Source organism: Roseateles sp. GW821-FHT09G09, assembly GCF_059415965.1.
This window is the reverse complement of the sequence record NZ_JBWKOG010000002.1, coordinates 621,440-736,307: the sequence shown is the minus strand read 5'-3', so window position 1 is coordinate 736,307 and position 114,868 is coordinate 621,440. Positions and strand designations below refer to the sequence as shown.

The 114,868-nt window shown below is 68.5% G+C and carries 95 protein-coding genes and 4 tRNA genes (1 of these 99 only partly in view); 30 read left to right on the top strand and 69 right to left on the bottom strand.

The genetic code is table 11. The features are described 5' to 3' along the window. The 4 genes from dnaG to hemH all read left to right on the top strand — a co-directional run. A protein-coding gene (gene dnaG / locus AC07O8_RS08100; protein WP_495047510.1) for a DNA primase crosses the window boundary here: on the top strand, positions 1-1,323 show its 3' portion. It extends 771 nt beyond the left edge of the window; 1,323 of the gene's 2,094 nt are visible here — the last part of the coding sequence; its start codon lies beyond the left edge, outside the window; it ends in the stop codon at positions 1,321-1,323. Positions 1,324-1,709: 386 nt separating this feature from the next. Beyond that, entirely contained in the window at positions 1,710-3,944 is a 2,235-nt protein-coding gene (gene rpoD, locus AC07O8_RS08095) for an RNA polymerase sigma factor RpoD (protein WP_495047509.1), read from the top strand. 311 nt (positions 3,945-4,255) lie between these two features. Continuing rightward, positions 4,256-5,194 carry an adenylate/guanylate cyclase domain-containing protein gene (locus AC07O8_RS08090; RefSeq protein WP_495047508.1) on the top strand — a complete coding sequence of 313 codons (939 nt, stop codon included), beginning with the start codon at positions 4,256-4,258 and terminating at the stop codon, positions 5,192-5,194. A 5-nt stretch (positions 5,195-5,199) separates the two neighbouring features. Continuing rightward, complete coding sequence (gene hemH / locus AC07O8_RS08085; protein ID WP_495047507.1) at positions 5,200-6,300, top strand: ferrochelatase; 1,101 nt, start codon at positions 5,200-5,202, stop codon at positions 6,298-6,300. On the opposite strand, the gene AC07O8_RS08080 is transcribed toward hemH, so the two are convergent. The 3 genes from AC07O8_RS08080 to AC07O8_RS08070 all read right to left on the bottom strand — a co-directional run bounded on the left by AC07O8_RS08080 (position 6,301) and on the right by AC07O8_RS08070 (position 9,458). After that, on the bottom strand, positions 6,301-7,815 hold the full coding sequence (locus AC07O8_RS08080) for a tripartite tricarboxylate transporter permease (protein WP_495047506.1): 1,515 nt from the start codon (positions 7,813-7,815) through the stop codon (positions 6,301-6,303). Between the two features lie 18 nt (positions 7,816-7,833). Next, on the bottom strand, positions 7,834-8,358 hold the full coding sequence (locus tag AC07O8_RS08075) for a tripartite tricarboxylate transporter TctB family protein (protein WP_495047505.1): 525 nt from the start codon (positions 8,356-8,358) through the stop codon (positions 7,834-7,836). Between the two features lie 131 nt (positions 8,359-8,489). Next, positions 8,490-9,458: a Bug family tripartite tricarboxylate transporter substrate binding protein gene (locus tag AC07O8_RS08070; RefSeq protein WP_495047504.1), complete on the bottom strand. Its 969-nt coding sequence runs from the start codon at positions 9,456-9,458 to the stop codon at positions 8,490-8,492. A 161-nt stretch (positions 9,459-9,619) separates the two neighbouring features. Between AC07O8_RS08070 and AC07O8_RS08065 the strand changes: the two genes are divergently transcribed. The 9 genes from AC07O8_RS08065 to AC07O8_RS08025 all read left to right on the top strand — a co-directional run bounded on the left by AC07O8_RS08065 (position 9,620) and on the right by AC07O8_RS08025 (position 21,705). Continuing rightward, positions 9,620-10,312, top strand: a complete 693-nt coding sequence (locus tag AC07O8_RS08065; protein ID WP_495047503.1) for a response regulator transcription factor — start codon at positions 9,620-9,622, stop codon at positions 10,310-10,312. Between the two features lie 93 nt (positions 10,313-10,405). Further along, a complete protein-coding gene (locus AC07O8_RS08060) occupies positions 10,406-11,815 on the top strand; it encodes a sensor histidine kinase (RefSeq protein ID WP_495047502.1) in 1,410 nt (469 codons plus the stop codon). A 15-nt stretch (positions 11,816-11,830) separates the two neighbouring features. After that, the gene (locus AC07O8_RS08055) at positions 11,831-12,277 is read left to right on the top strand and encodes an RNA-binding S4 domain-containing protein (protein ID WP_495047501.1); all 447 of its coding nucleotides are present in this window, start codon (positions 11,831-11,833) and stop codon (positions 12,275-12,277) included. Between the two features lie 124 nt (positions 12,278-12,401). Continuing rightward, positions 12,402-13,778 (top strand): hypothetical protein, encoded by a 1,377-nt coding sequence (locus AC07O8_RS08050; protein ID WP_495047500.1) that lies wholly within the window; start codon positions 12,402-12,404, stop codon positions 13,776-13,778. Between the two features lie 298 nt (positions 13,779-14,076). After that, the gene (gene grpE / locus AC07O8_RS08045) at positions 14,077-14,619 is read left to right on the top strand and encodes a nucleotide exchange factor GrpE (protein WP_495047499.1); all 543 of its coding nucleotides are present in this window, start codon (positions 14,077-14,079) and stop codon (positions 14,617-14,619) included. 150 nt (positions 14,620-14,769) lie between these two features. Beyond that, on the top strand, positions 14,770-16,749 hold the full coding sequence (gene dnaK, locus AC07O8_RS08040) for a molecular chaperone DnaK (protein WP_495047498.1): 1,980 nt from the start codon (positions 14,770-14,772) through the stop codon (positions 16,747-16,749). A gap of 116 nt (positions 16,750-16,865) precedes the next feature. Continuing rightward, positions 16,866-18,014 (top strand): molecular chaperone DnaJ, encoded by a 1,149-nt coding sequence (dnaJ, locus tag AC07O8_RS08035; protein ID WP_495047497.1) that lies wholly within the window; start codon positions 16,866-16,868, stop codon positions 18,012-18,014. 245 nt (positions 18,015-18,259) lie between these two features. Next, complete coding sequence (locus AC07O8_RS08030) at positions 18,260-19,873, top strand: response regulator (protein WP_495047496.1); 1,614 nt, start codon at positions 18,260-18,262, stop codon at positions 19,871-19,873. Positions 19,874-20,061: 188 nt separating this feature from the next. Continuing rightward, positions 20,062-21,705 carry a phosphoethanolamine transferase gene (locus tag AC07O8_RS08025; RefSeq protein WP_495047495.1) on the top strand — a complete coding sequence of 548 codons (1,644 nt, stop codon included), beginning with the start codon at positions 20,062-20,064 and terminating at the stop codon, positions 21,703-21,705. Positions 21,706-22,143: 438 nt separating this feature from the next. On the opposite strand, the gene AC07O8_RS08020 is transcribed toward AC07O8_RS08025, so the two are convergent. The 5 genes from AC07O8_RS08020 to AC07O8_RS08000 form a co-directional block, all read right to left on the bottom strand. Beyond that, entirely contained in the window at positions 22,144-22,320 is a 177-nt protein-coding gene (locus AC07O8_RS08020) for a hypothetical protein (protein WP_495047494.1), read from the bottom strand. After that, positions 22,301-22,759, bottom strand: coding sequence for a hypothetical protein (locus tag AC07O8_RS08015; protein ID WP_495047493.1), 459 nt, complete (start codon positions 22,757-22,759; stop codon positions 22,301-22,303). Before AC07O8_RS08015 ends, AC07O8_RS08020 begins: the two co-directional genes overlap by 20 nt. A 138-nt stretch (positions 22,760-22,897) precedes the next feature. Next, entirely contained in the window at positions 22,898-24,016 is a 1,119-nt protein-coding gene (locus AC07O8_RS08010) for a PA0069 family radical SAM protein (RefSeq protein WP_495047492.1), read from the bottom strand. A 102-nt stretch (positions 24,017-24,118) separates the two neighbouring features. Next, positions 24,119-25,327: an arabinose transporter gene (locus AC07O8_RS08005; protein WP_495047491.1), complete on the bottom strand. Its 1,209-nt coding sequence runs from the start codon at positions 25,325-25,327 to the stop codon at positions 24,119-24,121. Continuing rightward, complete coding sequence (locus AC07O8_RS08000) at positions 25,324-26,649, bottom strand: amidohydrolase family protein (RefSeq protein ID WP_495047490.1); 1,326 nt, start codon at positions 26,647-26,649, stop codon at positions 25,324-25,326. The genes AC07O8_RS08005 and AC07O8_RS08000 overlap by 4 nt, the downstream gene beginning before the upstream one ends. A 156-nt stretch (positions 26,650-26,805) precedes the next feature. Here AC07O8_RS08000 and AC07O8_RS07995 point away from each other — a divergent pair, with 156 nt between their 5' ends. The 4 genes from AC07O8_RS07995 (at position 26,806) to AC07O8_RS07980 (ending at position 34,272) form a co-directional block, all read left to right on the top strand. Then, positions 26,806-27,735 carry a LysR family transcriptional regulator gene (locus tag AC07O8_RS07995; RefSeq protein ID WP_495047489.1) on the top strand — a complete coding sequence of 310 codons (930 nt, stop codon included), beginning with the start codon at positions 26,806-26,808 and terminating at the stop codon, positions 27,733-27,735. 18 nt (positions 27,736-27,753) lie between these two features. Beyond that, positions 27,754-29,424, top strand: coding sequence for an O-linked N-acetylglucosamine transferase, SPINDLY family protein (locus AC07O8_RS07990; RefSeq protein WP_495047488.1), 1,671 nt, complete (start codon positions 27,754-27,756; stop codon positions 29,422-29,424). Between the two features lie 135 nt (positions 29,425-29,559). Next, positions 29,560-30,468 carry a class II glutamine amidotransferase gene (locus AC07O8_RS07985; protein WP_495047487.1) on the top strand — a complete coding sequence of 303 codons (909 nt, stop codon included), beginning with the start codon at positions 29,560-29,562 and terminating at the stop codon, positions 30,466-30,468. Between the two features lie 123 nt (positions 30,469-30,591). After that, entirely contained in the window at positions 30,592-34,272 is a 3,681-nt protein-coding gene (locus AC07O8_RS07980; protein ID WP_495047486.1) for a hypothetical protein, read from the top strand. A 7-nt stretch (positions 34,273-34,279) separates the two neighbouring features. Here the strand turns inward: AC07O8_RS07980 and dnaB are convergent, their stop codons facing one another. From dnaB to ppsA, 7 genes are all read right to left on the bottom strand, one after another. After that, complete coding sequence (gene dnaB / locus AC07O8_RS07975) at positions 34,280-35,701, bottom strand: replicative DNA helicase (RefSeq protein WP_495047485.1); 1,422 nt, start codon at positions 35,699-35,701, stop codon at positions 34,280-34,282. A gap of 198 nt (positions 35,702-35,899) precedes the next feature. Beyond that, the gene (rplI, locus tag AC07O8_RS07970; RefSeq protein WP_495047484.1) at positions 35,900-36,352 is read right to left on the bottom strand and encodes a 50S ribosomal protein L9; all 453 of its coding nucleotides are present in this window, start codon (positions 36,350-36,352) and stop codon (positions 35,900-35,902) included. Positions 36,353-36,363: 11 nt separating this feature from the next. Further along, positions 36,364-36,654 (bottom strand): 30S ribosomal protein S18, encoded by a 291-nt coding sequence (gene rpsR, locus AC07O8_RS07965; protein WP_088403615.1) that lies wholly within the window; start codon positions 36,652-36,654, stop codon positions 36,364-36,366. A gap of 58 nt (positions 36,655-36,712) precedes the next feature. Continuing rightward, entirely contained in the window at positions 36,713-36,997 is a 285-nt protein-coding gene (gene priB, locus AC07O8_RS07960) for a primosomal replication protein N (RefSeq protein WP_297525940.1), read from the bottom strand. Between the two features lie 64 nt (positions 36,998-37,061). After that, entirely contained in the window at positions 37,062-37,424 is a 363-nt protein-coding gene (gene rpsF, locus AC07O8_RS07955) for a 30S ribosomal protein S6 (RefSeq protein ID WP_067062529.1), read from the bottom strand. Between the two features lie 190 nt (positions 37,425-37,614). Next, positions 37,615-39,693: a sodium:solute symporter family protein gene (locus AC07O8_RS07950; protein ID WP_495047483.1), complete on the bottom strand. Its 2,079-nt coding sequence runs from the start codon at positions 39,691-39,693 to the stop codon at positions 37,615-37,617. A gap of 101 nt (positions 39,694-39,794) precedes the next feature. Then, positions 39,795-42,206, bottom strand: a complete 2,412-nt coding sequence (gene ppsA, locus AC07O8_RS07945) for a phosphoenolpyruvate synthase (RefSeq protein WP_297525938.1) — start codon at positions 42,204-42,206, stop codon at positions 39,795-39,797. Between the two features lie 355 nt (positions 42,207-42,561). Between ppsA and ppsR the strand changes: the two genes are divergently transcribed. Both ppsR and AC07O8_RS07935 read left to right on the top strand, forming a co-directional pair. Then, the gene (gene ppsR, locus AC07O8_RS07940; protein WP_431256172.1) at positions 42,562-43,383 is read left to right on the top strand and encodes a posphoenolpyruvate synthetase regulatory kinase/phosphorylase PpsR; all 822 of its coding nucleotides are present in this window, start codon (positions 42,562-42,564) and stop codon (positions 43,381-43,383) included. Positions 43,384-43,398: 15 nt separating this feature from the next. After that, the gene (locus tag AC07O8_RS07935) at positions 43,399-44,289 is read left to right on the top strand and encodes an EamA family transporter (RefSeq protein ID WP_495047482.1); all 891 of its coding nucleotides are present in this window, start codon (positions 43,399-43,401) and stop codon (positions 44,287-44,289) included. Between the two features lie 93 nt (positions 44,290-44,382). On the opposite strand, the gene AC07O8_RS07930 is transcribed toward AC07O8_RS07935, so the two are convergent. The 16 genes from AC07O8_RS07930 to rpsB form a co-directional block, all read right to left on the bottom strand. Continuing rightward, the gene (locus tag AC07O8_RS07930) at positions 44,383-45,156 is read right to left on the bottom strand and encodes a TrmH family RNA methyltransferase (protein ID WP_495047481.1); all 774 of its coding nucleotides are present in this window, start codon (positions 45,154-45,156) and stop codon (positions 44,383-44,385) included. Continuing rightward, positions 45,153-45,854, bottom strand: a complete 702-nt coding sequence (gene rnhB, locus AC07O8_RS07925) for a ribonuclease HII (protein WP_495047480.1) — start codon at positions 45,852-45,854, stop codon at positions 45,153-45,155. Before rnhB ends, AC07O8_RS07930 begins: the two co-directional genes overlap by 4 nt. After that, on the bottom strand, positions 45,826-46,971 hold the full coding sequence (gene lpxB, locus AC07O8_RS07920; RefSeq protein WP_495047479.1) for a lipid-A-disaccharide synthase: 1,146 nt from the start codon (positions 46,969-46,971) through the stop codon (positions 45,826-45,828). Before lpxB ends, rnhB begins: the two co-directional genes overlap by 29 nt. An 18-nt stretch (positions 46,972-46,989) precedes the next feature. Beyond that, positions 46,990-47,781, bottom strand: a complete 792-nt coding sequence (gene lpxA / locus AC07O8_RS07915; RefSeq protein WP_495047478.1) for an acyl-ACP--UDP-N-acetylglucosamine O-acyltransferase — start codon at positions 47,779-47,781, stop codon at positions 46,990-46,992. A 46-nt stretch (positions 47,782-47,827) separates the two neighbouring features. Then, the gene (gene fabZ, locus AC07O8_RS07910; RefSeq protein WP_297525929.1) at positions 47,828-48,283 is read right to left on the bottom strand and encodes a 3-hydroxyacyl-ACP dehydratase FabZ; all 456 of its coding nucleotides are present in this window, start codon (positions 48,281-48,283) and stop codon (positions 47,828-47,830) included. Then, positions 48,280-49,356, bottom strand: a complete 1,077-nt coding sequence (gene lpxD, locus AC07O8_RS07905) for a UDP-3-O-(3-hydroxymyristoyl)glucosamine N-acyltransferase (protein WP_495047477.1) — start codon at positions 49,354-49,356, stop codon at positions 48,280-48,282. Before lpxD ends, fabZ begins: the two co-directional genes overlap by 4 nt. 20 nt (positions 49,357-49,376) lie before the next feature. Further along, positions 49,377-49,886, bottom strand: a complete 510-nt coding sequence (locus tag AC07O8_RS07900) for an OmpH/Skp family outer membrane protein (protein ID WP_495047476.1) — start codon at positions 49,884-49,886, stop codon at positions 49,377-49,379. Next, positions 49,886-52,189: an outer membrane protein assembly factor BamA gene (gene bamA / locus AC07O8_RS07895; protein WP_495047475.1), complete on the bottom strand. Its 2,304-nt coding sequence runs from the start codon at positions 52,187-52,189 to the stop codon at positions 49,886-49,888. Before bamA ends, AC07O8_RS07900 begins: the two co-directional genes overlap by 1 nt. Positions 52,190-52,198: 9 nt before the next feature. After that, positions 52,199-53,569: an RIP metalloprotease RseP gene (gene rseP, locus AC07O8_RS07890; RefSeq protein ID WP_495047474.1), complete on the bottom strand. Its 1,371-nt coding sequence runs from the start codon at positions 53,567-53,569 to the stop codon at positions 52,199-52,201. A 54-nt stretch (positions 53,570-53,623) separates the two neighbouring features. Continuing rightward, entirely contained in the window at positions 53,624-54,832 is a 1,209-nt protein-coding gene (gene ispC, locus AC07O8_RS07885) for a 1-deoxy-D-xylulose-5-phosphate reductoisomerase (protein ID WP_495047473.1), read from the bottom strand. 19 nt (positions 54,833-54,851) lie between these two features. Then, positions 54,852-55,685 carry a phosphatidate cytidylyltransferase gene (locus AC07O8_RS07880; protein WP_495047472.1) on the bottom strand — a complete coding sequence of 278 codons (834 nt, stop codon included), beginning with the start codon at positions 55,683-55,685 and terminating at the stop codon, positions 54,852-54,854. A gap of 1 nt (position 55,686) precedes the next feature. Then, the gene (gene uppS, locus AC07O8_RS07875) at positions 55,687-56,418 is read right to left on the bottom strand and encodes a polyprenyl diphosphate synthase (RefSeq protein WP_495047471.1); all 732 of its coding nucleotides are present in this window, start codon (positions 56,416-56,418) and stop codon (positions 55,687-55,689) included. 13 nt (positions 56,419-56,431) lie between these two features. Continuing rightward, a complete protein-coding gene (gene frr / locus AC07O8_RS07870) occupies positions 56,432-56,992 on the bottom strand; it encodes a ribosome recycling factor (RefSeq protein WP_495047470.1) in 561 nt (186 codons plus the stop codon). Positions 56,993-57,043: 51 nt separating this feature from the next. Further along, complete coding sequence (gene pyrH / locus AC07O8_RS07865; RefSeq protein ID WP_297525920.1) at positions 57,044-57,754, bottom strand: UMP kinase; 711 nt, start codon at positions 57,752-57,754, stop codon at positions 57,044-57,046. Positions 57,755-57,861: 107 nt separating this feature from the next. Continuing rightward, complete coding sequence (gene tsf / locus AC07O8_RS07860) at positions 57,862-58,758, bottom strand: translation elongation factor Ts (protein WP_331614127.1); 897 nt, start codon at positions 58,756-58,758, stop codon at positions 57,862-57,864. 119 nt (positions 58,759-58,877) lie between these two features. Next, positions 58,878-59,624, bottom strand: a complete 747-nt coding sequence (gene rpsB / locus AC07O8_RS07855) for a 30S ribosomal protein S2 (RefSeq protein WP_297525918.1) — start codon at positions 59,622-59,624, stop codon at positions 58,878-58,880. A 211-nt stretch (positions 59,625-59,835) separates the two neighbouring features. On the opposite strand from rpsB, the gene AC07O8_RS07850 reads away from it, so the two are divergent. Genes AC07O8_RS07850 through AC07O8_RS07840 form a run of 3 tightly spaced genes read left to right on the top strand, consistent with a single transcriptional unit; the run spans position 59,836 to position 64,026 of the window. Then, positions 59,836-61,227 carry an amidase gene (locus AC07O8_RS07850; RefSeq protein ID WP_495047469.1) on the top strand — a complete coding sequence of 464 codons (1,392 nt, stop codon included), beginning with the start codon at positions 59,836-59,838 and terminating at the stop codon, positions 61,225-61,227. A 1-nt stretch (position 61,228) separates the two neighbouring features. Further along, entirely contained in the window at positions 61,229-62,434 is a 1,206-nt protein-coding gene (locus AC07O8_RS07845) for an FAD-dependent oxidoreductase (RefSeq protein WP_495047468.1), read from the top strand. Between the two features lie 47 nt (positions 62,435-62,481). Beyond that, a complete protein-coding gene (locus AC07O8_RS07840) occupies positions 62,482-64,026 on the top strand; it encodes an NAD(P)H-hydrate dehydratase (RefSeq protein WP_495047467.1) in 1,545 nt (514 codons plus the stop codon). A 102-nt stretch (positions 64,027-64,128) separates the two neighbouring features. Here the strand turns inward: AC07O8_RS07840 and rnr are convergent, their stop codons facing one another. Next, positions 64,129-66,537, bottom strand: a complete 2,409-nt coding sequence (rnr, locus tag AC07O8_RS07835) for a ribonuclease R (protein WP_495047466.1) — start codon at positions 66,535-66,537, stop codon at positions 64,129-64,131. Between the two features lie 171 nt (positions 66,538-66,708). Between rnr and AC07O8_RS07830 the strand changes: the two genes are divergently transcribed. Beyond that, positions 66,709-66,793 (top strand) — tRNA-Leu (locus tag AC07O8_RS07830). Positions 66,794-67,031: 238 nt separating this feature from the next. Here the strand turns inward: AC07O8_RS07830 and AC07O8_RS07825 are convergent. The 21 genes from AC07O8_RS07825 to AC07O8_RS07725 form a co-directional block, all read right to left on the bottom strand. Beyond that, positions 67,032-67,553, bottom strand: coding sequence for a phosphoribosyltransferase (locus AC07O8_RS07825; RefSeq protein WP_088403590.1), 522 nt, complete (start codon positions 67,551-67,553; stop codon positions 67,032-67,034). Between the two features lie 71 nt (positions 67,554-67,624). Further along, a complete protein-coding gene (locus tag AC07O8_RS07820; protein ID WP_495047622.1) occupies positions 67,625-68,962 on the bottom strand; it encodes an adenylosuccinate synthase in 1,338 nt (445 codons plus the stop codon). A 52-nt stretch (positions 68,963-69,014) separates the two neighbouring features. Continuing rightward, positions 69,015-70,178, bottom strand: coding sequence for an ATP phosphoribosyltransferase regulatory subunit (locus AC07O8_RS07815; RefSeq protein WP_495047465.1), 1,164 nt, complete (start codon positions 70,176-70,178; stop codon positions 69,015-69,017). 128 nt (positions 70,179-70,306) lie between these two features. Next, positions 70,307-70,492 (bottom strand): DUF2065 domain-containing protein, encoded by a 186-nt coding sequence (locus tag AC07O8_RS07810; RefSeq protein WP_297525911.1) that lies wholly within the window; start codon positions 70,490-70,492, stop codon positions 70,307-70,309. An 89-nt stretch (positions 70,493-70,581) separates the two neighbouring features. Further along, positions 70,582-71,481 (bottom strand): protease modulator HflC, encoded by a 900-nt coding sequence (gene hflC, locus AC07O8_RS07805; protein WP_495047464.1) that lies wholly within the window; start codon positions 71,479-71,481, stop codon positions 70,582-70,584. Between the two features lie 18 nt (positions 71,482-71,499). Beyond that, positions 71,500-72,780: an FtsH protease activity modulator HflK gene (hflK, locus tag AC07O8_RS07800; RefSeq protein ID WP_297525909.1), complete on the bottom strand. Its 1,281-nt coding sequence runs from the start codon at positions 72,778-72,780 to the stop codon at positions 71,500-71,502. A 53-nt stretch (positions 72,781-72,833) separates the two neighbouring features. After that, a complete protein-coding gene (gene hflX / locus AC07O8_RS07795; protein ID WP_495047463.1) occupies positions 72,834-74,192 on the bottom strand; it encodes a GTPase HflX in 1,359 nt (452 codons plus the stop codon). A gap of 6 nt (positions 74,193-74,198) precedes the next feature. Beyond that, on the bottom strand, positions 74,199-74,441 hold the full coding sequence (hfq, locus tag AC07O8_RS07790; protein WP_067275532.1) for an RNA chaperone Hfq: 243 nt from the start codon (positions 74,439-74,441) through the stop codon (positions 74,199-74,201). Positions 74,442-74,520: 79 nt separating this feature from the next. Further along, complete coding sequence (der, locus tag AC07O8_RS07785; RefSeq protein WP_297525907.1) at positions 74,521-75,867, bottom strand: ribosome biogenesis GTPase Der; 1,347 nt, start codon at positions 75,865-75,867, stop codon at positions 74,521-74,523. Between the two features lies 1 nt (position 75,868). Continuing rightward, positions 75,869-77,014, bottom strand: coding sequence for an outer membrane protein assembly factor BamB (gene bamB, locus AC07O8_RS07780; protein WP_495047462.1), 1,146 nt, complete (start codon positions 77,012-77,014; stop codon positions 75,869-75,871). Beyond that, positions 77,011-77,685: a YfgM family protein gene (locus AC07O8_RS07775; RefSeq protein WP_495047461.1), complete on the bottom strand. Its 675-nt coding sequence runs from the start codon at positions 77,683-77,685 to the stop codon at positions 77,011-77,013. The genes bamB and AC07O8_RS07775 overlap by 4 nt, the downstream gene beginning before the upstream one ends. Positions 77,686-77,723: 38 nt before the next feature. Further along, on the bottom strand, positions 77,724-79,031 hold the full coding sequence (gene hisS, locus AC07O8_RS07770; protein ID WP_495047460.1) for a histidine--tRNA ligase: 1,308 nt from the start codon (positions 79,029-79,031) through the stop codon (positions 77,724-77,726). Beyond that, positions 79,028-80,356, bottom strand: a complete 1,329-nt coding sequence (gene ispG, locus AC07O8_RS07765; protein ID WP_495047459.1) for a flavodoxin-dependent (E)-4-hydroxy-3-methylbut-2-enyl-diphosphate synthase — start codon at positions 80,354-80,356, stop codon at positions 79,028-79,030. The genes hisS and ispG overlap by 4 nt, the downstream gene beginning before the upstream one ends. 75 nt (positions 80,357-80,431) lie before the next feature. Continuing rightward, positions 80,432-81,466 carry a helix-turn-helix domain-containing protein gene (locus tag AC07O8_RS07760; protein WP_495047458.1) on the bottom strand — a complete coding sequence of 345 codons (1,035 nt, stop codon included), beginning with the start codon at positions 81,464-81,466 and terminating at the stop codon, positions 80,432-80,434. A 64-nt stretch (positions 81,467-81,530) separates the two neighbouring features. Further along, positions 81,531-82,352 (bottom strand): type IV pilus biogenesis/stability protein PilW, encoded by an 822-nt coding sequence (gene pilW / locus AC07O8_RS07755; protein ID WP_495047457.1) that lies wholly within the window; start codon positions 82,350-82,352, stop codon positions 81,531-81,533. Next, complete coding sequence (gene rlmN, locus AC07O8_RS07750) at positions 82,349-83,572, bottom strand: dual-specificity RNA methyltransferase RlmN (protein WP_495047621.1); 1,224 nt, start codon at positions 83,570-83,572, stop codon at positions 82,349-82,351. Before rlmN ends, pilW begins: the two co-directional genes overlap by 4 nt. 56 nt (positions 83,573-83,628) lie before the next feature. Next, positions 83,629-84,054: a nucleoside-diphosphate kinase gene (gene ndk / locus AC07O8_RS07745; RefSeq protein ID WP_297525899.1), complete on the bottom strand. Its 426-nt coding sequence runs from the start codon at positions 84,052-84,054 to the stop codon at positions 83,629-83,631. 178 nt (positions 84,055-84,232) lie between these two features. After that, positions 84,233-86,434 carry a pseudouridine synthase gene (locus tag AC07O8_RS07740; RefSeq protein WP_495047456.1) on the bottom strand — a complete coding sequence of 734 codons (2,202 nt, stop codon included), beginning with the start codon at positions 86,432-86,434 and terminating at the stop codon, positions 84,233-84,235. A 50-nt stretch (positions 86,435-86,484) separates the two neighbouring features. Further along, the gene (scpB, locus tag AC07O8_RS07735) at positions 86,485-87,267 is read right to left on the bottom strand and encodes an SMC-Scp complex subunit ScpB (RefSeq protein WP_495047455.1); all 783 of its coding nucleotides are present in this window, start codon (positions 87,265-87,267) and stop codon (positions 86,485-86,487) included. 37 nt (positions 87,268-87,304) lie between these two features. Next, positions 87,305-87,544, bottom strand: coding sequence for a hypothetical protein (locus AC07O8_RS07730; RefSeq protein ID WP_495047454.1), 240 nt, complete (start codon positions 87,542-87,544; stop codon positions 87,305-87,307). Between the two features lie 55 nt (positions 87,545-87,599). Continuing rightward, positions 87,600-88,670, bottom strand: coding sequence for an RluA family pseudouridine synthase (locus tag AC07O8_RS07725; RefSeq protein ID WP_495047453.1), 1,071 nt, complete (start codon positions 88,668-88,670; stop codon positions 87,600-87,602). Positions 88,671-88,812: 142 nt separating this feature from the next. Here AC07O8_RS07725 and AC07O8_RS07720 point away from each other — a divergent pair, with 142 nt between their 5' ends. Continuing rightward, complete coding sequence (locus AC07O8_RS07720) at positions 88,813-89,595, top strand: outer membrane protein assembly factor BamD (RefSeq protein ID WP_495047620.1); 783 nt, start codon at positions 88,813-88,815, stop codon at positions 89,593-89,595. 145 nt (positions 89,596-89,740) lie between these two features. On the opposite strand, the gene yoaA is transcribed toward AC07O8_RS07720, so the two are convergent. Next, the gene (gene yoaA, locus AC07O8_RS07715; RefSeq protein WP_495047619.1) at positions 89,741-91,795 is read right to left on the bottom strand and encodes a DNA repair helicase YoaA; all 2,055 of its coding nucleotides are present in this window, start codon (positions 91,793-91,795) and stop codon (positions 89,741-89,743) included. 64 nt (positions 91,796-91,859) lie between these two features. Further along, positions 91,860-92,090: a DUF465 domain-containing protein gene (locus tag AC07O8_RS07710; RefSeq protein WP_495047452.1), complete on the bottom strand. Its 231-nt coding sequence runs from the start codon at positions 92,088-92,090 to the stop codon at positions 91,860-91,862. Positions 92,091-92,205: 115 nt separating this feature from the next. On the opposite strand from AC07O8_RS07710, the gene AC07O8_RS07705 reads away from it, so the two are divergent. Further along, positions 92,206-92,973: a PP2C family protein-serine/threonine phosphatase gene (locus AC07O8_RS07705; RefSeq protein ID WP_297530395.1), complete on the top strand. Its 768-nt coding sequence runs from the start codon at positions 92,206-92,208 to the stop codon at positions 92,971-92,973. Here AC07O8_RS07705 and AC07O8_RS07700 read toward each other — a convergent pair whose 3' ends face one another. The 5 genes from AC07O8_RS07700 to AC07O8_RS07680 all read right to left on the bottom strand — a co-directional run bounded on the left by AC07O8_RS07700 (position 92,974) and on the right by AC07O8_RS07680 (position 100,686). Beyond that, positions 92,974-93,642 (bottom strand): hypothetical protein, encoded by a 669-nt coding sequence (locus AC07O8_RS07700; protein WP_495047451.1) that lies wholly within the window; start codon positions 93,640-93,642, stop codon positions 92,974-92,976. 138 nt (positions 93,643-93,780) lie between these two features. Then, positions 93,781-94,881: a cell division protein ZapE gene (gene zapE / locus AC07O8_RS07695; RefSeq protein WP_495047450.1), complete on the bottom strand. Its 1,101-nt coding sequence runs from the start codon at positions 94,879-94,881 to the stop codon at positions 93,781-93,783. A gap of 113 nt (positions 94,882-94,994) precedes the next feature. After that, on the bottom strand, positions 94,995-96,422 hold the full coding sequence (gene lpdA, locus AC07O8_RS07690; protein ID WP_495047449.1) for a dihydrolipoyl dehydrogenase: 1,428 nt from the start codon (positions 96,420-96,422) through the stop codon (positions 94,995-94,997). Positions 96,423-96,440: 18 nt separating this feature from the next. Beyond that, positions 96,441-97,718 carry a 2-oxoglutarate dehydrogenase complex dihydrolipoyllysine-residue succinyltransferase gene (gene odhB, locus AC07O8_RS07685; RefSeq protein WP_495047448.1) on the bottom strand — a complete coding sequence of 426 codons (1,278 nt, stop codon included), beginning with the start codon at positions 97,716-97,718 and terminating at the stop codon, positions 96,441-96,443. Between the two features lie 115 nt (positions 97,719-97,833). Then, positions 97,834-100,686 carry a 2-oxoglutarate dehydrogenase E1 component gene (locus tag AC07O8_RS07680; RefSeq protein WP_495047447.1) on the bottom strand — a complete coding sequence of 951 codons (2,853 nt, stop codon included), beginning with the start codon at positions 100,684-100,686 and terminating at the stop codon, positions 97,834-97,836. A 364-nt stretch (positions 100,687-101,050) separates the two neighbouring features. Between AC07O8_RS07680 and AC07O8_RS07675 the strand changes: the two genes are divergently transcribed. Beyond that, positions 101,051-101,893 carry an isopenicillin N synthase family dioxygenase gene (locus AC07O8_RS07675; protein WP_495047446.1) on the top strand — a complete coding sequence of 281 codons (843 nt, stop codon included), beginning with the start codon at positions 101,051-101,053 and terminating at the stop codon, positions 101,891-101,893. Positions 101,894-101,966: 73 nt separating this feature from the next. Here the strand turns inward: AC07O8_RS07675 and AC07O8_RS07670 are convergent, their stop codons facing one another. After that, positions 101,967-103,094, bottom strand: coding sequence for a branched-chain amino acid ABC transporter substrate-binding protein (locus AC07O8_RS07670; RefSeq protein WP_495047445.1), 1,128 nt, complete (start codon positions 103,092-103,094; stop codon positions 101,967-101,969). 123 nt (positions 103,095-103,217) lie between these two features. Between AC07O8_RS07670 and AC07O8_RS07665 the strand changes: the two genes are divergently transcribed. The 3 genes from AC07O8_RS07665 (at position 103,218) to AC07O8_RS07655 (ending at position 107,065) form a co-directional block, all read left to right on the top strand. After that, on the top strand, positions 103,218-103,607 hold the full coding sequence (locus tag AC07O8_RS07665; protein WP_495047444.1) for a hypothetical protein: 390 nt from the start codon (positions 103,218-103,220) through the stop codon (positions 103,605-103,607). Between the two features lie 70 nt (positions 103,608-103,677). Then, on the top strand, positions 103,678-105,300 hold the full coding sequence (locus AC07O8_RS07660; protein ID WP_495047443.1) for an ABC transporter substrate-binding protein: 1,623 nt from the start codon (positions 103,678-103,680) through the stop codon (positions 105,298-105,300). A 235-nt stretch (positions 105,301-105,535) separates the two neighbouring features. Further along, positions 105,536-107,065: an ABC transporter substrate-binding protein gene (locus tag AC07O8_RS07655; RefSeq protein WP_495047442.1), complete on the top strand. Its 1,530-nt coding sequence runs from the start codon at positions 105,536-105,538 to the stop codon at positions 107,063-107,065. Positions 107,066-107,180: 115 nt separating this feature from the next. Here AC07O8_RS07655 and AC07O8_RS07650 read toward each other — a convergent pair whose 3' ends face one another. The 4 genes from AC07O8_RS07650 to AC07O8_RS07635 form a co-directional block, all read right to left on the bottom strand. Next, positions 107,181-108,134, bottom strand: coding sequence for an NAD(P)H-dependent flavin oxidoreductase (locus AC07O8_RS07650; RefSeq protein ID WP_495047441.1), 954 nt, complete (start codon positions 108,132-108,134; stop codon positions 107,181-107,183). Positions 108,135-108,173: 39 nt separating this feature from the next. Beyond that, on the bottom strand, positions 108,174-109,967 hold the full coding sequence (locus AC07O8_RS07645; protein ID WP_495047440.1) for an acyl-CoA dehydrogenase: 1,794 nt from the start codon (positions 109,965-109,967) through the stop codon (positions 108,174-108,176). 181 nt (positions 109,968-110,148) lie between these two features. Then, a complete protein-coding gene (locus AC07O8_RS07640) occupies positions 110,149-111,078 on the bottom strand; it encodes an electron transfer flavoprotein subunit alpha/FixB family protein (protein WP_495047439.1) in 930 nt (309 codons plus the stop codon). A 132-nt stretch (positions 111,079-111,210) separates the two neighbouring features. Continuing rightward, positions 111,211-111,966 carry an electron transfer flavoprotein subunit beta/FixA family protein gene (locus AC07O8_RS07635; protein ID WP_495047438.1) on the bottom strand — a complete coding sequence of 252 codons (756 nt, stop codon included), beginning with the start codon at positions 111,964-111,966 and terminating at the stop codon, positions 111,211-111,213. A 283-nt stretch (positions 111,967-112,249) separates the two neighbouring features. Between AC07O8_RS07635 and murI the strand changes: the two genes are divergently transcribed. Then, entirely contained in the window at positions 112,250-113,119 is an 870-nt protein-coding gene (gene murI, locus AC07O8_RS07630; RefSeq protein ID WP_495047437.1) for a glutamate racemase, read from the top strand. A gap of 33 nt (positions 113,120-113,152) precedes the next feature. On the opposite strand, the gene AC07O8_RS07625 is transcribed toward murI, so the two are convergent. The 4 genes from AC07O8_RS07625 to AC07O8_RS07610 all read right to left on the bottom strand — a co-directional run bounded on the left by AC07O8_RS07625 (position 113,153) and on the right by AC07O8_RS07610 (position 114,867). Then, a complete protein-coding gene (locus AC07O8_RS07625; RefSeq protein ID WP_495047436.1) occupies positions 113,153-114,439 on the bottom strand; it encodes an MFS transporter in 1,287 nt (428 codons plus the stop codon). A gap of 37 nt (positions 114,440-114,476) precedes the next feature. After that, positions 114,477-114,564: transfer RNA gene (locus tag AC07O8_RS07620), tRNA-Leu, on the bottom strand. Positions 114,565-114,665: 101 nt separating this feature from the next. Next, a tRNA-Gly gene (locus AC07O8_RS07615) sits at positions 114,666-114,741 on the bottom strand. Between the two features lie 50 nt (positions 114,742-114,791). Then, positions 114,792-114,867: transfer RNA gene (locus tag AC07O8_RS07610), tRNA-Gly, on the bottom strand. Position 114,868: the final 1 nt, after the last annotated feature.

Below are 114,868 nucleotides of genomic sequence, written 5' to 3'. Positions count from 1 at the left end.
GCGATGCGCCGGCGCGGGTATGCGCTGGTCGTCGAGGGCTACATGGACGTCGTCGCGCTGGCGCAGCACGGCTTCGGCAACGCGGTCGCGACGCTGGGGACGGCCTGCACGGCGGAACACGTGCAGAAGCTGTTCCGCTTCACCGAGTCGGTCGTGTTCAGCTTCGACGGCGACGCCGCGGGGCGCCGCGCCGCCGGACGCGCGCTGGAAGCTGCCCTGCCCCACGCCAACGAGACGCGCACGATCAAGTTCCTGTTCCTGCCGACCGAGCACGACCCGGATTCGTATGTGCGCGAGCTCGGCGCGGACGCGTTCGAACGTTGCGTCGAAGGCGCCGTGCCGCTGTCGCGCCAGTTGATGGAGACCGCCGCCGACGGCTGCGATCTGGGCACGCCGGAAGGCCGGGCGAAGATGCTGAGCGTCGCCAAGCCGCTGTGGGCCGCGCTGCCGGACGGGCTGCTGAAGCGGCAGCTGCTGGGTGAACTCGCCCGCCGCGCGCAGTTGCCGGACGCCGAGCTGCAAGCCCTGTGGGCGAACGCGCAGCCGCCGGCCGCGCCCGGCTCGCGCCCGCGCGCGGAACGGCCCGCTGCCCCGCCCAAGGCGGCGCCAAGAACGCCCTCCCCGTCGTCCGACGGCCCGCACGACGAGCCGTACTTCGACATCCCCGCCTCCGCCTATGGCGACGAGGCGGCGCATGCGGGCGACGACCTTCACCTCCCCCCTGACGCGTACGGCGCTGGGGCTGGCGGAGGCGCCGCACCGGCGCCGCAGGCCCAAGGCCAGGCGGAACGCAAGTGGGTGCCCAAGGGCGAATACAAGGGCAAGGGCGGCGGCAACTGGAACGGCAAGGGCGGCAAGGGGGAGTGGCGCAAGCGCGACCAGGACCCGACCATCGGCATGCCGTTGGAGCTGCCCCCGGCGCCGATGAACCTGGCGGTCCGGATGCTGGTGCTGCACAGCGAGCTCTGGCAGCAGATCGGCGAGCAGGACCTGCAGCTGCTGCACGAACTGCCCGGCGAACACGGCCAGTTGATCGCCTGGCTGGAGCGTTCGTTGGTCGACAACGGCCCCGCCCCCTGGGCGGTGCTGCAGATCGCCTTGCAGGAGGCCGACCTGATGGACCTCGCCCAGCGCGTGAGTGGCGGTCCGCTGACCGCACCGCCGCCCGACGAGCACGTGGAGGTCGAATTCCGCGTCGTGATGCGCAAGCTGTGGGTCGGCAAGCTGCGTGCGGAGGCCGACCGCATCGCGCGCAGCCCGCAACCCGACATGGCGCGGTTCCAGGCCTTGCTGCGCCAGATCCGCGATCTGGAAGCGGCCTGAGCAGGTCCCGGGACGTCTTTTTGACCGAATGGGAAAATTCGCAGATAATCTATGGTTTTCGCGCGTCAAGAGTGACCGCAGCGCCAACCGGTCCCCGGCCCCCCACTGACCCTGGGTTCATACACAAAGTGGCCAACTTACACCGCCTGGGCTGCAACAACAAAGGTTCACGCTAACCTTCACGCGCAAAGCCTTGAATGGCAGTCGGTTTGCCCCGATCTGCCGCACAAGGCCTGAGTTCGAGCCGCCTGGCTCGCTCGCGCCGCATAGCCCGCAAGTGTCGGGAGTTTGCGGGCGCCAGCGGGACAGGTGGCTGTTTGCATTGCCTGCATCAACTGCGATTTCCCCGCATTCACCTACTGGCCGCTGAGCCACCGAGGAACTGCATGACCGCCAAAAAGACCGCGTCCAAGGCCGCCGCCGCAGATACCGAAGAAGTCAAGAAGCCGGCCGCCAAGGCCGCCGCGAAGACCACCAAAGCTGCCGCCGCGTCCGCCGACGACGCGAAGCCCAAGCGCGGCCGCAAGCCCAAGGCCGAGACCGAGTCGAAGAAGCCGGCCGCCAAGGCCAAGGTCGAAGAGGAAGAAGAGGACTTCACCGACGTCGACGCCGACGGCGAGACCGAAGGCGAGGCCGACGCGGAAGTCGAGACCGTCGAGGCCGTCGAGGTCGAGGAAGTCGGCGAGGACAAGCCCAAGGCCAAGCCGCTGCGCATGAAGGTCAGCCGCGCCAAGGAGCGCGCGCTGATGCGCGAGTTCGGCCTGGACGAGACCGCGCTGACCGAAGAGGAAGTCGCCAAGCGCCGCCACGAGCTCAAGACCCTGATCAAGATGGGCAAGACGCGGGGTTTCCTGACGCATCAGGAAATCAACGACCACTTGCCCGAGAAGCTGATCAACGAGGAGATCCTCGAGGCGATCGTGTCGATGCTCAACGACATGGGCATCGCCGTGTACGAGCAGGCGCCTGACGCCGCCACGCTGCTGATCCAGGGCTCGACCTCGCCGACCGCCACGGAAGAGGAAGCGGAAGAGGCGGCCGAGGCCGCGCTGTCCACCGTCGACTCCGAGTTCGGCCGCACGACCGACCCGGTGCGCATGTACATGCGCGAGATGGGCACCGTCGAGCTGCTGACCCGCGAGGGCGAGATCGAGATCGCCAAGCGCATCGAAGGCGGCCTGCAGGCCATGATGCTGGCCATCTCGGCCTCCCCGACGACCATCGCCGAGATCCTGGCCATCGCCGCCAAGATCCGCGCCGGCGAGATGCAGATCTCCGAATCGGTGGACGGCTTCGTCTCCGATGACGAGGCGGACGACTACGTCGCGGAAGAAGACTTCGACGAGTTCGACGAAGAGGACGACGACGACGGCGCCGGCGGCTCCAAGGCCCTGACCAAGAAGCTGGAAGAGCTGAAGAACGCCGCGCTGGTGAAGCTGGATTCGCTCGCGACCAACTTCGACAAGATGCGCAAGGCCTTCGAGAAGGACGGCTACAAGTCGGCCAACTACAACAAGGCCCAGTCCGCGATCAGCCAGGAGCTGATGACGATCCGCTTCACGGTCAAGACGATCGAGAAGCTGTGCGACATCCTGCGCTCGCAGGTGGACGACGTGCGCCGCTTCGAACGCGAGATCCGCAAGATCGTCGTGGACAAGTGCGGCATGCCGCAGGAACACTTCATCAAGACCTTCCCGCCCAACGTGCTGAACCTGCAGTGGGCGGAGAAGGAAGTGGCCTCGGGCAAGCCGTACGCGAACATCATGTCGCGCAACCTGCCCGCGATCCAGGAGCTGCAGCAGAAGCTGATCGACATCCAGGGCAAGGCCGTGGTGCCGCTGGACGACCTCAAGGGCATCAACAAGCGGATGAACGAGGGCGAGAAGGCCTCGCGCGACGCGAAGAAGGAAATGATCGAGGCCAACCTGCGGCTGGTCATCTCCATCGCCAAGAAGTACACCAACCGCGGTCTGCAGTTCCTGGACCTGATCCAGGAAGGCAACATCGGTCTGATGAAGGCGGTCGACAAGTTCGAGTACCGCCGCGGCTACAAGTTCTCGACCTACGCGACGTGGTGGATCCGCCAGGCCATCACCCGCTCGATCGCGGACCAGGCCCGCACCATCCGCATTCCGGTTCACATGATCGAGACGATCAACAAGATGAACCGGATCTCGCGTCAGCATCTGCAGGAGTTCGGCTTCGAGCCGGACGCGCCGACGCTGGCCGAGAAGATGGAGATGCCGGAGGACAAGATCCGCAAGATCATGAAGATCGCCAAAGAGCCGATCTCCATGGAAACGCCGATCGGGGACGACGACGACAGCCATCTGGGCGACTTCATCGAGGACACCAACAACACCGCGCCGATCGAGGCCGCGATGCAGGCCGGCCTGCGCGAGGTGGTGAAGGACATCCTGGACAGCCTGACCCCGCGCGAAGCCAAGGTGCTGCGCATGCGTTTCGGCATCGAGATGAGCACGGACCACACGCTGGAGGAAGTCGGCAAGCAGTTCGACGTCACCCGCGAGCGCATCCGCCAGATCGAAGCCAAGGCGATCCGCAAGCTGAAGCATCCGTCGCGCAGCGACAAGCTGCGCACCTACCTGGACAACCTCTGATCCAGCGCCGGCCCGGCACCCAGCGCATGGGTGCCGGGTTGGTGTCAGGTTGGCACCGGGTTTGCCAGACATACCGGCCACGTCTTCGGACGATGGCCGGTTTTTCTTTGTGGCCGCCGCTGCGCTGACCGCGTTCGTACCGCCCGGCGGGACCTGCCGTCCGGGGGCTCGTACGGCATTCGCCCGCCCGTTGGGGGGAGGTGTCGTGCAGGGCCCGACAGGCCCCCGAGGCGAGGGCTTATCACCACGCGACGCCCAGGGTGGCGCGGCTACACTGAGACTTCCATCACACCTTGCCCCTGCCCAGGCCGATGACCCAGATTCGCGAGCGCACCGTCCTGTTTGCCGACTTGCGCGGCAGCACGGCGCTGTTCGAGACGCTGGGGAACGCGGAGGCCTCGGGGCTGGTGACGCAGACGGTCGCGCTGACCGGCCAGGCGGTCGAAGAGAACCGCGGCAACATCATCAAGACGCTGGGCGACGGCCTGATGGCGGCCTTCGACAATCCGCGCGACGGCATCAAGGCCGCGATGCGGATGCAGGAGCTGCTGCTGAAGTCGTCGGCGCGCAGCGAGCGGCTGCGTCACACCCACCTGCAGATCGCGCTGGCGCGCGGCGAGGTCGTCGAGATCCACGGCGACTGCTTCGGCGACGCGGTCAACGTCGCGGCCCGGCTGCTCGACCACGCCGGCGACGGCGAGACCGTCGTGACCGCCGAGGTCGTGAACGGCCTGACCACCGCGCAGAAGTCGCGCTTCCGCAGCCTCGACCACATCAGCGTGCGCGGCCGCGCCGAGCCGGTCCACATCTACGTGCTGGACCAGGGCACCGGCGACGCGGGCGCGACGCAGTTCGGCGAGATCGCCCGCAGCATCGCGCCGGAAGGCATCCGGCTGGTCTGGCAAGACCTGGACCGCGTCTTCGACATCGAGCAGATGCCCATCGTGCTGGGTCGCAGCACGCAGGCCACCTACTGCATCACCGACGTCCGCGTCAGCCGCTCGCATGCGCGCATCGACTGGCAAGGCAGCAGCTTCAGCCTGACCGACCTCAGCTACAACGGCACCTTCGTGCGCTTCGGCGCCGGCGGCCAGACGCTGAGCCTGCGCCGCGGCTCCTGCACGCTGCACGGCGCGGGCGCCATCGGCCTCGGCGGCGCGGCCTCGGAATCGCAGGCCCCGACCGTGCGCTTCGAGGTCATCCACCTGGCCGAAGCCGCCTCGTCGGCGATGATGCGCCGAGGGATCTGAGGCGGATGAGCTTTCTTCCCGAACCCGATCATGTGCACGGACGCGCGCCGACCATCGGCGTGCTGCTGGTCAACCTCGGCACGCCCGACGCGCCCACGCCCGAGGCCACGCGCCGCTACCTGGCGCAGTTCCTGTCCGACCCGCGCGTCATCGAGATTCCCAAGGCCGCGTGGTGGCCGATCCTGCACGGCGTGATCCTGCGCACGCGTCCGGCGAAGTCGGCGAAGAAGTACGCCAGCATCTGGATGAAGGACGGCTCGCCGCTGATGGTCTGGACGACGAAGCAGGCCAGGCTGCTGCAAGGCCAGCTCGGCGAGCAGGGCCACCGCGTCAAGGTGCTGCACGCGATGCGCTACGGCAACCCGTCGATCGCGTCGCAGCTCGACGTGCTGCGCGCCGACGGCGCCACCCGCGTGCTGGTGCTGCCGGCATATCCGCAATACTCGGGCGCGACGACGGCCAGCGTGATCGACGACGTGGCGCGCTGGGCGCTGACGCACCGGCATGTGCCCGAGTTCCGCTTCGTGAATCGCTACCACGACGACAAGCGCTACATCGCCGCGCTGGCCGACAGCGTGCGCGCCCACTGGAAGACCGAAGGCCGCGGCGAACTGCTGGTCATGAGCTTCCACGGCATGCCCGCGCGCACGCTGGCGCTGGGCGACCCCTACCACTGCGAGTGCCTGAAGACCGGTCGGCTGCTGGCCGAGGCGCTGGGACTGTCCGACGCGCAGTACAAGGTGACCTTCCAGAGCCGCTTCGGCAAGGCGCGCTGGCTGGAGCCCTACACCGAGCCGACGCTGCGCGAGCTCGCCGGACGCGGGCTGACGTCGGTCGACCTGATCTGCCCGGGTTTCTCGTCCGACTGCATCGAGACGCTGGAAGAGATCGACATGGAAGTGCGCGAGGCCTTCCTGCACAGCGGCGGACAGCGCTTCAGCTACATCCCCTGCCTGAACGACCGCCCCGCCCACATCCGCGCGCTGGCGGCGATCGCCGAGCAGCACCTGCAGGGCTGGCCGACGACCGCCGTGCCCGACGAGGCGCAGGCGGCCGCCCTCGCCCGTCAGCGCGAGGCGGCGCTGACGGCCGGCGCGACACGCTGATCAGCCGATAGCGGCCTGCTGACGCGCCTTGCGCGCGCTCATCCACTTCATCACCCGCGGCAGCAGCAGCACGATCACCACGATCGCCAGCAGCGAAGCCGAGAGCGGGCGCTGGAGGAACACGCTCCAGTTCCCGCCGCCGATCGCCACGCCGTTGCGCAGGTGCGCCTCGGCGAGCGGTCCCAGGATCATGCCGACGACCACCGGCGCGGTCGGGAAGTCGAAGCGCCGCATCACCACGCCCAGCAGGCCGATGGCCAGCATCACGTAGAGGTCGAAGGCGCTCTGGCGCATGCCGTAGACGCCGACCGTGGCGAAGATCAGGATGCCGGCGTACAGCGGCGCGCGCGGGATGCGCAGCAGCTTCACCCACAGCCCCACCATCGGCAGGTTCAGCACCAGCAGCATCACGTTGCCGATGTACAGCGACGCGATCAGCGCCCATACCAGCGTCGACGAGGTCTCGAACAGCTGCGGCCCGGCCTGGATGCCATAGTTCTGCAGCGCCGAGAGCAGGATCGCCGCGGTGACCGAGGTCGGGATGCCCAGCGTCAGCAGCGGCACCAGCGTGCCGGTCACGGCCGCGTTGTTGGCAGCCTCCGGTCCGGCCACGCCCTCGATGGCGCCGACGGTGCCGAACTCCTCCTTGTGCTTGGACAGCTTGCGCTCGGTCGCGTAGCTCAGGAAGGTCGGGATCTCGGTGCCGCCGGCGGGGATCACGCCGAACGGGAAGCCCAGCCCGGTGCCGCGGATCCACGCGGGGATCGATCGTTTCCATTCCTGGCGCGTCATGTGCACGCGGCCCATGGTGTTCATCGTCAGGTTGCTGCGGCCCTCGTAGAGCGCCACGTAGAGCGTCTCGCCGACCGCGAACAGGCCGACCGCGACCAGCACCGTCTCGATGCCGTCCATGAACTCGGGCACGCCGCCGGTGTAGCGGATCTGGCCGGTGATCTGGTCCATGCCGACCAGCCCCATGGCCAGGCCGATGAACAGCGCCGTCATGCCGCGCAGCGTGCTCTGGCCCAGCACCGCGGAGACCGTGGTGAAGGCGATCAGCATCAGGCAGAAGTACTCGGGCGGGCCGAGCGTGACGGCGAAGTCCGCCAGCACCGGCGCGAACAGCGTGACCAGCACGGTGGCCACGGTGCCGGCGAAGAACGAGCCGATCGCCGCCGTCGCCAGCGCCGCGCCGGCGCGGCCGTGGCGGGCCATCTTGAAGCCCTCCAGCGCGGTCACCATGGTGCCGGTCTCGCCGGGGGTGTTGAGCAGGATGGAGGTGGTCGAGCCGCCGTACATCGCGCCGTAGTAGATGCCGGCGAAGAAGATCATCGACGCGGTCGGGTCGACCTGCGCGGTGATGGGCAGCAGCATCGCGACGGTGACGGCCGGGCCGAGGCCGGGCAGCACGCCGATCGCCGTCCCGAGCGCGCAGCCGATGAAGGCCCACATCAGGTTGGCGCCGGAGGCGGCCGTGGCGAAACCGCCCATCAGGTGGGTCCAGAGGTCTTGCATGTCGGGACTCCGGTGGGGTTACAGCCATCCGCCGGCCGTGATGGCGGGCAGGTTCAGCGCGAGCAGCTTGTTGAACAGCCAGAACACCGGGGCCGCGATCAGCAGGCCGGTGACGGCGTCGATGACGATCTGGCGCACGCCGCCGTGGGCCTTGCCCTCGGCGCGGCGCAGGCCGCGCACGGCCAGCACGAAACACAGCGTGCAGGCGAGGACGAAACCGATCGTCGTGATCAGCGACGCGTTGGCGATCACGGCGGCGGCGACCCAGGCCGCCGACAGCCAGTCGGCCTTCGGCGCGCCGGACGGCGGCTCCATCGAGCGGAAGCCGCCGCTGCGCGATTCCCAGATCAGCCACGCGCCGCAGATCAGCAGCACCGCGGCGACGAACCAGGGCAGCGCATTCGGGCCGATGCCCGAGTAGCCGGCATCGGAAGGAATGGCGGCGGCCCCGACGGCCATCACGCCGCCGACGACCATCGCCGCGGCACCCACCAGGGTTTGATAGAGCGGGCCGGGCGTGGCCTGCAGGGTGGAATCAGTCATGGAGACCTCCCGGTCTGAACTCAAAGCGATGCGGCCGCGCCGTTTCTACCAAGCGGAGCCCGTGGAACTGGCTCCGCCAGGCCACTGGGCTCGCCCCCTTGAGGGGGCCGCCGAAGGCGGTAGGGGGTGGGTCAGACCATTCCGGACTTGTGCATGATGGCGCGCAGCGAGGCGAACTCGTTGTCGACGAAGGACTCGAAGTCCTTGCCCGTCAGCACGGCCGGCGTCCAGCCGTTCTTCTCGAGCGCCTCGGCCCAGGCCTTGGACTTCGTGGCCTTCACGACCAGGTCGATCAGCGCCTGGCGCTGCGCCGGCGTGATGCCGGGCGCGCCGTACACGCCGCGCCAGTTGCCGATCTCGACGTTGTAGCCGAGCTCCTTCATCGTCGGGATGTCCAGGCCCTTGATGCGCTGCGGCGAGGTGATGGCGATCGGGCGCATCTTGCCGCTCTCGATGTAGGCCTGGAACTCGCTGTAGCCGCTGCCGCCGATGCTGACGTTGCCGCCCAGGATCGCGGCCACCGCCTCGCCGCCGCCGCGGAAGGCGACGTAGTTGATCTTGGTCGCGTCGACACCGACCTCACGCGCGAGCATCGCCGCGGCGATGTGCTCCGTGGCGCCGCGCGAACCGCCGCCCCACTTCACCGAGCCCGGGTCCTTCTTCAGCGCCTCGACGACATCCTTCATCGTCTTGAACGGCGAGTTGGCCGGCAGCACGAAGACGTTGTACTCGCTGGTCAGGCGCGCGATCGGCGTGGCCTGCGTCAGCGTGACGGGCTGCTTGCTGGTGATCAGGCCGCCCAGCATCACGGCGCCCATGACCATCAGCGCGTTCGGGTCGCCCTTGGCGGCGTTGACGAACTGCGCCAGGCCGATGGCGCCGGCGGCGCCGCCCTTGTTCTCGAAGGTCACCGCGCCCGCGGCGCCGGCGTCCTGCAGGGCCTTGCCCAGCGCGCGGCCGGTGATGTCCCAGCCGCCGCCCGGGTTGGCGGGCACCAGGATCTTCAGGGCCGCCGCGGCTTGCGCCCCCAGCGGCAGCGCGCCGGTGGCGCCCAGCGCGGCGAAGGCGGCCGCGGACTTCAGGAATTGGTCTCGACGCATGCTCATGTCTCCTGTTGTAGATCTCGTCGTCGGGGCAGAGCGCGCACCCGAGGGTCGTTGTAGGCGTGAATCCTGCACACGGCGGCTTTCATTCGGCTGTCGGGAAGCTCAGGGTTGACCCTGAGCGGCTGCCGATCAGTGCGTGGCGGACACTGCCGGGCATGAGGCTGTTTTTCGTCGAGGACAACGCCGCGCTGCAGACGACGGTGGCGCGTTCGTTCGAGCGCCGGGGCATCCAGGTGCACGGGTTCGCCGAGGGCCGCGTGGCGCTCGAGCGCTGGCGCGCCCTGCCGCCGGACGTCGTGCTGCTGGACCTGTCGCTGCCCGACATCGACGGGCTGGAGCTGCTGTCGGCCGCGCGCGCCGAGCAGCTCACCACGCCCGTGATCATCCTGACCGCGCGCGGCACCGTCGGGGACCGCATCCTGGGCCTGAACATCGGCGCGGACGACTACCTGCCCAAGCCCTTCGATCTCGACGAACTCGAGGCCCGCGTGCGCGCCCTCGCCCGGCGCAGCCGCGGCGCGGCGGGCGCGGCGGGCGGCGCCGGCGCGCAGGAGGACGAGTCCTTCCACGGCCTGCGCGTGGACGCCGACAGCGGCGCAATCTACCACCTCGGACTGCCCCTGGACCTGCCGCCGCGCGAGGCCGCGCTGCTGCGCGCGCTGCTGGCGCGGCCGGGCCAGGCCATGGCGAAGGAGCGGCTCACCGAGATCGTCTTCGCCGACGACCTCGACGTGCAGCCCGACGCGGTCGAGGTCGTCGCCTACCGGCTGCGCAAGCGGCTGCCGGCGGACGGCGCGCGGCTGGTGACGCTGCGCGGCCTGGGCTACCTGCTCAAGGCGCCCGACTGAGTGGCCGACCCGTCCTCCACACCGTCGCCGCCGTCGCCGTCGCCGCCATCTTCACCGTTGTCGACGCGACCACGCCGACGCTGGCTGTCCTCGATGCGCAGCCGGCTGCTGGCCGGCATCCTGGTGCCGGTGGGCCTGCTGATCGCGGCGAACGCGCACCGGCTCTACGAGGACGCGCTCAAGGCCATCGACACGGCCTACGACCGCACGCTGCTCGCGTCCGCGAAGACCATCGGCGAACAGCTCGACGTGCACGGCACGCGCGACGCGCCGCAGCTGGTCTCGGAGGTGCCCTACGCGGCGCTGGAAGCCTTCGAGGCCGACAACCGCAGTCGCATGTTCTATCGCGTCACCGGCTTCCAGGGTGAATGGGTGTCGGGCTTCGACGACCTGCCCGCGTGGCACGGCAAGCTGCCCGATCGCGGCGCGTACGCGGCGCTGGTCGATTTCTACGACGACGTCTACCAGGGCGAGGCGGTGCGCGTCGCGGTGCTCAAGCAACCGGTCTCGGGCGAGGCGGGCCTGGGCGTGGCGACCATCCAGGTGGCGGAGACGCTGGAGATCCGGCGCACGCTGGCGCGGCAGGTGCTGATCTCGACGCTCTGGCGACAGGCCGCGTTGCTGGCGGTGATCGCCATCGTGGTCTGGGGCGTGGTGCTGTTCGCGACCTGGCCGGTGCGCGAGCTGAGCCGCTCCATCGGCGAACGCGCGGACGACGACCTCAGTCCCATTCCCATGCCGGGCGTGCCGGTGGAACTCGCGCCGCTGGTGGTCGCGATCAACGAGGCCTGGCACCGTCAGGCCGGCCTGTTCGCGCATCAGAAGCGGTTCGTGCGCGACACCTCCCACCAGCTGCGCACGCCACTGGCGGTGCTCAAGGCGCAGGTGCAGTCGGCGCGGCGCGGCGACCTGCCGCTGACGCAGGCCATCGACGAGATCGGCGCGACCGTCGACGGCGCCACCGCGCTCGCCAACCAGATGCTGGCGCTGGCCAAGGTCGAACAGCTGCGGCAACAGGGCGATCCGCCGCGGCTGGATCTGGCGGCATCGGTGCGCGAGGTCGCGCTCGACCTCGCCCCGCTGATCGCCGACGCGGAACTCGACTTCGAACTCTCGACCGAACCCGCGCCGGTGCGCGGTCACGAATGGGCGCTGCGGGAACTCGTGCGCAACCTGCTGCACAACGCGCTGCGGCACAGCCCCCGCGGCGGACGTCTGGAAGTTCGCGTGACCAGGGGGACGGGGCCCGACGGCGGCATCGAACTGCGCATCGCCGACAGCGGCCCCGGCATCGCGGCGGCGTTGCGGCCCAGGCTCGGACAGCCGTTCGCGGCCGGCGGCGGCGGCGGCTCGGGCCTCGGACTTGCCATCTGCCGGGAGATCGTCGGCTCGCTCGGCGGCACGCTGACCTTGGACAACCGCGAGCGGGATGGGGTCATCGCCGGCCTGGACGCCGTGGTCCGGTTGCCGGCGGCACCATCGTCCGATCCCCTGGCCTCATAGGACAATCCGAACGCAATGCCTTCCTCCGCTCATTCCCCCTCCGCCGGGTCCGGTGGGTCCACCGGCTCCACCGGCGTGCGCCTCGACAAATGGCTCTGGGCCGCGCGCTTCTTCAAGACCCGCTCGATCGCGGTCGACGAGATCGGCAAGGGCCGCGTGACCCTCAACGGACAGGCCGCGAAGGCCTCGCGCGAGGTGCGTGTCGGCGATGTGGTGAAGCTGCGCCAGGGTCAGGTCGATCGCGAGGTGAAGGTCGCGGGCATCAGCAGCGTGCGCGGCCCGGCGCCAGTGGCGCAGGCGCTGTACGAGGAAACGCCCGACAGCATCGCCGCGCGCGAGCGCGCCGCGGAAGCCCGCCGCCTCGCGCCGGAACCGGCCGACGCCATCGAGCAGGGTCGCCCGACCAAGCAGGACCGCCGCCGCCTCGCGGACTGGAACCGCTGGTCCGCCAGCCTGGACTGACGCCGCCTCCGTCGAGGCCGCAGCGCGCCGTCGCGTCCCCATCGCGACCCCATCGCGTCCGGTTGGCGCCGGTGGAGACACCGGCGCGACATCCCGTCCCGCCGGGCTGACCCGCGAGGACGTCATGATCCCTGTCCAGATGAACCTGGTGTCTCACGACGCGTCGTCGTCGATGCGCGAGGAGGCCGGCGTCGGCGAACGCGTTGACGAGCGCATTGAAGAGCGCCTCGAAGATCAGGTCGAACATCAGGTCCAGGCGCGCGTCGACAGGAGCCCCGATGGGGATGCGGACGCGGACGCGGAGGTCGCGGGCGACGTTCCGCCGACCCGTTCGCGCGACGCTGCCCTCCTTGCCCTGGCGAATCCGCGATCCCGGCTGCAGGACCGGGACGCGGTCCGGCGCCAGGCCGTCGCCCGCTTCGACGCGATCCGGATCGCCGGCATGTCGATGACGCCCGCCGACACCGAGGTGCTGAAGGCCATCGTCGCTCTCGCGGCCTCGATCGGTGGTGCGGCCGCCCTGGGCTTCGGTCTGGGCCGGAGCATCGGCGGCGCGATCGCCGAGCTGGGCGTGCGCAGCGCCTTCGACGCGCCGCAGACGCTGGGCATCGGCAGCGATCGCAACTACGTCGACCAGGACACCGACCACAACCTGCTGCAGATCGCGGTGATCGCCACCAGCCGGTGGGTCGGCGCGTCGATCTGCGGCGCGATCGGCGCCACCCTCGGCAGCGTCGTGTCGCCGCGCGTCGCGGCACTCACCGGCCGTCAGCTGGTGCCCATCCCCCCGGCCCAGTTGGTGCCGGACCACGTGGCCGATCTGCTGGACGGGAGCGGCACGCCCTACGGGCTGGAGGGCGTGCGGCGGCTCCGCCAGGAGATCCAGGCGCTCCAGGATCGCCACGGCCTGATCGACGGCCCGACGCAGGTGCGTGCCGGCGAAAAGGCCTTCGGCGGATTGAACGCGATCCGGGGCGCCTCGCTCGGCATGACCCCGCTCGGCGCGCTGCCGGACATCGGGCTGTCGGCCGGCGTGTCGCTGACGGCCGGCGCGCTGACCGGCCTGGCTGGCGGCGTGGCCATGACCCGGCAGCGTCACCGGGTGCCGGACGCCGGGCACGGCGACGGCCAGCCAGCCCCACTGGTGCCGGTGCCCCTCTTCGAGGTGAGGAAGTCGCCTGCCGTCCTCCCCCGCTTCACCGGGACGGGTGCCCGCCACGCCGCGGGCAACATCGGCCACGGCGTTGCCAACCGCCTGTGGCTCTTCATCGGCTCGACCTGGTTGCTGGGCGTGCTGGGCCTGCTGGTCAACGTCGCTGGCGCGGCCACCCGCCCTGCCCCGCTGAACTGGATCCACCGCACCGGCAAGGCCATCGAACTGGGCGTCGGCGTCGGCTGCGCCGTCCGTCCCTACTTCCAAGGCCTGCCCCCCATCGCCGCCCGCGAGATCGCCCGCCTGGAGCGCCAGCGGAACGACGACGAGCCCTCTCCCCGCAGCTGACGCGGCCCCGATTTGGGATGCACCGCTAGGCGCAAACCGGAGCCATCGCGGCGCTATGGCGAGGATTTGCAACGACGCGGGGCGCCCAAAGCGGGGCTGCGGCAGCTGCGGGGAGTAGCAGGATCGGGGGTTGCCCGGCGCGGATGCGAAAATCACCCTCTTGAAGTTCCGGCCATGGGCCCCAGATGCGGCGGGTCGCCCGACGCGAGCTGGCTCGTCCAGAGGCCGGCCGCGCTGGTGCCCCCTTCCGCGAGGAAGGTCAGGCCAGCCCGGGCATCCGCATTGGGGCCATCCAACCATGACGACTGACAACCAACAACCTGATCCGACGCTGGACGAACTGACCCAGCAGGCCGCCGCCGCGGCCGCCGCTTCCGTCCCCGAGACCCTCGAAGCGAAACTGGCCGACACCGAGCGCCGCCTGGCCGAGATGTCCGACGCCTACCTGCGCGCCAAGGCCGAGGTCGAGAACACCCGCCGCCGCGGCGAGGAAGACACGACCAAGGCGCGCAAGTTCGCCGTCGAGGGCTTCGCCGAGGCGATGCTGCCGGTGATGGACAGTCTCTCCGCGGCCATCGCGCTGCCCGACGCCAGCGTCGAGCAGGTGCTGCAGGGCGTGCACGCGACGCTGCGCCAGCTGCAGTCGGCGCTCGAGCGCAACAAGGTGGTGGAGATCAATCCCGCCGCCGGCACGAAGTTCGACCCGCACCAGCACCAGGCCATCTCGGTGGTGCCGGCCGAGCAGGACCCCAACACCGTCGTGACGGTGCTGCAGAAGGGGTTCCTGATCGCCGAACGCGTGCTGCGTCCGGCGCTGGTCACCGTGACCGCCCCGAAATAAGCTTCAAAAAGAACAACCGGGCCCTTGAACCCGGAAAAGTTATCCACAGATCAGAAGCATCCCGGAACGTTGTTTCAGCCGCTCATCCGATGAGCCCCAGGGGCCTCCCCCGCTGACCGTTCCGCCAGTTTTCAAATTCAGGAGCACCACATGGCTAAGAAGAAGATCATCGGCATCGACCTGGGCACGACCAACTCGTGCGTCGCGGTCATGGAAGGCAACACCACCCGCGTCATCGAGAACGCGGAAGGCGCCCGCACCACCCCGTCGATCATTGCGTACCAGGAAGACGGCGAAGTGCTGGTCGGCGCCTCGGCCAAGCGCCAGGCGGTGACCAACCCGCGCAACACGCTGTACGCGGTGAAGCGCCTGATCGGCCGCAAGTTCCAGGAAAAGGAAGTCCAGAAGGACATCGACCTGATGCCCTACACCATCGCCGCCGCCGACAACGGCGACGCGTGGGTGGAAGTGCGCGGCAAGAAGCTGGCGCCCCCGCAGGTGTCGGCTGAAGTCCTGCGCAAGATGAAGAAGACGGCCGAGGACTACCTCGGTGAGGAAGTGACCGAGGCCGTCATCACGGTGCCGGCCTACTTCAACGACGCGCAGCGCCAGGCGACCAAGGACGCCGGCCGCATCGCCGGCCTGGACGTCAAGCGCATCATCAACGAGCCCACCGCCGCGGCCCTGGCCTTCGGCCTGGACAAGCACGGTGCCGGTGACCGCAAGATCGCGGTCTTCGACCTGGGCGGCGGCACCTTCGACATCTCGATCATCGAGATCGCGGACGTGGACGGCGAGAAGCAGTTCGAAGTGCTGTCGACCAACGGCGACACCTTCCTGGGCGGCGAGGACTTCGACCAGCGCATCATCGACTACATCATCGGCGAGTTCAAGAAGGAACAGGGCGTCGACCTGACCAAGGACGTGCTGGCCCTGCAGCGCCTGAAGGAAGCCGCCGAGAAGGCCAAGATCGAGCTGTCGAACTCGTCGCAGACCGACGTGAACCTGCCGTACATCACGGCCGACGCCACCGGTCCGAAGCACCTGAACATCAAGCTGACCCGCGCCAAGCTGGAGTCGCTGGTGGACGAGCTGATCGAGCGCACGATCGCCCCCTGCCGCACCGCGATCAAGGACGCGGGCGTGTCGGTCGGCGAGATCGACGACGTCATCCTGGTCGGCGGCATGTCGCGCATGCCCAAGGTGCAGGAGAAGGTCAAGGAGTTCTTCGGCAAGGAACCGCGCAAGGACGTGAACCCCGACGAGGCCGTGGCCGTCGGCGCCGCGATCCAGGGCCAGGTCCTGGGCGGCGAACGCACCGACGTGCTGCTGCTGGACGTCACCCCGCTGAGCCTGGGCATCGAGACCCTGGGCGGCGTGATGACGAAGATGATCAAGAAGAACACGACCATCCCGACCAAGTTCAGCCAGACCTTCTCGACCGCCGAGGACAGCCAGCCCGCCGTGACCATCAAGGTCTACCAGGGCGAGCGCGAACTGGCGCAGGCCAACAAGAGCCTGGGCGAGTTCAACCTCGAAGGCATCCCGCCGGCGCCGCGCGGCACGCCGCAGATCGAGGTGAGCTTCGACATCGACGCCAACGGCATCCTGCACGTCGGCGCCAAGGACAAGGGCACCGGCAAGGAAAACAAGATCACCATCAAGGCGAACTCGGGCCTGTCCGAGGCCGAGATCGAGAAGATGGTGAAGGACGCCGAGGCCAACGCCGCCGAGGACAAGAAGAAGGTCGATCTGGTGCAGGCCAAGAACCAGGCCGACGGCCTGGTCCATTCGGTGCAGAAGTCGCTGGGCGAGCACGGCGACAAGCTGGACGCCGGCGAGAAGGAAAAGATCGAGACCGCGATCAAGGACCTGGAAGAAGCCATCAAGGGCGAGGACAAGGCCGACATCGAGGCCAAGACCGAAGCGCTGATGACCGCCAGCCAGAAGCTGGGCGAGAAGGTCTACGCCGAGGCGCAGGCGGCCCAGGCCGCGGCCGGTGCGGCCGGTGGCGGTGCGGGCGCGGCCGGTGCCGAGCATGCGGACGCCGCGGGCGCGCAAGCCTCCGCCAAGCCCGCCGACGACAACGTCGTGGACGCGGAGTTCAAGGAAGTCAAGGACTCCAAGTGAGCCGACCCTGCCGACCGAGGTCGGCAGGGATCACGGCAATCGCTGTCGATTGACAGCCGCCGCGCGGGGCCGCCAGCCTCGCGCGGCGTTCCGGTTTGAGGCCTGCAGGAAGATCCATGGCAAAGCGTGACTATTACGAAGTCCTGGGCGTCGCCAAGAACGCCAGCGAAGAGGACATCAAGAAGGCGTATCGCAAGCTCGCGATGAAGTACCACCCTGACCGCAATCAGGGCGAAGGCGCCAAGGAGGCCGAGGACAAGTTCAAGGAGACCAAGGAAGCCTACGAGATGCTGTCGGACGGCCAGAAGCGGGCCGCCTACGACCAGTACGGCCACGCGGGCGTGGACCCGAACCAGGGCTTCCGCGGCGGTCCGGGCGCGGAGGGCTTCGGCGGTTTCGCGGAGGCCTTCGGCGACATCTTCGGCGACCTGTTCGGTCAGCAGGGCGGCGGCGGACGTCGCCAGGGCGGCGGCCAGCAGGTCTACCGCGGCAGCGACCTGAGCTACGCGATGGAGATCACGCTGGAGGAAGCCGCGCGCGGCAAGGAGACGCAGATCCGCATCCCGTCCTGGGAAGGCTGCGAGACCTGCAAGGGCAGCGGGGCAAAACCCGGCACCAGCGCCAAGACCTGCGGCTCCTGCGGCGGCAGCGGCACGGTGCACATGCGCCAAGGCTTCTTCAGCATCCAGCAGACCTGCCCGCACTGCCACGGCGCCGGCAAGATCATTCCCGAGCCCTGCACCACCTGCAACGGCGCCGGCAAGATCAAGAAGACCAAGACGCTGGAAGTCAAGATCCCGGCCGGCATCAACGAAGGCATGCGCATCCGCTCGGCCGGCAACGGCGAACCGGGCGTGAACGGCGGTCCGTCGGGCGATCTCTACATCGAGATCCGCATCAAGCAGCACGACATCTTCGAGCGCGACGGCGACGACCTGCACTGCACGATGCCGGTGTCGATCACGACCGCGGCGCTGGGCGGCTCGATCGAGGTGCCGACGCTGGGCGGCAAGGCCGAGATCGAACTGCCCGAGGGCACGCAGCACGGCAAGACCTTCCGCCTGCGCGGCAAGGGCATCAAGGGCGTGCGCTCGAGTTATCCGGGCGACCTGTACTGCCACATCAGCATCGAGACGCCGGTCAAGCTCACCGAGCACCAGCGCAAGCTGCTGAAGGACCTCGACAAGAGCCTGCGCGACGGCGGTGAGCGCCACTCGCCGAACGCGAAGAGCTGGACCGATCGGGTCAAGGACCTCTTCAAGTAAATCGCCAACAGCGACACGCAAACCCTCGCCACGATTCGCGAATCGCGCCGGCCACCCACGCAAACCCGGGGGACCGGCGGTAGTCGCCGGGCCGACAATCGGTCGGTGGTCGACGACATTCGCACAATTCGCTGGGGTGCTGCCGGCCCGCTCTCTTCGGAGGCGGGCTTTTTCACATGCGCGCGTCCCTCGCATCGCGAGCGGCGCGATGCGTACGGACAGGTCGACGCCCCGAGGCCTCGGCCATGACGGTCGCCGGCACGCTCGACAAGACCCAGGCGCTGGTCATCGACAGCAACGCGAACTCGCGCAGCCTGATGACGGCGCAGTTGCGCGAACTCGGCGTCGGCCATGTGCGGCAGACCACGCGCGTGCGCGACGCCCGCGTGATCCTGGAGACGCAGCCCTACGACATCGTCATCTGCGACTACTACTTCGACGGCTCCGAGATGTCGGGGCAGGACCTGCTGGACGAGTTGCGTCGCGAGCAATTGCTCCCCTACTCCACCGTCTTCGTCATGGTGACCGGCGAGGCCTCGTACGCGAAGGTCGCCGAGGCCGCCGAGGCGGCGCTGGACGCCTACCTCGTCAAACCCTACACGACCACGGCGCTCGCCGACCGGCTGGCCAACGCGCGGCATCGCAAGGTGGAGCTCAAGGGCATCTTCGACGCCATCGACGCGAAGGACTTCGACCGCGCCGCAGACCTGTGCCTGGAGCGTTTCCAACGCAAGGCCACCTACTGGCTGTACGCCGCCCGGATCGGCGCGGAGCTGCTGCTGCGCCTGGAGCGTCACACCGAAGCGCGTGAGCTGTACGAGGCCATCATCGCCGCGCGCACCGTGCCTTGGGCCCGGCTGGGCGTGGCGCGGACCGAGGTCGCCACCGGCAACCTGAGCGCCGCACGCCGCACGCTGGAGACGCTGATCGGCGACATGCCCGACCAGGCCGACAGCTACGACCTGATGGGGCGCGTGCAGATGGAGCAAGGCGAGATCGACGCCGCGCTCGCGACCTACCGCACCGCCGCGACGCTGACGCCGGGCTGCCTGCTGCGGCAGCAGCATTGCGGCACGCTGGCCTTCTACGCGGGGCAGCGCGACGAGGCGCTCAAGATGCTCGAGCGCAGTGTGGCGCAGGGCTTGCGTTCGAAGCTGTTCGATGCGCACAGCCTGGCGCTGATCGCGCTGATGCGCTTCGACGCGAAGGACAGCAAGGGCCTCAAGTACGCGACGGATGCGCTGATGCAGGCCATGGAGCGCGCGCCGCGCGACCAGCGCCTGCAGGGCTTCGACGTGCTGATGCAAGGCCTGCGTCTGTTGATGGAACGCAAGCTGGCGGATGCGCTGCTGCTGGCGCGCAAGTTCGCGCGTCGCGCCGCCGACGAGGACTTCGACCTCGAGGCCGCCAGCCTGCTGGTGGCGCTGTGGGTGCGCATGGCGCGACAGGACATCGAACTCAGCGAGATGGAGACGCTCATGAGCCAGCTCGGCCTGCGCTTCTGCAGCTCCAAATCGGCGACCGAAGTCCTGATCAGCATGGCCGAAGGCCACGAACCCAGCACGCAACTGTTGCGCGACGCGAATGCCCGGGTGTTCGCGATCTCGGAGACGGCGATGCGCCATGCCATGCGCGGCGACGCGCAGACCGGCGTGCAGTTGCTGGTCGAGCAAGGCACGCAGACGCTGAACGCCAAGCTGATCGACATGGCGGCGCTGGTGCTCAAGCGTTACCGGGACCGGATGAGCGATCCCGGTGCGCTGGAGCCTCGGATCGAGGAACTGCAGCGCCGTTACGTGCAGGCCAGCGGCCAGGGGCTGAAGGCCGCCCGGGGCGGCGGCATGGCCTTGCGAGGATGAAGGCGGTTTCCGGGCGGAGCGGGAGCGAGGCTCAGGAATGCGTCAGGGGAGCCTCAGGAAAGCCTCGGGGAAGCTTCAGGGGATCTTCAGGTACGACAACTAAAAGGGCGGGTTTGCTTCTGCCGGCCTGACACAACAAGATGCCGTTTTCCGATTCTTCGACCACGCGGACCCGCGAGGTCGGCGCCTTGCAAGCTCGTTCACCGCTGGTATTGACGTGGCTGACCGCCCTGTGGGTCGGTGTACTGGGCAACTGGCCGCTGTGGCAGCGGATGTGGGGCATGCCGGACTACGCCGGCGTGTCGGGCAAGCTGTTCGTCATCGTCTTCGCCGGCATCGTGATCATGGTGCTGGCCGCCGTCTTCAGCCTGCTGGCCTGGCGCGTGGCGGTGAAGCCGCTGCTGACGCTGATGCTGCTGATGACGGCGCCGCTGGCCTACTTCATCGGCAGCTACGGCGTGATCATCGACAGCACGATGATCACCAACGCGTTGCAGACCGACGTGCGCGAAACGCGCGACCTGATCGGCTGGGGGCTGGCGGCCCATGTGCTGGTGATCGCGCTGATCCCGCTGGTCTGGATCTGGCGCCAACGCCTGACGGACAAGCGCTGGTTCAAGCGCCTGGGATGGAACCTCGCGAGCGTGGCCGTGGCGCTGGCGCTGGGCGTCGGGCTCGCGGCGACGCGGACGGCGGACCTGGCCTCCACGCTGCGCAACAACAAGGCGCTGACCAAGATGGTCAGCCCGATCAACGCGATCTGGGCGAGCGCCGCGCTGGCCGCGCAGAAGCAGAAGAAGCCCAAGGGGCCGCTCGAGGTCGTCGCGGCGGACGCCAGGCTCGCGCCGCGAGCCGCGGGCGCCCGGCCGCCGCTGGTGCTGCTGGTGGTCGGCGAGACCGCGCGCTCCGAGAACTTCCAGCTCAACGGCTACGGCAAGCCGACCAATCCGGAGCTGTCGACCAAGCCGGTGCTCAGCTACCGCGAGGTCGCTTCCTGCGGCACGTCGACGGCGGCCTCGCTGCCGTGCATGTTCTCGCAGCTCGGCCGCGAGGTGTACGTCGATCATCCCGGCAACCAGCAGACGCTGCTGGACGTGCTGCAGCACGCCGGGCTGGCGGTGCTGTGGCTGGACAACCAGTCGGGTTGCAAGGGGATCTGCGACCGCGTGCCGAATGCGCAGGCGATCAATCCCGCCCGGCCGGATCATCCGATTCCCGCGGGCCTGTGCCGCGCGGACGGCGAGTGCCTGGACGAGGTGATGCTGCACGACCTGGACGCGCGCATCGCCGCGCTGGATCCGCAACGTGTCGCGCGCGGCGTCGTGCTGGTGCTGCACCAGATGGGCAGCCACGGTCCCGCCTACTACCTGCGCACGCCGGACGACCGCAAGCCCTTCCAGCCCGAGTGCCGCAGCAACGCGCTGCAGCAGTGCGAGCTGGACCAGGTCCGCAACGCCTACGACAACACGATCGCCTACACCGATCACGTGCTGGCGAAGGCGATCGACTGGCTGGGCACGCAGGCGCAGCGCTTCGACCCGAGCCTGCTGTACGTGTCTGACCACGGCGAGTCGCTGGGCGAGAACAACCTGTTCCTGCACGGCATGCCTTACGCGTTGGCGCCCAAGCAGCAGAAGCATGTGCCGCTGATCCTGTGGCTGCCGGAACAGACGCGGCAATCGCAGAAGCTCGACAGCGCGTGCCTGACGCAGCGTCGCGATACGCCGATGTCGCATGACGGGCTGTATCACACGGTGCTCAGCCTCAGCGGCGTGGAGACCTCGGTCTATCGCAAGGAGTGGGACTGGGTGGGTGCGTGCCGGCGTGGGTGATCATGGCCGGTCACGCTGGAGCATCGATTGGGGCAGTGCTTGGTCACAGCGTGTCAGGATTTGCTGGACTTCTTCCAACTGCAGGCGCACCGTCGCTTCAGTGACTTCCACGTGGAGGTCATAGTCGGCGTCCACTCGACGTTGGCGTTGGGCAAACAGCTGGTAGCTGGAAGCACGCGATCGATTGCCGACCTCCATTCCACACTCCGGCGCCGGGTTCCGAAGTCAGTTGATCAGTTCCTGATGTCGACCTCCGGCAGGCCCGGCGTTCGAACCCAACGTGGGTAGCGTACTTTCCCAATCCCTGCAGCGGTGGTAAGCCGCATAGTAGGCGCGGCTGATTGCCGATCGGCGCCAAGTTTCCGAAGGGTCGAGTGCCTGCCGCCGGGCCGCCTCGAGCAGGTCATTGGGCGTGATCGGCATGGCTTGGCCCCTTGATCATGCAGGGGACACAGAGGCGCTAACGACCGGTGGCGCAGACGCTTCAGTGAAGACGATGAGGAAGTTCGCCTTCATCAGGTCGACCGATCCCAATTCGTGCCAGAACGCCATGGTCCGCTCATGCGCCCGCTCGCGCGAAAGCTGCATCGGAATGTCATAGCGGAAACTGGTCATGGTGTCCTCTTCGTACAGGGAGAGTACTGCCGTCCCCCCGCCGCAGCGAATGTCGTTGAGCGAAATGCCCTGCCAGAAGCAGCAGGTGCTGCAGGTGCCGCGGGGAAATCCCACTCCTCCAAAGGAACTCCAGCGGCCGCTCGAGTTCCTCCCAGTTCGCGTAACGGCAGCGCGCATCCGGCAGCCCTTGCCAGCCCATCGGCCCGAAGAGCACGTCCGGGGTCTTCAACAAATCGATCAGCAGTTCGTATTCCGACACATCGCCCCGGGTCGGCGGCGGCTGCACCATGATCGCGATCAAGGGCCGCACCTCTGAGCCGCACTTCATATCCCTCACATCCAATGTCATCACCACTCCTGCATTGCGAGTCCTCGACTCAAAGGCAATCAGTCTCTGCGTGATGCGCTCGAAAAACATTCCCTCCGAAGAGCGTTTCATCGGGGGGCATTGATCCCGGTAGGTCACTCCCCCTGCGCATACTGAGGAAGGTCATTGCTAAATCCGCTGGCAAAGGATCGGCTGGCAAAGGATCAACTGGAAAACATCAGCTGGCGAGGGGCCAGGTCTTGCCACCGTTCAGAACAGCGATTGCTGCCCCACCACCTTCGACGGGGGGCGGAACTCGCTGAAGTCGAACTGATGCCGCTCGCGGCCCAGGCCCAGTCGCTTGGACGCCTTGCGCAGTCGCTGCTGGAGCAGCTCGGCCCAGATCCCCTCGCCGGTGAAGCGCGTGCCGAAGCGTGGATCGTTGTCCTTGCCGCCGCGCATGTCGCGCAGCCGCGCCATGATGCGCGCCGCCTTGTCCGGCTGATGCAGCCGCAGCCAGTCGTGGAACAGCGGCGCCACTTCCCAGGGCAGCCGCAAGGGAATGCTGAAGGCCTTGGTCGCCCCGGCCTCCGCGGCGGCTTCGAGGATGCGCTCCAGCTCCGGCTCGTTGAGGAAGGGGATCACCGGCGACACGCTCACGCCCACCGGCACGCCCGCGTCCGCCAGCGCCCTGATCGTCTGCAGCCGCCGCTGCGGCGAGGCCGCGCGCGGCTCCAGGATCCGCGACAGCGCCGGATCCAGCGAGGTCACCGACAGGTAGACCGACACCTGCTGCCGCAGCGCCATCGGCACGATCAGGTCCAGGTCGCGCTCGATGCCGCTGGACTTGGTCACCACCGAGAACGGATGCCGCGCCTCCGTCAGCACCTCCACGACGGCGCGCGTGATGCCCAGCTTGCGCTCGATCGGCTGGTAGGCGTCGGTGGCGGTGCCCAGCACCAGCGGCGCGGGCTTGTACGCGGGCGAGGCCAGCGTCTCCCGCAGCCGCTCGGCGGCGTTGACCTTGGCGATGATCTTGGTCTCGAAGTCCAGGCCCGGCGACAGGTTCAGGTAGCTGTGCGTCGGCCGCGCGAAGCAGTAGATGCAGCCGTGCTCGCAACCGCGGTACGGATTGATCGACAGGTCGAAGCCGATGTCGGGCGACTGGTTGCCGCTGACGATCTTCTTCGCCTGCTCCTCGATGATTTCGGTCTTCGGGGCGACGTGCTCCTCGAGCGCCTCCTGGTCCAGCGTGCCCCAGCCGTCGTCGTACTGCTCGCGCTCGCGCGATTCGAAGCGGTGCGGCATCGCCCAGGCGCTGCCCCGCCCCTTCAGCGCGTCGGCCTGGAGGTACAGCGGCGGGGCAGCGATCTTGGTGTCTTGCGGCATACTGTCAATTTATACAGTATCGCCGCAGAATGCCAGTGCCCATGGACATCCCGGGCTGCCGCACCCGCACCCGCACCCACACCTCTCGACGCCGCGCCGCTCTCATTCCGACGCCGTGCGCGTCGGCACGGTACTGCCTGTCGGGCCGGTGACGATCAGCACCACGCCGAGCAGCGCCGCCACCCCGCCCAGCCCATACACGGCAGCGAAGCCGAAGCGACCCGCCACCAGGCCCGCCGTCGGACCGGCCAGGCCATAGGCGATGTCGAGGAACGCCGCGAATGCGCCGATCGCGCTGCCACGGCTGGCCGGCGGCACGCGCTTGAGCGCCTCGACGCCGAGCGCCGGATAGATCAGCGCGCAACCCAGGCCGGTCACGCAGGCGCCCGCCAACGCGACGGCCTCCCCCGGCGCTCCCCAGACCAGGCCCTGCCCGATCGCCTCGACGGTCAAGGACCACAGCGCCACGCGCCGGTCGCCGATCCTGTCGGGCAGGTGCCCGAGCAGCAACCGCACCGCGATGAAGCCGACGCCGAAGCAGGTCATCACGATGCCGGCATGCGTCCACCCGCGCGCCGCGAAGTACAGCGACGCGAACGCGGTCAGTCCGGCCAGCCCGACGCCCTGCAGCGTCAGCCCGAGTCCCTGCCGCCAGATCTGGCCCACCACGCGCCGGAACGGCAGCCGCGCGCCGCCGGCCATGCGGTAGGACGGCGTCACCAGCGCGACGGCCCAGGCGGCAAGCGGCGCCGCGACGCAGGCAGCCATCACGGCAACCAGGTCGTGGCCTCGACCTTGGCCGCGATACAGCCACATCCCCATCGGCGCACCGATGGAGAGTGCGCCGAACATCGCGATGCCGGTCCACGACATCGACAGGCCCGCGCGCTGCGGCCCCACCGACGCGATGGACCAGGACACGCAGCCGGTGACGAACTGGCTCTCTCCGAAGCCGGCCACCAGCCGTCCGGCGACGACGATGGCCAACGCGATCGACGGCGACCACCCAGGCAGTGCCGCGACGAGGTACAGCAGACCCGCGAAGGCGCAGCCGATCGCGCCCTGCAACGCCGAGCGCCGCCCGCCCTGCCCGTCGACGAGCCGCCCGGCATAGCCGCGCGTCAGCACCGTGGCGACGAACTGCAGGCCGATGACGAGCCCGACGGTCAGCGCGTCGAAGCCGAGCCGCTCATGGATGAACAGCGGCAGCACCGGCAGCGGCAGGCCGACGGCGAGGTAGCCGCAGAACAGCGCCGCGATGACGCCGGGCGCGGGTCGGCTCAGCGTCGCGGCGGAGGTCGGCGCGCTCATGCCGCGGTCTTGAACAGATCGACGCGATGCCCGCTGGCGTCGAGCAGGAAGTCGCGCGAGGACGCCGCGTCAGCCGCCAGCTTCGCCAGATCGACGTCGATCAACCGGCCGTCGCGCTTGCGCAGGCACCCTCCGACCACGACCGTGTCGACGTCGGCACGCTCCACCGCCTGCACGATCGTGGCGATCGCGTTCGTCACCGGAAATACGGCCGCACCCTGCGTGCGGACCATGATCAGGTCCGCCGCCTTGCCCGGCGTCAGCGAACCGACGCGGTCCTCCAGACCCGCCGCCCGCGCGCCGTTGACGGTGGCGGCACGCAGCACCTCCTCGACGCCGATCGGCGCGGGCACGCCCGCCTCGCCGCGGAACCGGCGATACCGCATCGCGGCGCGCTGCTGGTGGAACAGCGCATGCATCTCGCCGAACAGGTCGCTGCCGAAGGCGGTGTCGAGATCGATGCCCAGCGCCGGCGCCAGGCCGTGGTCGACGGCCACCTGGTAGGCGAAGGTCTCGTCGTCGAAACCGAACAGCGCGTCCGAGCGCGGATTCACGGTGATGTTCACGCCGGCGTCGGCGAACAGCCGCCATGTCGCCGCAGAAACGCGCGTGCAGTGGTTGAAGAGGTTGTGCGGGCCGAGCACGCCGGGCTTCGCGAACTCCGGGCCGAGCTGCGCGAGGTCGCCGATGAACTCGGTCAGGATGCGCATGTCCAGGCCCCGCGCGACCTCCCACCAGTCCAGCTTCAACTGTCCGAAGAGTCCGACCTGCACGCGGCTGTCGCCCGCGTTCCAGCGTGCCGCCAGACGCGCCAGGTCGCCCGGCAGATGCGCCGACGACGCGCCCTTGTCCATCGCCGGGCCGACCATGTGCAGCGCGCGGATGCCCGAGGCGTGCAGCGCGTCGAGCGCGGCATCGGTGTGCTCGGGGCTGCGCGAGCTGTGGCAGGCGTCGACGAGGGTCGTGATGCCGGCGTCCAGCGAGGCGGCCGCCGTCAGCATCGTGCTCGTGTACATGTCCCGCGGGCGGACGTGCGCGCCGAGCTTGCTGGCGACCACGTCGATGTAGGCGAAGAGGTCGTCGACGTCGGGCATCAGCCGGCGCATCACGCCCAGCCACGCATGGTGGTGGGCGTCGACCAGCCCGGGCATCACGATGCAACCGGCGGCATTGATCACCTCGGCGTCGCCGGCGGTCAGGTCGGGGCCGACGGCGGCGATGCGGCCGTCCCGCACCAGCACGTCGCCGACGGCCAGGTTGGGCGACGCGGGATCCATCGTGATGACGGTGCCGGACTTGAAGAGGATGTCGCGATCGGTCATGGGAACTCCGTTGGAAATCGTTGGGGATTCGTCCGGCGGATCGATGGGGGCATCGACCCAGGGGGAACGGAGCGAATGATGCGAAGCGGACGATCTTTGATAAAGGTAGAGTCACTCAAATGACCTTTGCTGAAATTCAAAGATGAGGACAACGGGATGAGCATCGACGGACGGCTGCTGGCCGGCATGAGCGTGCTGGCCGCGGTGGTGGAGTCGGGCAGCTTCAGCAAGGCGGGCGAAGTGCTGGGGATGTCGGCCTCGGGCGTGAGCCGGGCGGTGTCGCGGCTGGAGGAGCGTCTGGGCGTGCGCCTGCTCGACCGCACGACGCGCTCACTGCACCTCACCGGCGAGGGCACGCGGCTCTACGAGCACGCGGTGCCGCACCTGGAAGGCATCGAGGAGGCCGCGAACGTCGTCTCGGGCGCGGCGGTCAGCGTGCGCGGCGCATTGCGGGTGAGCCTGAATCCGCTGTTCGCGCGCTACGTGCTCGCGCCCGCCCTGCCCCGGCTGCAGGCGCTCTATCCGGACCTGACGCTGACGATGGTGCAATTCCCCGGCAGCGGGGACCTGGTCGCGGAAGGCGTCGATGTCGCCGTGCGCTTCGGGCCGCAGCCGGCGTCGACGATGACCTCGCGCAAGCTCCTGGAGAACCGCGTGCTGACGGTGGCGGCACCGTCCTACCTCGACCGGCGCGGGCGTCCGCGCAAGCCCGCCGAGCTGGCGAAGCACGACTGCCTCCAGTACATCGATCCGCAGCGCGGCCGGCCCTTCGAATGGATCTTCGTGCGCGGCAAGGGCCGCGCGAAGGAACAGCTGACGGTGGCCACGTCGGGCTCGCTGACGATGACCGACGCCGACGCGATGGTGCAGGCCTGCGTCGCGGGAGCGGGCGTGGCGCAGGTGCTGGCGCTGAGCGTCGAGCACCTGATCGCGGACGGCACGCTGGTCGAGCTGTTTCCCGACTGGCCCGGCGAGACCTTCCCGCTCCACATCGTGCGGCCGTCGCGGCGATTGCCGCCGGCCTCGGTGGAGGCTTTCATGGCGTTCTGCATCGCGCTGTGCGCGACGTCGGGATCGACGGCCTGAACTCCCATAATCGTCCCCATGGATGCCCACAACGACCTGCTGCGCGACGCCCTCCACGAGATGGGCCGCGGCCGCTACGCCGCGGCGGTCGCGCTGCTGGAGCCGCATGCACAGGTCGCGTCGAACGAGCTGCAACGCTACCTCGGTGAATCGCTGCGGCGCAGCGGACGGACGCAGGACGCGATCGGGCCGCTGATGCAGGCGCTCGCGCTGAAGATCGACGACGTCGATGCCTATCTGCAGCTGGGCTTCGCGCTGCAGTCGCTGCAGATGAAGGCCGAGGCGGCGGAGTGCTTCCGCACGGTCGCCGCGCTGCGGCCCGACAGCGTGATGGCCCAGGCCTACCAGGCCCATGGCGACCAGCAGTGCGCGCGCTGGCAGGACTTCGACGAGAACCTGCGATCGCTGCACGCCGTGATCCGCGCCAAGCCCGACGATGCCGACGATGAATTCGGCGTGCCTTTCGCGCTGGCGACGTTGCCGCATGAGGCCGCGGATCTGCTGAAGGTCGCGCGACTGAGCACGCGTTTCCTGAGCCGCGGCATCGCGCGCCTGCCGCCGGCAAAGGCCGTCGCCAAGCCGAAGTTGCGCATCGGCTACCTGTCGTCGGACTTCCATGCCCATGCGACCGCCGCGCTGATGGTCGACGTCCTCGAGCACCGCGATCGTGAGCGCTTCGAGGTGCTGCTGTTCTCTCACGGGCCGGACGATGGCTCCGCGCTGCAGCGGCGGATCCGCGCGGCCTGTGAGCGCTTCATCGACGTCGGCGACCTCGATGCCGCCGGCATCGCCGCGCGCATGCGCGCGGAAGGCGTCGACATCGCCGTCGACCTGAAAGGCCACACCGCCGGCAGCCGCTTCACCGCGCTGGCCGCGCGGCCCGCGCCGGTGCAGGTCGCGTGGCTCGGCTTCCCCGGCACCTGCGGCGCGGACTTCATCGACTACGTCATCGGCGACGCGATCGTGACGCCGCTCGGTGATGCGCCGTTCTATACCGAGCGAATCGCGCAGTTGCCGCGCTGCTACCAGCCCGGCGACGCGACGCGGCGCATCGAGCCGACGCCGCGCGCGGAACTCGGCCTGCCCGACGATGCGATCGTGCTGCTCTCGGCGAACGTGGTGCTGAAGATCACCCCCACGGTCTTCGACGCGTGGATGGCGATCCTGCATCGCCTGCCGCAGGCGCTGCTGTGGCAGCTCAGCGGCGGCGAGCAGGCCGACGCGCAACTGCGCGCCGAGGCCGCCGCGCGCGGCATCGCGCCGGAGCGGCTCGTCTTCATGCCGCCGGTGGGCATGGCCGACCACTGGAACCGGCTGGCTGCGGCGGATGTCGCGCTCGACACCTGGCCCTGCAACGGGCACACGACGACCAGCGATGCGCTCGCGGCCGGCGTGCCGGTGGTGACGCTGCGCGGCGACGGCTTCGCGTCGCGCGTGGCGGAGAGCCTGCTCGTGCAGGCCGGTCTGTCCGAGCTGGTCTGCGACACGCCCGAGGCGTACGTCGATCGGGTCTGCTCGCTCGTCGGCCAGGCCGGTCTTGGCCGGTCAGCCGATCGAGCCGGCCCGACGATCCCGCCGTGGATCGATTCGCCGGCCTTCGCGCGCGACCTGGAGGCGCTCTATGAGCGCATGTGGGCGCGCGCGGTCGCGGGCCTGCCGCCCGACGCCATGCCGGCCACGTCCGGATAGCCACGGGGCAGCCGCAGCCCAATGCGACGCGCACGGCCTGTCAAGGCCTGATCCCGTCTCATCGGCGCCGAATCGCATGAGCCCATGCGGCTTCCGCATTTGGCCGGTCCGCCCGCGCACGCGATAGTCGTCGCCATGTGCCAACTGCTGGGAATGAACTGCAACAGCGATGCAGCGATCACCTTCTCCTTCACCGGGTTCGCTGCCCGCGGCGGTCGTACCGCGGAGCACATCGACGGTTGGGGCATGGCGTTCTACGAACGCTCCGGATGCCGCGTCTTCCACGACGACCAGCCGGCAAGCGAATCGCCGCTCGCCGAGTTCCTGAGCCGCTACCCCATCAAGTCGCGCATCGTGATCGCACACCTGCGTCGCGCGACGCAGGGCGAGGTGACGCTGTCGAACTGCCATCCGTTCCAGCGGGAATGGCTCGGGCAGACCTGGGTATTCGCCAACAACGGTGACCTGAGGGACTTCCAGCCCGTGCTGGACGGCCCCTACCGGCCGGTCGGCAGCACCGACAGCGAACGCGCCTTCTGCTGGCTGCTGCAGGAGCTGCGCAAGCGCTTCGCGGACCGGGACCTCGAGCGGGATCAGCCGCCGTCCTGGCGCGAACTCGCGCCCCACGTCGCGCAGCTCAGCGAAGTCATCGCCCGCCACGGCAACTTCAACTTCCTGCTCACCAACGGCGCGGCGCTGTACACCCACTGCTCCAGCCGGCTGCAGGTGCTGCAGCGGCGCCATCCGTTCCCGATGGCGCGGCTGGTCGACTGCGACATGTCGCTGGACCTGAGCGCCATGAACGGCACGGACGACCGCATCGTCCTCGTCGCCACCGATCCGCTCACCGCCGACGAAGCGTGGCAGCCGCTGGCCACCGGCGAATGCCGCGTGTTCGTCGACGGCGAGGAGGTCTGGCGCGACGTGAATCCCGCCACGCGCGCGTTCCCGATCGCCACGACTACCGTCGGCCGACCCTGGCAGAAGCCGCGATGGGCGGGCAGCTCGGCCTGGCCGATGCTGCTGCGCGACATCGCGGTATGAGCCGCATGTCCTAACGCGATTCGGTTCGTTGGGCGCGGACAGGCGCGCTTCTAGAGTGACTCGGCCCGGCGGGAGACCACCCGCCGCGGACATCCCGATCGCACTCAGGAGGCGGCACCGCCGATGGTTTCTTCCAAGCTCACGACGACCGGTGGACCGATCGTCCCCGCGGATGCAAGCAGTGCCGGCCAAGCCACCGGACCGACCAGCGCGACCGGACAAGCCACGGCGAATCCGAGCACCGCCGGCAGCTCCGGCGGGGCTGCCAATCCGACGACGCCCACGTCGGCCGCCCCGGGCAGGAGCCCCTCGACCTCCGGTGCGCTGCAGGGCCTGCCGGCGCGTGCGAAACGCGCGGTGTTCGGTCGCGAAGTGGCCTTCAACGCCATCGTGCCCGGCGTCGGCGGCACCGTGGAACGTCCGGTGCGCGCATCGCTGCCCTCACCGCAGGCGACGGCCCCGACCGACTCGACCAGCCAGCTCGCTGCCCTCTCCGCCCAGGCGCAAGGCCTGAACGAACGCCTGCCGCCGCGCACACCGTCTCCCTGGGATGCGCCGACGCGCTCGACGGGGAACCGCCTCGCCACCGCCGTGGTGCCTTGGCTCAAGCCGCGCCCACTGATCGAAAAGGCCAGCACGCACGCGGCCAAGCCGCAGCCCGCGAGCGCCACGCCCGTGCTGGAGGCCCGCAGCCCGATCACGCAGGCCGTCGCCGGCGGCCTCCAGCCGCTGGCCGCCGAGGTCCAGGCCCGGCAGCAGCTGGTGGACAAGGATCGCTTCGTCCGGCAGCGGCTGGACGACACCAAGGACGCGCTCTACGGCGCGCGATCGGAAGCGATCGCGCAGTTGCGCCAACCCGGCGGCGCGAACGACGCGGCGGCGCGCGCCACGCTGCACGCGACCGACGCGGGCGTGTCGGCAGTGCTGCAGGCCTCGATCACGCTGGCCTCGAGCGTCGAGCCGCCGCCCGATCCGGCCGTCGCCAAGGCGGCGTTCGACGCGCGGGAGGCGCAGGCCTTGCAAGCCCAGGCGACACGACTGCGCGGCTTCGCACCGGCCGTCGAGAACGCGCGCTTCGGCGCGCTGCTGCTCAAGGCGGTGAACGGCCGCCCCCCCAATCCGTCGGCGGACGCGCTGCCATCGATCGGGGTCATGGAGATCGCCTCCGAGCTGCTGTCGGTGGTGTGCATAGGCGACGCCTCGCGTGCGCGGGAGGCCCTGGCGGCGCTGCAATCGCGGCCGACGCGCGACTGGATGCAGGGCGTGGCCGACCTGCCCGATCATGGTCCCGATCGCGTTCCCGATCATTTGTCTGAGAGCGGCGTCGGCCAGGAGCCCACGCAGGCGGAATCGGACGTCCGCAATCTGCTGCGCCAGGCCAGCGTGCTGCCGCGCGGCGCGGAGGTGGTGCATCTGCTCGGCGATCCGCAGGGCAGCATGCCGGACAGCGAGACGCTGCAGGCGATGCGCAGCTTCTGGTCGGCCGACGCGGCGCAGCGCGTGGAGCCGGACCCCGCCGTCCGCCAGTGGTTGGCGGGTGCGAAGCGCGTCGCACGACAAGCGCCGACGGACGTCGCCGCCGCCTCGTCTCCGCCTGCTTCGTCATCAGGATCAGCACCAGCAGAGGCGTCGACTTCGGCGGCGACCACGTTCACCGGCGCCGAACGGGCGGCGTATCACGCGGTGCGCAACGGCTGCCTCTCCAATGCCGTCGGCTCGCCCTACGCCCGTCACGATGCCCGCATGAACAAGGCGATCGGCGAGTGGCTGTCGCGGGAGGAGCCGTCGGCATCGTGGCTGCAGCGCGCGGTGACGCCGCACCGGCACAAGACGCCGTTCACGCCGGCGGGGCTCAAGCGCGCGACCGCGATCGCCGAGAGCTTCGGCATGACGACCCACCGCAGCCAGGCCGACAGCGGCGTGCGCAAGACCGCCGGGGAACTCGCCGACTGGGCGCGCTCGGACCTGGCGCGGGACCTGACCGCGGCCGGCGTCCCCGCGCCTGAGGCACGGGCGTTCGCCGCCGCGACACAGGCGCTGGCCGAGCGGACCACGCGCCAAGGCCAGGGCCAGGGCCATCCGGCGCAATGGCAGTTCAAGGGCAGCGAGGCCGGCGAGCTGCGCGCGGCGGTCTACGCGTTGGAGAACCCGGCGGGCGCGCACAAGCCCGGACGCCTGCACAAGCCCAATCGCGAGCACGCGCTGCCGCCGCTGTTCGAGGAACTCGCGAAGGACCACGCGACGGCGCCGGACGCGCTGCGCGCCGTCATCGATCATGTGAAGCTGACGCTGGCGGAGACCGCGCCCGCGGAGCGTCAGGGCGCGCTCACACACGACGTGTCCATGCACGAAGCAGCCGACGCGGCGCGCCAAAAACGCTTCCAGAGCAAGGAGGACGTGGTCCGCTACTTCGAGCCCATCCTGCTGTCGATGCAACTGCGCGACAAGGTCAAGCTGTCCGGCGGCGGCATCGTCGGCGGCGGTCTGCCGTCGCTGCCCTACAGCGTGCCGTCGCCGGTGGTGTCGCCGATCGTGTCGGTCGGCTGGTCGCGCAAGGAAGAGGCCTTCTTCCAGGCTTTCATGCCGATCCTGGGGATGGAGCTCTCGCTCGGCAGCACGCGCGCGAGCGGCCCCGAAGCCACCCTCGGCGTGGCCGCCGGCCCGGACCTGCCCGGCGTGGTGAAGGCGCAGGTCAGCGCCACCGAGAGGATGAGCCGCATGCACCAGGAGACCGAGGGCACGATCCTGCGGCTGTTCCGCCAGCGCGGCAAGGACGACGAACTGCGCAAGGAGATGCTGGGCGTGCTGGACTCCTGGGTGCGCTGGGACCAGGTGCATCCGACAGGCGCCGCGCCCTACGCCGGCCCGCTGGAAGCGGTACTCGACCGGCATCCCAAGGTCAGCCTGGGCGAGATCCACGGCCAGAGCCTGACGCGCAGCTTCGTCACCAAGGTCAGCGCCGGCGCCAACCTGAAGCTGGCGGGCGGCGACGGCCAGACCTACCGCGTCGGCGTCAGCGCCGGCGCGTCGCTCAAGGCGGAGCGCATCGCCGAATCACGCACCGAACACGGCGGCCACATCCAGGTGACGGCGGACAAGGGCGACACCGCGCAGCACAAGCTGTCGGTGGGCCTCCAGGTCAACACGTTGACGCCCGCCAATCCGTCGGAGGTCAAGCTCGGCAAGGACGGGAAGGACGGCTCGATCAGCGGCGGCGGCCTGCCGGGCTTGATCGACGTCAACCGGGACCTGTTCTGGAACCTGGAGAAGAACGCGGTCTCGCCATTCACGATCGGCGGGAAACAGGATGCCGACCTGGACCGTCACTTCAGCACGCCGACGCAGATGCTGGAGAAGGTCCGCGAGAACCGGGACGACTGGATCGCCCGCTGCGTGGAGACGCTCGAACCGGACGCCAGCGGCGAGAAGAATACGCGCGCCAACCGGGACAAGGCGGAGGCGCTGCTGAGCGAGTTCGAGGCCAAGGTGAAGGCGCTGCCGAAGGACAGCCTCTGCCAGTACAACATCAATTTCTCGATGCGCCCGCAGGCGTCGGCGTGGATCGACACCTTCCGCGCGCTGGAGGGGCTGGCGCGGCTGCGCGGCGATGCGCAAGGCGCCGCCGAGGCGCGCGCCAATGCGGACCGCACGATGGCGCAGGATTCGACCTGGCGGCCGCTGATGCTGATCGTGCGCGAGAAGGGCAAGGACCAGCGCACGCTGGGATGGAACTTCGGCGTGCGGCTGCAGCGCAGCGTCGGGGTGGAAGGGCAACGCACGGCGGCGCAATATCCGCCGCCGTGATCCGACATCAGTACTCGTCGCCGCCGGGGCTCACGTAACCCGGCGCCAGATTCTCGAACTTCGTGTTCTGCCGCGCGAAGGCCAGCTTCACCGTGCCCACCGGGCCGTTACGCTGCTTGGCGATGATGATCTCCGCCACGCCGGGTTCCTTGCACTCGTCCTTGGTGTAGTACTCGTCGCGGTAGATGAACATGATGATGTCCGCGTCCTGCTCGATGGCGCCCGACTCGCGCAGGTCGGACATCATGGGCCGCTTGTCCGGCCGCGTTTCCACCGAGCGGTTCAGCTGCGACAGCGCAATGACCGGGCAACGCAGTTCCTTGGCCAGCGCCTTCAGGCCCCGCGAGATCTCGCCGACCACGGTCGCGCGGTTCTCCTCGCTGCCACCGCCGTTGCCGCTCATCAGCTGCAGGTAGTCGATGATGATCAGGCCGATCTGGCCCGAGATGCGCGCCTGGCGCCGGGCTCTGGAGCGCACTTCGCTGGGCGACAGGCCCGGGCTCTCGTCGATGTAGATCGGCGCGTTGCCGAGCTTGTCGACGGCCTCGGCCAGCCGGCCCCATTCGTCGTCCTTCAGCCGGCCGGTGCGCAGGTTGCTCTGGTCGATGCGGCCGATCGAACCGACCATCCGCAAGGCCAGCTGCGCCGCGCCCATTTCCATCGAGTAGATGATGACCGGCAGGCCCTCGTTGATGGCGACGGCCTCGCCGATGTTGATCGCGAACGCGGTCTTGCCCATCGACGGCCGCGCCGCCAGGATGATCAGGTCGCCGCGCTGCAGGCCCGCCGTCATGCGGTCCAGGTCGTAGAAGCCGGTGCGCACGCCGGTGACGTCCTCGGCGCCCTGCTCCGCCAGCTCGTTGACGCGGTCCATCAGCTCGACCATCAGGCGGTCCATGCTCTGGAAGCCGGTGCCACCGCGCGAGCCTTCCTCGTTGATGCGGAAGATCTTGCCTTCGGCCTCGTCCAGGATCTCGTTGACCGCGCGGCCGGCGGGATTCAACGCCGCCGTCGCGATCTCGTCCGAGGTCGCGACCAGCTTGCGTAGGATCGCGCGCTCGCGAACGATCTCGGCGTAACGGCGCAGGTTGGCGGCGCTCGGCACGCCCTGCGCCAACGCGTTCAGGTAGGCCAGCCCGCCGCACTCCTCGGCCTTGCCGACCGAGGTCAGTTCCTCGAACACCGTCACCACGTCCGCCGGCTTGCCGCCGTTGATCAGCTTGCCGATCGCGGCGTAGACCTGCTTGTGCTCGTAGCGGTAGAAGTCGGAGTCGCTGAGCGTGTCCGCCGCCTTGTCCCAGGCGGTGTTGTCGATCAGCAGGCCGCCGAGCACGCTCTGCTCGGCTTCCACCGAGTTGGGCGGCAGGCGCAATCGCGCGATCTCGCTGTCGCTGGCACTGGATCCGGGCGGGGTGAAGATCGCGGACATTGTGGACAAGCCTGTGGATGAGCTTTTGATAGCTTGTGGAGCGAGCGGGATAACTCAACCCCCGGAAAAGCAGAAAGCCGACGGCTTCTCAGCTGTCGGCTTTCTTGATGTTGCCCCGATCTTTGCAGGTCGTGTGCCCCGCGAATCCGGTGACAACCCCGATGGACGCGCAGAGCGCCCATCGGGTGTGTCGAGCGATCACTCGACTTCGGCGATGACCTTCACGGTCACTTCCACCACCACGTCGGTGTGCGGAGCGACATTGATCGGGAACTCGCCGACGGTCTTCAGCGGACCGTTGGGCAGACGCACCTGCGACTTGACGATGGCCGTGCCGGCCTTGGTCAGCGCTTCAGCGATGTCGGCGTTGGTCACGGAACCGAACAGGCGACCGTCGACGCCGGCCTTCTGCGAGATCGTCACGGTGATGCCGTTGATCTTCTCGCCCAGGGCTTGCGCGGCGGCAAACTTCTCGGCGGCGACCTTTTCGAGTTCGGCGCGCTTGGCTTCGAATTCCTTGATCGCCGATTCCGTGGCGCGGCGCGCCTGGCGGGTCGGGATCAGGAAGTTGCGGGCGTAGCCGTCCTTGACCTTGACGACGTCGCCGAGGTTACCCAGGTTGGCCACTTTTTCCAGCAGGATGACTTGCATGGGTGGACTCCTTAGACCTTGTGCTGGTCGCTGTACGGCAGCAGGGCCAGGAAGCGGGCGCGCTTGATGCACACCGACAGCTGACGCTGGAAGAAGGCGCGCGTGCCGGTCAGGCGGGCGGGCACGATCTTGCCGTTTTCACCGATGAAGTCGCGCAGGACGTCGACGTCCTTGTAGTCGATCTGCTCGACACCGGCGACGGTGAAGCGGCAGAAACGCTTGCGGCGGAACAGCAGCGATTGTTGATTGCGCTTGGGCTTGCGGTCCTTCGAGAACCGACCTTTACCACGTGGCGGGGGCATAGTGAACTCCTGCTATCTATCCAGATGTAAACGATCTGCGCGACCTGGCTCGTCCCGTTCAGTCCGCGAAGCCGGTGATGTGAAACACCGTGCCCCGCCCCTGCCGCTGTGCCGAGAGAAATCCGGTGAACACCGTCTTCTCCGTCAGGCCCAGCGCCTGGACCCGTTTCACGACATCACCGATCGCCACCGCCTTGATCTCCAGTGCGACCTTGCGCGGAGAACCGGCTTCATCGACCATGGACTCATGCTTGAGCATCAGGTCCAGGGCCGGGAGCCCGGCGGGGGTGTATCGGATCGCCGCGGTTTCGAGGATCTGCGCCTGCAATACCAATCGGTTCATGCGTGCGGAGCGGATCGACTCAACGGATCAGAATGTCGGAACGTCAGTTGTCGCGCTTGTCAGCTCAGGCGGACGCTTCTTGCGGGGCCTTGCGGGCTTCTTCGCGCTCGACAGCCTTCATCATCACCGACGGGTTCGTCTCGGCCTTGTCCTTGACGACGGTCAGGTGACGCAGCACGGCGTCGTTGAAGCGGAAGCCGGTCTCGATTTCAGCCAGGATTTCCTTGCTGCACTCGATGTTCAGGCACAGGTAATGCGCCTTGGCCAGCTTCTGGATCATGTAGGCCAGCTGACGGCGGCCCCAGTCTTCCACGCGATGAACCTTGCCACCACCGTTGGTGACCAGGCCCTTGTAGCGTTCCAGCATCGCCGGAACTTGTTCGCTTTGATCCGGATGGATCAGCAGAACGATCTCATAGTGACGCATGTGTACTCCTTGTGGGTTTCAACGACCGCCGGCACCGACATCGGGTGATGTCCTGCCCTTGGCCTGAAAGCCGGACCCCAGCGTCTACTCCTGGGCCCGGCAAGGGGAATCGCGGATTCTAGACGACTTTGACCCTCCCCGTCCACCAGGCGTCCGGCCTCCTTCCGAATGAGCCCCGGAAGGCGTCAGCTCAGGGCATGGCGCCGGTGACGCGGGCCTGCAGCGCGCGCGCCGTGGCCGAGGGCGGCGGGGTCAGCAGGCTCACGACGACCAGCGCCGCGATGCCCGCCGGCAGTCCGAACAGCGCCGCCGCCATCGGCTGGATGCCCCACCACAGTTGCGGGTCGCCACCGACGCCGAGCGCCTGGCGCAGGCCCGCATGCGCGTTCACCATGTAGTACAGCGTCATGCCGAGCCCGGCGAGCATGCCGGCCGCGGCACCCTGCTTGTTGGCACGCTGCCAGAAGATGCCCGCGACCAGCGCCGGCACCAGGGTCGAGCCCGACAGCGAGAACGCCGACGACACCAGCAGCAGGATGTCCGCCGGTTTCTGCGCGGCCACGGCCGCGGCCGTGAGCGCGGTCGCCAGCAGCAGCGCCTTGGAGATCGTCACCCGCTGCGTCATCGACGCGCGCGGGTTCATGACGCGGTAGTAGACGTCGTGCGAGAGCGCGCTGGAGATCGTCAGCAGCAGCCCGTCCGCCGTCGACAGCGCCGCCGCCAGCGCACCGGCGGCCACCATCGCGGAGAGCACGTACGGCAGGCCCGCGAGCTCCGGCGTCATCAGCATGACGATGTCGCCGCCCAGGCGCAGTTCGCCCAGTTGCAGGATGCCGTCCTGGTTGATGTCCTGGATGTTCAGCAGACCGGGATCGACGCGCATCCACTGCTTCATCCATCCCGGCAACTCCGCGATGGGCGAGCCGACCAGGTGATGCAGGACCTCGTGCTTGAGCATCACCGCCAGCGCCGGGGCGAACAGGTAGAGCAGCGCGATGAAGAACAGCGTCCACGCGACCGAGCTGCGGGCCTCCGCCACCGTGGGCACCGTGTAGTAGCGGGTGAGGATGTGCGGCAGTCCGGCGGTGCCGACCATCAGCACGAGCACGAGCGCCAGGAAGTTGCGGCGCGCCAGCGTGTAGGCCTCCTGCTCGGCCGGCGTGCCGTCGGGATCGCCGGCGAAGGGCCGCGCGTGCGGCGGCATGCCGGCGAGCGGCTCGGCGCGCTGGCGATTCGCGGCGGCGGCGCGCTGCCACAGATCGCGCGCCTCCGCCTCGGTGCGCGGCAGCGCGGCGCGGACCTTCTCCGCCGCCTGGATCTGCGCGAGCGGCGCCTCCTCGAACTTCAGCTGCGCGATCACCTGCGAGACGCGCTGGCGCTCCTCGTCGAGCGAATGCGGCAGTCCCGCGATGAGATGCTCGAAGTCCTTGGCGCGCTGCTCGTAGAGCCCGCGGACCTGCAGTTCCTTCGGATCGTGCAGCAACTGCTGTTCGCGGACGGTGATCTCGCGGACCTCGGTGCCGGCGGTGAACTGCGGCAAGGGCGAACCCGTCTGCAGGGTCGACAGCCACATCACCGGCACCACGTAGGCCACGATCATGATGATGTACTGCGCCACCTGGGTCCAGGTGACGGCCCGCATGCCGCCGAGGAAGGAGCACACCAGCACGCCGCCCAGCCCGACGAAGAGGCCGATCTCGAAGGTCAGCCCCGTCAGGCGCGTCGTGATCAGGCCGATCGCGTAGATCTGCGCCACGAGGTAGATGAAGGACACCAGCACCGCCGCGGCGGCCCCCATCACGCGCAGCCCGCGGCTCTCGAAACGCGCGCCGAGGAAATCCGGCACCGTGAAACCGCCGAAGCGGCGCAGGTAGGGCGCCAGCAGCAAGGCCACGAGGCAGAAGCCGCCGGTCCAGCCCAGCACGAACGCCAGCCCGCCGTAACCCGCCAGGTAGAGGCTGCCGGCCATGCCCAGGAAGCTCGCCGCACTCATCCAGTCGGCGCCGGCGGCCATGCCGTTGTAGAACGCCGGGACGCGGCGGCCGGCCACGTAATACTCGACCGGATCGGTGGTGCGGCTGAAGACACCGATGCCGGCGTAGATCAGCACCGTCAGCAGCAGGAACGAGAAGCCCAGCCACTGCTTGGGCATCCCCATCCGCTCCAGCACGCCCAAGACCCCCACCAGCAGGACGAAACCGATCGTGTAGGCACCGTAGATGCGGTGAAGCCGGCGACGGAACGCGGCGTCTGGCGGAGGCGTGGACATGGGGGCGGATCATCGCCCTTTCGATGACCGCCGCCCATCCACAGCTTCCCCAAAAGTAAAAACGGCGCCGAAGGCGCCGTCCTGAGGGTTGCTGAAGTCGATCAGCGCTTGGCGAGACGCTGCCAGGTCTCGATCACCGTGTCGGGGTTCAGGGACAACGAGGCAATGCCCTCGGCGGCCAGCCATTCGGCGAAGTCCGCATGGTCGCTGGGGCCCTGGCCGCAGATGCCGATGTACTTGCCGGTGGCGCGGCAGGCCGCGATCGCGCGTGAGATCAAGGCCTTGACCGCCGGGTCACGTTCATCGAAGTCGCCCGACAGCAGCTCGAGGCCGGAGTCGCGGTCCAGACCCAGCGTCAGCTGGGTCAGGTCGTTCGAACCGATCGACATGCCGTCGAAATGCTCCAGGAACTGTTCGGCCAGGATGGCATTGCTCGGGACCTCGCACATCATGATGACGCGCAGGCCGTCCTGGCCACCGTTCGCCGCGCGCTTCAGGCCGCGCTCCGCGAGCATCTCGACGACCTTCTGCGCCTGCTTCACCGTGCGCACGAACGGCACCATGATCTCGACGTTGGTCAGGCCCATGTCGTTGCGCACGCGCTTGAGCGCCTCGCATTCCATCGCGAACGCGTCCTGGAATTCGCCCGAGATGTAGCGCGACGCGCCGCGGAAGCCCAGCATCGGGTTCTCTTCGTCCGGCTCGTAGCGCGAGCCGCCGATCAGCTTGCGGTACTCGTTGCTCTTGAAGTCGGACAGACGCACGATGACCGGCTGCGGCCAGAAGGCCGCGGCGATGGTCGCGATGCCCTCGGCCAGCTTGTCGACGTAGAAGGCGCGCGGCGAGGCGTGACCCCGGGCCACCGACTCGACCGCCTTCTTCAGGTCGTTGTCGATGTTCGGATAGTCGAGGATCGCCTTCGGGTGGACGCCGATGTTGTTGTTGATGATGAACTCGAGGCGGGCCAGGCCGACTCCGCTGTTGGGCATCTGCGCGAAGTTGAACGCCAGCTGCGGATTGCCGACGTTCATCATGATCTTCACCGGGCTGTAGGGCATCTCGCCGCGGTGGACTTCGCTGACCTCGGTCTCGAGCAGACCGTCGTAGATGAAGCCGGTGTCGCCCTCGGAGCAGACCACCGTCACCAGTTGGCCGTCGTTGAGCTTGTCGGTCGCGTCGCCGCAGCCGACCACCGCCGGGATGCCCAGTTCGCGCGCGATGATGGCCGCGTGGCAGGTGCGGCCGCCGCGGTTGGTCACGATCGCGCTGGCGCGCTTCATGACCGGCTCCCAGTTGGGGTCGGTCATGTCGGTGACCAGGACGTCACCGGGTTGCACGCGCTCCATCTCGGCCACGCTGTCGACCAGGCGCACCGGGCCCGTGCCGATCTTCTGGCCGATCGCGCGACCCTCGACGACCACCGTGCCGGTGCCCTTGAGCTTGAAGCGCTGCTCGACCTGGCCTTCGGCCTGGCTCTTCACCGTCTCCGGACGCGCCTGCAGGATGTAGAGCTGGCCGTCGTTGCCGTCCTTGCCCCACTCGATGTCCATCGGACGGCCGTAATGCTGTTCGATGATCACCGCGTACTTGGCCAGCTGCACGACGTCCTCGTCGGTCAGCGAGTAGCGGTTGCGCTGCTCGACCTCGACATCGACGGTCTTGACCAGCTTGCCGCTCGCCGCCTTCTCCTCGGGCGTCGAGAAGGTCATCTGGATCAGCTTGGAGCCCAGGTTGCGACGGATCAGCGCGAACTTGCCGCGCTGCAGCGCGGGCTTGTGGACGTAGAACTCGTCCGGGTTCACGGCGCCCTGCACGACCGTCTCTCCGAGGCCGTAGCTGGAGGTGATGAAGACGACGTCCTTGAAGCCGGACTCGGTGTCGATGGTGAACATGACGCCGGCGGCGCCGAGGTCGGAACGCACCATGCGCTGCACGCCCGCCGACAGGGCCACGTCGCTGTGCGCGAAGCCCTTGTGCACGCGGTAGCTGATCGCGCGGTCGTTGTAGAGCGACGCGAAGACTTCCTTCATCTTGTGCAGCACGTCCTCGATGCCGACGACGTTCAGGAAGGTCTCCTGCTGGCCGGCGAAGGAGGCGTCAGGCAGGTCTTCCGCCGTGGCGGACGAACGGACGGCGAAGGAGGCGTCCGGGTTGTCCGCCGTGAGGGCGGCGAACGAGGCGCGGATCGCCGCTTCCAGCTCCGCCGGGAACGGCTGGGCTTCCAGCCAGCCGCGGATCTCGGCGCCCGCCGCGGCCAGGGCACGGACGTCGTCGGTGTTGAGGTCGGCCAGGCGCTTCTGGATGCGGACGTCCAGGCCTTCATGCTTGAGGAAGTCGCGGAAGGCGTGCGCCGTGGTGGCGAAGCCGCCGGGCACGCGCACGCCGGTTTCGGCCAGCTGCGAGATCATTTCGCCGAGCGAGGCGTTCTTGCCGCCCACCGACTCGACGTCGGTCATCCTCAGTTTCTCGAAGGGTACGACCAGGGCGGTCGCCTCGAAGCGTGCATCAGACATGGGAAAACTCCGTGATGTTGAGAAACCGGGGCTCCCCGCGCGCTCCCGAGCAGGCCGATCGCGTCGGCGGCTTCGAGGGAGACAGGCATGACACGGCGCACGACAGATGTTGTCGATTCTTGTGGGCGTCGTGGTGTGACGGTCATTGCGACGGTCATGCGGCGTTCATGCGATGGGCAGGGGCAAGTTGCGGACGATTCTAGTGGGTCGTCGATCTATGATGTAAGCCCCCGTTCGGGGCCGGGCCGAGGTGGAACAACGGCTGAACTTCCCGCTTCGGCATGCGGCATGCCCGATCCAGCGAAGGCGCCCGGACCCGCTCGCGGTCCGGTTCCGGCACGATTCAAAGGCCCCCATGACCCAGCACACCGTCTTCTTCGTTTCGGATGGCACCGGCATCACCGCCGAAACCTTCGGTAACTCCATCCTGGCGCAGTTCTCGGTGAAGGCGCGTCACGTGCGCCGCCCGTTCATCGACAGCGGCGAGAAGGCCCGCCAACTGGTCCAGGAGATCAACGAGACCGGCGAACGCGAAGGCGTGCGCCCCATCGTGTTCGCCACGCTGGTGAACCGCGAGGTGCTCAACGTGGTGCGCCAGGAGTGTCAAGGCCTCGTGATGGACATGTTCGGCACCTTCATCGCGCCGCTGGAGGACGAGTTCCGGATCAAGTCCAGCCACCGCGTCGGCCGCTTCTCCGACGTCGCGAAAAGCCAGGAGTACCACGACCGGATCGAGGCGATCAACTTCTCGCTGGCACACGACGACGGACAGTCGGCCCGCAACCTCGATTCGGCCGACGTGATCCTGGTGGGGGTCAGTCGTTGCGGCAAGACGCCGACCTCGCTCTACCTGGCGATGCAGCACGGCATCAAGGCCGCCAACTACCCGCTGATCCCCGAGGACTTCGACCGCGGCCATCTGCCCTCGCTGCTGATCCCGCACAAGAAGAAGTGCTTCGGCCTGACGATCGATCCGGAGCGCCTGGCGCAGGTGCGCAACGAGCGCCGTCCGGGCAGCAAATACGCCGACCTCATGAACTGCCATTACGAGGTCCGCGAGGCGGAGACGATGATGAAGAAGGCCGGCATCAACTGGCTGTCGTCGACGCACAAGTCGATCGAGGAAATCGCGACCACCATCCTGCGCGACATCCGACCCGATCGTCTGATGTACTGAGCCCGTCCGCGACCGATGCCAGCGAGCGCGCTCGCCCTGGTCGTCGCGGCCGCGCTGATCCACGCGCTGTGGAACTTCGCCGCCAAGAAGGCGCAGGGCAACCATCATTTCGCCTGCATGACCGCCCTCGGCGTCAGCCTGCTGTGGCTGCCCGTGGTCGTGGTGGTCGGGTTCGACGAACTGCGAGACTGGGGCTGGCAGGCATGGACCGCCACCATCGCCAGCGCGATCGTGCACCTGGCCTACTTCAACGCACTGCTCGCAGGTTATCGGGCGGCGGACATGACGGTCGTCTACCCCGTCGCGCGCGGCAGCGGCCCCGTGCTCTCGTCGCTGGTCGCCGTGGTGCTGCTGGGCGAGCACCTCGGGCTGGGCGGCGGCCTCGGCCTGGCGGGCGTCGTCGGCGGCATCCTGCTGATGGCCGCGGGACCCGCCCTCTTCGCCAGGGGCGCGAACCGCGATCCCGAGCTGCATCGCAAGCGCAAGCTCGGCATCGCCTGGGGCGCGGCGACCGGCGCGACGATCGCCGCCTACAGCGTCATCGACGGCTACGCGGTGAAGGTGCTGGCACTGTCGCCTATCCTGTACGACTACCTCTGCAACCTGCTGCGCGTGCCGGTCAGCCTGCCCGCCGTGCTGCGGGATCGCGCCGGTTTCGGCCCCGCCCTGCGCAAGCAATGGCGGCATGCGCTGATGGTGGCCGTCGGCGCGCCGACGGCCTACATCCTGGTGCTCTACGCGATGAAGCTCGCGCCGCTGTCGCGCGTCGCGCCGGCGCGGGAGCTGTCGATGCTGTTCGCCGCGCTGATCGGCGGGCAGTTGCTCGGTGAAGGCGAACGTGGATGGCGCATCGCCGGCGCGGCGTTCATTGCGCTGGGCGTCGGGGCGCTCGCGATGGCGCGCTGAGGCCGTCGAGGAGCCCGTCGAGGAGCCCGTCAAAGAGCTCGTGGACGCGCCCCCGGACGAATCCGACTCGCGCTCGTTCCGAGCGGCGTGCCGTCAGCCCAGCCTGCGACGCGCGCTTTCGTACAGGCAGATCGAGGCCGCGCTCGCCACGTTCAAGGACTCTTCCCCGCCGGGCTGCGGGATGCCGACGCGCAGCGCGCAGCGCTGCATCAGCGCCTCGGCCACGCCCTGCCCTTCGTGGCCCATGACCCAGGCGCAGGGGTTGGGCAGGTCGGCCTGATGCAGCAGCGCATCGGCGTGCGAGCTCGTCGCCAGCAGCGGGACCTGGAGGGCGTCGAGATCGTCGACGCTCAGTCCTTCCACCAGATGCAGCCCGAAATGCGCGCCCATGCCGGCGCGCAGCACCTTCGGCGACCACAGCGCCGCCGTGCCCTTCAGCGCCAGCACCTGACGGAAGCCCAGCGCCCCGGCGCTGCGCAGGATGGTGCCCACGTTGCCCGCATCCTGCAGGCGGTCCAGCACGACGGAATCGGCCTTCGCCTCGATGCGCGGCTGTGTCGGCAGCGGCAGTTCGATACCGATCTGCGCCGGCGATTCCAGGCCCGACACCGTCTTGAACAATTCCGGCGACACGACCAGCACCTTGGGCGCCACGTCGGCGAGCGCATGCAACGCCTCGTCCGCCGCGGCCACGTCCGTGATGAGCGCCAGCGCCGGCTTCACGCCGCGCTGCACCGCGGCGCGCACGAGGTGGTCCCCTTCGAGCCAGACGCCGCCCAGCTTCCGATAGGCGCCGCCGTCCTGCGCCAGCTTGCGCAGGCGCTGCAGGTTCGGGTTGTCGCGCGCTGTGATCGACTGCCAGCTCATCCGGGTCTCATTTCCTCGTTCAGCGCGGGCTCGGCCCTCAACACGGGGGCGATGTTCGCCAGGCCCGGATCGCCCAGGTCCAGCGTCCGCACCGGCGCGAAGCTCTGGCGATGCCACGCGGTCGCGCCATGCACGCGCAGCGCGTCCAGGTGCTCGCGCGTGCCGTAACCCTTGTGGCTGTCGAAGCCGTACTGCGGGTGCTGCGCGTGCATCTGCAGGCAGAAACGGTCGCGATGCACCTTGGCCAGGATGGACGCGGCCGAGATCGCCGGCACCAGCGCGTCCCCCTTGACGATGGCCTCGGCCGGGATGCGCAGCACCGGCAGCCGGTTGCCGTCGACCTGCACGTGCGCGGGCTTGAGCCGCAGGCCCTCGACCGCGCGGCGCATCGCCAGCATCGTCGCCTGCAGGATGTTGATGCGGTCGATCTCCTCGACCGTCGCCTCCGCGATGCAGAAGCACAGCGCCTTGGCGCGGATCTCGTCGAAGAGTTGCTCGCGCTTCTTCTCGCTGAGCACCTTCGAGTCGTTCAGTCCCTTGATCGGATTCTGGTCGTCGAGGATCACCGCCGCGGCGACCACCGGACCGGCGAGCGGGCCGCGGCCCGCTTCGTCCACACCGCACAGCAGGCCCTCGCGGACCCATTCGAGGCCCAGTTGCGTCGGCGGCTCAAGCGCCGAGGATTTTCGCGATCGCATCGCCGGCCCTTTGCGCGGTGTTGCAGCGCAGCTGTTGGTGGATCTCGAGGAAGCGCTCGCGCAACCGCTCCCGGCGCGGCGCATCATCCAGCCAGGCCAGGCCCTCGCGGGCGATGCGCTCGCCGGTGCACTCGTCCTGCAGGCACTCGGGCACCAGCGTCTCGCGCGCGAGCACATTGGGCAGGCCCACCCACGGGAGCAGCGCCTTGCCCTTCATCCGCCACGCGTTGAACCAGTGCAGCTTGTACGCGATCACCATCGGTCGCTTGAGCAGCGCCGCTTCCAGCGTCGCGGTGCCGCTGGCCACCAGCGTCAGGTCGCAGGCGGCCAGCGCGTCCTGCGCGCGGCCGTCGACCAGCGTCATCGGCAGGCCCTGGCCGTGCTGCGCCATCAGCGCCTCGACCATCGGACGCAGCCCCGGCGCGATCGGGATGACGAAACGCAGCGCCGGCCGCGCCTGGTGCATGCGGCGGGCTGCCTCCAGGAGCGGCGGACCGATGTGGTCCAGTTCACTGCGACGGCTGCCGGGCAGGATGGCGACGATGGTGTCGCCCTCCCCGAAGCCCAGGTCGCGGCGCGCGTCCTCGCGCGGCGGCTCGAACGGGATCTGGTCCGCCAGCGGGTGACCGACGTAGGTCGATGGGATGCCCGCCTTCTCCAGGATCGCAGGCTCGAAGGGGAACAGGCAGAGCACGTGGTCCGCGCTGCGCTTGATCGTCTGCACGCGGTCCGCGCGCCAGGCCCAGATCGACGGGCAGACGAAGTGGACCGTCTTGATGCCGGCCTCGCGCAGCCGGTGCTCCAGGCCGAAATTGAAGTCCGGCGCGTCGACGCCGACGAAGACCGACGGCCGCTCGGCGATCAGGCGATCGCCGAGCTGGCGGCGGATCGCCAGCAGTTCGCGGATGTTCTTGATGGCGTCCCAGTAGCCGAAGATCGACAGCTTGTGGCTGGGCCACCAGGCGTCGAAGCCCTGGGTCTGCATCTTCGGGCCGCCGATGCCGGCCGAGCTCAACCCAGGCCAGCGCGCCTTCAGGCCCTGCAGCAGCAGGCTGGCGAGCAGATCGCCGGAGGCCTCGCCGGCCACCAGGCCCAGTCGAGGATCCGTGGAACTCATGTCGGTCTTCCGGGCCGATCAGCGGACGAGGCCGCGCTTGGCGCCCGCCAGGAAGTCCAGCATCGCCTGGATGTCGCGGGTGGACTCCGCGTCCTGGCCCTGCTTGAGCGCTTCGATGTTGGCGACGGACTGCTCCAGCGTCGTCCCGTCACGGAACAGCAGCTTGTGGAGCTGGCGGATCACGCCGATGCGGTCGTTGCTGAAACCGCGGCGGCGCAGACCGGTCAGGTTGACCGCGCGCACGCCCAGCGGGTTGCCGTCGACCGTCATGTAGGGCGCGACGTCCTGCGCCACGTGGCCCTGGAAACCGATCATCGCGTGCGCGCCGACATGCACGAACTGATGGACGCCGGTCAGGCCGCCGATCGTCGCCCAGTCGCCGACATGCACGTGCCCGGCCAGCGTCGCGTTGTTGGCCAGCACGCAGTGATCGCCGACGATCACGTCATGCGCCAGGTGCACGTAGGCCATGATCCAGTTGTCGGAGCCGACGCGCGTGACGCCCTGCTCCTTGAACGTGCCGGTGTTGAAGGTGCAGAACTCGCGGATCGTGTTGCGGTCGCCGATGACGAGCTCCGTCACCTCGCCGCCGTGGCTCATGTCCTGCGGCATCGCGCCGATGGACGCGAACTGGAAGATGACGTTGTCGCGACCGATCGTGGTCTTGCCCTCGATCACGGTGTGCGGACCGACGCGGGTCCCCGCGCCGATGCGCACCTCGGGGCCGATCACCGCGTAGGGGCCGACCTGGACGGTGTCGTCGAGCTGCGCCCGCGGGTCGATGAGGGCGGTGGGATGGATCTGGGCCATGGGCGTCCGGATTCAGCGGCTGTTCAGCGGAAGAGTCTGCGCGGGCTCAGCAGTCGAGCTTGCGCATGGTGCACATCAGGCCGGCCTCGGCCACGATGTCGGTGCCGACCAGCGCCTTGGCGCCGAACTTGTAGATGCCGGCCTTGGCGCGGTCCAGCGTGACCTCGAGGATCAACTGGTCGCCCGGTTCGACCGGACGCTTGAAGCGCGCGCCGTCGATGCCGGCGAAGTACACGACATGGTTCTCGTCCAGCGTGAAGTCGTAGCTCTCGACCGCCAGCAGCGTGGCGGCCTGCGCCAGCGCCTCGAGGATCAGCACGCCCGGCATCACCGGACGGTGCGGGAAGTGGCCCTGGAAGAACGGCTCGTTGATGCTGACGTTCTTGATCGCGCGGATGCGCACGCCCTTCTCCACTTCCAGGACGCGGTCGACCAGCAGGATGGGGTAGCGGTGCGGCAGCTTCTCGAGGATGCCGTGGATGTCGATGCGGGTCTCAGTCATGTCGTCTTCTTTTCCAGGGCGCGCACGCGCTGGCGCAGCTCATAGAGCCCGCGCAGGGCGGCGGCGTTCTTCTGCCACGATGCGGCGTCCTCGAAGGGCCACATGCCGGCGTAGGCGCCGGGCTTGTCGATGCTGTTGCTGATGTTGGCCGTCGGGCCGATCTGCACGCCGTCAGTGATCCGGATGTGTCCGTTGATCCGCGCCGCCCCGGCCACGATGCAGTTGGCGCCGATCTCGGCGCTGCCGGCGATCGCCGTCGCGCCGGCGATCGCCGTGCCCTTGCCGATCTTCACGTTGTGCGCGATCTGGACCAGGTTGTCGATGATGACGCCGTCGGCGATCACCGTGTCGCCCAGCGCGCCGCGGTCCACGCAGGTGTTGGCGCCGATCTCGACGCCGTCGCCGATGCGCACCGCGCCGAGCTGCTCGATCTTGACCCACTCGACGCCGGGCGCGCCGTCCGATCGCTTCGTCGGTGCGAAGCCGAAACCGTCCGCCCCGATGACCACGCCGCTGTGCAGCATCGAACGTTCGCCGATCACGCAGTCATGGCCGAACACCACGTGCGGCGCCAGCCGCGTGTGCGCGCCGATGCGGGCGTCCTGCTCGACGATCGTGTGCGCGCCGATGCGCACGCCGTCGCCCAGCACCGCGCCGGATTCGATCACCGCATGCGGGCCGACCTCGACGTCACGGCCGATCACCGCGTCCGCCGCGACCGTGGCGGTCGGATGCAGGGCCGGCGTGGCGCGCGGCTTGCGCATGTTCGCGGCCCACCACTGCGTCAGCCGCGCGAAGTAGAGGTAGGGATCCGGGGCCACGATGCAGCACGCGACCGTGCCGGCACCCTGGCGGGCCGCGGCGGCCTCCGCCAGCTTGGGCGACACGATCACGCAGGCCGCCTGCGTCGTCGCCAGCTGCGCTTCGTACTTGGGATTCGAGAGGAAGGAGATCGCGTCCGCGCCCGCCGCTTCCAGCGGCGCGATCGCGCGGATCGCCGTCTCGGACGCACCAACAAGATCGCCGCCCAAGGCGGCGATCAGATCGGAGACCAGAACCTGCTTCGTGGTCACTTCGGGCGTCTCGTCTGAGGTCACTTCTGACCGTTGAGCGCGTCGATCACCTTCTTCGTGATGTCCACGCGGGGGCTGGCATGAATCGCGTCCTGAACGATCAGATCGTACTTCTCCTGCTCGAAGATCTGCTTGATGACCTTGTTGGCCTTCTCGATCACGGCGGAGAGTTCCTCGTTCTTGCGCTGCGCGACGTCCTCGTTGAACTCGCGGCGCTTGCGCTGCAGGTCGCGGTCCTGCTCGATGAGTTCGCGCTGGCGGCGACCGCGCTCGGCCTCGCTCAGGGCCGGGCTGTCCTTGTCGAGCTTCTCGGCCGCGCCGCGCAGCTTGGTCTCCAGGTCCACCAGCGCCTTCTCGCGCCGGCTGAACTCGGCCTGCAGCTTCGTTTCCGCCGCCTTGGCCAAATTGGTTTCGCGCAGGATCCGCTCGCTGTTGACGTAGCCGATCTTGACTTCCTGGGCTTGCGCGCCCAGGCTCGCCGCGCCCGCCAGGAGGACGGTGGCGACGATCTGCGACAGCTTGCTCTTCATCAGAATGCAGTCCCGATCTGGAATTGGAATCGCTCGATTCTATCCGTGGGCTTCTTGCGGATCGGCGAACCATAGCTGAGCCGCAGCGGACCCATCGGCGACAGCCAGCTGATACCCGCGCCCGCCGAGGCGCGCACGTCCTTGAACGCGAGCTTCTCGTCCTGGCCCCACACGTTGCCCGCGTCGAGGAACGCGAACAGGCGGAAGCTCTTGTCGTTGCCCGACCCCGGCACCGGCACGTAGAACTCGGTGTTCAGGTTGAACTTGCGGTTGCCGCCGGTGTACGAACCGGTCACGTCGACCGGGCCCAGCGTGCCGGGCTCGAACACCCGCACCGAGCCCAGGCCGCCGCCGTAGAAGTTCTTGAAGATCGGATAAGGCCGGCCGCTCAGGCCCTTGCCGTAGGCGAATTCGCCGTTGACCATCAGCGAGAACTTGCGGCCCAGCGGGAAGAACTCCTGGTACTGCAGGTTGGCGATCGTGTAGCGCGAATCGCCGACCGGGCTCAGTTCCAGGTTCACGCGCTTCATCGCGCCGGCGGTCGGCGTGATGACGGAGTCGCGGTTGTCCTTCTTCCAGCCGATGGTCAGCGGGATCGACATCGCCGATGCGCCGAACTGCTCGCGGAACAGCCAGTAGCTGTTGGGCAGGCCGGTCCGCGTCGTGATGCGCGTGGTTTCGTAGCCGATGCCGAAGAAGACCGTGTCGTCCTCGGAGAACGGCACGCCGAACTTGACCGAGCCGCCGTACGAGGCGAACTCGTATTCCTCGCCCAGGTTGTTGATCGGCTTGACGGTCCGGTAGAACACGTCGATCGCGCGGGACACGCCGTCGACGGTGAAGTACGGGTCCACCGTCGTGACGCCCAGCGCGCGGCCGGTGCTGGCGGTGTTCACCTGGATGCCCAGGTAGTTGCCGGAGCCGAACACGTTCTCCTGCGAGATCGAGCCCGACAGCGACAGCTTGCTGGCGCTCGAGTAGCCGGCGCCGATCTGGATGTTGCCGGTCGGACGCTCGGTCACCGTCAGCGTGACGTCGACCTGGTCGGGCGAACCCGGGACCTCGGTCGTGTCGATGGTGACGTCCTTGAAGTAGCCCAGGCGCTCGACGCGGTCGCGCGAGGCCTTGATGCGCGCGCCGTCGTACCAGGACGATTCGAACTGGCGGAACTCGCGACGGATGACTTCGTCCCGCGTGCGGGTGTTGCCCGAGATCAGCACGCGGCGCACGTAGACGCGGCGCTGCGGCTCGCCGACCAGCGTCACCGTCACCTGGCCGGTGGCGCGGTCGATTTCCGGGCGGCTCTCGACACGCGCGAAGGCGTAGCCGAAGGTGCCGTAGAGGTCCTGGAAATTGCGCGTGGTCTGCGCCACCGCTTCGCCGTTGTACGGCTGGCCGGGCTTGAGCGCGACCAGGCGCTTGAACTCCTCGTCGCGACCCATGAAGTCGCCTTCGAGCTTGATCCCGTTGACCGTGTAGGGCTGGCCTTCGTTGATCGTGATCGCGATGCTGATGCTCTGCTTGTCCGGCGAGATGGTGACCTGCGTGGACTCGACGTTGAACTCGAGGTAGCCGCGGTTCAGGTAGTACGAGCGGATCGTTTCCAGGTCCGCGTTCAGCTTGGCGCGCGAGTAGCGGTCGGTCTTCGTGTACCAGGTCAGCCAGCCGGACGTGGTCTGCTCGAGCAGGCCCGTCAACGTGCCTTCGCTGAAGACCTTGTTGCCCAGGATGCGGATCTCCGCGATCTTGGCCGGCTCGCCTTCGGTCACCGAGAAGCTGACGTTGACGCGGTTGCGTTCGATCGGGGTGATGGTCGTCGTGACCTCGGCGCCGTACAGCGAGCGGGTCAGGTATTGACGCTTGAGTTCCTGCTCGGCGCGGTCGGCCAGGGCCTTGTCGAAGGGCTTGCCTTCGCCGATGCCGACGTCCTTCAGCGACTTGGTCAGCGCCTCGGTGTCGAACTCCTTGAGCCCGACGAAACCGACGTTGGCGATGATCGGACGTTCCTCGATCACGATGACGACGGCATCGGTGTCGAGGTTGATGCGGACGTCCTTGAACAGGCCGGTCGCGAACAGCGCGCGCAGCGCGGCGGCGCCCTTCTCATCGTTGTACGTGTCGCCGATGCGGAACGGCAGCGCCGCGAACACCGTGCCCGGGTCGGTCCGTTGCAGGCCTTCGACGCGGATGTCCTTGAGTACGAACGGTTCGGCGGCCCAGGCGGAACCGGCTTGCAGCGCGGTGGCCAGCACCGCCAGTTGAATCACGTGGGGGCGCAGGGCGTCGGGCAGGAATCGGGGCATGCGGAAGCTTCAGTGCAGACCCAGCGTGCGGGTCAGATCGTTGAAAAGGGCCAGGCTCATCATCAGCAGCACGACGGCGATGCCTGCGCGTTGCAGCTGCTTGTGCCACCACTCAGAGACAGGGCGGCCGCTCAAACCCTCGAAAAGATAATACATCAGGTGTCCGCCATCGAGCATCGGCAGCGGCAGCAGGTTCAGCACCCCGAGGCTCACGCTGACGGCGGCGAGGAAGCCCAGGAACGCAGTCAGTCCGAGGCTCGCCGACTGGTCCGCCGCCTTGGCGATCGTGATGGGTCCGCTGAGGTTCTTTACCGAAGCTTCACCGACCAACATCCGGCCCAGAGTCTTCACCGTCAGCGCGCTGAGTTCCCAGGTGCGGGTCAGGCCTTGCCGTACCGATTCGACAGGACCGTAGTGCACCATGACGCTCGCCGGCCGGGCGTCGAAGCCCGCGCCGATGCGGGCCACGCGCTGGTCGCCGTTGATCTCGACGCGCGGCGTGACCACGCGTTCCAGGGGCTGGCCGTCGCGACGCACGACCACGCGCAGCGGCTCCGGCTGGCCATCGACGATGGCGCGACGCACGCGCTGGATGAACCAGGCGACGTCCGGCACCGGCTCGTCGTTGACGCGCAGCACCCGATCGCCGGGCAGCAGCCCCGCGGCCTGCGCGGGCTCGCCGTCGACCATGCGACCCAGCACCGGCTCGACGAACACGCCGCCCAGGCCGATGCGGCCCATCGTCTTCTCGTCGAAGTCGCGGCTCTCCAGCGTGTCGGTGCCCAGGCGCACCGTGCGTCGACCGTGACCGCCCGCGTCGCTGACGCTGATCAGCAGCGGCTGCCTGTCCGCCACGGCTTGCGCCAGTTGCCAGCCGAAGTCCGGCATCGAACGGATGTCTTCCCAGTCCTGGCCGTCGTGAGACCAGGCCTGCACCCAGTCGCCGGCGCGCAAGCCCGCGCGTTCGGCCAGTCCGCCCGCCGTCGGAGATCCGAGCAGCGCCTTCGGTTCCTCGCGACCGATCCAGCCCACGACCGCGAACAGCACCACGGCCAGGATCAGGTTGGCGGCCGGCCCCGCGACGACGATGGCCGCGCGCTGCCACAGCGTCTTGCGGTTGAAGGCCTGCGATTGCTGGTCGGGGGCCACCGGGCCGTCGCTCTCGTCGAGCATGCGGACATAGCCGCCGAGCGGGATCGCACTGAGCGTGAACTCGGTGCTGTCCGGTGTCTTGCGCCGGCGCAGCAGCACGCGGCCGAAGCCGACCGAGAACCGCAGCACCCTGACGCCGCAGGCGCGCGCCACGCGGTAGTGGCCCCATTCGTGGATCACGATGAGGATGCCCAGCGTGACGAGGAAGTAGAGGACCTGGGAGAGCATCGCGGACGTCCTGGATCGAAGGCTGGGGCGGGGCGGCGGTCGTCGACCGGAGGATCAGACCGCCGCGGCAAGCGCCGCGATCTGCTGTCGCGCGCGCCGGCGGGCGCGTTCGTCGAGCACCAGCAGGCCCTCGACGCTGTCGACCTCGCCGGCCTCGGGATTCACGGATTCGAGCACCTCGCGGTTGACACGGCAGATGTGATCGAAGCGCAACTGGCGATCGAGGAAGGCAGCGACCGCCTCCTCGTTCGCCGCGTTCAGCACCGCGGTGCTGCCTTCGGCCGCGCGCAGCGCCTGCCACGACAGGTGCAGGCCGGGGAAGCGACGCTCGTCGGCCTCCTCGAAGGCGAGGCTCGGTGTCTTCAGCAGGTCCAGCACCCCCGCGCCCGACACGATGCGCTCGGGGAAGGCCAGCGCATAAGCGATGGGCACGCGCATGTCGGGCGTGCCCAGCTGGGCCAGCACCGAGTGATCACGGCACACGACCATCGAGTGCACGATGCTCTGCGGGTGGATCAGCACCTTGATCTGCTCGGGCTTCAGGTCGAAGAGCCAGCGCGCCTCGATGACCTCGAGCGCCTTGTTCATCATCGTCGCCGAGTCGACCGAGATCTTGCGACCCATCACCCAGTTCGGATGGGCGCAGGCCTGTTCCGGCGTCACGTCGGCGAGCGAGGCCGGATCGCGTTGCCGGAACGGGCCGCCGGACGCGGTCAGCACGATGTGATCGATGCGCTGCGGCCAGGTCGACCGGTCCTCGGGCAGGCACTGGAAGATCGCCGAGTGCTCCGAGTCCACCGGCAGCAGCGTGGCGCCGCCTTCCTTGACCGCGCGCATGAACAGCGCGCCGCCGAGCACGATGGCCTCCTTGTTCGCGAGCAGCAGGCGCTTGCCCGCGCGCGCCGCGGCCATCGCCGGCGGCAGGCCGGCGGCGCCGACGATCGCGGCCATCACCGCGTCCACGTCGGGATGCGCGGCGACCTCGCTCAGCGCGGCCATGTTGTCGAGGACCTCGGTGCGGGAGCCCGCCTCGCGCAGCTTCGTGCGCAGCTGCGCGGCGAGCGCCGCATCGGGCAGCACGGCGAAGCGCGGCTCGAAGCGCACGCACTGCGCGGCCAGTTCGTCGACGCGGCTCATCGCCGACAGGGCGAAGACCCGATAGCGGTCCGGATGGCGCGCGATCACGTCCAGCGTGTTGGTGCCGATGGATCCAGTGGAACCCAGCACGCAGACCTGCTGCGGGCGGTGGAGGTGATCGGTCATCGCGAAGGGATCCGGAGACTCAGAGGGAGGTCAGCGCCAGCGCCAGCGGCAGCACCGGCAGCAGCGCGTCGACGCGGTCCAGGACGCCGCCATGGCCGGGCAGCAGCTGGCTGCTGTCCTTGGCGCCGGCGGCCCGCTTGACCAGGGATTCGAAGAGATCGCCGACGACGCTCATCGCCGACAGGAAGACCAGGGCCAGCAGCGACACGATGCCGATGCGCTTCACCAGCACCGTGTACAGCGAGGCCGAGTCCACGGGGACGCGCACGTCGATGACGTGGACCCAGACGAAGCCCAGCACGATCACGCCGACGAGGCCGCCGATCGCGCCTTCCCAGCTCTTGCCGGGACTGATCGCGGGCGCGAGCTTGCGCTTGCCGAAGGCCTTGCCGGCGAAGTACGCCGCGATGTCGGCCATCCAGACCAGGCACATCGCCGACAGCAGGAAGTTGATCCCACGCTGACGCGCGACGATCAGCGCGAGCCACGCGGCCCACAGCAGCACCGCGCCGAGCACCAGTCTCAGCACGGGCGACAGCTTCGGCCAGCCGGCCACGCCGGCCGCGAGCGCACGCACGCCGCCGAGCACCCAGATCCCGCCGGCGAGCCACCAGCACCAGGCCGGCACGTTGAAGCCGACGAAGTAGAAGGTCGCCGCGCAGGCGGCCGCGAGCACCGCGCCGAACGCCAGCGCCGGGGCGCCCGGCCTGCCGTTCAGCCGCGACCACTCCCAACCGGCCGCCGCGATCATCACCAGCGTCAGCAGCGCGAACCAGATGGGATTCGACGCGAACAGCGCCGGCAGCAGGATCGCCAACAGCACCAGGGCCGTGATCACGCGCTGAATCAGCATCTCAAGCCTCCTGGGCGACGCCCGGAACGTTCACCCCGCCGAAGCGGCGATCGCGCGCCCGGAACGCGGCGATCGCCTCGTCCAGTTGCGCCTCGCCGAACTCGGGCCACAGGCAGTCGGAGAACACGAACTCGGTGTACGCGGTCTGCCACAGCATGAAGTTGCTGATGCGCAGTTCGCCGCCGGTCCGGATGAACAGGTCGGGGTCCGGGGCATAGCTCATCGCCATGAACTCGGACAGTCGGGCCTCGGTCAGCTCGGCAGGCGGCACGCCCGCCTCCATCGCCTTGCGGCACGCCTGGACGATGTCCCAGCGGCCGCCGTAGTTGAAGGCGACGTTCAGCGTCAGCCGGGTGTTGTGGGCGGTGGAGCCTTCGGCCTCGGCCCAGGCAGCCCGGAGCTTGTCGGACACCGCCTCGCGGTCGCCGACGATGCGGATGCGCACGCCCATCGCGCCCATGCGGGCGAGGTAGCGCGACACGGCTGCCAGCACCAGGCCCATCAGGCCGGACACCTCGTCGCTGGGACGTTTCCAGTTCTCGCTGGAGAAGGCGAAGACGGTGAGGTACTCGATCTCGCGATCGATGCAGGCCTGGACCACCCGCACCAGGGCGTCCACGCCCTGCTTGTGGCCGAAGAAACGCGGGAGGAAGCGCTTCTTCGCCCAACGACCGTTGCCATCCATGACGATGGCCACATGGCGGGGCACTCCCGCCTTGCTGTCGGCGCTCACGAGGATGCGACGATCAGACGGCCATGATCTCGGCTTCCTTGGCCGAGAGCAGCTTGTCGATGTCCGAGACGACGCGGTCGGTCAGCTTCTGGATCTCGTCCTGGCTGCGACGCTCGTCGTCCTCGGTGATGACCTTGTCCTTGGCCGCCTTCTTCGCCTGCTCGTTGGCGTCGCGGCGCAGGTTGCGCACGGCCACCTTGGCGTCTTCGGCGGCGCCCTTGGAGACCTTGACCAGGTCGCGGCGGCGTTCTTCCGACAGCGGCGGCATCGGCACGCGGATCAGGTCGCCCATGGACGACGGGTTCAGGCCCAGGTCCGATTCGCGGATGGCCTTCTCGATCTTCTGGCTCATGCCCTTTTCCCAGGGCTGCACGCTGACCGTGCGGGCGTCCAGCAGCGTGACGTTGGCGACCTGCGAGATGGGGACCATCGAGCCGTAATAGTCCACGTGCACCTGGTCCAGCAGGCCCGGGTGGGCGCGACCGGTGCGGATCTTCTGCAGTTCGTTCTTGAACGCCTCGACGGACTTGGCCATCTTGGCTTCGACGTTCTTCTTGATGTCGGCGATGCTCATGTTCTTTTCCTCGATCAGGGGGACGGCGTGGTCTCTAACGCGCCAGTCCGGTCAGACGTGCACCAGCGTGCCCTCGTCCTCACCCAGCACGACACGCTTCAGCGCGCCCGGCTTGAAGATCGAGAACACCCGGATCGGCAGTTTCTGGTCGCGGCACAGCGCGAAGGCGGTCGCGTCCAGCACCTGCAGATTCTTGCCGATGGCCTCGTCGAAGCTGATGCGCGAGTAGCGCGTGGCCGTCGGATCCTTCTTGGGGTCGGCGGTGTAGACGCCGTCGACCTTGGTCGCCTTCAGCACGATCTCGGCGCCGATCTCGGCACCGCGCAGCGCGGCGGCCGTGTCGGTCGTGAAGAAGGGGTTGCCGGTGCCGGCGGCGAAGACGACGACCTTGCCCTCTTCCAGGTACTGCAGCGCCTTGGGACGCACGTAGGGCTCGACGACCTGCTCGATCGCGATGGCCGACATGACGCGCGCGGTCATGCCCTCCTGGCGCATCGTGTCGGCCAGGGCCAGCGAGTTCATCACCGTGGCCAGCATGCCCATGTAATCGGCCGTCGCGCGGTCCATGCCGACCGCGCCGCCCGCCACGCCGCGGAAGATGTTGCCGCCGCCGATGACGACCGCGACCTCGACGCCGAGCTTCGTCACTTCCTGGATCTCTTGCACCATGCGCACGATGGTGGCGCGATTGATGCCGTAGGAGTCGTCGCCCATCAGGGCTTCACCGGAAAGCTTGAGCAGGATGCGTTTGTGGGCGGGCATTGTTACCTCGTCAGTACAGCCGATGGAGGGAGTGTCGTGCGTGCGCCTGCATGCGCAAGCGCACAAGTGTAAAGGGCGCCAGAGGCGCCCTTTTTGAGTCGCGACGCTTATTGCTGCTTGCTTGCAGCGGCCACCTGGGCAGCCACTTCGGCAGCGAAGTCGTCGACCTTCTTCTCGATGCCTTCGCCCACCACGTACAGGGTGAAGGACTTCACCGTGGTGGCCTTGTCCTTGAGCATCTGCGCGACGGTCTGCTTGCCGTCGGCGGCCTTCACGAAGACCTGGTCCTGCAGCGAGACTTCCTTCAGGAACTTCTGCACCGAGCCTTCGACCATCTTGGCGACGATCTCGGCCGGCTTGCCGGACTCGGCGGCCTTCTCGGCGGCGATCTTGCGTTCCTTCTCGACCAGCTCGGCCGGGACTTCGGCGGACGACAGCGCGGCCGGCTTCATCGCGGCGACGTGCATCGCGACGTCCTTGGCGGCGACTTCGTCACCGTCGAACTCGACCATCACGCCGATGCGGGTGCCGTGCAGGTAGGAAGCCAGCTTGGCGCCTTCATAGCGCTTGAAGCGGCGGATCGTCATGTTCTCGCCGATCTTGCCGATCAGGCCGGCGCGCACGTCCTCGACCGTCGGGCCGAAGCCTTCCTGCGACAGCGGCAGGGCGGACAGGGCGGCGATGTCGGCGGGGTTGCTGTCGACGATCAGGCCGGCCAGCGCGTTCACGAACGCCAGGAAGGCATCGTTCTTGGACACGAAGTCGGTTTCGCAGTTGACTTCGATCAGCGCGCCGGCGTTGCCCTTCACGGCCGCGGCGACGACACCTTCGGCGGTGACGCGCGAGGCGGCCTTGCCGGCCTTGCTGCCCAGCTTGACGCGCAGGATCTCTTCGGCGCGGGTCATGTCGCCGTCGGCTTCGGTCAGCGCCTTCTTGCACTCCATCATCGGGGAGTCGGTGCGGGCGCGCAGCTCGGCGACCATGCTTGCGGTAATTGCTGCCATTTCAATCTCCGTATGTCGCGGCCCGGAACGACCCGGCACCGCTGAAAATCTGAATTTGCTTGGACGAAGGGGGCTGAATCAGCCCCCTTGTCAGAACCCGTCGAGGGTCAGGGCCTGGATCAGGCGCCTTCGTTCACTTCGACGAACTCGTCGCCTTCAGCAGCGACGGCCGTGACGACTTCGTTCGACGAGTTGGCGCGGCCTTCCAGGACAGCGTCGGCGACCGCCTTGGCGTACAGGGCGACAGCCTTGGCCGAGTCGTCGTTGCCGGGAATGACGTAATCGATGCCGATGGGCGAGTGGTTCGTGTCCACGACGCCGATGACCGGGATGCCCAGCTTCTTGGCTTCCTGCACGGCAATCTTGTGGTAGCCGACGTCGATGACGAACAGGGCGTCCGGCAGCGCGACCATGTCCTGGATGCCGCCGATGTTCTTGTCCAGCTTGTTGATGTCGCGCGTGAACATCAGGGCTTCCTTCTTGATCGCGGGCTGGGTGCCGGCGTCGATCTGGGCCTGCATGTCCTTGAGCTTCTTCAGCGAGGTCTTGACCGTCTTGAAGTTGGTCAGCGTGCCGCCCAGCCAGCGCTGGTTGACGCTCGGGACGCCGGCGCGCTCAGCTTCGGCGGCGACGATGTCGCGGGCCTGGCGCTTGGTGCCGACCATCAGGATCGTGCCGCGCTTGGCAGACAGCTGGCGCACGAACTTCAGGGCTTCCTCGAACGCGGGCAGCGTCTTCTCGAGGTTGATGATGTGGATCTTGTTGCGATGGCCGTAGATATACGGGGCCATCTTGGGATTCCAGAAGCGGGTTTGGTGACCGAAATGGACGCCGGCTTCCAGCATCTCACGCATCGTGACGGACATAAGTAACTCCGAAGGTTGGTTCTAGAATCCGGCACGAATTGCCACGTCTGAAAGACGTCGCAACACCTCGATTCGCCGGATCCGCGAATTTGCGATGAGCGACAGAGGCACGACACATGGCCCGACCCTGCTGCACACCGCGTTCCCACCGGACTCCAGCCCCAACGGCTGGCGTATCCGGGAAAACCCATCGAGTATAACCCGCTTTTGCATGCCGATCGACCTGACCGAGGCGCTCGCCTCGCTGCGCCTGGGCCGCCATTCGGCGCGCGCCCTGCTGACCGACAACCTGGCGCGCGCCGACAGCGCCGCCTGCGAGCACGTCTTCCTGCGCCGCTTCGATGAGGAGGCGCGCCGGGCCGCCGAGGCGTCGGATGCCGCGGCCAGGCGCGGCGAGCCGCGTCCACCACTGGGCGGTCTGGCGGTGTCCGTGAAGGACCTCTTCGATGTCGCCGGGCATCCGACGACCGCCGCCTCTGCCGCGATGGCCGATGCCCGCCCCGCCGGGCGAGATGCCCCCGCCGTCGCCCGGCTGCGCGCCGCCGGCGCGGCACTGATCGGCCACACGAATCTCAGCGAATTCGCCTCCTCCGGCGTCGGCATCAATCCGCATCACGGCACGCCCCGGAATCCGGCGACACGCGCGATCGACGGCCAGGACCGCATTCCCGGCGGATCCACCTCCGGCGGGGCGGTCAGCGTCGCGACCGGCGCCGCATGGGCGGCGCTCGGCTCGGACACCGGCGGCTCGCTGCGCATCCCGGCCGCGCTGCAGGGACTGGTCGGCTTCAAGGGCACGGCGCGGCGGGTGCCGCTCGAGGGCTGCGTGCCCTTGGCGCCCTCGCTGGACACGGCCGGCGCGATCACGCGCTCGGTGCGGGACGCCGCGTTGCTGCACGCGGTGCTGAGCGGCGACGCGGTCGACCTCGATGAACGGCCGTTGTCGGCATGGCGCTTCGCGATCACGCCGACCTTCATGCAGGACGAACTCGAACCGGCGGTGGCGCGCGCCTTCGAGCGCGCCCTCGAAACGCTGCGCGCGGCAGGTGCCCGCATCGAAGTGCGCGCGCTGCCCGCCCTCCCCCGTGTGGCGGAACTGCAAACGCAAGGCGGCCTCACCGCGGCCGAAGCGTGGGCATGGCACCATGCGCGCCTTGCCGAACGCGGCGACCGCTACGACCCGCGCGTCGCGCTGCGCATCCGCCGCGGCGAGGCCATCCTCCCCGCCGACTACCAGGCGCTGCGCGACGCCCGCCACCGCTGGATCCACGACATGACGGCAGAGATGTCCGACATCGACGCTTTCCTCAGCCCCACCGTTCCCCTCCAAGCTCCGGAGATCGCCCCCTTGCTGACCAGCGACGACCTGTTCTTTGCCACCAACGCGCGCTTGCTGCGCAACACCGCCGTCGTGAACCTGCTCGATGGCTGCGCGATCTCGATCCCGTGCGAACATCCCGGCGAGTTGCCGGTCGGCCTGATGCTCTGGGCGGCCGCAGGGCGCGATCGCGCGGTGCTGGGCGCCGCATCGCGCGTCGAGGCGACCCTCAAGGCCGACCTCAAGGCCGACTTCAAAGCGGCGCTCGCCGCGGGGACCCGCTGAGATGCGGGTCGCCATCATCGGAGCCGGTCTGGCCGGCGTCACCAGCGCGTACGAACTTGCGCTGCGGGGCCACGAGGTCCATGTCTTCGAACGCGATACCAGCGTCGCCACCGGCGCGAGCTTCGCGCCGCCCGGCCTGATCGCACCAGGCCTGATGGCCGCAAGGCCGGACACGCCGCTGGCGTGGCGCGGCAAGCCGGGCCAGCTCGGCTGGAAGTTCGCGCATTGGCGTGCCGGTCGCTCGCGCGGCCCGCAGGCGATGCCGGAAGCGCTGCATGCGCTGGCGCAACGCGGGCAAGCCGTGATGGCGGTGTGGCGGCGCGAGTTGAAGATGGACGTCGAGCGCGAAGCCGGCGTGCTGCTGCTGTGGCGGACTGCCAAGGACTACAAGGCCGCGGCCCCGCTGCTGGCACGGCTGCAGGAGCGGCAGGTCCCGCACCGCGAGCTCGACGCCGAAGGCTGTCGCGTGCAGGAACCCGGACTCAACGCCGAGACCGCGCTGCATGGCGGGATCCTGCTGTCGCAGGACGAAGCGGCCAACGCGCGCCAGTTCAGCCAGGCGCTGAAGCTGGAAGCGCAACGGCTGGGCGTCCGGTGGAACTTCAACACCGACGTGCTCCGCATCGAGCCCGGCAACCAGCCGGCCGTCCATGTGGCGGCCAACGAGCCGCTGCGCGTCGATGCGGTGCTCGTCTGCGCCGGCAAGGGCGCCGCGCCGCTGCTTGCCGCGCAGGGGCTGAAGCTGCCGTGGGGCACGATCCACACGCACACGCTGACCGCGCCGCTGCGCATGCTGGAGGCGCACCCGGACCTGGGGCCGCGCGCGACCGTCATCGACATGCGCCTGGGCGTCAGCCTCACGCGACTCGGCCAGCGCGTGCGCGTCGGCGGTGCGAATGAATTGGGCGGCTCGTCGTCGCAGCCGGACGGCCAGTCGATGGGCACGCTGCACCAGGCCGCGCACGACTGGTTCCCGGGCGCGCTGCTCGCCGGCGGTCAGCAGCGATGGAAGACCTCGCGCTTGATGCTGCCCGACGAGTTGCCGCTGATCGGCGAATCCGGCCTGCCCGGCGTGTGGCTGAACATCGGCCACGGCGAGCATGGCTGGACCATGGCCGGCGCCGCGGCACAGCTGCTCGCCGCTCGGCTGGCGAAGCAGGATCCCGGCATCGACGCCGCGCTGCTGGAGCCGGGACGGCTCAAGTGAACTGAGTCCTGCAACCTGCGACCCAGGACCGGGATAGAGTCGGCGGCATGCTGCCGGTGCTGCCCTCCTCCCACGATCGCTCCCTGCATGACGCGCCATCGAGCCGGCGCATCGAGTCGGCCGCGCTCTCGCAACATCCGCCGCATGCGCTGATCGAGCGCGCCGGTCTGGCGGTCGCCCGACTCGCGCTGGCGCTCCATCCCTTCGGCGGTCATGCGGCCGTGTTCGCCGGCCCTGGCAACAATGGCGGGGACGGCCTCATTGCCGCGCGCCACCTAGCCGCCCGCGGATGGACCGTGGACGTGCTACTGGTCGGATCGGAACCCCGGCCGGGCAGCGACGCCGCGCATGCGCTGGATGCCGCCAGGCAGGCGGGCCTGCGCCTGCATGCCGACCTGCAGCACATGCCCCGGCGGTCCGACCTGGTCGTCGACGCCCTCCTCGGCCTCGGCGCCAGCCGGGCGCCCGAAGGCGCGCTGGCCTCGGCCATCCAGGCCATCGACGGGGTGCGCCATGCCGGCGCCACCGTGCTGGCCGTCGACGTGCCCAGCGGCATCGACGTGCGCACCGGCCAGCCATGGGGCGCCGACGTGGTCCGGGCCCATCACACCCTGACCTTCCTGACGCTGAAGGCAGGCCTGTTCACTGGCGAAGGACGCGCGCTCGCGGGACGCGTCTGGTTCGACGATCTCGGCGCGCTGGTCGACGACGCCAGCGATGGCGATGGCGATGGCGATGGCGATGGCATCGGACTGCTCTTCGGCGCCAGCCGCATCGAACGCTGGCAGCACACCTTCGCGCGCTCGGCATCGAGCCACAAGGGCCGCCACGGCGACGTGGTCGTGATCGGCGGCGCGCCGACGATGCGCGGCGCCGCCTGGCTCGCCGCGACGTCGGCACTTGCCGCCGGCGCGGGTCGCGTGTACGCGGCGCTGCCCGACGACGACGGTCAGCCGTGGCCCGCCCGGCCGGAGCTGATGCATTGGCCCGCCGCGCGCTGGAGCGCGTCGCCCGACACCTGGCGAGACGTCGTCGCCGTGTGCGGCTGCGGCGGCGGCACAGCGATCGCACCGGTCTTGTCCACGGTGTTGCATGGCGCGACGCGCGTCGTGCTCGACGCAGACGCCTTGAACCTCGTCGCCACCGACGAGACGCTGCAACGCTCGCTGTGTCGTCGCGCCGCGCGCGGCTGGCCGACGATCCTGACGCCGCATCCGCTGGAAGCGGCGCGACTTCTCGGACTGCCCTCCGCCGCGGCCGTGCAGGCCGATCGCCTGGACGCCGCGAAGCAGCTGGCAACTCGCTTCGCGGCAACCGTCGTGCTCAAGGGGTCGGGCAGCATCGTGGCGACGCCCGAGCGTCTCCTCTCGATCAGCGGCACCGGCTCGTCGGCGCTGGCGACCGCCGGCACCGGCGACGTGCTGGCCGGCTGGATCGGCGGACTCTGGGCGCAATCGCCCGGCATTTCACCGCACGACCTCGCCTGTGCCGCCGTGGCCTGGCACGGCACGGCGGCCGAGGGCCATGCCGGCCCGCTGCTCGCCGCAGATCTGATCGAGGCGATGGCCGCGCTTCACGGCCCCGCCGCCTGATCCCGCCGAGCGTCGCGCATGGAAACGCGAAGGGCCTGGTCATGACCAGGCCCTTGTTCATCACGGGTCCGACCGCAAGAGGCCGAACCGTTCAGGCTCGCTTCAAGCGCCGCGCTTGCGTCGCGTCGTCTTGGCCGTCGGTGCGCCGCTGCCCTTCGCCGCCACGGACTTCGCCGCGCTGCGCGCCGTTCGCTTGGCCGCCTGGACGGGATGCGTCGCCGCGCCCTTCGTCGCGCGCTCCGACTTGCGTCGTTCGGCCTTCAGCACGCGGTCGGCCTGCTCGATGCGCTCGAGCGCGTCGACCGCCGTCGGCGGATCGGGTTGAGGCTGCGGCATCGGCTCGACCGTTGCGGCAGGCGCCGCAGCAGCCTCGCGGCGCGCGCGGTGCTCGGCGCGCTTGTCCTGCTTCCTCGCGGGGCCCTTGCCGTCGCCGCCACGTCGATCACCGAACTTGTCGCGGTGGGCGCCGCGCAGCAAGCGCTGCTCCTCCCCATCGCGCACCAGGCGGAAGTCGATCTTGCGACCGTCCAGGTCGACACGACTCACCTGCACCTGCACCCGCGCGCCGGTGGCGTAACGGATGCCCGTGCGCTCGCCGCGGAGCTCCTGACGGACCTCGTCGAAGCGGAAATACTCGCCGCCGAGTTCGGTGATGTGGATCAGGCCCTCGACATACAACGCGTCCAGCTGCACGAACAGGCCGAAGCTCGTCACCGCGCTCACCGTGCCGGCGAACTCCTCGCCCAGGTGGTCGCGCATGAAGCGGCACTTCAGCCAGGCCTCGACGTCGCGTGAGGCTTCGTCGGCGCGGCGCTCGTTGGCGCTGCAGTGCGCGCCGACGACTTCCCAGCGCTCCGACTCGGTCGACGCGGAGGCCGGGCTTGGCGCCTTCGACGCCGGCTTGCCCGGCCGCTTGGGCATCGGGTTCGCCGCCGTCATCTTGTGCGCGTCGAGCGCGTACTTCTTCGAGCCGAGCAGCGCCTTGATCACGCGGTGCACCAGCAGGTCCGGGTAACGCCGGATCGGGCTGGTGAAGTGCGTGTAGGCCTGGTACGCCAGGCCGAAGTGGCCCGCGTTGGCCGGCGTGTAGATCGCCTGCTGCATCGAGCGCAGCAGCATCGTGTGGATCTGCTGCGCGTCCGGGCGGTCCTTGGTCGCCTGCGCGATCGCCTGGAACTCGCCCGGCGACGGGTCGTCGCTGATGCCCATGCCGATGCCCAGCGCGCGCAGGTAGGCCTGCAGCGTGCCGCGCTTCTCCGGCGTCGGGCCTTCATGGACCCGGTACAGCGAGGCGTGCTTGCCGCCCGCGATGAAGTCCGCCGCGCAGACGTTGGCGGCGAGCATCGCCTCCTCGATCAGGCGGTGCGCCTCGTTGCGGGTGCGCGGCACGATCTTCTCGATGCGGCCGTTGTCGTCGCAGACGATCTGGGTCTCGGTGGTCTCGAAGTCGATCGCGCCGCGCTTCGCGCGTTGAGACAGCAGCGCGCGGTAGACCTCGTGCAGATGCAGCAGGTGCGGCACCAGCGTCTTGCGCTTGTGTGCCTCGGGACCATGCGTGTTGCCCAGAATCGCCGCCACTTCGGTATAGGTGAAGCGCGCATGCGAGTTGATGACCGCCGGATAGAACTGGTAGGCATGCAACTCGCCGGCCTCGCTGACCAGCATGTCGCAGACCATGGACAGGCGGTCCTGCTCCGGGTTCAGCGAGCACAAGCCGTTCGACAGCTTCTCCGGCAGCATCGGGATGACGCGTCTGGGGAAGTAGACCGAGGTGGCGCGTTCGTAGGCATCGCGATCGAGCGCCTCGCCGGGCTTCACGTAGTGGCTGACGTCGGCGATCGCGACCAGCAGGCGCCAGCCCTGGAACGCCGTCTTGCCCCGCCCCTGCTTGTGGGGCTCGCAGTAGACGGCATCGTCGAAGTCGCGGGCATCCTCGCCGTCGATCGTCACCAGCGCCACATCGCGCAGGTCGATGCGGTGCTTCATGTCGACCGCGCGGACCTTGTCGGGCAGCTTGGCCGCCTGCGCCAGCGTGTCGGCGCTGAAGGCATGCGGGACCTCGTACTTGCGCACGGCGATCTCGATCTCCATGCCGGGGTCGTCGATCTCGCCCAGCACCTCGGTCACGCGACCGACCGGCTGCGAATACAGCGAGGGCGGTTCGGTGAGCTCGACGGCCACGATCTGTCCCGCGGTCGCGTTGGCGATCGCGTTCTTCGGGACCAGGATGTCCTGACCGTAGCGCTTGTCTTCAGGGGCGACGAGCCAGATGCCGGACTCGAGCAGCAGCCGGCCAATGATCGGCTTCTTGCGGCGCTCGAGGATCTCGAGCACGCGGCCTTCGGGACGGTTGCGCTTGTCGTGGCGCACGATGCGCACCCGCAGGCGGTCGCCGTGCATGACGGCGTGCATCTCCTGCGAGGACAGATAAACGTCCGGTTGACCATCGTCGGGCATCAGGAAACCGTGCCCGTCGCGGTGACCCTGCACCGTGCCTTCGATCTCCCCCATCAGCTGAGCGCTCTGGGCGCCCGGGGGGCTTGCATTCTTGAAGTTTTTGATAGTAGAATCCTTGTCTTTCCTGAAACGCAGAAGCTGTTTTGCGTGTCGAGAAACCGAGAACTCAAGAATACTTCAAGAAGTGGCTTGAGCTGGTTTCCCGAGATGTTGGCTTCTGACCTTGCCCAGGTGGCGGAATTGGTAGACGCACTAGTTTCAGGTACTAGCGGGTAACTCCGTGGAGGTTCGAGTCCTCTCCTGGGCACCATATTCGAAAAGCCGGCTTCCAGCCGGCTTTTCTCTTTGGCGCTCCCCGGGGACTCTCGCGTGACCGTGTCGTGCGCCCGAAGATGGGGCTGCCGGTACACCTCTCCGCTCAATCGCCTCCTCACGCTCGGCATTCGCTTCGAGGGGCACCGGCAGCCCCATCTTCTCGATACCTGGTGCGTGCAGCGGCGGCATGGCGCACCAACGAAAAGGGCTGACAGTTGTCAGCCCTTGCTTCATCAGATCGCGAACTTCTTGGCCAGCGCGTCGGGCCGCAGCGAATCGTAGTCCTCGAACGGCTGGTGGATCCACGGGCTGGTTTCCAGCATCTCGACGTAGTAGTCCGGGGTGTATTCCGAGACGCTCTTCGTCCAGATCACGGCCGAGCGCAGCTCGCTGATCGACGGCATGCCGCGCAGCCGCTCCACCACCGCCTTCAGCGTCACCCCGGAGTCCGCCAGGTCGTCCACCAGCAGCACGCGTCCGGCGAGCTCGCCCTTGGGCATGGTGATGTACTTGGCGATGTCCAGACGCCCCTGGATCGTGCCCGCTTCGGCACGGTACGAACTGGTCGACATGATGCCCAACGGCTTGTCGAACACGCGCGACAGCACGTCGCCGGGACGCATCCCGCCACGCGCCAGGCACAGGATCTGGTCGAACTCCCAGCCGGAGGCGTGCACCTTCAGCGCGAGGCGTTCGATCAACAGGTGGTATTCATCCCACGACACGTACAGATGTTTGCCGTCGTCGGTCAACATGGGGGAGGCTCCTCAGCGATGGATGGGGTCAGGTCTGGATAAGACGGGAAACGACAGGGCCGAGCGGTCGCTCAAGCCTGGAACGGATGCTGCAGCAGGATGGTGTGCTCGCGGTCGGGACCGGTGGACACCATGGCGATCGGCGCGCCGACCACTTCCTCCACGCGCTTCAGGTAGGAGCGCGCATTGGCCGGCAGCTGATCCCAGTCGGTGATGCCGAAGGTCGATTCGGTCCACCCGGGGAAAACTTCGTAGACCGGCTTGCAGGCGACGATCTCGTCGGCGTCCAGCGGCAGGATGTCGATCTGCTTGCCGTCGAGCTCATAGCCCACGCAGATGTTGATCTCGGCCAGGCCGTCCAGCACGTCCAGCTTGGTCAGGCACAGGCCGGAGATGCCGTTGATGATCATCGACCGCTTCAGCGCGGCGGCGTCGATCCAGCCGCAGCGACGGGCGCGACCGGTCACGGTGCCGCGCTCCTGGCCCACCGTCGACAGGTGGTGACCCACCGTGCCCGGGGTTTCCCAGTCCAGTTCGGTGGGGAACGGACCCGAGCCGACGCGCGTCGCGTACGCCTTCGTGATGCCCAGCATGTAATGCAGCATCTGCGGACCGACGCCGGCGCCGGCGGCGGCATTGCCGGCCACGCAGTTGCTCGAGGTCACGTACGGATAGGTGCCGTGGTCGATGTCCAGCAGCGTGCCCTGCGCGCCTTCGAACAGGATGTTCTGGCCGGCCTGATGCGCCTTGTGCAGCATGTAGCCGACGTCGGCCATCATCGGCCTGATCTGATCGGCCAGCGACATCGCATGGTCGAAGATCGGCTGGAACTCGAGCGCCTTGCCGTTCAGGTAGCCGGTCAGCGCGGCGTTGTGCAGGTCGATCAGCTCCCGGAGCTTCTTCGCGAAGCGGTCCGGATGCTTCAGGTCCTGCACGCGCAGCGCGCGGCGGGCGACCTTGTCCTCATAGGCCGGGCCGATGCCCTTGCCGGTCGTGCCGATCTTGCCGCTGCCGCTGCTCTCGCGCAGCGCTTCGCGGGCGCGGTCGACCTCGACGTGGAACGGCATGATCAGCGGGCAGGACTCGCTGATGTACAGGCGCGAACGGACCTCCACGCCGGCCTTCTCCAGGCGCTCGATCTCCGACAGCAGATGGGTCGGGTCCAGCACCACGCCGTTGCCGATGTAGCAGGCGACACCGTCGCGCATGATGCCCGACGGGATCAGTTGCAGCGCCGTCTTCACGCCCTTGATGACCAGCGTGTGGCCGGCGTTGTGGCCGCCCTGGAAACGGACCACGCCTTGCGCGTGGGGAGTCAGCCAGTCGACGACCTTGCCCTTGCCTTCGTCGCCCCATTGGGTGCCGACCACCACCACGTTGCGCCCGCGCGCGATCTCACTGCTTTGCATGTCGTTCATCCGATGATTTGGAGGTTGAGGGTGGAGGGGCGAATCGCGTCGCTCACAGCGACCGCAGCACCCAGTGACCGCCGGACTGCACCAGCTCGCGGTCGCATTCGAATTCGTCGTTCTCTTGCTCGTGGCCCGGCAGGACGCAGACCACGGTTTCGCCCTGTTCGCGCAGACGGCGGACCGCCGCGCGCAGGTCGGGATCCTCGCCCCACGGGGCACGCACCGCGGCCCGCAGCGACGTGGCGGGGATCAGGCCCACCAGCGTCTTCAGGTCCAGGCTGAAACCGACGGCGGGGCGACGCCGGCCGAAGACCGCGCCGACCTCGTCGTAGCGGCCGCCGCGCAGGACCGCATCGCTGCCGCCCTCCGCGTACAGCGCGAAGCGCACGCCGCTGTAGTAGCCGAAGCCCGGCAGGTCCGCGAGGTCGACGCCGATGCGCACGTCGGGATACGCCGCGCCCAGGTGGCGGATCAGCCACTCGAGGTCATCCAGCGCGGCCGTCACCAGCGCGTTGGCCGGCAATGCACGGCGCGCGTCGGCCAGCACCTCGACGCCGCCGTACAGGCGCAGCAAGGTCTGCAGCGCGGCGACGACGGCATCTGGCAGCTCGTTCGAGAACGCGGCCACGCCGGCCGCGTCCTTGGCGGCCATCGCGGCCACCAGGGCATTCAGGCGGTCCTCGCTCAGCGCATGCTCGCCGAGCACGCCGCGCACCAGGCGGGCGTCACCCAGGTCCAGCACCAGCCGCGTGACGCCAGCGCGTTGCATCGCGTCGATGGCGAGTTCCTGCGCTTCAAGATCGGCCTCGAGGCCGGCATGGCCGTAGATCTCGACGCCGAACTGCAACGGCTCGCGCGTCGCAGTCAGCCCTTCGGCGCGCGTATGCAGCACCGGGCCGCAGTAGCACAGCCGCGTCACGCCGGCACGGTTCAGCAGGTGGGCGTCGATGCGGGCCACCTGCGGCGTCGTGTCCGCGCGCAGGCCCAGGCTGCGACCCGACAGTTGGTCGACGAGCTTGAAGGTCTTGAGGTCCAGCGCCTGACCGGTACCGGAAAGCAGCGAGTCGAGATGCTCCAGCAAGGGGGGCATCACCAACTCGCAACCGTAGGTCCGCGCCATGTCCAGCAGTTCGCGTCGAAGTTCTTCGATGCGGCGAGCCTGGGAGGGGAGGACGTCAGCAATGTGCTCGGGCAGCAGCCAAGCAGAGGCCATGGACGTTCAGGGAGGGGGTTAAAAACGGCATTGTACCGGGGTCGCGACGCACCTCGACCGCCGGAACCCTCAGCCGAGGGTTCGGCGCGGGTTCGCCAACGATTCAGCGAGGCTTCGTGACAGGCTGCTCAGAGCAGCATCAGCAGCACACCGCCGCAGACCAGACTCGAGAGACCGAGGAATCGCAACTGGCCGTCGCTCATCGCCAACAGTCTGGCGAAGAGCTGGCGCCAGGCGCCGGGGTTCAGGAAGGGCATCAGCCCCTCCATGATCAGCAGCAGCGCCAGCGCTGCCAGCCACTTGTCGCCACCCATGATGAGGCCGCCCTCCCCGGCTGACGCCGGTCAGCCCGATGACGAGAGCCGGTGGACCCGGAGGTCGCTTCGCCCGGCTCCTCCCGGATTCACTTCTTCGGTGCCGGAGCCGCCGGCGCGCCGGGGCCGCCGTTGCGCATCGCGTTGAAGAAGGGGCTCGACGGGTCGAGCACCATCACGTCGCCCTTGTTCTTGAACGACCGCTGGTAGGCATCCAGCGAGCGGTAGAACTGAGCGAACTGCGGGTCACGACCGAAGGCTTCGGAGTACAGGATCGACGCCTTGGCATCGCCCTCGCCCATGATCTTCTGCGCGTCGCGGTAGGCCTCGGCGGTGATGACCTCCCGCTGCTTGTCGGCGTCGGCCTTGATCTTCTCGCCTTCGGCCGCGCCGGTGGAGCGCAGCTCGTTGGCGACGCGGGCGCGTTCCGACTTCATCCGGTTGTAGACCGCTTCGGTGATGTTGGCGGCGAAGTCCACCCGCTTGACCCGCACGTCGACGATCTCGATGCCGAACTGCTTGGCTTCTTCCTCGAGGCGCTTGCGCACGTCCTGCATGACCTTTTCGCGCTCGGTGGCCAGCACCGCGCGCACGGTCCGCTTGGTCACCTCCTCGTTCAGCGCGTTCTGCACGATGGGGCTGAGGCGCGTTTCCAGGCTGCGCAACTGCGTGCCGCTGTTGCGGATGTACTGGCGCGAATCGACGATGCGCCACTTCACCAGCCAGTCGATGACCAGGCTCTTCTTTTCAGCGGTGAAGATCGGGCGCGGATCGGCGGCGTCCAGCGTCTGCACTCTGCGGTCCAGGAAGACCACGTTCTGCAGCGGCGGAGGCAGCTTGAACTTCAAGCCGGGCTCGGTGATCACTTCCTTGATCTCGCCCAGCGAATAGACGACCGCGAACTGGCGCTGGTCGACGACGAACAGGGTCGAACTGGCGATCACGAACAGGATCAGCAGACCGACGACGACGGAGACGATGCGATTCATTGTTGTGGGCTCCCTCGATCAGCGGCCGTCGCGATCACGGCTGCGCATGGCGTCGCGCGAACGCGGATCGGTGCTCAAGGACGAGGCGCCGGTCGGCGTCGTCTCCGTGGGCACCACCGGCGTCGGCGCCGTCGTGGTGACCGTGCCCGACGTCTGCTGCATCAGCTTGTCCAGCGGCAGGTACAACAGGTTGGAGCCGCTCTTGGCGTCCACCATCACCTTGGTGACCCGCGAATAGACCTGTTGCATCGTGTCGATGTAGAGACGGTCGCGGGTGACGGCCGGCGCCTTCTGGTACTCGGCCAGCACCGACTTGAAACGCTGCGCGTCACCGTCGGCGAACGAGACGACCCGGGCGCGGTAGGCCTCGGCGTCCTCGCGCAGGCGGGCCGCCTGGCCCTGGGCGCGCGGGATCACGTCGTTGGCGTAGGCCTCGCCTTCATTCTTCAGGCGCTCGCGGTCGGCGGTCGCGCGGAACGCGTCGTCGAAGGCGGCCTGCACCTGCTCGGGCGGCTGCACGCTGCTGAGGTTGACGTTGACGACCTCGATGCCGGTCTTCAGGCGGTCGAGCTGCGTCTGGATCGACTTCACGAGGTCGTTGGCGATCGCGTCACGCTGCTCGTAGAGCACCGCGTCGGTGTTGCTGCGGCCGACGATCTCGCGCACGGCCGATTCGGACGCCTGGCTGACCGCCTCGTCGGTGTTGAAGTTCTCGAACAGGTAGTCGCGCGCGTCCTTCAACCGGTACTGCACGGTGAAACGGACGTCGATGATGTTCTCGTCCTGCGTCAGCATCGACGAATCGCGCAGACCCGTCGCCTGGCCGACCGAATTGCGGCCGATCTCGACGGTCTGCAACTGCGTGAACGAGACGACCTCGTGCGCCTGGAACGGATACGGCAGGCGGTACTGGATGCCGGCGTCCACCGTGCGGCTGTACTTGCCGAACGAGGTGATCACGCCGCGCTGACCTTCCTGCACGATGAACACGCCGCTGGCCAGCCAACCGAGCAGGACCACGCCGATGACCAGCGCCACGCCGATGCCTGCGCCGCGCATGTCGGGCTGCAGGTTGCCGCCGCCGTTGCCGGCCGGGCCGTTGCCGTCACTGCCGCCGCGGCCGCCGCCGAACAGGCGGGACAGCTTGCGGTTGAAGTCGCGCCACAGCTCGTCGAGATCCGGCGGACCTTCATTGCGGCCATTGCTCATCCAGAGCCCCAACCGGCGGCGCAGGCTGCCGGCTCCACCCCGCGGGTCACGTCCGCCACCGGCGACGGACATGCGATCGTCTTGATTCATACGCATCCTGATGAGGAAGTCTTGTTGCAAGTATCGGGCATTGGCGAACGGCCTCAGCCTGTGCGTCCCTGCGGATGATCCTGCGGGTTCGAACGATCTTGGGGCGGGTCTTCCGGGTTCAAGTCGACATCGTCGACATCGATCCCGCCCGCCTGTTCCGAGTCGTCGGCGTCGTCGGCGCCGTCGGCATCTTCCCCGGCATCCGTCGTGCCAGCCGCCGTCGCCAGATCCGGCTCCTGGCCGGCGTACTCGGGCACCGGCGCGGCCTGCATCAGCGACGCGATCATCGCGCGCAGCTCGTCGAGGCCTTCACCCTGGGCCGCGCTGACGAAGATCCGCGGCAGGCGCTGGCCGCCGTGCTCGCCACCGACCCGCGTCAGCCAATCCTGCAACTGGCGCGGACGCTGGTTGTCCTCCAGCAGGTCGAGCTTGTTGTAGACGAGGATCTGCGGGATGTGCTGCGCACCGATCTCGGCGAGCACCCGCTCCACCTCCTCCATCTGCTCGGTCAGCACCGGGCTGGCGGCGTCCACGACGTGCAGCAGCAGATCGGCATCGGCCGCTTCCTGCAGCGTGGCCTTGAACGCCTCCACGAGCTTGTGCGGGAGGTCGCGGATGAAGCCGACGGTGTCGGACAGGGACACGCTGGTGCCCGCCTCCTCGAGGTAGAGCGAACGGGTCGTCGTGTCGAGGGTCGCGAACAGCTGGTTCGCGGCGTAGGCCTTCGCCTTGGTCAGCGCATTGAACAGCGTGCTCTTGCCGGCGTTGGTGTAACCCACCAGCGACACGCGGAACACGCCGTTGCGCGCGCGGGCGCGACGCTGCGTGGCGCGTTGCTTCTGGACCTTCTTGAGGCGTTCCTTGATCGACTTGATGCGGTCGTCGATCATCCGGCGGTCCAGCTCGATCTGGCGCTCGCCGGGGCCGCCGCGCATGCCGATGCCGCCGCTCTGGCGCTCCAGATGGCTCCAGCGGCGCACGAGGCGCGTGGAGAGGTACTGCAGCCGCGCGAGTTCCACCTGCAGCTTGCCCTCGAAGCTCTGCGCGCGGGCGGCGAAGATCTCCAGGATCAGCGCGGTGCGGTCGGCCACGGGCACGCCGAGGTGGCGTTCCAGGTTGCGTTGCTGGGCGGGAGAGATGGCCTGGTCGAACAGCACGGTGTGGGCGCCGAGCGCCTGCACCATCAGCTTGATCTCGTCGGCTTTTCCGGAACCGATGAACAGCGCCGCGTCGGGAGCCTTGCGCCGGGCGACGACCCGGGCGACCGGGGTGTCACCGGCCGATTCGGCCAGCAGCGCGAGTTCGTCGAGGGTGGGGTCGAAGGCCTCGCCGCGGCCCAGATCGACCCCCACCAGAATGGCGCGCGCCGCCTCGGGGGGCGGCGTCGAATGGGTGGGGTCTTGTGTGGTCAATCAGCTTCAGCTGGCGTCGTTGCTCTCGCCGGTGTGGAAGTTCACCGCACGGCCCGGAACCACCGTGGAGATGGCGTGCTTGTAGACCATCTGCGTGACCGTATTGCGCAGCAGCACCACGTACTGGTCAAAGGACTCGATGTGGCCTTGCAGTTTGATGCCGTTCACGAGGTAGATGCTCACAGGAACATGCTCCTTGCGCAGCAGGTTCAGGAAAGGGTCTTGCAAGAGTTGTCCTTTGTTGCTCACGATATGCTCCGTGTTGGAAGTGAGGTGTTGGAATGCCACACCTTATCACAGCACCGGGTTTCCCCGGACCGCGCTGTCTTCAGGTTTCGGCGAACGGGTTCTTCGAGGATCGCAGCTCGATCTTCATGGGCGTGCCCACCAGCTTGTAGTGGTCGCGGATGCGCCCTTCGAGATAGCGCTTGTAGACGTCGCTGACGCCTTCGAGCGCATTCCCGTGGATGACGACGATCGGGGGGTTCATGCCGCCCTGGTGCGCGTAGCGCAGCTTCGGCCGCGAGATGCCCGAGCGCTGCGGCTGTTGATGCTGCACCGCTTCCTGGATCAGGCGCGTCAGCACCGGCGTCGTCATCTTGCGATAGGCCGAGGAATAGGCGTCGGCCAGCGCCTTCCACAGCGGGCCCAGGCCCTGCCGCTTCAGCGCGGAGATCTTCAGGATGGGCGCGAAGCGCAGGAACCCGAGGCGCGTCTGGATCTGGCGCTCGATGGTCTCGCGCTGGTAGCTGTCGATCGCATCCCACTTGTTGATCGCGATGACCACCGCCCGGCCGCTGTCCAGCGCGTAACCGGCGATGTGCGCGTCCTGGTCGGTGACGCCCTGCGTCGCGTCGATCAGCAGCAGCACGACGTTCGCGTCGGCGATCGCCTGCAGCGTCTTGACCACCGAGAACTTCTCGATCGCCTCGAAGACCTTGCCCTTGCGGCGCAGGCCGGCGGTGTCGATCAGCTTGAACTTCTGGCCGTTGTGCTCGAAGTCGACGCTGATGGCGTCGCGCGTCGTGCCGGGCATGTCGAAGGCGACCAGCCGCTCCTCGCCGAGCCAGGTGTTGATCAGCGTGCTCTTGCCGACGTTGGGGCGGCCAGCCACCGCAAGGCGGATTGCGCGTTCATCGTCGGGACCGGCGCCCTCGGCGAATTCCTCGTCCTCGGCCGGCGCCTCGAAGCTGTCCAGCACCGCCTCGAGCAGCGAGCGGATGCCCTGCCCGTGCGCGGCGGAGACCGGATGCGGCTCGCCCATGCCGAGTTCATGGAACTCGGCCAGCAGCGGGCTGTCGCTCATGCCTTCGGCCTTGTTGACGGCGATGAACACGCGCTTGTTGCACTGGCGCAGATAGCGGCCGATGTCCTGGTCCTGGCCGGCCAGGCCGGTGCGGACGTCCAGCACGAAGATGACGGCATCCGCCTCGGCCACGGCCTGGCGGGTCTGCTTGGCCATCTCCTTGACGATGCCGGTGGTGCTGTCCGGCTCGAAGCCGCCGGTGTCGATGACGATGAACTCGCGATCGCCCAGGCGACCGTCGCCGTAATGGCGGTCGCGCGTGAGGCCGGCGAAGTCCGCGACGATGGCGTCGCGGCTCTTCGTCATCCGGTTGAACAGCGTGGACTTGCCCACGTTGGGGCGGCCCACCAGGGCGATCACAGGTTTCATATCAGTCTTGGCGCAGCGCGAACAGGCGTCCGCTGCGGGTGGCGATCAGCACCGTGCCGCCGAGCTGCACCGGCGCCGCGGCGAGGCCGGAGCTGTCGGTCTGCAGGCGCTGCACGGTCAGGCCCTTGTCCTTGGACAGGAAGTGCACGTAGCCCTCGCTGTCGCCGACGATGACCGACTTGTCGGTCACCACCGGCGCGCTGAGCTTGCGATTCTGGAACTGGTCGGCGGTCCACACGACGTCGCCGGTGCGGGTGCCCCAGGCGGTCAGGCGGTCGGACGCGTCGCCGCCGACGACGATGGTCGAATCGGCGCCGACGCCGCGCAGGCCGGCGTTGTTGCGGGTCCAGATCGTGTTGCCGCGTTCGCCATTGACGCAGGCGACGGCCGACTGGAACGCGCGGGCGCAGAAGACGTCGTTGTCACGGGCCAGCGGGCCGACCAGGTCGGCGAGGCGTTCGACTTCGTTGGTGCCGCGGGGGTTGGCGACGGTCGCCTCCCACATCAGCAGGCCACGGCTGGGATCGATGCCCGCCAGGCGCGAACCCTGCCCGACCAGCAGCGTGTTCTGATAGGCACCGATCACGCCGGCCTGCTGCAGCGTCAGGGGCTCGCCAGGACGGCGCAGTTCCCACAGCCGGCGGCCGTCGGCCGCGTCGAAGGCCAGCACCGCACGGTCCAGCGTCAGCACGAACACGCGCTCACCGGCGACGAACGGCGACGTCACGACCGGGGTCGTCATCGCCTTGCGCCACAGGATCTTGTCGCCCTCGGTGACGACCAGCTCGTTGTCGCGGGTCACCGCCGCGGCGAAGCGGCCATCGCTGCCGACGCCGGCGGTCAGGCCCTTGCCGATGTCGGCGCGCCACAGCGTGGTGCCGTCGGCGGCGGAGATCGCGCTGATGACACCGTCCGAGCCGCCGACGACGAAGCGGTCGTTGACCGCCGTGATCGTCAGCGGGAACTTGACGCTGTCGACGCGCGCCTCCCAGGCCACCCGGGCCTGCAGCGACGGGGTGATGTTCTCCAGCGGCGCCGGCTTGGGCGCGGTCGAGCTGCTGAACAGCGAGCAGGCGCCCAGCGTCGCGACGACGCCGCCCAGCAGCAGCGCGCGCGCCAGCCGACCCACGGTCAGGCCGGCGTTCATTGGGGCGCTCCCGCGGCGGGCTCGTCGCCGCCGACCGCCACGCCCAGGCTGGCCAGCTTCACTTCGAGCAGGCGACGGTAGTCGAGCTGCTTGTCCAGACCGTCGTAGGCCTTCTTGAACTCGGTCTTGGCGACGTCGGGCTTGTTCTGCAGCAGCGCCAGGTCGCCGCGGCGATCGGCCACCAGGGCCGCGAAGTCCGCGCTCTTGACGGCATCCAGCGTCTTGCCGGCTTCATCGAACTGCTTGGCGTCCATCTGCAGCGCGGCCAGACGCAGGCGCGCCAGGTCGCGGTAGGCATCGCCCTTCGCGTTGGCGGCGGCCCAGGCCAGCGTGGCGCGGGCGTCGTCGGCCTTGTCCTTGTCCAGCTGCAGCCGCGCGGTCACCAGCGCGGCCTGCGCGGCGTAACCGGTGCCGGCGTAGTCCTGCTTCAGGGTGCCGAAGACCGCCACGCTCTTGCCCAGATCGGCGGCCTGCGCCGCGCGCTGCAGCTCGCCGAACATCGCGGCGGCCTTGGCGGCCTCGGTGCGCTGCCAGTAGTTCCAGCCGGTCCAGCCGGCGTAGGCGACCAGCACCAGCGTCAGCAGCCAGGTGATCGCATTGCCCCAGCGCTTCCAGAACGCCTTGAGCTGCTCCAGCTGTTCCTGTTCTTCGAGATCGAGATGAGACGCCATGTGCGAATGAGGGTCCGGGTTGAAATTCGAGGTCGCGATTATGCGGTGCGCAGGTCGGCTGCCCATGCAGCGACCGTGTTAAGCGGACGTGTCACCTGTTCGCCGCCGCCGCGCAAGGGCTTGACGGCCACCTCGCCGCGGGCGAGTTCGTCCGGGCCGAACACCAGCGCGAAGCGGGCGCCCGAGGCGTCGGCCTTCTTGAACTGCGCCTTGAACGAGCCGCCGCCGGCGTGCATCTGCACCGCGACGCCTTCGGCGCGCAGCGCCTCCAGCACGGGGACCGCCTGGGGCAGCACGGCCGCGTCCGGCAGGATCGCATAGACGTCCGGGGCCGAGGACGGCACGGGCAGGCCCAGTTCGTCGATCAGCAGCAGCAGGCGTTCGATGCCGAGGCCGAAGCCCACCGCCGGCGTCGGCTTCCCGCCGAGCTGTTCGAACAGGCCGTCGTAACGACCGCCGCCGCAGACCGTGCCCTGGGAGCCGAGCTGCTCGGTCACCCATTCGAAGACGGTCAGGTTGTAGTAGTCCATGCCGCGCACCAGGCGCGTGTTGATGCGGTACTCCAGGCCGGCGGCGTCGAGGATCGCGCGCACGGCGTTGAAATGCGCCAGGCTCTCCTCGCCGAGGAAATCCATCAGGTGCGGCGCCGCCTCGACGACCGCCTGCATGGCCGGATTCTTGGTGTCCAGGATGCGCAGCGGATTGGTGTGCAGACGGCGCTTGCCGTCCTCGTCCAGCTTGTCGGCGTGCGCCTCGAAGTGGGTGATCAGCGCGGCGCGGTGCGCGGCGCGTTCCTCCGGCTGGCCCAGCGAATTCAGCTCCAGGCGCACATGCTCGCCGACGACCAGACCCAGCTCCTGCCACAGGCGGCGGACCATCAGGATGATCTCGGCGTCCACGTCCGGACCGGCGAAGCCCAGCGCCTCGACGTCCAGCTGGTTGAACTGGCGGTAGCGGCCCTTCTGCGGGCGCTCATGACGGAACATCGGTCCCATCGTCCACAGCCGCAGCGGGCCGTTGTACAGCGCGTTGTGCTCGACCATCGCGCGCACGATCCCGGCGGTGGCCTCGGGGCGCAGCGTCAGCTTGTCGCCGTTCATGCTGTCGGTGAAGGAGTACATCTCCTTCTCGACGATGTCGGTGACCTCGCCCAGGCCGCGCACGAACAGCGCGGTCGGCTCGACGATCGGGGTCAGCATGTACTGGTAGCCGTAGCGCTGCAGCACGCCGCGCAGCGTGGTCTCGAACCAGCTCCACAGCTGGCTGCTCGGCAGCTTGTCCTTGCGGTCGACGCTGGCCGGGAGGATGTCGTTCATCCCCTTGACGGCCTGGATGTTCTTGCTCATGCGGTGGTGGTGCTCGCGCCGAAGCGCTTTTCGATGTAGGTCTCGACCAGGGCGTGGAACTCGCCGGCGATGTTGTCGCCGCGCAGGGTCAGCGCCTTCTCGCCGTCGATGAAGACGGGCGCCGCCGGCGCCTCGCCGTTGCCCGGCAGGCTGATGCCGATGTCGGCATGCTTGCTCTCGCCGGGGCCGTTGACGATGCAGCCCATCACCGCGACCTTCATGGTCTCGACGCCGGGGTACTTCTCGCGCCAGACCGGCATCTGCGCGCGCAGGAAGTCGTCGATCTGCTTGGCCAGTTCCTGGAAGGTCGTGCTGGTCGTGCGGCCACAGCCGGGGCAGGCGGTGACGCTCGGGTTGAACGCGCGCAGGCCCAGCGACTGCAGGATCTCCAGCGCGACCACCACTTCCTGCGTGCGCGACTCGCCGGGTTGCGGCGTCAGCGAGACGCGGATCGTGTCGCCGATGCCTTCCTGCAGCAGCACGCCCAGCGCCGTGGCCGAGGCCACCGTGCCCTTGGTGCCCATGCCGGCCTCGGTCAGGCCCAGGTGCAGCGCGTAGTCGCAGCGCCGGCTCAGCGCGCGGTAGACCGAGATCAGGTCCTGCACGCCGCTGACCTTGCAGCTGATGATGATGTTGTCGGGGTTCATGCCCAGCTCGCGGGCGTACGACGCCGACGACAGCGCGGACTGGATCAGCGCCTGGTACATGACCTGCTTGCCGTCCCAGGGCGCGGCGCGCTTCGCGTTCTCGTCCATCATCTGGGCGAGCAGTTCCTGGTCCAGGCTGCCCCAGTTGACGCCGATGCGCACGACCTTGTCGTACTGCATCGCGGCCTCGATCATCTGGGCGAACTGGCGGTCCTTCTTGTCGCCCTTGCCGACGTTGCCCGGATTGATCCGGTACTTCGACAGTGCCCGCGCCATGGCGGGATGCTCGGTCAACAGCCGATGGCCGTTGTAGTGGAAGTCGCCGACCAGCGGCACGTCGACGCCCATGCGGTCGAGCTGCTCGCGGATGTGCGGGACGGCGTCGGCGGCCTCGGCGTTGTTGACGGTGATGCGAACCAGCTCCGACCCGGCCTGCGCCAGTTCCTTGACCTGGATCGCGGTCTCGATGACGTCGACGGTGTCGGTGTTGGTCATCGACTGCACGCGCACCGGCGCGTCGCCGCCGATCGTCACCACGCGGCTGCCCCAGCGCACCTGCGCCTGACGCGAGCGGCGCGCGGACGGCGCGGCGGCCGCGATCAGGTCGGACAGATCGTGGGCTTGGGCGTCGATGTCAGCGCTGAGGTCGGCGATATCGGGAGTGGCTGGCTTGTCCATCTTGCGGCGCTCTTGCGAAGGGGTTACGGCTGGGTGCGGCGCCCGTCGGCTCGGGGTCGGCTGGAGGTGATCCGGTCAGTTCAGCTCGAGTCGGGCGACGTTGTCGCGCGACCGGGCGGCGAGGTCCACCGGCTGGCCGCGGAACACCAGTTCCGTGCCGGACACGTTGCCCACGCGCAGCTTCAGGGGCGCGGCGCCGTTCACGTCGACCAGATCACCGGGTCTGAGCAGGCGGGACAGCAACACCTGGCCCTTGGCGTCGACGACCTCCACCCACGACTCCGCGGTGGCGCGGACCTTCAAGGGCGAGGTGCCAGGCGCGGGGGCGCCGGCCTGGGCCGGTTGACCGGGCTGCGCGACGGACGAGGCAGTCGGCGAAGTCTGAGCGGCCGGTGCCGCCGTGACGGTGGCAGTCGTCGCGGTCGGAGCGGTGCTGGACGGAACGGGCGAGGTCGCGGCCGGCGTCTGCTGCGTCTGCTGCGTCTGCTGCGACGGCTGCATCTGCTGCGCTTGCGCGGTTTGAGCGTTTTGTGCGGTCTGTGCGGTTTGCGGTGCCGCGTCGGACGAACTCGCCCCCGGCGCCTCGACATTCGTCAGCGGCGCGTCGGTCGCGGCCGGCGGCGTGCCGGCGACGTTGCCCGGGCCGGGCGCCGTCGTGACGGAGGACTCGGTCCCCCGGAAACGCTCCGTGACCTGGTCGATCCAGCTCGACGGGATCGCATAGACCGCCACTGCGGCGATCAGCAGCACGCCGACGCCCAACACCGCGGGCCGCTTGAGCAAGGCCGTCGACAGCGCCGGATCCTGACTCACCGACCGCGCGCGGAACGGCTGGTTCAAGCCCGGCGTCACGCGGTCCAGCGAGGCTTCGCCGCCGCCGCTAGGCAGCAGGATCAACACCTGCGCGGCGTCGAGTTTCATGACGCGACACACCGACCGCGCCAGCGCCCGGGCAAAGGTCGCGTCGGGCAGGTCCTGGTAGCGATCGGCCTCCAGGGCCTCCAGCTTCGACTGCGGCACCTTCAGCGTCGCCGCGAGCGCGGCGATGTGCAAGCCCCTGGCCTCGCGCGCGCGGCGCAGCACGGCGCCGGCCGAGCTGGGCGCGGACATGGAGGCAGCGAAATCGGCTGCGAGCGACGCCTCGTCGGTGGCCGTCGGAGTCATGCGATGTCCCTCATTCATCGAATCGACCGTTGTTCAATGCCTGCGTCTCGGCCGCCTGCGGATACTTGCGCCGCATTTGCTGACCGAGATCGTCCATGTTGGACGAGTTGCCCAGGCGGCGCTCGATGCGCAGCTCCAGCCAGAGGCTGGCGGCACTGGCCTGTTCCACGTTGGTGTTGACGCGGCGCACGTAGAAGCGCGCCCGTTCGTACTCCCCCTGGCGGTACAGCACTTCGCCCAGGTTCAGCGCGATCGTCGGATTGCCCGGTTCGGCCTCGAAGGCCTTGGTCAGGTGGACTTGCGCGGGCACCAGCCGGCCTTCGCGCGCCTCGCAGGCGCCCCAGGCGAGCAGCGTGCGCGACGGCGTGCGATAGGTCGGGATCGCCACCGCCGCTTCGAACTGCTGGTAGGCCTCGGCGTAGCGCTGGCGCTGGCACAGGAACCAGCCGTAGTTGTGCAGCGTGTCGCCGTTGTTGCGGTCGCGGGCGATCAACTGCTTGAAGCCCTCCTCGGCCAGGCCGAACTCGCCCATCGCGGCGTAGATCAGGTTGCGCAGGTTGATCGCTTCGGGCAGGTCCGGCTTCGCGGCCATGGCCAGCTTCACCTCGTCCAGCGCCGTCTCGTACTGGCCGCGCGCGAAGTAGCCGCTGGCGAGCTCGAGCCGCACCTGCGCGCGACGGTCGTTGTCGGTCTTGTCGCTCTCGGTGCGCGGCTGCTGTTGCTGCTGCGAACCGCTCGCGCACCCGGCCAGGGCCGCGGCGATCACCAGCACGACGGACAGGGTCCGGGCGGAACGACGCGGAAGGAGGGAGCCGGGCGACGAAGGGGTCATGGACGTGTGCCTGTGGGAGTGACGGGGGTCGAAGGCGTGGCCGGCCCGGGCACGACGCCCGAGGAGGCGCCGGAAGGACCGGCGGAAGCCGCGCCCGATGTTGCGCCCGATGTCGCGCCGCGCTGTACCACCACGGGCGCGCGCACCATGCGCAGATGGACCCGGGTCCGGTCCTGCACCTCCCCGGCCAGCTGGCCGCAGGCGGCGTCGATATCGTCGCCGCGCGTCTTGCGCACGGTCGTCACGATGCCGGCCTGGATCAGCAGGTCGGCGAACGCCTTCACGCGTTCGTTGGTGCTGCGCTTCAGGCCCGACGCGGGGAACGGGTTGAACGGGATCAGGTTGACCTTGCAGGGCACCTTGCCCTTGAGCAGCGCGATCAGCTCGCGGGCCTGCTCCGGCGCATCGTTCACCTCCTGCAGCATGCAGTACTCGAAGGTGATGAAGTCGCGGGGTGCCTTGTCCAGGTAGGCCTTGCAGCTCGCCAGCAGTTCCGCGATCGGGTACTTGCGGTTGAGCGGCACCAGCTGGTCGCGCAGCGGGTCGTTGGGGGCGTGCAGCGAGACGGCCAGGGCCACCGGCGCGTCCTCGCGCAGGCGGTCGATCATCGGGACCACGCCCGAGGTCGACACCGTCACGCGGCGGCGCGACAGGCCGTAGCCGTGGTCGTCCAGCATCATGCGCAGCGCGGGGACCAGCGCGCCGTAGTTCTGCAGCGGCTCGCCCATGCCCATCATCACGACGTTGGAGATGATGCGTTCGTCCTTGCCCAGGCGTTGGCGCAGCGAATGCTCGGCGTACCAGAGCTGGGCGACGATCTCCCAGGTCTCGAGGTTGCGGCTGAAGCCTTGATGGCCGGTCGAGCAGAAGCGGCAACCCACGGCGCAACCGGCCTGGCTGGAGATGCACAGCGTGGCCCGGTCGTCCTCGGGGATGTAGACCGCCTCGACGGCGTTGCCCTGGCCGACGTCGAACAACCACTTGATGGTGCCGTCGGCAGAGACGTGTTCGGAGATCACCGGCAGCGCGGTGATGTGGGCGCGCCCGGCCAGCTTGTCGCGCAGCGACTTGGCCAGGTCGGACATCTGGGCGAAGTCCGACGCGCCCTTCTGATGGATCCAGCGGAACAGCTGGGTCGCGCGGAAGCGCTTCTCCCCCAGCTGCTCGCAGTACGCGGCCAGGCCTTGCAGATCGAATCCGAGCAGGTTGACCGTGTCCATCATGCGTTCCTCATTCTCTGGGCCTCATGGCCCGGAGGTCAGAGGCCTTGCCCGATTCAGCGGGCGTTGATTTCCAGGCCGGAGAAGAAGAAGGCCACTTCCACGGCGGCGGTCTCGGCGGCGTCCGAGCCGTGCACGGCGTTCGCGTCGATGCTGTCGGCGAAGTCGGCGCGGATGGTGCCCTTCTCGGCCTTCTTCGGATCGGTCGCGCCCATCAGGTCACGGTTCTTCAGGATGGCGCCTTCGCCTTCCAGCACCTGGATCTGCACCGGGCCGGAGATCATGAAGGTCACCAGGTCGTTGAAGAACGGGCGGGCCTTGTGCACGGCGTAGAACGCTTCGGCTTCGGCGCGCGACAGCTGCTTCTGCTTGGAGGCGATGATCTTCAGACCGGCGCCTTCGAAACGGCTGTAGATCTGGCCGATGACGTTCTTGGCCACGGCATCGGGCTTGATGATGGAGAGGGTGCGTTCGATGGCCATGTCTTTTTCCTTGAAAATCTTGGGCTTGGCAAAGCCCGGGATTGTAATGCGTGAAGTCAAGCCCCCAGGTGACATCCCGTTATCAGACGGTCATCACCGGAAGGCAAAAAGCCGGGATTGAACCCGGCCCGGTTCGCCCGGCCCCGCCTGGAGGGCGGAACCTGGGCATTCAAACGGGTCAGCGACGACCGCGGCCGCCGCCACCACCCCCGCCGCCACCGCCACCGCCACCACCGCCGCCACGGCGACCGCCGCCCCGGTTGCCGCCGCGATTGATGAAGGCGTCGGCGCCGATGTAACCCATCGAGGTCTTCATCGGATCCGGCTGGTGCTCACCACCCGGACCCCGCCTGTTGCCCTGGTTCGGGTTGTGGCCGGGATCGCTGCCGCCCTTGCCGAAGCCCTGCGGAATGCGTTTGCTGCCGGTCGCGAAGCGACGGTCGAAGGTCTGCTCCAGCGGGTTGACGTGCTTCGGGATGAAGTCGTCATCGTCCTCGTCGCGGGGCCGGCGATCGCGTTCGCGTTCCTGCTGCTGTTGCTGCGGACGTTGCGGTTGATTCTGCTGGGCGCGCTGCTCGTTGTTGCGCTGCGGGCGATCCTGCCGGTCACCGCGCGGGTCGTTGCGTTGATCGCCACGGTCAGCGCGCTGGTCGTTGCGCGGGTCGCCGCGCTGATCATTCCGATTCCCGCGCTGCTCGCCGCGATCGCCGCGGTGGTCACCGCGCTGCTCGTTGCGCGACGGTTCCGGACGGCTCGGACGCGGACCGTCGCTGTTGCCGCGGCGACGCTTGTCGCCCCGGTCGTTGCGATCGTTCTGGCGCGGCGGGCGCGGCTCGTTGCCGGCGAATTGACGGATGACGCGGACGTCGGCGTCGCCGAGCTCGATGTACACGCCGCGGCGCAGGCCGCGCGGCAGCACGACGGTGCCGTAGCGGATCCGGATCAGGCGGCTGACGGCCAGGCCGACGGTCTCGAACAGCTTGCGGACTTCGCGGTTGCGGCCTTCGGTGATGACGACGCGGTACCAGCGGTTCACGCCTTCGCCGCCGCCGTCCTCGATACTCTTGAAGCTGGCTTGCTGGCCGTCGACGTCGACGCCGGCCAGCAGCTTTTCCTTCTGGTCCTTGCTCAACGAGCCCAGCACGCGCACTGCGTACTCGCGCTCGACGCCGAAGCGCGGGTGCATCAGCAGATTGGCCAGTTCACCGGAGTTGGTGAACAGCAGCAGGCCTTCGGTGTTCAGGTCCAGCCGGCCGACCGACTGCCACTTGCCCTGCGGCAGGCGCGGCAGGTTGCGGAAGACGGTGGGGCGGCCTTCGGGGTCGTTGAAGGTCACGACCTCGCCGACGGGCTTGTGGTACGCCAGGATACGCGGCGCGACCGGCGCGATGCGGACCTTGATCGGCTTGCCGGCGACGGCGACGCGGTCGCCGTAGGAGATGCGCTGACCGACGTGGGCGACCTCGTCGTTCACGGTGATCTGGCCCTTGGCGATCATGTCCTCGATGTCGCGGCGCGAGCCGACGCCGGCCTGCGCCAGCACCTTCTGCAGCTTGGGCGCGTCGACATCGGGGGCCAGCACGCGCTTGGCGGGCTGATCGGCGGCATCATCGGACCCGTCGTCGCCGGACGACGCCTCGACGTCGGCCATGTCGGCCGACCCGCTGCCGTCGTCCTCGACGTCGGCATCGAAGGCGCCGGAGACGAGCGCGTCGAAACGCGCCTGCGCCTCGGCCTGGAGCTGGGCGCTGTCGGCCTGCGACGGCGCGGACTCGACGCCTTCGCTCCCTTGCGCCGCTTCGCGCTGCCCCTGGGGCGGCTGGCCGTCACCCGGTTCGCGATCACGGTCGCGACCCCGGCGGCGGCGATTGCGGCCGCGGCCTTCGCGTTCACCATTCGCATCGCCGTCGGAGCCTTCAGCGCCGTCACCGGCCAACGGACCGGCTTCGCGCGAGTCGCGCGACTCGTGGGAGACCAGCTCGCCGACCGCCTCGGCCACCGGCGACACCGGCGCGGGCGACACCTCGACGGTCGCGACCGGCACGTGGAGCGTGGTGCGCTCAGCCGCCACCGGAGCCGCCACCGGAGCCGCCTCGGGCGCCGTCTCCGCGTCGGCGACCTTCCTGGTCGTGCGGCGCTTGGGCTTGGGCGTTTCCGCTGCTTCGGCGGCAGGCACCTCGACCGGCGCCTCGGCGGCGGCCGCCGTCTTGCGGCGTGCGCGCGGCTTCGGCGTCTCCTCGGCCGCGGACGCGGCGGCCGGATCGGTCGCCTCCACCGGTGCCGCGGCAGCCTTGCGGGTGCGCTTGGGTTTCGCGGGCGCGTCGGCCGGGTCGGTCGTCAGCGTCTCGGGCTTGGAATCGTCGATATCGTTGGAATTCATGTGTCGGCTTGCACCTTGTCAGCGGTGGACACGGCCCCTTCCCGGGGCGCTCAAGTGGGCTCGGGGTTGACAGCCCCAGCCTGTGGTTCTTCTCCGGGTTCGCGCGTGGCGACCGGCTTGGATTCGTCTTCAGTGGCGGCATCCGAAGGTTCGGGCGTCGCCAGGTTCGTTTCAGCGGGCTCGGCGGTTTCCGCCGTATCGACGGCTTCCGCAGCCTCCCCGGCTGCCGCAGGTTCAGCCGGTTCGATCTCGACCACCACGTCGCCGGGCGGTTCCTCGAGCAGCGAGGCCTGCAGCGCCCCGGCGATCGGCGTCGGGTCGCCGCCCTGGATCAAGGCCGGCAGCTGCTCCAGCGAATGCAGCCCCAGGTCGTCCAGGAAATGCTTCGTCGTCGCATACAGCGCCGGCCGTCCCGGCGCCTCGCGATGCCCGATGACCTCGATCCAGTCGCGGTCCTCGAGCTGCTTGATGATGGGCGTCGCCACCACCACGCCGCGGATGTCCTCGATGTCGCCGCGGGTCACCGGTTGACGGTAGGCGATGATCGCCAGCGTCTCCAGCACCGCCCGCGAATACTTCGGCGGCTTCTCCGGATGCAGCCGGTCCAGATGCTCGCGCATCTCGGGCCGGCTCTGGAAGCGCCAGCCGGAGGACAAGGCCACCAGCTCGACGCCCCGCCCTTCCCATTCGCGCAGCAACTCGTCGAGCAGCGACCGCACGCTGTCGCCGTTGAGTTCTTCCGCGAACAGCGAACGCATGTCACGCAGCGTCAGCGGCGCCTGCGCACAGAGCAGCGCCGTCTCCAGGACCCGCTTGGCCTCCTGCGTATTCATCGGATCAGCATCGGATCAGCATGCGTTCAGCATGGGCTCAATTCATGACGCCGGCCTCGGGACCGGTCAAATCGGTGTGTGTCGCCATCTTGGGCGCCGACAGCGGCAACGGGCCGCGCCGGACGGATTCGATCTGCTTGCTTGGGAGCTCTGTGCTCCAACGGCCGCCGCTCAGTGGGTGGATCCGGCCGGTCAGTGGGACGCCGCGTCGGTGCGCGGCCTGCGCTGCGAACGGGGTCAACTGCCAGCCCGTCGCCGCCTTGCGCACGTTCTTCACGTCGGTGTCAGCGCAAGTAATGGGAAGCATTGTAGCGCGAGCGCGCGCACTCCTCTCAGAACGCCGGATCGGGCAAACCCGCGACGTGCCAACCCGACGCCAGATCGTCCGGCAACGAGGCTTCGAAGCGCATCGCCTCGCCGGTGAGGGGGTGCGCGAAACCAAGCCGCGCCGCATGCAGCGCCTGGCGCGGCACGCCCAGCGCCTCGGCGCCGCCGTACAGCGCGTCCGACACCAGCGCATGCCCGCGATGCGCGGCATGGACGCGGATCTGGTGCGTGCGGCCCGAATGCAGCACGCAGTGCAGCGCGGAGACCGTCCGGCCCAGGCCGCGCGCGTCCTGCCACTCGCCCTCGGCCAGCTTGAAGAAGTCGGTGCGCGCCGGCTTGCCGCCGCCGACCACGGCCATGCGCGTGCGCGACTGCGGATCGCGGCCGATCGGCGCGTCGACGATCCATTCGTCGGGCGTGCGGCCGTGGACCAGCGCGAGGTACTCGCGATGCACCTCGCGCGCCGCGATCATCCGCATCAGGGCGGTGACCGCCGGCAGCGTCTTGCCCACGACCATCAGCCCCGAGGTGTCCTTGTCCAGCCGGTGCACGATGCCCGCGCGCGGCAGCGTCGCCGCCTTCGCGTGATGCGCGAGCAGCCCATTCATCAGCGTGCCGGACCAGTTGCCCGCCGCCGGATGGACGACCAGGCCGGCCGGCTTGTTCACGACGAGCAGGTGCTCGTCCTCGAAGACGATGTCGAGGTCGAGCGGCTCCGCGCGGAAGGCCAGCGCCTCCTCGGTCGGAACCAGGTCGACGACCAGCGTCTGCCCCAGCCTGGGTTTGCGCGACGCGTGGGTGACGCGCTGCCCGTCGAGCGTGACGCAGCCGCGCTCGATGAGCCCCTGCAGATGGCTGCGCGAGAACTCCGGCGCCAGTTGCACCAGCCATTTGTCCAGGCGCAACGCAATCTCGTCGCGACCGGCCTCGGCGCTGCGCCGCTCGGGCGAGTCGATGCCGACATCCTGGGCGTCGTCGACGCCTTCGGGGAGCGCCGCAGGCGCAGGCGCTTCCCCTGGTTTCCCACCCGGGTAAAGCCCGTCCTGCGCCGCCGGGTCGTGACCGACCTGAACCATATAATCGCCGCTCCAATTTCAGATGAGGGCCGCCGTGGCGCGCGCCCTGTGGACCATGATCGAGACTCGGGTGTTGCGCCGCCGGACCGCGGATTCTTCTGAAGCGTCCGGCTCCTGGCGCGCCGTGTGGCGCTGCGCGGCGATGACCGCCGCGACGGCTGCCGTGCTGGGGCTGGCCGCCTGTTCGTCGGCCCCCAAGGAGGACCCGAATTCCCAGGCCAACCTGGAGAAATTGTACGCAGAGGCCAAGGAGGACATGCTCTCCGGCTCCTACGACCGGGCGATCAAGACGCTGGAACGCATCGAAGGCCGCGCCGCGGGCACCACGCTGGGCCAGCAGGCGCAGCTGGACCTGGCCTGGGCGAACTACAAGAGCGGCGAGCGCGTGCAGGCCGTGACGGTGCTGGACCGCTTCATCAAGCTCAATCCGTCGAGCCCGGCGCTGGACTACGCGCTGTACATGAAGGGACTGGTCAACTTCAACGACGACCTCGGCCTGTTCGGCCGCATCGCCCGCCAGGACATCAGCGAGCGCGACCAGCAGGCCGCGCGCGACTCGATGCAGGCGTTCAAGCAGCTGGTCGAGCAGTTCCCGGAATCGAAGTATTCCGAGGACGGTCGCATCCGCATCGACTACATCACCAACAGCCTCGCGGCCTACGAGGTGCATGTGGCGCGCTACTACTACAACCGCGGCGCCTATCTGGCGGCGGCGAACCGCGGTCAGGCCGCGTTGATGGAGTTCCAGAACGCCCCGGCGCTGGAAGAAGCGCTGTTCCTGATGGTGCAGAGCTATGACAAGCTCGGCCTGGAACAGCTGCGCGACGACAGCCGCCGCGTGCTGCAGTCCAGCTTCCCGGACAGCTCGTACCTCACGACCGGCAGGGCCAAGCCCAAAGACCGCGCCTGGTGGCAGATCTGGTGAGCGGAAGCTCGCCAGACGTCGTTGCTCGGGACCTTGCATAGCGCTGCTATGCGGCGGACCCTCGCGCCTAGTCTGGCAAGCTTCCGCACACCAGATCCGGGCGGCATCGAAGAGATTCGGTCCGCGTTTGCGCGGGCTTTTTCGTTCAGGCGTCGTGTGACGCCTTGAGCTCGGCGAGCCAGGCCTGGGCCGTCGTTTCATCAGGCACCTGCGTCATCGGGGGCAGCGCCTCGCGCAAGCGCTTGCCGTAGTGCGAACCCGCGAGGCGGGGATCGCAGACGACCAGCAGGCCACGGTCGGTCTCGGTGCGGATCAGGCGACCCGCGCCCTGCTTCAGCGCGATCGCGGCCTCGGCGACGAAGTACTCCATGAAGGGGTTGCGGCCCTCGGACTCCAGCCGCGCGACGCGCGCTTCGACCAAGGGATCGTTCGGCGGCGGGAACGGCAGCTTGTCGATGAGCACGCATTGCAAGGCGTCACCCGGTACGTCGATGCCTTCCCAGAAACTCGCCGAGCCGACCAGCACCGATGCGGGCTGATCGACGAACTGCTGCAGCAGTTGCCGCTTGGGCATCGTGCCCTGCACCAGCACCTCGATGCGATGGCCGCCTTCCTCGAAGCGCTGGCGCAGCACGTCGGCCACCGTCTGCAACTGGCGCAAGGTCGTCGTCAGGATGAAGGTGCGTCCACCGAGCCGGGCCGCCAGACGCGCACCCAGCCAGCCGACCGACTCCCCGTGATCGGGCTCGGAGGGCTTGGGGAAATGCCTGGGCACATAGAGCCGCGCGTGCGACGCATAGTCGAACGGGCTGCCGACGCGCAGCGTGCGCGCCTGACCGAGCCCGGCAGGTTCGGTGAACCAGGTCAGCGCATCGTCCTCGCCCAGCGTCGCCGATGTGAACACCCAGGCCTTGGGCGTGCTGGCGAGCGCCTCCTGCATCGCCTCACGGATGTCCAGCGGCGACTCCATCAGGCGAACCTGGTGGGTGCCGACATCGACCCAGCGCACCGCGCCCGGATCCGGCGCGCGCGCGAACAGCTGCGCCGTCTTGTAGAGCTCGACCGCGCGCTCGTGCAGACGCACGAGGTCCGGTCCGACTTCCATCACCGTCGCCAGCGCGTCCACGCTGAGCTCGATCGCCTGCGTGACCTGCACCAGCGCGTCCTCGAAATCGGTCCGGCCCGAACACTCGCTCCAGCGCAGCTTGAGCACGCCGCGCAGCTCACGCCCGCCGGCGCAGGCCAGTCGCAAGGCACGCGCCGCGCGCTCGACACCGCCCGAGATCGCCTGCCACTCCTGCAGCCCGCGCGCATGCGCCAAGCCCTGCGCGAGCATGTCGCGCCCGAAGTCGAACAGCTGCGCGCTGCCCAGCAGGCGACCGAGGAAGTTCAGGCCGGCCTCGGGCAGTTGGTGGGCCTCGTCGAAGATCGCCACCTCGACGCTGGGCAGCAGCTCGGCGACGCCGCTGTCGCGCAGCACCAGGTCGGCGAAGAACAGGTGGTGGTTGACGACGACGAGGTCCGCCTCCATCGCCTCGCGCCGCGCCTTGACGACGTAGCAATCGCGGTACGACGGGCAGTCGGTGCCCAGGCAGTTGTCGCGCGTGGAGCTGACGATCGGGATCACCGGCGACCGCTCGTCCATGCCGTCGATCTCGGCGAAGTCGCCGGTGTGGGTCGTCATCGCCCAGCGCTCGATGCGCGCCAGCTGCGCGACGGCGCGCCGATCCGGCAGCTCCGCACTGTGGCGCGCCTGCTGCAGCCGATGCAAGCAGAGGTAACTCCCCCGCCCTTTCAGCAGCGCGGCGCGCAGCGGCAGCGCGAAGGTGTCCAGCAAGCGCGGCAGGTCGCGCATGAAGAGCTGATCCTGCAAGCTTTTCGTCGCCGTGCTGATGAGCGTGCGGCCGCCGCTGAGCAGCGCCGGCACCAGATACGCGAAGGTCTTGCCGACGCCCGTACCCGCCTCGACGACCAGCGTGTCGCGTGCGGCGATCGCCTGCGCGACGGCCAGCGCCATGCGCTGCTGGGGCTCGCGAGGGGCATAACCGGGGCCATGTCGGGACAGCGGTCCGCCCGTGTCGAACGCGGCGATCACCGACTGCTCCAGCTCGCCCGGACGGAGCGCCTCGGCGGCGGCGCGGGCACGCGACGCGGCCAGCGCCGGCGACGCCTCGGCCGCGCCCCAGGGGGCTTCAGCCATCAGATCGTCGGTCGAATCCTCGGTGGGGTGATCGGTCGCGTCGTTCACGGCGGGATCGTGACGATCAGGCGGGCTCATCGGGGTCGCTGGCCCGTTCAAGCCGCGCGATCTCGTCGCGCAGGGCCAGGCGTTGCTTCTTGAGGCGGCGCAGCGTCAGTTCGTCGACGGACAACGTCGCCAGCCTGCCGTCGTGCGTCGGATCGGCCGCGAGCGCAGCGAGCGTCGGGGTCGGATGGATATCCACGACGACGTCGGCGCGCGGCACGCCCATCAGGGCGTCGATGCGGCCGTCCAACTCCGCATGCGCGATGCGAAGTTCAATCAGACGGCGCGCGGGAGAGTGAAGTTGTTCATCCATAAACGGGGAACCACCCGACCGGGAAGCCGAGCCGCACGATTATAGTTTTGGGATGAGTCGCAACATCCCAGGCTATCGCCTCAGCGCCGCCACCGGCATCCATCGCGGCGATCGTCTGTACCAGCAGGATCAGGTCCAGGTCATCGCCCATCCCCGACAGAGCGGCTGCGTCCTCGGCATCGTCGCCGACGGCATGGGCGGCAAGAGCGGGGGCCGCAAGGCCGCCGACCAGGTCATCCTCACCGCGCAGCAGCTGTTCGAGCGTTTCGTGCCCGGCGAGGAGGACGAATCCGAACTGCTGCGCCAGATCGTCTCGGAAGCCCACCTGATGATCCGCCTGACGGCGATCTCGGCCGAGGAGGAACCGCACAGCACGCTCGCGGCCTATCTGCTGACGGCCGACCGCCGCTGCTACTGGATCCACACCGGCGACTCCCGCATCTACCACTTCCGCGGTCCCAACATGGTGACGCGCTCGCTGGACCAGTCCTACGTGCAGCGTCTGGTCGACGAGGGCCAGATCACCGAGGACGAGGCCCTGGTCCATCCCCAGTCCAACCTGCTGACCGCCTGCCTGGGCACGGTGCAGGAGCCGACGCCGGTCGAGTCCTTCATCGAGCACCTGGAGCACGGCGACACGCTGATGTGCTGCAGCGACGGCCTGTGGCACTACTTCTCGCCGGCCGAACTGGGCACGGTGATGCACAGCCTGCCGCCGCGCGACGGCGCGGAACTGCTGGTCAACAAGGCGCGCCAGCGCGCCAAGGGCACCGGCGACAACCTGTCGCTGGCGATCGTGCGGGTGGATCCGCTCGAATAATCAAGGTCTGGGCAGCGCGCGGATGTCGGACGCCGACGGCGTCGGCAGATGCGCCGCGGGCGGCTTGGTGTTCTTGCCGACCGGCGCGGACGCCGCGGAAGCGGCCTTCTCCGCCGACTTCGCCTGCTGCTCGCCGGCCTTTCTCTGGCGGTCCAGCGCCTTGCGCTGGCGCTCCGCGGCGGCTTCGCGACGCTGGGCCGCGTCGGCCTTCGCCTCGGCATCCAACCTGGCCTCGCGTCGCTGGTGCAGCTCGGGGTTCGCCCGTGGTGTCCGTGCCCCGGGCACCACCGGCGCCGACGCCGGCTGGGCGGCTTCACGCACCGATTCGGTCTTCCGCCGGGCTTCGTCCTTGGCCGCCTCGCGCTCGTTCTGCTCGACGCGCTCGCGCGCGGCGGCGCCGCGGCGCTGGCGCTCTTCGGCATTGACCTGGTGTTCCGCGTGATCCAGCGGCCGCAGTTGCCGGACGCGCTCCTCGCGGGCGTCCTCCAGGCAGCCGGTGACGACGAAACGCTGGTTGCACTCGCGCACCCTGGCCTGGTAGGTCTGTTCGATGCGGGCGCGGGCGGCACCGATCTCGGCGCGGGTCATCTCCGCCGCGCAGACGGCCGTCGAGACGGCCGCGCCCGAGAGCGCCATCGGCAGGAGAACAAGGACGGAGCGGAAAGTCATGGACTCGATCATCGCATCCGGCGACGCCCGTTCCGGTGACACGCGGCCCGTGACTTCCCTACACCCCTCTCGGGGGGAAGGGGCGGCCACAGAGGCGAACGGAGGTGGATGAAGGCGGCTGACGCGGAGCCACCGGCGTCAGGTCAGCCGCGTGTCGACGTCGCGGCGCTCCAGCTCCAGGTATTCCTTCGACTGCATCTCCTGCAGCCGCGACACGGTGCGCGGGAACTCGTGCGCCAGCGGCCCCTCGGTGTAGAGCTGCTCCGCCGGCACGGCCGCGGAGATGATCAGCTTCACGCGCCGGTCGTACAGCACGTCCACCAGCAGCGTGAAACGGCGCGCCTCGCTGGCCAGCCGCGGTGGCATCGCCGGCACCTTGGACAGGATGACCGTGTGGAACTGCGTCGCCAGCTCGAGGTAGTCGTTCTGCGAGCGCGGCCCGCCGCAGAGTTCCGAGAAGTCGAACCACACCACCCCGCCGGCGCGGCGCCGGGACCGGATCTCGCGGTGTTCGATGTGCAGGACCGGGTCTTCGTCGCGCGCCTCGGCGAGCGACTCGAAGGCCGTCGTCAGCGCCTGCTCGGTCTGCTCGTTCAGCGGCGTGTGATAGAGCTCGACATGCTCGAGCGAGCGCTGCCGGTAGTCGGTGCCGTTGTCGACATTGATGACTTCCAGATTCGCCTTCAGCAGCTCGATGGCCGGCAGGATGCGGTCGCGGTGCAGGCCGTTCGGATAGAGCCCGTCGGGATGGAAGTTGGAGGTCGTGACGATCGACACGCGGTTCTTGAACAGCGCATCCAGCAGCCGGTACAGGATCATCGCGTCGGTGACGTCGGCGACGTGGAACTCGTCGAAGCAGATCAGCCGGAAGCGCCGCGCGATGCGCTTGCCAAGCTCGTCCAGCGGATCCTGGATGCCCTTGAGTTCCTGCAGCTCGCGGTGCACCTCGCGCATGAACTCATGGAAGTGGAGCCGGGTCTTGCGCGTCAGCGGCACGGCCTGGAAGAAGCAGTCCATCAGGAAGCTCTTGCCGCGACCCACGCCGCCGAACATGTAGACGCCGCGCGGCAGCGGCGGGCGCACCAGGAACTTGGTCACCGCGTTCGAGCGCCGCGCCTTGTAGTCGGCCCACTCGTCCTGGCAGCGCTGCAGCGAGGCGACGGCGCGCAGCTGCGCCGCGTCGGCGGTGTAGCCGCGTTCGGCGAGGGTCTGGTGATAGAGCTCGGTGACGGTGGTCATGCGATGGTCAGGCGGCGGCGTTCATCTCAACACGGGAACGGGAAAGGACAAGAAAAAAGGGGCGACTCGTCGCCGCCCCTTGTTCATGCGTCCGATGCGCTTCGAGCCGGAGCTCAGAAGTTCAGCGTGCGCTTGTCGATGGCCAGGGCCGCTTCCTTGGTGGCTTCGCTCAGCGACGGGTGCGCGTGGCAGATGCGGGCGATGTCCTCGGCCGAGGCCTTGAACTCCATCGCGACCACGGACTCGGCGATCAGTTCCGACGCCATCGGGCCGATGATGTGCACGCCCAGGATCTCGTCGGTCTTGGCGTCGGCCAGGAACTTGACGAAACCGGTCGTGTCGCCCAGCGCGCGGGCGCGGCCGTTGGCCAGGAACGGGAACTGGCCCGCCTTGTAGGCCACGCCGTCCGCCTTCAGCTGCTGCTCGGTCTTGCCGACCCACGCGATCTCGGGGCTGGTGTAGATGACCCACGGGATCGTGTTGAAGTTGACGTGACCGTGCTGGCCGGCGATGCGCTCGGCCACGGCAACGCCTTCTTCCTCGGCCTTGTGCGCCAGCATCGGGCCGCGCACGACGTCGCCGATGGCCCAGACATTGGGCAGGTTGGTCTTGCACTCGTCGTCGACGATCACGGCGCCGCGCTCATCGAGCTTCAGGCCGATGGCTTCGGGGTTCAGGCCGATGGTGTTGGCGGTCCGGCCGATCGAGACGATCAGCTTGTCGACCGCCAGCGTCTGCTCGCCGCCCTTGGCGTCCGTGTACTTCACGGAGACACCGTCCTTGCCGTTCTCGACGGACGTGATCTTCACGCCCAGCTCGATGTTCAGGCCCTGCTTCTTGAAGACCTTGGCGGCCTCCTTGGCGACGGACTCGTCGGCGGCGCCCAGGAAGGCGGGCAGCGCTTCCAGGATCGTCACTTCCGCGCCCAGGCGGCGCCACACCGAGCCCATTTCCAGGCCGATGACGCCGGAGCCGATCACGCCCAGCGTCTTCGGCACGGTCGGGATGCGTAGCGCGCCGTCGTTCGACAGGATGTTGGTCTCGTCGAACGGGGCACCCGGCAGCTGGCGGGCGTTGGAGCCGGTGGCGACGATCACGTGCTTGGACGTGATGGTCTCCTCGGCGGCGCCGGCGACCTTGATCTCGTACGCGCCGTCCTTCGCCGCCACGAACGAGCCGCGGCCGTGGAAGAACGTGACCTTGTTCTTCTTGAACAGGTACTGCACGCCGTCGTTGTTCTGCTTCACGACGGTGTCCTTGCGACCGATCATCTTGGCGATGTCGATCTTCAGGTCGTTCATCGAGATGCCGTGGTCGGCGAAGCCGTGGCCGGCGTGCTCGAAGTGCTCGCTGGACTGCAGCAGGGCCTTGGACGGGATGCAGCCGACGTTGGTGCAGGTGCCGCCGAGGGCGGGACCGCCCTTGTCGTTCTTCCACTCGTCGATGCAGGCCGTGTTGAAGCCCAGCTGCGCCGCGCGGATCGCCGCGATGTAGCCGCCGGGGCCGCCGCCGATGACGACGACGTCGAATTGCTTGCTCATGTCGCTATCGTCCTTGGCTTAGATGTCGAAGAGCAGACGGGCCGGATCTTCGAGCGCGTCCTTCATGGCCACGAGACCCAGCACGGCTTCGCGGCCGTCGATGATGCGGTGGTCGTAGGACATCGCCAGGTAGTTGATCGGACGGATCACGATCTGGCCGTTCTCGACGACGGCGCGGTCCTTGGTCGCGTGCACGCCCAGGATGGCCGACTGCGGCGGGTTGATGATCGGCGTCGACAGCATCGAACCGAAGGTGCCGCCGTTGGAGATCGAGAAGGTGCCGCCGGTCATCTCTTCGATGCCGAGCTTGCCTTCCTGGGCCTTCTTGCCGAACTCGGCGATCTTCTTCTCGATGTCGGCGAAGCTCATCTGGTCCGCGTTGCGCAGGATGGGCACGACCAGGCCGCGCGGCGAACCGACGGCGATGCCGATGTCGAAGTAGCCGTGGTAGACGATGTCGTTGCCGTCGACCGAGGCGTTCAGCACCGGGTACTTCTTCAGCGCGTGGACGGCGGCCTTCACGAAGAAGCTCATGAAGCCCAGCTTCGTGCCGTGTTCCTTGGTGAAGCTGTCCTGGAACTTCTTGCGCAGCTCCATCACCGGGGCCATGTTCACTTCGTTGAACGTGGTCAGGATGGCGTTGGTCGATTGCGACTGCAGCAGGCGCTCGGCGATGCGGGCGCGCAGGCGGCTCATCGGCACGCGCTGTTCCGGACGGTCGCCCAGGTTGGCAGCCACGGGCGCGGCGACGGCTTGCAGCGGCGCCTTGGCGGGAGCGGCCGGGGCCTGCACCGGCGCGGGGATTTGTGCAGCGGGGGTGGCCGGCTTGGCGCCGCCTTCGATCGCGCCCAGCACGTCACCCTTGGTCACGCGGCCATCCTTGCCGGTGCCCGGGACGGAGCCGGCGGCCAGGTTGTTGTCGGCCATGATCTTCGCGGCGGCGGGCATCGCGACGCCGGCCTTGCTGTCCGACGAGGCGGCAGCGGCAGCCGGCGCGGGAGCGGCGGCGGCAGGGGCCGGAGCGGCAGCGGCCGAGGCGGCGGCGCCAGCCTTGCCTTCGGAATCGATCTTGGCGATGACCTGGTCCGACGTGACGGTACCGCCGTCGCCGACGACCAGTTCGGCCAGCACGCCGGCGGACGGCGCCGGCACTTCGAGCACGACCTTGTCGGTCTCGATCTCGATCAGGATCTCATCGATGGCCACGGCGTCGCCGGGCTTCTTCTTCCACTGGAGCAGGGTCGCTTCGGCGACCGATTCGGACAGCTGGGGGACTTTGACTTCAACGATTGCCATGATGTTTTTTCTCTCGGTTTTTCAGTAAACCGGAGCCTTGCGCCTGCCGGTCGCCGGGGAGCGTGTGCCCGTCCCCGGCGCCGGTGTCATTGCGGCGCGCGGCGTCCGCAATGACTCACTTGGTCAGCACGAAACCCTTCAGTTTCCCGAAGGCCTGCTCCAGCAGCGCCTTCTGCTGTTCCTGGTGCAGGTGGGCGTAGCCGACGGCCGGCGAGGCCGAGGCGGGACGGCCCGCGTAACCGAGCTTCTGGCCGTCGGCCATGTTCTCGTGGATGTAGTGCTGCACGAAGAACCAGGCGCCCTGGTTCTGCGGCTCGTCCTGGCACCACACGATCTCGGCCAGGTTCGGGTACTTCTTCAGCTCGGCCGCGAACGCCTTGTGCGGGAACGGGTACAGCTGTTCGACGCGGAGGATCGCGACGTCCTTCTTGTCGCCGCGGGCCTTGATCAGGTCGTAGGCCACCTTGCCGGAGCAGGCGATCACGCGCTTGACCTTGCTCGCGTCGATCTCGGCGCTCGTTTCGCCGATGACCGTGCGGAACTCACCCTTGGTGAACTCGCTGACCGGGGACGTGGCGTCCTTGGCGCGCAGCAGCGACTTGGGCGTCAGGATGACCAGCGGCTTGCGGAACATGCGCAGCATCTGGCGACGCAGCAGATGGAAGATCTGCGACGCGCTCGTCGGCTGGACGATCTGCATGTTGTTGTCGGCGGCCAGCTGCATGAAGCGCTCCAGGCGGGCCGAGCTGTGCTCCGGGCCTTGGCCTTCGTAGCCGTGAGGCAGCATCAGCGTCAGGCCGTTGGAGCGGCCCCACTTCACTTCGCCCGAGGCGATGAACTGGTCGATCACGACCTGCGCGCCGTTCACGAAGTCGCCGAACTGCGCTTCCCAGATGGTCAGCGTGTGCGGGTCGGCGGCGGCGTAGCCGTATTCGAAGCCCAGCACCGCCTCTTCCGACAGGATCGAGTCGATCACGACGAACGGGGCCTGGCCTTCCGCGACGTTCTGCAGCGGGATGTAGATGCCTTCGTCGAAGCGCTCGCGGTTCTGGTCGTGCAGCACCGCATGGCGGTGGGTGAACGTGCCGCGGCCGCAGTCTTCACCGGACAGGCGGATCGGGTAACCCGAGGCCACCAGCGAGGCGAAGGCCATGTGCTCGCCCATGCCCCAGTCGACGTTGATGTCGCCGCGACCCATGGCGGCGCGGTCGGCGATGACCTTCTCCACCAGCGTGTGGGCCTTGAAACCGCCCGGCAGCGTCGTGACCTTCTCGGCCAGGCGCTTCCATTCGGCCACCGGCAGCGCGGTGTCGCAGCTGTCGGTCCACTTCTTGCCGAGGAACGGGGTCCAGTCGGTCGCGTACTTGCTCTTGAAGTTGGTCAGCACCGGGTCGACGGTGTGGCGGCCTTCGTCCATCGCGGCGCGGAAGGCCTTGACCATGCCGTCCGGACCTTCGGCGTCCAGCACGCCCTGGGCCACCAGCTTCTCGCCGTACAGCTTGCGGGTGCCCGGGTGCTTGGCGATGGTCTTGTACATCAGCGGCTGCGTCAGCGCGGGCGTGTCCTGCTCGTTGTGGCCCAGCTTGCGGAAGCAGACGATGTCGACGACGACGTCCTTCTTGAACTCCTGGCGGTAGTCCAGCGCCAGCTGCGTGCACAGCACGACCGCTTCCGGATCGTCGCCGTTCACGTGCAGCACCGGGGCCTCGATCATCTTGACGACGTCGGAGCAGTACAGCGTCGAGCGCGTGTCGCGCGGGTCGCTGGTGGTGAAGCCGATCTGGTTGTTGATGACGATGTGGACGGTGCCGCCGGTGTAGTAGCCGCGCGTCTGCGCCAGCGCCAGCGTCTCCATCACGACGCCCTGGCCGGCGAAGGCCGCGTCGCCGTGCACCAGCACGGGCAGCACCTGCTCGCCGGTCTTGTCGCCGCGACGGTCCATGCGGGCCTTGACCGAGCCCTCGACGACCGGGTTCACGATCTCCAGGTGCGACGGGTTGAAGGCCAGGCTCAGGTGGACGGGGCCGCCGGGGGTGGTCACGTCGCTGGAGAAGCCCTGGTGGTACTTCACGTCGCCGGACGGCAGGTCCTCAGGGGCGGTGTGGTCGAACTCGGCGAACAGGTCCTTGGGCATCTTGCCCAGGGTGTTCACCAGCACGTTCAGGCGGCCGCGGTGGGCCATGCCGATCACGATCTCCTGCACGCCGCGCGCGCCGGCGCACTTCACCAGCTCGTCCATCGAGACGATGAAGCTCTCGCCGCCTTCCAGCGAGAAACGCTTCTGGCCGACGTACTTCGTGTGCAGGTAGCGCTCCAGGCCTTCGGCGGCCGTCAGGCGCTCCAGGATCTGCTGCTTCTTCTCGGCCGTGTAGGTCGGCTTGCTGCGGATCGCCTCGAGGCGCTCCTGCCACCAGCGCTTCTCGGTGGGCTCGGTGACATGCATGAACTCGGCGCCGACGGAGCCGCAGTAGGTGTCACGCAGGGCCTGCACGATCTCGCGCAGGGTCATGCGCTCGGCCTTGGTGAAATAGGTGTTGGTCGCGCTGAAGGTCCGGTCCATGTCGGCTTCGGTGAGGCCGTAGGACGAGGGTTCCAGTTCCGCGATCTTGGCGCGTTCGGTGCGCTTCAAAGGGTCCAGGTCGGCCCAGCGCGAGCCCAGCGTGCGGTACGCGGCGATCAGCGACTGGACGTGCACCTGCTTGCCGGCCACTTCGAGCTCGGCGGAGGACACCTTGTTGTTGAGCGCGTTGGCCTTGGCGCGTTGCGCGAAGGATTCGACGACGGGGGCGTGGGGCACATCCCGCTTGTCGCTGCCGTCCACCGCGGGGACGTGCTGCAGCGCGTCGAAATAGGCGCGCCAGTTGTCGGGCACGGCGCCCGGGTTGTCGAGGTACTGCTCGTACATCTCCTCGACGTAGGGAGCATTGCCCCCGAACAGGTAGGAGTTCGAGCTGTATTGCTGCATCATCTTTCGCTCACCTCTGCCCCGGCTTCCGGAGCTATCGGCTGGTTATGAACCTTCCGCGACACGGCTTGACCGGTTGGCGGATTGCGACCCGCCTTTGCTGTTGCCAGAAAAGGGGTACGGGAAGGACCTGAAGTCACAAGCGCAGGACTGTAGCACCACGCTGGAACCGGTGCTGTTGCGGGATCGCCCACTTCTTGTGCGCCCTGTTCCCGGGAGGGAACGAGCGCACCGATCCGCACGCCGCCTCAACACCCGCCAACGACTCACAAACGTTTGCGAGCTTGCAACTCGAAGCAGTAGACTGCGGGTTGGCGTACCGCCCCGACATTGAATGGCGGACTGCCCGGGACACAGGAGATCCCACATGCAAGTTCGAGTCGTCGACTACCGCGCCGCGGATGCGGCCGAGCAATTCACCCGCTCCCTGCACGAGACAGGCTTCGGCGTCCTGGTGAACCACCCCCTGCCCCAGGAACTGGTCGAGAAGATCTACGCCGACTGGCTCGGCTACTTCAACGGGAGCGAGAAGCATGAACTGGCGTTCTCCAAGGAGACGCAGGACGGCTATTTCTCCACCGAGATCTCGGAGACCGCGAAGGGCCACACGCAGAAGGACATCAAGGAGTACTTCCACCTCTATCCGTGGGGAAGGATGCCGGCGTCCCTGAAGGACGACGCGATGCGCTACTACCGCATCGCCAACGACCTGGCGGCGGAGCTGCTGTCCTGGGTGGAGAAGCACACGCCGGCCGACATCGCGAAGAACTATCGCGAGCCCCTTTCCAACATGATCAAGGACAGCCGGCTGACGCTGCTGCGCGTGCTGCGGTATCCGCCGCTGACCGGGAACGAGCCGGCCGGTTCGCTGCGCGCCGCGGCGCATGGCGACATCAACCTGCTGACGATCCTGCCGGCGGCCAACGAGCCGGGGCTGCAGGTGCAGGGCAAGGACGGCGAGTGGGTCGACGTGCCGGGCGACTTCGGCATGCTGATCATCAACATCGGCGACATGCTGCAGGAAGCGTCGCAGGGCTACTACCCGTCGACGCAGCACCGCGTGGTCAATCCGACCGGCGACGGCGCGAAGAAGAGCCGCGTCTCGCTGCCGCTGTTCCTGCACCCGCGTGAGGACGTGGTCCTGTCGGACCGCTACACGGCGCATGAGTACCTGGAAGAGCGGCTGAGGGAGCTGGGCGTCAAGACCTGACCCCAGGCACTGCCACCGCCGTTGGCCCTCACCCCTGCCCTCTCCCGCAAGCGGGAGAGGGAGCAAGCCATGGTCAGAGGCTCTTCAGCGGCACGACGTCCTTGCCCTTGAGCGTGAACACCGTGACGGCGGACGACTTGAGGTCGTGCTTGTCGTCGTAGGCGTACTCGCCGGCCACACCGGCGTAGGTGGACTTCGCCAGGTGCTCGCCGACCTTCTTCGGATCGGTGGACTGCGTCGCCTCGATGGCGCCGGCCAGCAGGTAGGCGCCGTCGTAGAAGGAAGCCGCGTAGGTCAGCGGGTCGCGCTTGAACTCGGCCTTGTACTTGTCCAGGAACTGCTTGCCCTTGGCGCTGCGGTCGATCAGCGCGCCGCCCTGCGTGCAGTACGTGTTCAGGTCGGTCGCGATCTGCGACAGCGTCGCGGTCTCCGACGAGCAGATGCCGTCGCCGCCCAGCAGCGGCACCGTGATGCCGAGCCCGCGCATCTGGCGCAGCATCGGACCGCCCTGCGCCGAGTAGCCGCCGTAGAACACGGCGTCGGGCTTGGCGGCCTTCACCGCGGTCAGGATGCTGCTGAAGTCCGTGGCCTTGTCGTTGGTGAATTCCTTGGACACGACCTTGATGCCGAGCTTGGCCGCCTGGGCGGTGAACTCCTGCGCGACGCCCTGGCCGTAGGCGGTGCGGTCGTCGATGACGGCGACCGTCTTCACCTTCAGGTCCTGCGCCGCGTAGACGGCCATCTTCGCGCCGAGCTGGTTGTCGGTCGCGCCGATGCGGAACAGGTTGGACTGGTTCGGCTGCTGCGTGATGCGCGGGTTGGACGCCACGGTCAGCACGATCACGCCGCCGTCGGAGAACACGCGCGAGGCCGGCATGGTCACGCCCGAGTTGTAGGGGCCGAGCACGAACCTGATCTTCTTGTCGACCAGCGCCTGGGCGACCTGCACGCCCTGGCGCGGATCGGCCACGTCGTCGTTGACGTCGAGTTCGAACACGACCGGCTTGCCGCCCACCTTCACGCCCTTGGCGTTCAGTTCCTTGATGGCGAGCGCCGCGCCGTCGCGGTTGTCGATGCCGTAGCCGGCCTGCGGACCGGTGACCGGGCTCATGAAGCCGATGCGCACGCGCTCCTGCGCCTGGCAGCCCAGGGCCGCGAGACCGGCGGCGAGCACCAGCAGATTCAAAGAGAACTTCTTCATATGTCTTCCTCGGTAAGGTCTTCCCGGGTAAGGGAGAGGTCGAGTCTACGTAAAGCAACCGTGGCAAGCATGGCAAGCGTGGCAAGCGTGAACAGCGCGGTTCAACCCCGTCTACAGTGGTGCATGTCCTCTCGATCAGGCAGCGTCGTCTGGATCCATCCGGAAGCGCCCCCCAAACCCGCCGTCGGCGACGCCTGCAACGGCTGCGGCGTGTGCTGCCTCGCCGAGCCCTGCCCGCTCGGGATGCTGGTGAGCCTGAAGCGCGAAGGCGCCTGCCGCGCGCTGCAATGGTCCGAGGACGATGGTCAATACCGGTGCGGCATGCTGGTGCATCCGACGCGCTATGTCGGCTTGCGAACCCTCAGGCCCGATGGCCTCGTCAATCGCCTGATCCGCCGCTACGCGCGCCGCATGATCGCCGCCGGCATCGGCTGCGACGCGGACCTCGAGCCGACGACGGCGCCCGTGCCCGCGCCGCCCGCGGCGGGACCCTCATCCCCGGAGAAGCGCTAAGCAACGCCTGCCCCCGCCGGGCATAGCATGGAGCGAGCACCGCCTGACCAGGCTTCATCGGAGTCCGCCCATGTCCCACCGCCCGACAGTCCGCTTCCCGACCGCGTTCCGCTTCGCCCGCGCCCGCATGGCGCTCACCGTGGCCCTCGCCTTCGGCGCGATCGCCGCCGCGCCCGGCGCGCAGGCCGTGGCGCTCCGCTGGGCCGCCCAGAACGACGTGCTGACGCTGGACCCGCACTCGCAGGACCACACGACCACCAGCGCCATCCTGCAGCACGCCTACGAGGGCCTGACCCGGTACAACGAGCAGTGGGAGGTCGAGCCCTGCCTGGCCACGAAGTGGACCCCGATCAGCCCGACGCAGGTCCGCTTCGAGCTGCGCAAGGGCGTGAAGTTCCACGACGGCTCGCCCTTCACCGCAGATGACGTGATCTTCAGTTTCGACCGCATCCGCCAGCCGCAGGGCACCATGCAGATCTACGTCACCGGCATCAAGGAGATCCGGAAGATCGACGACTTCACCGTCGACCTGATCCTCGAGTCGCCGCAGCCCATCCTGCTGCGCAACCTCGTCGACTTCCGCATCATGAGCAAGGTCTGGGCGGAGAAGAACAAGGCGACGCAGATGGCCGATTACAAGGCCAAGGACGAGAACTACGCCAGCCGCCACACCGACGGCACCGGCCCCTACGAGATCGTCTCCTGGCAGCCCGACCAGAAGATCTCGATGACGATCAACAAGGGCTGGTGGGACAAGAACAAGGGCAACATCACCGAGGTCAGCTACATCCCCATCAAGTCCGATCCCACGCGCGTGGCGGCGCTCACGTCGGGCGACGTGGACCTGCTCACCGAGGTCCCGACGCAGGACGTCGCCGCGGTGAAGGCCGACGCGAAGCTCAAGTCGATCGAGGGCCCCGAGACCCGCACCATCTTCTTCGCGATGGACCTGGGCAGCGACGAGTTGCGCGGCGCCTCGGTCAAGGGCAGGAACCCGTTCAAGGACCTCCGCGTGCGGGAGGCGCTGTCCATCGCCATCGACCGCGAGGCGATCAAGCGCAGCATCATGCGCGGCATGTCGGTGCCGGCGTCGCTGATGGTCCCGCCCGGCGTGAACGGCTACGACGCCGCGCTGGACAAGCCTGCCAAGCCCGACCTGGTCCGCGCGAAGCAGCTGCTCGCCGACGCCGGTTATCCGAACGGCTTCGAGCTGCCGCTGAACTGCCCCAACAACCGCTACGTCAACGACGAGAAGGTCTGCCTGGCCGTCGTCTCGATGTGGAGCAAGATCGGCGTCACGGCCCGGCTGACCGCCCAGCCGATGTCGCAGCACAGCCAGCTGTTCCAGCGCTTCGAGGCGCCGCTCTACATGCTGGGCTGGGGCGTGTCGACGATGGACGCGCTCTATTCGCTGCAGGCGCTGGCGCGCACGCGCAGCGGCGGCGCGGACGGCAGCTTCAACTTCTCCAAGGTCAGCGATCCCGCGCTCGACAAGCTGATCGACGCCGCCAAGAGCGAGATCGACATCCCCAAGCGCAACGCCCTGCTGCGCGACGCGCTGGTGCGCACGCGCGACCAGTTCCTGTTCATCCCGCTGCACCATCAGGTGCGCCCGTGGGCGATGCGCGCCAACCTGCAGACGCTGCACCGCTCCAACGACCGGCCGGAAGCGCGGTTCACGACCATCAAGTGACCGCACCCCGGGCAATCCCGTAGACGCGCCGGCCCCTCGGGGCCGGTGCCGGCGGCTAGCATCCAGGCGACTTCACGTTTGCTTAACGACGTTGCCAAGGGAGCTGCCGCTCATGTCGAGGAATCACTCCGGATCGATCCGATCCGCTCGTACCGCCCGTACCGCCCGTACCGCCCGTACCGCTCGTACCGCTCGTACTGCTCTTACCGCCCTGTGCCTCGCCGCCCTCGCTGCGGTGGTGGGAACCGCCCAGGCCGCCCCGCTGCGCTGGGCCGCGCAGAACGATGTGCTGACGCTGGACCCGCACTCGCAGAACCACAGCACCACGAACGCGATCACGCAGCACGCCTATGAGGGCCTGACGCGCTACGACCGCCAGTACCAGGTCGAGCCCTCGCTGGCCACGAAGTGGACGCAGGTCAGCCCGACCCAGGTCCGCTTCGAGCTCCGCAAGGGTGTGAAGTTCCACGACGGCTCGCCGTTCACCGCGGACGACGTGGTGTTCTCGTTCCAGCGCATCAAGCAGCCGGTCGGCACGATGCATCCGTTCGTGGCCGGCGTCACCGAGATCAAGAAGGTCGACAGCCACACCATCGACGTGATCCTGGCCGCGCCCAATCCCATCCTGCTGCGCCAGTTCGTCGACTTCCGCATCATGAGCAAGCCCTGGGCGGACAAGAACAAGGCGACCAACCTGCCGGACTTCAAGGCCAAGGAAGAGACCTTCGCCACGCGCAACGCCAACGGCACCGGCCCCTACCGCATCACCGGCTGGCAGCCGGACCAGCGCATCACCATGGTCCAGAACAAGGAGTGGTGGGACGCGAAGAACGCGACCAACGTCGACGAGGTCATCTACACCCCGATCAAGTCCGATCCGACGCGCGTCGCGGCGCTGCTCTCGGGCGACGTGGATCTGCTGTCCGACATCCCGACGCAGGACGTCGGCCGGTTGAAGGCCGATCCGAAGTTGAGCGTCGCTGAAGGCAGCGAGACGCGCACGATCTTCATCGGCATGGACCAGGGCAGCGAGCAGCTCAAGGGCAGCAGCGTGACGGGCAAGAACCCGTTCAAGGACAAGCGCGTGCGCGAGGCGATGTCGCTGGCCATCGACCGCGAGGCGATCAAGCGCGCGACGATGCGCGGGCTGTCGGTGCCGGCCGGCATCATGGTCGCGCCGGGCGTGAACGGCAACGCGCCGGACATCGACGTGCCGACCAAGGTCGACGCCGAGCGCGCGAAGAAGCTGCTCGCCGAGGCCGGGTATCCGAACGGCTTCGAGGTGCCGATGAACTGCCCCAACAACCGCTACGTCAACGACGAGGAGATCTGCCTCGCCGTGGTGTCGATGTGGAGCAAGGTCGGCATCAAGGCGCGGCTGCAGACCGAATCGTTCAGCACCTTCAGCCCGAAGCTGCAGGCCTTCGAGTACCCGCTGTTCCTGTACGGCTGGGGCGTGCCGACCTATGACGCGCTGTACACGATGCAGTCCCTGGCGCGCACGCGTTCGGGCGGCGCGGACGGCAGCGGCAACTACTTCCGCCTCAGCGACGCGAAGCTCGACCAGATCATCGACGCCGCGAAGGTCGAGGGCGACGTGGCCAAGCGCAACGCGCTGCTGAAGGAAGGCCTCGTGCGCATCCGCGACGAGGTCTTCTTCATCCCGCTGCATCACCAGGTGCGGCCGTGGGCGATGAAGAAGAGCGTCACGACGCCGCACCGCTCGGACGACCGGCCGGAGGCGCGGTTCACGACGATCAAGTGACGAAGGCTTGGCGGACCAGTTCCGCCTGTTGCCAGCGACGATCACCGGCGAGGCCGTGGCGCCCGCCGCGGTTCAGCAGGTCGTAGTGCACCTTGCCGCTGCTCAGCACGGGCGATCAGGCCAGCGCGAGGCGCTGGCGCGCCGCCTTGTATTCGCGATCGAAGCGTGCCACCAGTTCGCCGGCGGGCAGCACTTCGCGGATCGCGCCGATGCCCTGTCCGCTGCCCCAGACGTCCTTCCAGGCCTTCGCCCCATTCCCGCCGAAGTTCATCTTCGTGGGGTCGCTCTCGGGCAGGTTCTCCGGATCCAGGCCGGCCTTGACGATCGAGCCCTTCAGGTAGTTGCCGTGCACGCCGGTGAACAGGTTGCTGTAGACGATGTCGTCGCTGTTGCTCTCGACGATCATCCGCTTGTAGTCGTCGGAGGCGCGCGCTTCCTCGGTCGCGATGAAGGCCGAGCCGATGTACGCGAGGTCCGCACCCATCGCCTGCGCGGCGAGGATCGCGTCGCCGCTGGCCATCGAACCCGACAGCGCCAGCGGGCCCTGGAACCACTCGCGGATCTCCTGGATCAGCGCAAACGGGCTCTTCACGCCGGCATGGCCGCCGGCGCCGGCCGCCACGGCGATCAGGCCGTCGGCGCCCTTCTCGATCGCCTTCTTCGCGAACTTGTTGTTGATGATGTCGTGCAGCACGATGCCGCCCCAGCCGTGCACGGCGGCGTTGACGTCCTCGCGCGCGCCCAGCGAGGTGATCACGATGGGCACCTTGTACTTGGCGCAGAGGGCCATGTCGTGATCGAGCCGGTCGTTGCTCTTGTGCACGATCTGGTTGATCGCGAACGGCGCCGCCGGCGACTCCGGATGCGCGCGGTCATGCGCGGCCAGGGTCTCGGTGATCTCGGCGAGCCAGTCGTCGAGCAGTTCGGCCGGACGGGCGTTGAGCGACGGCATCGAGCCGACGATGCCGGCCTTGCATTGCGCGATCACCAGCTTGGGATTGCTGATGATGAACAGCGGCGAACCGATGACCGGCAGACGCAGCTTGTTGAACAGCGGGGGAAGTGCCACCTCGTGTCTCCTCTTCGATGAATCCGGATGCGACAGGGATCAGAACGCGTCGACGGGCAGCGCCATCACGCTGTCCGCGCCGTTGACGATCGCGTCGCGCTGCGCGGCGCAGCGGGGCAGGATGTGCTCGGCATAGAAACGCGCGGTGGCGATCTTGGCGTCCATGAAGGCGACGTCCTCGCCGGTCGCCTTCAGTTCCTGTGCGGCGAGCAGCGAACGCGCCAGCTGCCATCCCGCCATCAGGTTGCCGCCCACCATCAGGTAGGGCACCGAGCCCGCGAAGGCCGCATTCGGCCTGGCCCTGCCGTTGGCCGCGATGAAATCGACGACCTCGACGAAGGCCGCGCGGGCCGCCGCCAGTTGCGTGCGCACCGCCAGCGCGTCGGCGCTGCCGTTGGCGGCCAGCGCGCCTTCGGTCTCCTCGACCTGCGCCGCCACGCTGCGCGCGAACGCGCCGCCGTCGCGCACCGTCTTGCGGCCGACCAGGTCGTTCGCCTGGATCGCCGTCGTGCCTTCGTAGATCGGCAGGATGCGCGCGTCGCGGTAGTACTGCGCCGCGCCGGTCTCCTCGATGAAGCCCATGCCGCCGTGCACCTGCACGCCCAGCGAGGTGACCTCCAGGCTCATCTCCGTGCTGTAGCCCTTCACCAGCGGCACCATGAATTCGTAGAAGGCCTGCGCCTGCTGGCGGGTCTCGGCGTCCTCGTGGTGATGCGCCATGTCGTAGGCCGCGGCGGCGTCGATCGCCATCGCGCGGCAGCCTTCGACCAGCGCGCGCTGCGTCATCAGCATGCGACGCACGTCGGGGTGATGGATGATCGCCGCGGCCTCCTTCGACGAGCCATCGACCGGCCGCGACTGCACGCGGTCCTTCGCATACTCGACGGCCTTCTGGTAGGCCCGATCCGCCACCGCGATGCCCTGCACGCCGACGCCGAAGCGGGCCGCGTTCATCATGATGAACATGTACTCGAGGCCGCGGTTCTCTTCGCCGATCAGCGTGCCGATGGCACCGCCGTGATCGCCGAACTGGAGCACCGCCGTCGGGCTCGCCTTGATGCCGAGCTTGTGCTCGATCGACACGCAGTGCGCGTCGTTGCGCGCGCCCAGCGAGCCGTCGGCGTTCACCAGGAATTTCGACACCAGGAACAGGCTGATGCCCTTCACTCCTTCCGGCGCACCGGGCACGCGTGCGAGCACCAGGTGGACGATGTTGTCCGCCATGTCGTGCTCGCCCCAGGTGATGAAGATCTTCGTGCCGAAGACCTTGTAGGTGCCGTCGCCCTGCGGCTCGGCGCGCGTGCGCACCATCGCCAGGTCCGAGCCGGCCTGCGGCTCGGTCAGGTTCATGGTGCCGGTCCACTCGCCGGAGATCAGCTTCGGGATGAAGGTCTGCTTCTGCTCCTCGGAGCCCGCCACCAGCAGCGCCTCGATCGCGCCGTCGGTCAGCAGCGGGCACAGCGCGAAGCTGACATTGGCCGCCTGCACGATCTCGCCGCAAGCCGCGCCGATCGTCTTGGGCAAGGCCTGCCCCCCGTAGGCCTCCGGATGCTGCAACCCCTGCCAGCCGCCCTCGGCGTACTGCTTGAACGCCGCCTTGAAGCCCGGCGTCGCGAAGACCTCACCGTTCTTCCAGTACGAGGGATTCCTGTCGCCTTCGACGTTCAGCGGCGCGATCACGTCCTCGTTCAGCTTGGCCGATTCCTCGAGCACCGCCTGCGCGGTGTCCAGGCCGTGGTCGGCGAACGCGGGGATCTGCTCGGCCAGCGTCTGCAGGCCGGCCAGGGCCTGCATGTTGAACAGCATGTCCTTGATCGGGGCGCGGTAGGTCATGGGGCTTGTCTCCGGATGAAAAAAGGGCGCCGCGCGTCGTCGGCGGGCGCCCTTGAGAATCTTTTTACTGAACCTCCGCAGCTCCGGTTCGGGATGAGCCGCTAGGCGCAAACCGCAGCCATAGCAGCGCTATGGCGAGGATTTGCAACGACGCGGATCGCCCGAAGCGGAGTTGCGGCGATCAGAGGGCCTTCACCAGTTCGGGCACGGCCACGAACAGGTCGGCTTCCAGACCGTAGTCCGCCACCGAGAAGATCGGCGCTTCCGGATCCTTGTTGATCGCGACGATCACCTTGGAGTCCTTCATGCCGGCCAGATGCTGGATCGCGCCCGAGATGCCGGCGGCGATGTACAGCTGGGGCGCGACGATCTTGCCCGTCTGTCCGACCTGCCAGTCGTTGGGCGCGTAGCCCGCGTCCACCGCGGCGCGCGAGGCGCCCAGCGCGGCGTTCAGCTTGTCGGCCAGCGGCGTCAGCACTTCATTGAACTTGTCGCTGCTGCCCAGCGCGCGGCCGCCGGACACGATGATCTTCGCGGCGGTCAGCTCGGGGCGATCGCTCTTCGTGACCTCACGGCCGACGAAGCTGCTCTTGCCGCTGTCGGCCACGCCGGACAGCGATTCGACGGCGGCGCTGCCGCCTTCCGCCGCGGAGTCGAAACCGGTCGTGCGCACGGTGATCACCTTGACGGCGTCGGTCGCCTGCACGGTCGCGATCGCGTTGCCGGCGTAGATCGGGCGCTCGAAGGTGTCGGGGCTGACGACCTTGGTGATGTCGCTGACCTGGCCGACGTCCAGCAGCGCGGCGACGCGCGGCGCGACGTTCTTGCCGGACGCGGTCGCCGGGAACAGCAGGTGCGAGTAGTCCTTGGCGATGGCGATCACCTGGGCGGCGACGTTCTCGGCCAGGCCGTCGGCGAACTGCGCGCCGTCGGCGTGCAGGACCTTGGCGACGCCCGAGATCTTCGCGGCGGCCTGCGCGGCGGCGCCGGCGTTCGAGCCGACGACCAGCACGTGCACGTCGCCACCGATGGCGGCGGCGGCGGTGACGACGTGGTGCGTGGCACCCTTGAGCGAGGCGTTGTCGTGTTCAGCGATGACGAGGATGGTCATGTTTGTTCTCTCCAGAGGCGTCGGTCTCGCCGACGCTTTGATGTCTTTACCCAGCGGAGCCCACGGAACCGGCTCTGCCGGGCCGTCGGGCTCGCCCCCTTGAGGGGGCGCGCGAAGCGCGTAGGGGGTGGGTCAAATCACCTTGGCCTCGGTCTTCAGCTTCGTCACGAGGGTCGCGACGTCCGGCACCTTGATGCCGGCGCTGCGCTTGGGCGGCTCGGCCACCGACAGCGTCTTGATGCGCGGCGACACGTCCACGCCCAGGTCGGCGGGCTTGATCACGTCGAGCTGCTTCTTCTTCGCCTTCATGATGTTGGGCAGCGTCACGTAACGCGGCTCGTTCAGGCGCAGGTCGGTCGTCACGACCGCGGGCAGCGTCAGGCTGACCGTCTCCAGGCCGCCGTCGACTTCACGCGTGACATTGACCTTGCCGTCGGCGACTTCCACCTTCGACGCGAACGTGCCCTGCGGCAGGCCCGTCAGCGCGGCCAGCATCTGGCCGGTCTGGTTGCAATCGTCGTCGATGGCCTGCTTGCCCAGGATCACCAGCTGCGGCTGTTCCTTGTCGACCAGCGCCTTCAGCAGCTTGGCCACGGCCAGCGGCTGCAGCTCGAGGTCGGCGGGGGTCTCGACCAGGATCGCGCGATCGGCGCCGATGGCCATCGCAGTGCGCAGCGTTTCCTGGCACTGCGTGACGCCGCAGGAGACGGCGATCACCTCGGTGACCACGCCCTTCTCCTTCAGGCGGACAGCTTCCTCGACGGCGATCTCGTCGAACGGGTTCATGGACATCTTCACATTGGCGATGTCCACGCCGGTCCCGTCACTCTTGACGCGCACCTTGACGTTGTAATCGACGACTCGTTTGACGGGGACCAATACCTTCATCGAAGCACTCCAAGCGGATTGACGTTAACGTTAATCAGATTCTATGGGAGCCCCGGGGCGCTCCCGTGTCTCCCAGCCGTCATGCGCCCCTGCTCCCGTCCCGGGCATCCCGGAAAACCGCGAGCGTCTCCTCGGCGCTGGCTCGAAAATAAAACGAACGATCGTTCTATTCTAGCCATTGCTTCGCGGCTGCCAAGCGGTCCGGGGCAGGAATGAGGGATTCCTCTAGACTGCGCTCCCGACACACCGCTTCGCCCCTCCTCACGATCACGCCGCGAGTCCCGTGCCTCCCCTGCCCCCTCCTTCGAGTTCCCCCTCGACTTCCCCCGCGGGTCCCCTCGCGACTCCCCCAGCCACCGACCCGCGCGTCCCTTGCATCGGGGTCTTCGATTCCGGCGTCGGCGGCCTGACCGTGCTGAAGGCCTTGCGCGAGCAGTTGCCGGACGTGCCCCTGCATTACGTCGCGGACGCCGCCCATGCCCCGTATGGGGATCGCAGCAGCGCGTACATCGTCGAGCGCAGCCTGCGCGTGGCCGAGCGTTTGCGCGAGGTCGGCGCGCGCATGGCGGTGGTGGCCTGCAACACGGCCACGGCCCATGCGGTGCAGGCCATGCGCGAGCGCTGGCCGGACTGGCCGGTCGTGGGCATCGAGCCGGGCGTGAAGCCGGCCGTGGCCGCCACGCGCAACGGCCGCATCGGCGTGATGGCGACGACGGCGACGATTGCGAGCCGGCGCTTCGAGCAACTGGTGGCGGCGCATGCCAGCGATGTCGAGTTGATCAGCCAGCCCTGCCCCGGCCTGGTCACGCTGATCGAGCAAGGCGATCTGCACAGCGCCGACCTCGGCACGCTGATCGAGCGCTTCTGTGCACCGTTGCGGGCGGCCGGCGTCGACACCGTGCTGCTGGGCTGCACCCACTACCCGTTGGTGCAGTCGCGCATCCAGGCGGCGCTCGGTGACGGCGTGCGGTTGCTCAACATCGAGGACGCCGTCGCTCGTCAGGGCAGGCGCGTGTGGGAGGGCCTCGGTCTCGCCACGTCGGGGCCGGCGGACATCGTGCTCGAAAGCACCGGCGATCCCGCGCCGCTGCGGCAACTGGCGCGCGAGGCGCTCGGTTGGCGCGACATCACGGCGACACGCATCACGACCTGAACGCCCTCCGACGCGATCAGCGTCGAATCGACCTCAAATCAGCGCGCGGGCGAGTCCGCGCGTCATGTCGACGCGTCTGAGCAGCCAGTAGCCCAGGACGAAGAAGACGCCGGTCGCGAGGATGGCGAGCCGGTGATTGCCGGCCGTCAGCACCGTGACCGCGCCGTAGGTCAACGGACCGATGATCGCGGCGAGGCGGGTGGCGAAGGTCCACAGGCCGAAGAATTCGGCCAGGCGGTCGTAAGGCGCGAGCGCGCCCGCCAACGCACGGCCGCAGGATTGGCTGGATCCCATGCACAACCCCGCGATCACCGCGGCGATCCAGAACAGCCAGGCGCTCGTCGCCAGGAAAGCCAGCAGCGTCATGACCATCCACCCCACCAAGGTCACCGCAAGGGCGGGCTGGTGGCCGATGCGGTCCTCGTAGTAGCCGAACAGGAAGGCACCGACGGCCGACGCGATGTTCACGAGGAACACCAAGGTCATCGTCTGCGCCTGCGAGAAGCCGAGCGCCTGCTCGGCGTAGACGGCCGCAAGCGCGATGACCACGGCGATGCCGGCCTGGTAGCTCGTGCCGCAAGCCAGCAGGCGCAGGAAGTCGGGGTATGCGCGAGCGCGCTGCCAGGAGGTCCAGAGCTGGGAAAGACCTGACCCCATGCGCGCCACGCGGCGCGTGGCACAAGGATCGGCACGCTCGCGCAGCAGCAGGAAGGTCGGCAGCGCGGCGAGGAGATACAGGCCGGCGGTGATCAACATCGTGACGGGGACGAAGTGATCGGCGACGTCACCGCGCGCCTGCGCGCTCAACACGTAGCCCAGGCACAGCCCGAGCGCGAGCATCCCGCCCAGGTACCCGAAGGCCCAGCCCCAGCCCGACACACGCCCAAGCGCGTCGCGCCGCGCGAGCTCCGGCAGGAAGGCCGCGATCAGCGATTCGCCGTACGAGAAGAACACGTTGGAGAGCACGACCGCCGTGGCGGCCCACCACAGCTGGTCGGCGCCGAAGACCGCCAGCGCGGCGGTCGAGAGCACGCAGCCGACCGTGCACACCCCGAGCAGCTTCTTCTTCGCCGCATGCGCGTCGGCCCAGGCGCCCAAGCCGGGCATCGTCACCATCACGAGGAAGCTGGAGACGGCGATCAGCACGGTCCACAGCAGCGTCGCCGACGGGTGACCCTTGGCGATGACGCCCACGAAGTACGCGTTGTAGACGGCGGTCAGGACGACGGTCGTGTAGCCCGAATTGGCGAAGTCGTACATCGACCAGCCGAAGACTTCGCGCTTGCGCACGCCCGCGTTCAACAGTTCCTGCACAAACATGCCCCTGCGCTGCGGTCCCTGGAAGTCAATCGCGTGGTGGTGCCTCGAACGGGACTCGAACCCGTACGCCGGTTGAGGGCGGCGGATTTTAAGTCCGCTGTGTCTACCAATTTCACCATCGAGGCCGCGGCGACTCCGCATCGATTCCATGTCGGAGTGAGCGGGCATTATCGGGGGCGCCGGACAAGAAAAAAGGGAAGCCAAACTGGCTTCCCTTTTTAGGATTTGGAGCGGGAAACGAGGCTCGAACTCGCGACCTCAACCTTGGCAAGGTTGCGCTCTACCAACTGAGCTATTCCCGCATCGCAGGACAGCGGAATGAAGAATCACCCCACCGACCTTTGGTGTCGTCTGGAGCGGGAAACGAGGCTCGAACTCGCGACCTCAACCTTGGCAAGGTTGCGCTCTACCAACTGAGCTATTCCCGCA

What these genes read in the sequence shown, in the direction of transcription:
- AC07O8_RS07980 (WP_495047486.1), top strand. Translation starts at nt 30,592, where the DNA reads ATGGTTTCTTCCAAGCTCACGACGACCGGTGGACCGATCGTCCCCGCG.
- AC07O8_RS07670 (WP_495047445.1), bottom strand. Translation starts at nt 103,094, where the DNA reads ATGAAGAAGTTCTCTTTGAATCTGCTGGTGCTCGCCGCCGGTCTCGCG.
- AC07O8_RS08030 (WP_495047496.1), top strand. Translation starts at nt 18,260, where the DNA reads ATGACGGTCGCCGGCACGCTCGACAAGACCCAGGCGCTGGTCATCGAC.
- AC07O8_RS07660 (WP_495047443.1), top strand. Translation starts at nt 103,678, where the DNA reads ATGTCCCACCGCCCGACAGTCCGCTTCCCGACCGCGTTCCGCTTCGCC.
- AC07O8_RS08060 (WP_495047502.1), top strand. Translation starts at nt 10,406, where the DNA reads ATGCGCAGCCGGCTGCTGGCCGGCATCCTGGTGCCGGTGGGCCTGCTG.
- ndk (WP_297525899.1), bottom strand. Translation starts at nt 84,054, where the DNA reads ATGGCCATCGAACGCACCCTCTCCATCATCAAGCCCGATGCCGTGGCC.
- AC07O8_RS07825 (WP_088403590.1), bottom strand. Translation starts at nt 67,553, where the DNA reads ATGTTGACCGACGACGGCAAACATCTGTACGTGTCGTGGGATGAATAC.
- hemH (WP_495047507.1), top strand. Translation starts at nt 5,200, where the DNA reads ATGAGCTTTCTTCCCGAACCCGATCATGTGCACGGACGCGCGCCGACC.
- zapE (WP_495047450.1), bottom strand. Translation starts at nt 94,881, where the DNA reads ATGACCACCGTCACCGAGCTCTATCACCAGACCCTCGCCGAACGCGGC.
- bamA (WP_495047475.1), bottom strand. Translation starts at nt 52,189, where the DNA reads ATGCCCCGATTCCTGCCCGACGCCCTGCGCCCCCACGTGATTCAACTG.
- AC07O8_RS07635 (WP_495047438.1), bottom strand. Translation starts at nt 111,966, where the DNA reads ATGAAGGTATTGGTCCCCGTCAAACGAGTCGTCGATTACAACGTCAAG.
- AC07O8_RS08010 (WP_495047492.1), bottom strand. Translation starts at nt 24,016, where the DNA reads ATGCCGCAAGACACCAAGATCGCTGCCCCGCCGCTGTACCTCCAGGCC.
- tsf (WP_331614127.1), bottom strand. Translation starts at nt 58,758, where the DNA reads ATGGCAGCAATTACCGCAAGCATGGTCGCCGAGCTGCGCGCCCGCACC.
- AC07O8_RS07760 (WP_495047458.1), bottom strand. Translation starts at nt 81,466, where the DNA reads ATGTCCGCGCCCAGCTCGGCCGGCGCCGTGCTGCGCCGCGCGCGCGAG.
- AC07O8_RS07645 (WP_495047440.1), bottom strand. Translation starts at nt 109,967, where the DNA reads ATGACCTACCGCGCCCCGATCAAGGACATGCTGTTCAACATGCAGGCC.
- AC07O8_RS07640 (WP_495047439.1), bottom strand. Translation starts at nt 111,078, where the DNA reads ATGACCATCCTCGTCATCGCTGAACACGACAACGCCTCGCTCAAGGGT.
- AC07O8_RS08075 (WP_495047505.1), bottom strand. Translation starts at nt 8,358, where the DNA reads ATGACTGATTCCACCCTGCAGGCCACGCCCGGCCCGCTCTATCAAACC.
- der (WP_297525907.1), bottom strand. Translation starts at nt 75,867, where the DNA reads ATGAAACCTGTGATCGCCCTGGTGGGCCGCCCCAACGTGGGCAAGTCC.
- dnaB (WP_495047485.1), bottom strand. Translation starts at nt 35,701, where the DNA reads ATGTCCGCGATCTTCACCCCGCCCGGATCCAGTGCCAGCGACAGCGAG.
- AC07O8_RS07810 (WP_297525911.1), bottom strand. Translation starts at nt 70,492, where the DNA reads ATGGGTGGCGACAAGTGGCTGGCAGCGCTGGCGCTGCTGCTGATCATG.
- rnhB (WP_495047480.1), bottom strand. Translation starts at nt 45,854, where the DNA reads ATGCGATCGCGAAAATCCTCGGCGCTTGAGCCGCCGACGCAACTGGGC.
- priB (WP_297525940.1), bottom strand. Translation starts at nt 36,997, where the DNA reads ATGAACCGATTGGTATTGCAGGCGCAGATCCTCGAAACCGCGGCGATC.
- AC07O8_RS07725 (WP_495047453.1), bottom strand. Translation starts at nt 88,670, where the DNA reads ATGGTTCAGGTCGGTCACGACCCGGCGGCGCAGGACGGGCTTTACCCG.
- fabZ (WP_297525929.1), bottom strand. Translation starts at nt 48,283, where the DNA reads ATGACTGAGACCCGCATCGACATCCACGGCATCCTCGAGAAGCTGCCG.
- lpdA (WP_495047449.1), bottom strand. Translation starts at nt 96,422, where the DNA reads ATGAGCAAGCAATTCGACGTCGTCGTCATCGGCGGCGGCCCCGGCGGC.
- rpsB (WP_297525918.1), bottom strand. Translation starts at nt 59,624, where the DNA reads ATGTCCGTCACGATGCGTGAGATGCTGGAAGCCGGCGTCCATTTCGGT.
- AC07O8_RS07700 (WP_495047451.1), bottom strand. Translation starts at nt 93,642, where the DNA reads ATGACTTTCCGCTCCGTCCTTGTTCTCCTGCCGATGGCGCTCTCGGGC.
- AC07O8_RS07705 (WP_297530395.1), top strand. Translation starts at nt 92,206, where the DNA reads ATGAGTCGCAACATCCCAGGCTATCGCCTCAGCGCCGCCACCGGCATC.
- rnr (WP_495047466.1), bottom strand. Translation starts at nt 66,537, where the DNA reads ATGGGGGAGATCGAAGGCACGGTGCAGGGTCACCGCGACGGGCACGGT.
- AC07O8_RS07845 (WP_495047468.1), top strand. Translation starts at nt 61,229, where the DNA reads ATGCGGGTCGCCATCATCGGAGCCGGTCTGGCCGGCGTCACCAGCGCG.
- AC07O8_RS07850 (WP_495047469.1), top strand. Translation starts at nt 59,836, where the DNA reads ATGCCGATCGACCTGACCGAGGCGCTCGCCTCGCTGCGCCTGGGCCGC.
- AC07O8_RS07665 (WP_495047444.1), top strand. Translation starts at nt 103,218, where the DNA reads ATGTCCTCTCGATCAGGCAGCGTCGTCTGGATCCATCCGGAAGCGCCC.
- odhB (WP_495047448.1), bottom strand. Translation starts at nt 97,718, where the DNA reads ATGGCAATCGTTGAAGTCAAAGTCCCCCAGCTGTCCGAATCGGTCGCC.
- frr (WP_495047470.1), bottom strand. Translation starts at nt 56,992, where the DNA reads ATGAGCATCGCCGACATCAAGAAGAACGTCGAAGCCAAGATGGCCAAG.
- hflK (WP_297525909.1), bottom strand. Translation starts at nt 72,780, where the DNA reads ATGAATCAAGACGATCGCATGTCCGTCGCCGGTGGCGGACGTGACCCG.
- rpsR (WP_088403615.1), bottom strand. Translation starts at nt 36,654, where the DNA reads ATGCCCCCGCCACGTGGTAAAGGTCGGTTCTCGAAGGACCGCAAGCCC.
- AC07O8_RS08015 (WP_495047493.1), bottom strand. Translation starts at nt 22,759, where the DNA reads ATGAAACGCTCTTCGGAGGGAATGTTTTTCGAGCGCATCACGCAGAGA.
- AC07O8_RS07775 (WP_495047461.1), bottom strand. Translation starts at nt 77,685, where the DNA reads ATGGCGTCTCATCTCGATCTCGAAGAACAGGAACAGCTGGAGCAGCTC.
- AC07O8_RS07720 (WP_495047620.1), top strand. Translation starts at nt 88,813, where the DNA reads ATGACCGCCGCGACGGCTGCCGTGCTGGGGCTGGCCGCCTGTTCGTCG.
- AC07O8_RS07880 (WP_495047472.1), bottom strand. Translation starts at nt 55,685, where the DNA reads ATGCTGATTCAGCGCGTGATCACGGCCCTGGTGCTGTTGGCGATCCTG.
- AC07O8_RS07625 (WP_495047436.1), bottom strand. Translation starts at nt 114,439, where the DNA reads ATGTTTGTGCAGGAACTGTTGAACGCGGGCGTGCGCAAGCGCGAAGTC.
- dnaK (WP_495047498.1), top strand. Translation starts at nt 14,770, where the DNA reads ATGGCTAAGAAGAAGATCATCGGCATCGACCTGGGCACGACCAACTCG.
- AC07O8_RS07950 (WP_495047483.1), bottom strand. Translation starts at nt 39,693, where the DNA reads ATGTCCACGCCTCCGCCAGACGCCGCGTTCCGTCGCCGGCTTCACCGC.
- AC07O8_RS07840 (WP_495047467.1), top strand. Translation starts at nt 62,482, where the DNA reads ATGCTGCCGGTGCTGCCCTCCTCCCACGATCGCTCCCTGCATGACGCG.
- hflC (WP_495047464.1), bottom strand. Translation starts at nt 71,481, where the DNA reads ATGAATCGCATCGTCTCCGTCGTCGTCGGTCTGCTGATCCTGTTCGTG.
- ppsA (WP_297525938.1), bottom strand. Translation starts at nt 42,206, where the DNA reads ATGTCTGATGCACGCTTCGAGGCGACCGCCCTGGTCGTACCCTTCGAG.
- AC07O8_RS08055 (WP_495047501.1), top strand. Translation starts at nt 11,831, where the DNA reads ATGCCTTCCTCCGCTCATTCCCCCTCCGCCGGGTCCGGTGGGTCCACC.
- AC07O8_RS07740 (WP_495047456.1), bottom strand. Translation starts at nt 86,434, where the DNA reads ATGAATTCCAACGATATCGACGATTCCAAGCCCGAGACGCTGACGACC.
- AC07O8_RS07985 (WP_495047487.1), top strand. Translation starts at nt 29,560, where the DNA reads ATGTGCCAACTGCTGGGAATGAACTGCAACAGCGATGCAGCGATCACC.
- pilW (WP_495047457.1), bottom strand. Translation starts at nt 82,352, where the DNA reads ATGACCCCTTCGTCGCCCGGCTCCCTCCTTCCGCGTCGTTCCGCCCGG.
- AC07O8_RS08065 (WP_495047503.1), top strand. Translation starts at nt 9,620, where the DNA reads ATGAGGCTGTTTTTCGTCGAGGACAACGCCGCGCTGCAGACGACGGTG.
- lpxA (WP_495047478.1), bottom strand. Translation starts at nt 47,781, where the DNA reads ATGGCCCAGATCCATCCCACCGCCCTCATCGACCCGCGGGCGCAGCTC.
- pyrH (WP_297525920.1), bottom strand. Translation starts at nt 57,754, where the DNA reads ATGCCCGCCCACAAACGCATCCTGCTCAAGCTTTCCGGTGAAGCCCTG.
- AC07O8_RS08080 (WP_495047506.1), bottom strand. Translation starts at nt 7,815, where the DNA reads ATGCAAGACCTCTGGACCCACCTGATGGGCGGTTTCGCCACGGCCGCC.
- scpB (WP_495047455.1), bottom strand. Translation starts at nt 87,267, where the DNA reads ATGAATACGCAGGAGGCCAAGCGGGTCCTGGAGACGGCGCTGCTCTGT.
- lpxB (WP_495047479.1), bottom strand. Translation starts at nt 46,971, where the DNA reads ATGAGTTCCACGGATCCTCGACTGGGCCTGGTGGCCGGCGAGGCCTCC.
- grpE (WP_495047499.1), top strand. Translation starts at nt 14,077, where the DNA reads ATGACGACTGACAACCAACAACCTGATCCGACGCTGGACGAACTGACC.
- AC07O8_RS08000 (WP_495047490.1), bottom strand. Translation starts at nt 26,649, where the DNA reads ATGACCGATCGCGACATCCTCTTCAAGTCCGGCACCGTCATCACGATG.
- AC07O8_RS08005 (WP_495047491.1), bottom strand. Translation starts at nt 25,327, where the DNA reads ATGAGCGCGCCGACCTCCGCCGCGACGCTGAGCCGACCCGCGCCCGGC.
- rplI (WP_495047484.1), bottom strand. Translation starts at nt 36,352, where the DNA reads ATGCAAGTCATCCTGCTGGAAAAAGTGGCCAACCTGGGTAACCTCGGC.
- AC07O8_RS08050 (WP_495047500.1), top strand. Translation starts at nt 12,402, where the DNA reads ATGATCCCTGTCCAGATGAACCTGGTGTCTCACGACGCGTCGTCGTCG.
- AC07O8_RS07935 (WP_495047482.1), top strand. Translation starts at nt 43,399, where the DNA reads ATGCCAGCGAGCGCGCTCGCCCTGGTCGTCGCGGCCGCGCTGATCCAC.
- rpoD (WP_495047509.1), top strand. Translation starts at nt 1,710, where the DNA reads ATGACCGCCAAAAAGACCGCGTCCAAGGCCGCCGCCGCAGATACCGAA.
- yoaA (WP_495047619.1), bottom strand. Translation starts at nt 91,795, where the DNA reads ATGGCTGAAGCCCCCTGGGGCGCGGCCGAGGCGTCGCCGGCGCTGGCC.
- bamB (WP_495047462.1), bottom strand. Translation starts at nt 77,014, where the DNA reads ATGAACGCCGGCCTGACCGTGGGTCGGCTGGCGCGCGCGCTGCTGCTG.
- AC07O8_RS08070 (WP_495047504.1), bottom strand. Translation starts at nt 9,458, where the DNA reads ATGCGTCGAGACCAATTCCTGAAGTCCGCGGCCGCCTTCGCCGCGCTG.
- AC07O8_RS08020 (WP_495047494.1), bottom strand. Translation starts at nt 22,320, where the DNA reads ATGACCAGTTTCCGCTATGACATTCCGATGCAGCTTTCGCGCGAGCGG.
- dnaJ (WP_495047497.1), top strand. Translation starts at nt 16,866, where the DNA reads ATGGCAAAGCGTGACTATTACGAAGTCCTGGGCGTCGCCAAGAACGCC.
- AC07O8_RS07990 (WP_495047488.1), top strand. Translation starts at nt 27,754, where the DNA reads ATGGATGCCCACAACGACCTGCTGCGCGACGCCCTCCACGAGATGGGC.
- AC07O8_RS08090 (WP_495047508.1), top strand. Translation starts at nt 4,256, where the DNA reads ATGACCCAGATTCGCGAGCGCACCGTCCTGTTTGCCGACTTGCGCGGC.
- ppsR (WP_431256172.1), top strand. Translation starts at nt 42,562, where the DNA reads ATGACCCAGCACACCGTCTTCTTCGTTTCGGATGGCACCGGCATCACC.
- hisS (WP_495047460.1), bottom strand. Translation starts at nt 79,031, where the DNA reads ATGAGCAAGAACATCCAGGCCGTCAAGGGGATGAACGACATCCTCCCG.
- AC07O8_RS07995 (WP_495047489.1), top strand. Translation starts at nt 26,806, where the DNA reads ATGAGCATCGACGGACGGCTGCTGGCCGGCATGAGCGTGCTGGCCGCG.
- AC07O8_RS07930 (WP_495047481.1), bottom strand. Translation starts at nt 45,156, where the DNA reads ATGAGCTGGCAGTCGATCACAGCGCGCGACAACCCGAACCTGCAGCGC.
- ispC (WP_495047473.1), bottom strand. Translation starts at nt 54,832, where the DNA reads ATGACCGATCACCTCCACCGCCCGCAGCAGGTCTGCGTGCTGGGTTCC.
- AC07O8_RS07900 (WP_495047476.1), bottom strand. Translation starts at nt 49,886, where the DNA reads ATGAAGAGCAAGCTGTCGCAGATCGTCGCCACCGTCCTCCTGGCGGGC.
- AC07O8_RS07815 (WP_495047465.1), bottom strand. Translation starts at nt 70,178, where the DNA reads ATGGCCTCTGCTTGGCTGCTGCCCGAGCACATTGCTGACGTCCTCCCC.
- rseP (WP_495047474.1), bottom strand. Translation starts at nt 53,569, where the DNA reads ATGCTCTCCCAGGTCCTCTACTTCCTCGTCACGCTGGGCATCCTCATC.
- AC07O8_RS07820 (WP_495047622.1), bottom strand. Translation starts at nt 68,962, where the DNA reads ATGCAAAGCAGTGAGATCGCGCGCGGGCGCAACGTGGTGGTGGTCGGC.
- ispG (WP_495047459.1), bottom strand. Translation starts at nt 80,356, where the DNA reads ATGGACAAGCCAGCCACTCCCGATATCGCCGACCTCAGCGCTGACATC.
- rlmN (WP_495047621.1), bottom strand. Translation starts at nt 83,572, where the DNA reads ATGGACACGGTCAACCTGCTCGGATTCGATCTGCAAGGCCTGGCCGCG.
- AC07O8_RS07680 (WP_495047447.1), bottom strand. Translation starts at nt 100,686, where the DNA reads ATGATGCAGCAATACAGCTCGAACTCCTACCTGTTCGGGGGCAATGCT.
- AC07O8_RS07675 (WP_495047446.1), top strand. Translation starts at nt 101,051, where the DNA reads ATGCAAGTTCGAGTCGTCGACTACCGCGCCGCGGATGCGGCCGAGCAA.
- rpsF (WP_067062529.1), bottom strand. Translation starts at nt 37,424, where the DNA reads ATGCGTCACTATGAGATCGTTCTGCTGATCCATCCGGATCAAAGCGAA.